At 67.3% G+C, this 115,343-nt stretch carries 99 protein-coding genes, 4 tRNA genes and 2 pseudogenes (2 of these 105 cut by a window edge); 88 read left to right on the top strand and 17 right to left on the bottom strand.

All coding sequences use genetic code 11. The annotated features are described in order from the left end of the window. The 17 genes from BM150_RS08920 to BM150_RS08840 all read left to right on the top strand — a co-directional run. Nucleotides 1-652: the 3' portion of a geranylgeranyl reductase family protein gene (locus BM150_RS08920; protein ID WP_092925974.1), read on the top strand. It extends 647 nt beyond the left edge of the window; only the last 652 of its 1,299 coding nucleotides appear in the window; the start codon falls outside the window, past its left edge; its stop codon occupies nucleotides 650-652. 159 nt (nucleotides 653-811) lie between these two features. Continuing rightward, entirely contained in the window at nucleotides 812-1,177 is a 366-nt protein-coding gene (locus BM150_RS08915; RefSeq protein ID WP_092626373.1) for an NADH-quinone oxidoreductase subunit A, read from the top strand. A gap of 93 nt (nucleotides 1,178-1,270) precedes the next feature. After that, the gene (locus BM150_RS24720) at nucleotides 1,271-1,972 is read left to right on the top strand and encodes a NuoB/complex I 20 kDa subunit family protein (RefSeq protein WP_092925972.1); all 702 of its coding nucleotides are present in this window, start codon (nucleotides 1,271-1,273) and stop codon (nucleotides 1,970-1,972) included. Between the two features lie 7 nt (nucleotides 1,973-1,979). Next, nucleotides 1,980-2,720: an NADH-quinone oxidoreductase subunit C gene (locus tag BM150_RS08905; protein WP_092925970.1), complete on the top strand. Its 741-nt coding sequence runs from the start codon at nucleotides 1,980-1,982 to the stop codon at nucleotides 2,718-2,720. 70 nt (nucleotides 2,721-2,790) lie between these two features. Further along, nucleotides 2,791-4,173: an NADH-quinone oxidoreductase subunit D gene (locus tag BM150_RS08900; RefSeq protein WP_245755374.1), complete on the top strand. Its 1,383-nt coding sequence runs from the start codon at nucleotides 2,791-2,793 to the stop codon at nucleotides 4,171-4,173. Beyond that, the gene (nuoE, locus tag BM150_RS08895; RefSeq protein WP_092925968.1) at nucleotides 4,174-4,974 is read left to right on the top strand and encodes an NADH-quinone oxidoreductase subunit NuoE; all 801 of its coding nucleotides are present in this window, start codon (nucleotides 4,174-4,176) and stop codon (nucleotides 4,972-4,974) included. Nucleotides 4,975-4,983: 9 nt separating this feature from the next. Further along, nucleotides 4,984-6,330, top strand: a complete 1,347-nt coding sequence (gene nuoF, locus BM150_RS08890; protein WP_092925966.1) for an NADH-quinone oxidoreductase subunit NuoF — start codon at nucleotides 4,984-4,986, stop codon at nucleotides 6,328-6,330. Beyond that, nucleotides 6,327-9,008 (top strand): NADH-quinone oxidoreductase subunit G, encoded by a 2,682-nt coding sequence (locus BM150_RS08885; RefSeq protein ID WP_092925964.1) that lies wholly within the window; start codon nucleotides 6,327-6,329, stop codon nucleotides 9,006-9,008. Before nuoF ends, BM150_RS08885 begins: the two co-directional genes overlap by 4 nt. Then, nucleotides 9,005-10,339: an NADH-quinone oxidoreductase subunit NuoH gene (nuoH, locus tag BM150_RS08880; protein WP_092925962.1), complete on the top strand. Its 1,335-nt coding sequence runs from the start codon at nucleotides 9,005-9,007 to the stop codon at nucleotides 10,337-10,339. The genes BM150_RS08885 and nuoH overlap by 4 nt, the downstream gene beginning before the upstream one ends. Next, nucleotides 10,326-10,892 (top strand): NADH-quinone oxidoreductase subunit NuoI, encoded by a 567-nt coding sequence (gene nuoI / locus BM150_RS08875; RefSeq protein ID WP_092626359.1) that lies wholly within the window; start codon nucleotides 10,326-10,328, stop codon nucleotides 10,890-10,892. The genes nuoH and nuoI overlap by 14 nt, the downstream gene beginning before the upstream one ends. A gap of 5 nt (nucleotides 10,893-10,897) precedes the next feature. Then, the gene (locus BM150_RS08870) at nucleotides 10,898-11,980 is read left to right on the top strand and encodes an NADH-quinone oxidoreductase subunit J (protein WP_342752559.1); all 1,083 of its coding nucleotides are present in this window, start codon (nucleotides 10,898-10,900) and stop codon (nucleotides 11,978-11,980) included. Then, complete coding sequence (gene nuoK / locus BM150_RS08865) at nucleotides 11,977-12,276, top strand: NADH-quinone oxidoreductase subunit NuoK (protein WP_092626357.1); 300 nt, start codon at nucleotides 11,977-11,979, stop codon at nucleotides 12,274-12,276. Before BM150_RS08870 ends, nuoK begins: the two co-directional genes overlap by 4 nt. A gap of 67 nt (nucleotides 12,277-12,343) precedes the next feature. Continuing rightward, nucleotides 12,344-14,314 (top strand): NADH-quinone oxidoreductase subunit L, encoded by a 1,971-nt coding sequence (nuoL, locus tag BM150_RS08860; protein WP_217641508.1) that lies wholly within the window; start codon nucleotides 12,344-12,346, stop codon nucleotides 14,312-14,314. Between the two features lie 52 nt (nucleotides 14,315-14,366). After that, entirely contained in the window at nucleotides 14,367-15,965 is a 1,599-nt protein-coding gene (locus tag BM150_RS08855; RefSeq protein ID WP_092925960.1) for an NADH-quinone oxidoreductase subunit M, read from the top strand. A 71-nt stretch (nucleotides 15,966-16,036) separates the two neighbouring features. Beyond that, nucleotides 16,037-17,599 carry an NADH-quinone oxidoreductase subunit NuoN gene (gene nuoN / locus BM150_RS08850; protein WP_092926275.1) on the top strand — a complete coding sequence of 521 codons (1,563 nt, stop codon included), beginning with the start codon at nucleotides 16,037-16,039 and terminating at the stop codon, nucleotides 17,597-17,599. Between the two features lie 47 nt (nucleotides 17,600-17,646). Next, entirely contained in the window at nucleotides 17,647-18,684 is a 1,038-nt protein-coding gene (locus BM150_RS08845) for a polyprenyl synthetase family protein (RefSeq protein ID WP_281243673.1), read from the top strand. A gap of 90 nt (nucleotides 18,685-18,774) precedes the next feature. Then, the gene (locus BM150_RS08840; protein ID WP_092925958.1) at nucleotides 18,775-20,247 is read left to right on the top strand and encodes a sunset domain-containing protein; all 1,473 of its coding nucleotides are present in this window, start codon (nucleotides 18,775-18,777) and stop codon (nucleotides 20,245-20,247) included. Between the two features lie 252 nt (nucleotides 20,248-20,499). On the opposite strand, the gene BM150_RS08835 is transcribed toward BM150_RS08840, so the two are convergent. Further along, nucleotides 20,500-20,940: an Lrp/AsnC family transcriptional regulator gene (locus BM150_RS08835; RefSeq protein ID WP_165400710.1), complete on the bottom strand. Its 441-nt coding sequence runs from the start codon at nucleotides 20,938-20,940 to the stop codon at nucleotides 20,500-20,502. 74 nt (nucleotides 20,941-21,014) lie between these two features. Here BM150_RS08835 and ddaH point away from each other — a divergent pair, with 74 nt between their 5' ends. Then, on the top strand, nucleotides 21,015-21,884 hold the full coding sequence (gene ddaH / locus BM150_RS08830; RefSeq protein WP_092925954.1) for a dimethylargininase: 870 nt from the start codon (nucleotides 21,015-21,017) through the stop codon (nucleotides 21,882-21,884). 114 nt (nucleotides 21,885-21,998) lie between these two features. Here the strand turns inward: ddaH and BM150_RS08825 are convergent, their stop codons facing one another. Beyond that, complete coding sequence (locus tag BM150_RS08825) at nucleotides 21,999-22,883, bottom strand: YceI family protein (RefSeq protein WP_092925952.1); 885 nt, start codon at nucleotides 22,881-22,883, stop codon at nucleotides 21,999-22,001. Between the two features lie 486 nt (nucleotides 22,884-23,369). Here BM150_RS08825 and htpX point away from each other — a divergent pair, with 486 nt between their 5' ends. Then, a complete protein-coding gene (htpX, locus tag BM150_RS08820; RefSeq protein WP_092925951.1) occupies nucleotides 23,370-24,245 on the top strand; it encodes a zinc metalloprotease HtpX in 876 nt (291 codons plus the stop codon). 470 nt (nucleotides 24,246-24,715) lie between these two features. Here the strand turns inward: htpX and rfbA are convergent, their stop codons facing one another. Next, nucleotides 24,716-25,615, bottom strand: coding sequence for a glucose-1-phosphate thymidylyltransferase RfbA (rfbA, locus tag BM150_RS08815; protein ID WP_092925949.1), 900 nt, complete (start codon nucleotides 25,613-25,615; stop codon nucleotides 24,716-24,718). A gap of 77 nt (nucleotides 25,616-25,692) precedes the next feature. Continuing rightward, nucleotides 25,693-26,184, bottom strand: coding sequence for a YajQ family cyclic di-GMP-binding protein (locus tag BM150_RS08810; protein WP_092925947.1), 492 nt, complete (start codon nucleotides 26,182-26,184; stop codon nucleotides 25,693-25,695). A gap of 119 nt (nucleotides 26,185-26,303) precedes the next feature. Here BM150_RS08810 and BM150_RS08805 point away from each other — a divergent pair. Next, a tRNA-Tyr gene (locus BM150_RS08805) sits at nucleotides 26,304-26,384 on the top strand. Between the two features lie 415 nt (nucleotides 26,385-26,799). After that, nucleotides 26,800-28,512: a P-loop NTPase fold protein gene (locus BM150_RS08800; RefSeq protein ID WP_175496741.1), complete on the top strand. Its 1,713-nt coding sequence runs from the start codon at nucleotides 26,800-26,802 to the stop codon at nucleotides 28,510-28,512. Nucleotides 28,513-28,558: 46 nt separating this feature from the next. Here BM150_RS08800 and BM150_RS08795 read toward each other — a convergent pair whose 3' ends face one another. Both BM150_RS08795 and BM150_RS08790 read right to left on the bottom strand, forming a co-directional pair. Then, nucleotides 28,559-29,344 carry a GNAT family N-acetyltransferase gene (locus BM150_RS08795; RefSeq protein WP_139219487.1) on the bottom strand — a complete coding sequence of 262 codons (786 nt, stop codon included), beginning with the start codon at nucleotides 29,342-29,344 and terminating at the stop codon, nucleotides 28,559-28,561. Nucleotides 29,345-29,397: 53 nt separating this feature from the next. Continuing rightward, entirely contained in the window at nucleotides 29,398-30,696 is a 1,299-nt protein-coding gene (locus tag BM150_RS08790) for a pentapeptide repeat-containing protein (RefSeq protein ID WP_092925941.1), read from the bottom strand. Nucleotides 30,697-30,912: 216 nt separating this feature from the next. Between BM150_RS08790 and BM150_RS08785 the strand changes: the two are divergent. After that, nucleotides 30,913-31,825, top strand: a pseudogene (locus tag BM150_RS08785) (haloalkane dehalogenase). Between the two features lie 177 nt (nucleotides 31,826-32,002). Here BM150_RS08785 and BM150_RS08780 read toward each other — a convergent pair. Both BM150_RS08780 and BM150_RS08775 read right to left on the bottom strand, forming a co-directional pair. Then, nucleotides 32,003-33,613: a solute symporter family protein gene (locus BM150_RS08780; RefSeq protein ID WP_092925939.1), complete on the bottom strand. Its 1,611-nt coding sequence runs from the start codon at nucleotides 33,611-33,613 to the stop codon at nucleotides 32,003-32,005. Further along, nucleotides 33,610-34,029 carry a DUF485 domain-containing protein gene (locus tag BM150_RS08775; protein ID WP_092925937.1) on the bottom strand — a complete coding sequence of 140 codons (420 nt, stop codon included), beginning with the start codon at nucleotides 34,027-34,029 and terminating at the stop codon, nucleotides 33,610-33,612. The genes BM150_RS08780 and BM150_RS08775 overlap by 4 nt, the downstream gene beginning before the upstream one ends. A gap of 796 nt (nucleotides 34,030-34,825) precedes the next feature. Between BM150_RS08775 and BM150_RS08770 the strand changes: the two genes are divergently transcribed. From BM150_RS08770 to BM150_RS08755, 4 genes are read left to right on the top strand one after another with little or no spacing between them, the layout of a single operon-like run. Beyond that, nucleotides 34,826-38,407 carry a sensor histidine kinase gene (locus BM150_RS08770; RefSeq protein ID WP_245755369.1) on the top strand — a complete coding sequence of 1,194 codons (3,582 nt, stop codon included), beginning with the start codon at nucleotides 34,826-34,828 and terminating at the stop codon, nucleotides 38,405-38,407. Nucleotides 38,408-38,466: 59 nt separating this feature from the next. Then, nucleotides 38,467-38,907, top strand: a complete 441-nt coding sequence (locus BM150_RS08765) for a roadblock/LC7 domain-containing protein (RefSeq protein ID WP_092925935.1) — start codon at nucleotides 38,467-38,469, stop codon at nucleotides 38,905-38,907. A gap of 7 nt (nucleotides 38,908-38,914) precedes the next feature. Further along, nucleotides 38,915-39,532, top strand: coding sequence for a DUF742 domain-containing protein (locus BM150_RS08760; protein WP_092925933.1), 618 nt, complete (start codon nucleotides 38,915-38,917; stop codon nucleotides 39,530-39,532). Continuing rightward, the gene (locus BM150_RS08755; RefSeq protein WP_092925931.1) at nucleotides 39,513-40,118 is read left to right on the top strand and encodes a GTP-binding protein; all 606 of its coding nucleotides are present in this window, start codon (nucleotides 39,513-39,515) and stop codon (nucleotides 40,116-40,118) included. Before BM150_RS08760 ends, BM150_RS08755 begins: the two co-directional genes overlap by 20 nt. A gap of 86 nt (nucleotides 40,119-40,204) precedes the next feature. On the opposite strand, the gene BM150_RS08750 is transcribed toward BM150_RS08755, so the two are convergent. Further along, a complete protein-coding gene (locus BM150_RS08750) occupies nucleotides 40,205-40,522 on the bottom strand; it encodes a hypothetical protein (protein ID WP_092925929.1) in 318 nt (105 codons plus the stop codon). A gap of 186 nt (nucleotides 40,523-40,708) precedes the next feature. Between BM150_RS08750 and BM150_RS08745 the strand changes: the two genes are divergently transcribed. Next, nucleotides 40,709-40,975: a hypothetical protein gene (locus BM150_RS08745; RefSeq protein WP_092925927.1), complete on the top strand. Its 267-nt coding sequence runs from the start codon at nucleotides 40,709-40,711 to the stop codon at nucleotides 40,973-40,975. Nucleotides 40,976-41,473: 498 nt separating this feature from the next. Here BM150_RS08745 and BM150_RS08740 read toward each other — a convergent pair whose 3' ends face one another. Continuing rightward, on the bottom strand, nucleotides 41,474-41,899 hold the full coding sequence (locus BM150_RS08740) for a TIGR03668 family PPOX class F420-dependent oxidoreductase (protein ID WP_092925925.1): 426 nt from the start codon (nucleotides 41,897-41,899) through the stop codon (nucleotides 41,474-41,476). Between the two features lie 28 nt (nucleotides 41,900-41,927). Here BM150_RS08740 and BM150_RS08735 point away from each other — a divergent pair, with 28 nt between their 5' ends. The 7 genes from BM150_RS08735 (at nucleotide 41,928) to BM150_RS08705 (ending at nucleotide 47,775) form a co-directional block, all read left to right on the top strand. After that, nucleotides 41,928-42,914 (top strand): alpha/beta fold hydrolase, encoded by a 987-nt coding sequence (locus BM150_RS08735; RefSeq protein WP_175496740.1) that lies wholly within the window; start codon nucleotides 41,928-41,930, stop codon nucleotides 42,912-42,914. A gap of 423 nt (nucleotides 42,915-43,337) precedes the next feature. After that, entirely contained in the window at nucleotides 43,338-45,995 is a 2,658-nt protein-coding gene (locus BM150_RS08730; RefSeq protein ID WP_092925923.1) for a putative bifunctional diguanylate cyclase/phosphodiesterase, read from the top strand. Between the two features lie 172 nt (nucleotides 45,996-46,167). Next, nucleotides 46,168-46,240, top strand: a tRNA-Thr gene (locus BM150_RS08725). Nucleotides 46,241-46,322: 82 nt separating this feature from the next. Further along, nucleotides 46,323-46,394: transfer RNA gene (locus tag BM150_RS08720), tRNA-Met, on the top strand. 100 nt (nucleotides 46,395-46,494) lie between these two features. Next, complete coding sequence (gene rpmG, locus BM150_RS08715) at nucleotides 46,495-46,665, top strand: 50S ribosomal protein L33 (RefSeq protein ID WP_092925921.1); 171 nt, start codon at nucleotides 46,495-46,497, stop codon at nucleotides 46,663-46,665. Between the two features lie 229 nt (nucleotides 46,666-46,894). Continuing rightward, entirely contained in the window at nucleotides 46,895-47,359 is a 465-nt protein-coding gene (locus tag BM150_RS08710; protein ID WP_092926267.1) for a MaoC family dehydratase N-terminal domain-containing protein, read from the top strand. Beyond that, complete coding sequence (locus BM150_RS08705; RefSeq protein ID WP_092925919.1) at nucleotides 47,356-47,775, top strand: MaoC family dehydratase; 420 nt, start codon at nucleotides 47,356-47,358, stop codon at nucleotides 47,773-47,775. The genes BM150_RS08710 and BM150_RS08705 overlap by 4 nt, the downstream gene beginning before the upstream one ends. Before the next feature lie 477 nt (nucleotides 47,776-48,252). Here the strand turns inward: BM150_RS08705 and BM150_RS08700 are convergent, their stop codons facing one another. Continuing rightward, the gene (locus BM150_RS08700; RefSeq protein WP_092925917.1) at nucleotides 48,253-49,488 is read right to left on the bottom strand and encodes a pyridoxal phosphate-dependent aminotransferase; all 1,236 of its coding nucleotides are present in this window, start codon (nucleotides 49,486-49,488) and stop codon (nucleotides 48,253-48,255) included. A gap of 210 nt (nucleotides 49,489-49,698) precedes the next feature. On the opposite strand from BM150_RS08700, the gene BM150_RS08695 reads away from it, so the two are divergent. The 5 genes from BM150_RS08695 (at nucleotide 49,699) to rplA (ending at nucleotide 52,637) form a co-directional block, all read left to right on the top strand. Further along, nucleotides 49,699-49,771: transfer RNA gene (locus BM150_RS08695), tRNA-Trp, on the top strand. A gap of 108 nt (nucleotides 49,772-49,879) precedes the next feature. Continuing rightward, nucleotides 49,880-50,266, top strand: a complete 387-nt coding sequence (secE, locus tag BM150_RS08690) for a preprotein translocase subunit SecE (protein ID WP_092925914.1) — start codon at nucleotides 49,880-49,882, stop codon at nucleotides 50,264-50,266. Nucleotides 50,267-50,362: 96 nt separating this feature from the next. Next, the gene (nusG, locus tag BM150_RS08685) at nucleotides 50,363-51,211 is read left to right on the top strand and encodes a transcription termination/antitermination protein NusG (protein ID WP_092925912.1); all 849 of its coding nucleotides are present in this window, start codon (nucleotides 50,363-50,365) and stop codon (nucleotides 51,209-51,211) included. A 159-nt stretch (nucleotides 51,212-51,370) separates the two neighbouring features. Continuing rightward, entirely contained in the window at nucleotides 51,371-51,805 is a 435-nt protein-coding gene (gene rplK / locus BM150_RS08680; RefSeq protein WP_092925910.1) for a 50S ribosomal protein L11, read from the top strand. A gap of 115 nt (nucleotides 51,806-51,920) precedes the next feature. Beyond that, nucleotides 51,921-52,637: a 50S ribosomal protein L1 gene (rplA, locus tag BM150_RS08675; RefSeq protein WP_092925908.1), complete on the top strand. Its 717-nt coding sequence runs from the start codon at nucleotides 51,921-51,923 to the stop codon at nucleotides 52,635-52,637. 206 nt (nucleotides 52,638-52,843) lie between these two features. Here the strand turns inward: rplA and BM150_RS08670 are convergent, their stop codons facing one another. Both BM150_RS08670 and BM150_RS08665 read right to left on the bottom strand, forming a co-directional pair. Next, nucleotides 52,844-55,078 (bottom strand): hypothetical protein, encoded by a 2,235-nt coding sequence (locus BM150_RS08670; protein WP_092925906.1) that lies wholly within the window; start codon nucleotides 55,076-55,078, stop codon nucleotides 52,844-52,846. 193 nt (nucleotides 55,079-55,271) lie between these two features. Further along, nucleotides 55,272-56,201, bottom strand: coding sequence for a hypothetical protein (locus tag BM150_RS08665; RefSeq protein WP_092925904.1), 930 nt, complete (start codon nucleotides 56,199-56,201; stop codon nucleotides 55,272-55,274). Nucleotides 56,202-56,532: 331 nt separating this feature from the next. On the opposite strand from BM150_RS08665, the gene rplJ reads away from it, so the two are divergent. The 5 genes from rplJ to BM150_RS08640 all read left to right on the top strand — a co-directional run bounded on the left by rplJ (nucleotide 56,533) and on the right by BM150_RS08640 (nucleotide 60,003). Next, on the top strand, nucleotides 56,533-57,048 hold the full coding sequence (rplJ, locus tag BM150_RS08660; RefSeq protein WP_092925902.1) for a 50S ribosomal protein L10: 516 nt from the start codon (nucleotides 56,533-56,535) through the stop codon (nucleotides 57,046-57,048). 95 nt (nucleotides 57,049-57,143) lie between these two features. Beyond that, nucleotides 57,144-57,530 carry a 50S ribosomal protein L7/L12 gene (gene rplL, locus BM150_RS08655; protein ID WP_092626290.1) on the top strand — a complete coding sequence of 129 codons (387 nt, stop codon included), beginning with the start codon at nucleotides 57,144-57,146 and terminating at the stop codon, nucleotides 57,528-57,530. Nucleotides 57,531-58,115: 585 nt separating this feature from the next. Next, on the top strand, nucleotides 58,116-58,613 hold the full coding sequence (locus tag BM150_RS08650) for an STAS domain-containing protein (RefSeq protein ID WP_092925900.1): 498 nt from the start codon (nucleotides 58,116-58,118) through the stop codon (nucleotides 58,611-58,613). 110 nt (nucleotides 58,614-58,723) lie between these two features. Then, nucleotides 58,724-59,503 (top strand): Mut7-C RNAse domain-containing protein, encoded by a 780-nt coding sequence (locus tag BM150_RS08645; protein ID WP_092925898.1) that lies wholly within the window; start codon nucleotides 58,724-58,726, stop codon nucleotides 59,501-59,503. 134 nt (nucleotides 59,504-59,637) lie between these two features. Beyond that, the gene (locus BM150_RS08640) at nucleotides 59,638-60,003 is read left to right on the top strand and encodes a hypothetical protein (RefSeq protein ID WP_092925896.1); all 366 of its coding nucleotides are present in this window, start codon (nucleotides 59,638-59,640) and stop codon (nucleotides 60,001-60,003) included. 85 nt (nucleotides 60,004-60,088) lie between these two features. On the opposite strand, the gene BM150_RS08635 is transcribed toward BM150_RS08640, so the two are convergent. Further along, entirely contained in the window at nucleotides 60,089-60,499 is a 411-nt protein-coding gene (locus BM150_RS08635) for a hypothetical protein (RefSeq protein ID WP_092925894.1), read from the bottom strand. A gap of 379 nt (nucleotides 60,500-60,878) precedes the next feature. Here BM150_RS08635 and BM150_RS08630 point away from each other — a divergent pair, with 379 nt between their 5' ends. The 14 genes and pseudogenes from BM150_RS08630 to BM150_RS08565 all read left to right on the top strand — a co-directional run bounded on the left by BM150_RS08630 (nucleotide 60,879) and on the right by BM150_RS08565 (nucleotide 79,556). Further along, nucleotides 60,879-64,025, top strand: coding sequence for an ALF repeat-containing protein (locus BM150_RS08630; protein ID WP_092925892.1), 3,147 nt, complete (start codon nucleotides 60,879-60,881; stop codon nucleotides 64,023-64,025). 687 nt (nucleotides 64,026-64,712) lie between these two features. Then, on the top strand, nucleotides 64,713-65,177 hold the full coding sequence (locus tag BM150_RS08625; protein WP_139219485.1) for a hypothetical protein: 465 nt from the start codon (nucleotides 64,713-64,715) through the stop codon (nucleotides 65,175-65,177). A gap of 125 nt (nucleotides 65,178-65,302) precedes the next feature. After that, entirely contained in the window at nucleotides 65,303-67,261 is a 1,959-nt protein-coding gene (locus BM150_RS08620; protein WP_175496739.1) for an FG-GAP-like repeat-containing protein, read from the top strand. Between the two features lie 269 nt (nucleotides 67,262-67,530). Beyond that, nucleotides 67,531-68,670 (top strand): annotated as a pseudogene (locus BM150_RS08615) (ABC transporter ATP-binding protein); the annotation flags it as partial. Nucleotides 68,671-68,918: 248 nt separating this feature from the next. After that, nucleotides 68,919-69,710, top strand: coding sequence for an MlaE family ABC transporter permease (locus BM150_RS08610; RefSeq protein ID WP_092925886.1), 792 nt, complete (start codon nucleotides 68,919-68,921; stop codon nucleotides 69,708-69,710). Nucleotides 69,711-69,714: 4 nt separating this feature from the next. Further along, entirely contained in the window at nucleotides 69,715-70,554 is an 840-nt protein-coding gene (locus tag BM150_RS08605; protein WP_092626270.1) for an MlaE family ABC transporter permease, read from the top strand. Then, on the top strand, nucleotides 70,551-72,005 hold the full coding sequence (locus BM150_RS08600; protein WP_092925884.1) for an MCE family protein: 1,455 nt from the start codon (nucleotides 70,551-70,553) through the stop codon (nucleotides 72,003-72,005). Before BM150_RS08605 ends, BM150_RS08600 begins: the two co-directional genes overlap by 4 nt. Continuing rightward, nucleotides 72,002-73,027 (top strand): MCE family protein, encoded by a 1,026-nt coding sequence (locus BM150_RS08595; protein WP_092925882.1) that lies wholly within the window; start codon nucleotides 72,002-72,004, stop codon nucleotides 73,025-73,027. The genes BM150_RS08600 and BM150_RS08595 overlap by 4 nt, the downstream gene beginning before the upstream one ends. Then, entirely contained in the window at nucleotides 73,024-74,004 is a 981-nt protein-coding gene (locus tag BM150_RS08590) for an MCE family protein (protein ID WP_092925880.1), read from the top strand. Before BM150_RS08595 ends, BM150_RS08590 begins: the two co-directional genes overlap by 4 nt. Next, entirely contained in the window at nucleotides 74,001-75,233 is a 1,233-nt protein-coding gene (locus BM150_RS08585; RefSeq protein ID WP_092925878.1) for an MCE family protein, read from the top strand. The genes BM150_RS08590 and BM150_RS08585 overlap by 4 nt, the downstream gene beginning before the upstream one ends. After that, nucleotides 75,233-76,570: an MCE family protein gene (locus BM150_RS08580; RefSeq protein WP_092925876.1), complete on the top strand. Its 1,338-nt coding sequence runs from the start codon at nucleotides 75,233-75,235 to the stop codon at nucleotides 76,568-76,570. The genes BM150_RS08585 and BM150_RS08580 overlap by 1 nt, the downstream gene beginning before the upstream one ends. Then, a complete protein-coding gene (locus BM150_RS08575) occupies nucleotides 76,570-77,670 on the top strand; it encodes an MlaD family protein (protein WP_092925874.1) in 1,101 nt (366 codons plus the stop codon). Before BM150_RS08580 ends, BM150_RS08575 begins: the two co-directional genes overlap by 1 nt. Before the next feature lie 135 nt (nucleotides 77,671-77,805). Next, nucleotides 77,806-78,336 carry a hypothetical protein gene (locus BM150_RS08570; RefSeq protein WP_092925872.1) on the top strand — a complete coding sequence of 177 codons (531 nt, stop codon included), beginning with the start codon at nucleotides 77,806-77,808 and terminating at the stop codon, nucleotides 78,334-78,336. An 89-nt stretch (nucleotides 78,337-78,425) separates the two neighbouring features. Continuing rightward, nucleotides 78,426-79,556: a hypothetical protein gene (locus BM150_RS08565; RefSeq protein WP_139219483.1), complete on the top strand. Its 1,131-nt coding sequence runs from the start codon at nucleotides 78,426-78,428 to the stop codon at nucleotides 79,554-79,556. Between the two features lie 204 nt (nucleotides 79,557-79,760). On the opposite strand, the gene BM150_RS08560 is transcribed toward BM150_RS08565, so the two are convergent. After that, complete coding sequence (locus tag BM150_RS08560) at nucleotides 79,761-83,069, bottom strand: CHAT domain-containing protein (RefSeq protein ID WP_092926263.1); 3,309 nt, start codon at nucleotides 83,067-83,069, stop codon at nucleotides 79,761-79,763. 772 nt (nucleotides 83,070-83,841) lie between these two features. Here BM150_RS08560 and rpoB point away from each other — a divergent pair. Both rpoB and BM150_RS08550 read left to right on the top strand, forming a co-directional pair. Further along, nucleotides 83,842-87,324: a DNA-directed RNA polymerase subunit beta gene (rpoB, locus tag BM150_RS08555; RefSeq protein ID WP_092925868.1), complete on the top strand. Its 3,483-nt coding sequence runs from the start codon at nucleotides 83,842-83,844 to the stop codon at nucleotides 87,322-87,324. A 92-nt stretch (nucleotides 87,325-87,416) separates the two neighbouring features. Then, complete coding sequence (locus BM150_RS08550) at nucleotides 87,417-91,328, top strand: DNA-directed RNA polymerase subunit beta' (RefSeq protein ID WP_092925866.1); 3,912 nt, start codon at nucleotides 87,417-87,419, stop codon at nucleotides 91,326-91,328. Nucleotides 91,329-91,668: 340 nt separating this feature from the next. Here BM150_RS08550 and BM150_RS08545 read toward each other — a convergent pair whose 3' ends face one another. Further along, nucleotides 91,669-92,121, bottom strand: coding sequence for a DUF6319 family protein (locus BM150_RS08545; RefSeq protein WP_092925864.1), 453 nt, complete (start codon nucleotides 92,119-92,121; stop codon nucleotides 91,669-91,671). 146 nt (nucleotides 92,122-92,267) lie between these two features. Beyond that, nucleotides 92,268-93,686, bottom strand: a complete 1,419-nt coding sequence (gene pdxR, locus BM150_RS08540; protein WP_092925862.1) for a MocR-like pyridoxine biosynthesis transcription factor PdxR — start codon at nucleotides 93,684-93,686, stop codon at nucleotides 92,268-92,270. Between the two features lie 45 nt (nucleotides 93,687-93,731). On the opposite strand from pdxR, the gene BM150_RS08535 reads away from it, so the two are divergent. The 28 genes from BM150_RS08535 to secY form a co-directional block, all read left to right on the top strand. Then, complete coding sequence (locus BM150_RS08535) at nucleotides 93,732-94,211, top strand: carboxymuconolactone decarboxylase family protein (RefSeq protein ID WP_092925860.1); 480 nt, start codon at nucleotides 93,732-93,734, stop codon at nucleotides 94,209-94,211. 300 nt (nucleotides 94,212-94,511) lie between these two features. After that, on the top strand, nucleotides 94,512-99,131 hold the full coding sequence (locus BM150_RS08530) for an ADP-ribosylglycohydrolase family protein (RefSeq protein ID WP_092926261.1): 4,620 nt from the start codon (nucleotides 94,512-94,514) through the stop codon (nucleotides 99,129-99,131). A gap of 528 nt (nucleotides 99,132-99,659) precedes the next feature. Continuing rightward, on the top strand, nucleotides 99,660-100,034 hold the full coding sequence (gene rpsL, locus BM150_RS08525; RefSeq protein WP_043570381.1) for a 30S ribosomal protein S12: 375 nt from the start codon (nucleotides 99,660-99,662) through the stop codon (nucleotides 100,032-100,034). Then, nucleotides 100,034-100,504 (top strand): 30S ribosomal protein S7, encoded by a 471-nt coding sequence (rpsG, locus tag BM150_RS08520; protein ID WP_092626238.1) that lies wholly within the window; start codon nucleotides 100,034-100,036, stop codon nucleotides 100,502-100,504. The genes rpsL and rpsG overlap by 1 nt, the downstream gene beginning before the upstream one ends. 79 nt (nucleotides 100,505-100,583) lie before the next feature. Further along, on the top strand, nucleotides 100,584-102,686 hold the full coding sequence (gene fusA, locus BM150_RS08515; protein ID WP_092925858.1) for an elongation factor G: 2,103 nt from the start codon (nucleotides 100,584-100,586) through the stop codon (nucleotides 102,684-102,686). Between the two features lie 161 nt (nucleotides 102,687-102,847). After that, nucleotides 102,848-104,041, top strand: a complete 1,194-nt coding sequence (gene tuf, locus BM150_RS08510) for an elongation factor Tu (protein ID WP_092925856.1) — start codon at nucleotides 102,848-102,850, stop codon at nucleotides 104,039-104,041. Between the two features lie 522 nt (nucleotides 104,042-104,563). Further along, nucleotides 104,564-104,869: a 30S ribosomal protein S10 gene (gene rpsJ, locus BM150_RS08505; protein ID WP_017976809.1), complete on the top strand. Its 306-nt coding sequence runs from the start codon at nucleotides 104,564-104,566 to the stop codon at nucleotides 104,867-104,869. 51 nt (nucleotides 104,870-104,920) lie between these two features. Beyond that, nucleotides 104,921-105,571 carry a 50S ribosomal protein L3 gene (rplC, locus tag BM150_RS08500; protein ID WP_092626232.1) on the top strand — a complete coding sequence of 217 codons (651 nt, stop codon included), beginning with the start codon at nucleotides 104,921-104,923 and terminating at the stop codon, nucleotides 105,569-105,571. Next, nucleotides 105,571-106,269 carry a 50S ribosomal protein L4 gene (gene rplD / locus BM150_RS08495; protein ID WP_092925854.1) on the top strand — a complete coding sequence of 233 codons (699 nt, stop codon included), beginning with the start codon at nucleotides 105,571-105,573 and terminating at the stop codon, nucleotides 106,267-106,269. The genes rplC and rplD overlap by 1 nt, the downstream gene beginning before the upstream one ends. Continuing rightward, nucleotides 106,266-106,565 carry a 50S ribosomal protein L23 gene (gene rplW / locus BM150_RS08490; RefSeq protein ID WP_043570394.1) on the top strand — a complete coding sequence of 100 codons (300 nt, stop codon included), beginning with the start codon at nucleotides 106,266-106,268 and terminating at the stop codon, nucleotides 106,563-106,565. Before rplD ends, rplW begins: the two co-directional genes overlap by 4 nt. 47 nt (nucleotides 106,566-106,612) lie before the next feature. After that, nucleotides 106,613-107,452: a 50S ribosomal protein L2 gene (gene rplB, locus BM150_RS08485; protein WP_092626226.1), complete on the top strand. Its 840-nt coding sequence runs from the start codon at nucleotides 106,613-106,615 to the stop codon at nucleotides 107,450-107,452. 18 nt (nucleotides 107,453-107,470) lie between these two features. Further along, complete coding sequence (gene rpsS / locus BM150_RS08480; RefSeq protein ID WP_092925852.1) at nucleotides 107,471-107,752, top strand: 30S ribosomal protein S19; 282 nt, start codon at nucleotides 107,471-107,473, stop codon at nucleotides 107,750-107,752. Between the two features lie 69 nt (nucleotides 107,753-107,821). Further along, nucleotides 107,822-108,247: a 50S ribosomal protein L22 gene (rplV, locus tag BM150_RS08475; protein ID WP_170837289.1), complete on the top strand. Its 426-nt coding sequence runs from the start codon at nucleotides 107,822-107,824 to the stop codon at nucleotides 108,245-108,247. After that, a complete protein-coding gene (gene rpsC / locus BM150_RS08470; protein ID WP_092925850.1) occupies nucleotides 108,247-109,170 on the top strand; it encodes a 30S ribosomal protein S3 in 924 nt (307 codons plus the stop codon). The genes rplV and rpsC overlap by 1 nt, the downstream gene beginning before the upstream one ends. Nucleotides 109,171-109,173: 3 nt before the next feature. Continuing rightward, nucleotides 109,174-109,593: a 50S ribosomal protein L16 gene (gene rplP, locus BM150_RS08465; protein WP_019852823.1), complete on the top strand. Its 420-nt coding sequence runs from the start codon at nucleotides 109,174-109,176 to the stop codon at nucleotides 109,591-109,593. Further along, on the top strand, nucleotides 109,593-109,835 hold the full coding sequence (gene rpmC / locus BM150_RS08460) for a 50S ribosomal protein L29 (RefSeq protein WP_017976800.1): 243 nt from the start codon (nucleotides 109,593-109,595) through the stop codon (nucleotides 109,833-109,835). The genes rplP and rpmC overlap by 1 nt, the downstream gene beginning before the upstream one ends. Then, nucleotides 109,832-110,110: a 30S ribosomal protein S17 gene (gene rpsQ / locus BM150_RS08455; protein WP_043570408.1), complete on the top strand. Its 279-nt coding sequence runs from the start codon at nucleotides 109,832-109,834 to the stop codon at nucleotides 110,108-110,110. The genes rpmC and rpsQ overlap by 4 nt, the downstream gene beginning before the upstream one ends. Before the next feature lie 126 nt (nucleotides 110,111-110,236). Beyond that, nucleotides 110,237-110,605, top strand: coding sequence for a 50S ribosomal protein L14 (rplN, locus tag BM150_RS08450; RefSeq protein WP_092626220.1), 369 nt, complete (start codon nucleotides 110,237-110,239; stop codon nucleotides 110,603-110,605). Then, the gene (rplX, locus tag BM150_RS08445) at nucleotides 110,605-110,919 is read left to right on the top strand and encodes a 50S ribosomal protein L24 (RefSeq protein ID WP_092626218.1); all 315 of its coding nucleotides are present in this window, start codon (nucleotides 110,605-110,607) and stop codon (nucleotides 110,917-110,919) included. The genes rplN and rplX overlap by 1 nt, the downstream gene beginning before the upstream one ends. 3 nt (nucleotides 110,920-110,922) lie before the next feature. After that, nucleotides 110,923-111,498, top strand: coding sequence for a 50S ribosomal protein L5 (gene rplE / locus BM150_RS08440; RefSeq protein ID WP_092925848.1), 576 nt, complete (start codon nucleotides 110,923-110,925; stop codon nucleotides 111,496-111,498). 43 nt (nucleotides 111,499-111,541) lie between these two features. Further along, nucleotides 111,542-111,727, top strand: a complete 186-nt coding sequence (locus BM150_RS08435; RefSeq protein WP_092626214.1) for a type Z 30S ribosomal protein S14 — start codon at nucleotides 111,542-111,544, stop codon at nucleotides 111,725-111,727. A 233-nt stretch (nucleotides 111,728-111,960) separates the two neighbouring features. Beyond that, complete coding sequence (gene rpsH, locus BM150_RS08430) at nucleotides 111,961-112,359, top strand: 30S ribosomal protein S8 (RefSeq protein ID WP_092925846.1); 399 nt, start codon at nucleotides 111,961-111,963, stop codon at nucleotides 112,357-112,359. Nucleotides 112,360-112,375: 16 nt separating this feature from the next. Further along, on the top strand, nucleotides 112,376-112,915 hold the full coding sequence (rplF, locus tag BM150_RS08425; RefSeq protein WP_092925844.1) for a 50S ribosomal protein L6: 540 nt from the start codon (nucleotides 112,376-112,378) through the stop codon (nucleotides 112,913-112,915). Between the two features lie 2 nt (nucleotides 112,916-112,917). Beyond that, a complete protein-coding gene (rplR, locus tag BM150_RS08420) occupies nucleotides 112,918-113,322 on the top strand; it encodes a 50S ribosomal protein L18 (RefSeq protein ID WP_165400704.1) in 405 nt (134 codons plus the stop codon). A gap of 65 nt (nucleotides 113,323-113,387) precedes the next feature. Then, the gene (gene rpsE / locus BM150_RS08415) at nucleotides 113,388-113,999 is read left to right on the top strand and encodes a 30S ribosomal protein S5 (protein WP_092925840.1); all 612 of its coding nucleotides are present in this window, start codon (nucleotides 113,388-113,390) and stop codon (nucleotides 113,997-113,999) included. A 4-nt stretch (nucleotides 114,000-114,003) separates the two neighbouring features. Then, entirely contained in the window at nucleotides 114,004-114,189 is a 186-nt protein-coding gene (rpmD, locus tag BM150_RS08410) for a 50S ribosomal protein L30 (RefSeq protein ID WP_092626204.1), read from the top strand. After that, nucleotides 114,189-114,638 (top strand): 50S ribosomal protein L15, encoded by a 450-nt coding sequence (gene rplO / locus BM150_RS08405; protein WP_092925838.1) that lies wholly within the window; start codon nucleotides 114,189-114,191, stop codon nucleotides 114,636-114,638. Before rpmD ends, rplO begins: the two co-directional genes overlap by 1 nt. A gap of 438 nt (nucleotides 114,639-115,076) precedes the next feature. After that, nucleotides 115,077-115,343, top strand: the beginning of a protein-coding gene (gene secY / locus BM150_RS08400) for a preprotein translocase subunit SecY (RefSeq protein ID WP_092925836.1). It continues 1,044 nt past the right edge of the window; 267 of the gene's 1,311 nt are visible here — the first part of the coding sequence; the start codon lies at nucleotides 115,077-115,079; the stop codon falls past the right edge of the window.

The raw sequence follows: 115,343 nt of genomic DNA, 5'->3' as shown, positions 1-115,343 counted from the left end.
GCTCTGGAACAACTCGAACCCGAAGGGTGCCGAGCTGCTGCCCGGCTACGGCTGGATCTTCGGCATGGGCGACGGCACCGTCAACGTGGGGCTGGGTGTGCTGTCCACCTCGAAGGCGTACGGCAAGACCGACTACCGTGCGCTGCTCCGCACCTGGCTGGACGGCACCCCGGAGGAATGGGGACTTCGGGAGGCCAACGCCACCGGCAGGATCGGCGGTGCCGCGCTGCCGATGGGGTTCAACCGGATGCCGCACTACAGCTCCGGCCTGTTGCTGGTCGGCGACTCCGGCGGAATGGTCAACCCGTTCAACGGCGAGGGGATCGCCTACGCGATGGAGGCGGCACGGTTGGCCGCCGAGTGCGTGATCCAGGCGAGGTCTCGTACGGACGCCGCGGCCAGGGAGCGCGCGCTGGCCCGCTACCCCGGCGCCGTCGCCGAGTCGCTGGGCGGCTACTTCCGAATGGGAAACCTGTTCAGCAAGATCATCGGTCATCCGACGGTGATGCGCACCGCCACCAAGTACGGACTCCCCCGCAAGTCGCTGATGCGCTTCGTGCTCAAGCTGCTGGCCAACCTCTACGACAGCAGGGGAGGTGACGCCGTGGACCGTGTGATAAGTACCACTACTCGGCTCACACCTAGCGCCTGAGGGCGCCCGTCTGATCAGATTTCGGCGGCTTTGTGCGGTAATTCATAAAGTTAGGTTCACCTCAATACGAGGTGCGTACAACCGGGCGCATAAAGTGCTGAGTGTGGTCGCCGAGTTCGCTCGGGGCGTAGCGGGAACTGGATTAAGGAGGCAGGCACAGTGCTGGATCCCTACATCCCGCTGGTGCTGATGTTCGCGTTGGCGTTCGGCTTCGCCGCGTTCTCCGTCGCGATCGCGCCGCTGGTCGGTCCGCGTCGGTACAACAAGGCCAAGCTCGACGCCTACGAGTGCGGGATCGAACCCTCGCCGCAGCCGGTCGGTGGCGGTGGCCGGATGCCGGTCGCCTACTACCTGACGGCCATGATGTTCATCCTCTTCGACATCGAGATGGTCTTTCTGTTCCCCTACGCCGTTTCCGCGGACGCTCTCGGGCTCTACGGCGTGGTCGCGGTGATTCTGTTCATCCTGACCTTCGGTTTCGCCGATCTCTACGTGTGGCGGCGTGGTGGTTTCGATTGGAACTGACCGGCGAAGTGAGTACGACAGCCGCCCGGTGCGGGCGCGTCGGGATCGGTGGTGCCCCGTTCACCGGGGCGACTCGTGGGAAGGAGTGCCGAGATGGGGCTTGAGGAAAGCCTGCCCAACGGCATCCTGCTGGCCAATGTGGAAAAACTCGTCAACTGGACCCGTAAGACCTCGATGTGGCCCGCCACGTTCGGGCTGGCCTGCTGCGCCATCGAGATGATGACCGTGGGCGGTTCCCGCTACGACATCGCCCGGTTCGGGATGGAGCGGTTCTCGGCCACACCCCGGCAGGCCGATCTGATGATCGTCGCCGGTCGGGTCACCAACAAGATGGCCCCGGTGCTGCGGCAGATCTACGACCAGATGCCCGAGCCCCGCTGGGTGCTCGCGATGGGGGTCTGCGCCTCCAGCGGCGGGATGTTCAACAACTACGCGGTCGTGCAGGGCGTGGACCACGTGGTTCCGGTGGACATGTACCTGCCCGGCTGTCCGCCGCGCCCGGAGATGCTGCTCGACGCGATCCTCAAGCTGCACGCCAAGGTCATGGACGAGCCCATCAACGGCAAGCGCGCGGCCGAGCAGGTGGAGCAGGGGCACCGCACGGAACTGCCCGCCTCCTCCGAGAAGTACGCACCCCGCAGCGGCTCCAAGCGGCGCATGGCCGAGCGGCAGCAGAACGCGCAGCGCCGCGAGATGGGCGCGGAGGGCGAGCTGGGCGCCGCCGGGATCGAGAGTTTGCCGCCCGGTGACTCCCGTGGCCGCGCGGAACCGAACGAGACGACGGTGGGCAGGTGATTCGGCGATGAGCGGTGACGAATCCAGCGGGGGGCTCCCGGAGACGGCGGCCGAGCACACCGGTCCTACCGAGGAGGCGGCCACCGAGCGGATGGTTGCGGGCCGCGCCCGGAAGGGCATGTTCGGTGTGACCGGCAGCGGGGACACCTCGGGCTACGGCGGTCTCCGGGTGCCCGCCTACGTGCCACCGGAGGCGGAACGGCCCTACGGGGGCTGGTTCGACGAGGTGGCGGACGAGCTGTTCGAGGGCATGAAACGGCGCGGTATCCCGGACTCGGCGGTACTGCGGATCACCGTGGACCGCGGCGAGATCACCTTCTACGTCGACCGGGAGCACCTGGTCGAGATCTGCCGGACGTTCCGCGACGAGCCCGCGCTGCGGTTCGAACTCTGCAGCAGTCTGTCCGGGGTGGACTACGGCCCCGACGTGCCGCAGCGGTTGCACTCGGTGTGCCACCTCACCTCGTTGACCTACCGGCGTCGGATCCGCGTCGAGGTCGCCGTGGACGTGGCCGATCCGCACGTTCCCTCGGTGGTCGACGTCTATCCGACGGCCGACTTCCAGGAGCGGGAGGCCTGGGACATGTACGGCATCGTCTACGACGACCACCCGGCCCTGACGCGGATCCTCATGCCGGACGACTGGGACGGCCACCCGCAGCGCAAGGACTATCCGCTCGGTGGCATCCCGGTGGAGTACAAGGGAGCCGAGGTTCCACCGCCCGACCAGCGCAGGTCCTACACGTGAGCGGGCCTGGATCCATCGGGTGCGGCCTCCGGACTCGGAGCCGGGCGGTCGCGCTGTTCGAGGAGGCAGCATGAGTATCGACGCCGAAACCCCCACCGGTTCCCGACCGGGTGGTGACGGGTCCGGCGGTGATCGGTCCGGTGGCGACCCGTTCGCCGCCTCCGCCCGGGAGACCACGGAGGGCAGGGTCTACACGGTCACCGGAGGTGACTGGGAGGACTTCCTGGACGACACGCAGCAGGAGGAGCGCGTCGTCATCAACCTCGGGCCGCAGCACCCCTCCACCCACGGCGTGCTGCGGCTGGTTCTGGAGCTCGAGGGCGAGACCGTCACCAAGGCCCGCTCGGTGATCGGCTACCTGCACACCGGTATCGAGAAGAACACCGAGTATCGCACCTGGACCCAGGGCGTCACGTTCGTCACGCGGATGGACTACCTGGCCCCGCTGCACAACGAGACCGCCTACTCCCTGGGCGTGGAGAAGCTGCTGCGGGTGTCCGCGCCGGAACGCGCGGAGACGATCCGGGTGCTGCTGATGGAGCTCAACCGGATCTCCTCGCACCTGGTCTTCCTGGCCACCGGCGCGATGGAACTCGGTTCCACCACCGGAATGACCTTCGGGTTCCGCGACCGCGAAGAGGTGCTGCACCTGCTGGAGTTCCTCACCGGGCTCCGGATGAACCACGCCTTCATCCGGCCGGGCGGGGTCGCCCAGGACATCCCGGAGAACTCCAGGGAGAAGGTCCTGGAGTTCTGCAAGGTCATGGAGAGCCGGCTGCCCGACTACGACAAGCTGTTCAGCGGCCAGCCGATCTGGAAACAACGCCTCAAGGGCGTCGGTTACCTGCCGCTGGACGCCTGCCTGGCGCTGGGCACCACCGGTCCGATCCTGCGTTCGGCCGGACTGGCCTGGGACCTGCGCAAAGTCGAGCCCTACTGCGGTTACGAGCAGTTCGACTTCGAGGTTCCCACCAGCACCGATGCCGACTGCTACTCGCGGTTCCTGCTGCGGGTGGAGGAGATCCGGCAGTCGCTGCGGATCGTCCGGCAGTGCATGGACAAGCTGGAGCCCGGGCCGGTCATGGTCGACGACCCCAAGATCGCCTGGCCCGCCCAGCTGAGCATCGGGCCGGACGGCATGGGCAACTCGCTGGACCACGTCCGCAAGATCATGGGTCAGTCGATGGAGTCGCTGATCCACCACTTCAAGCTGGTCACGGAGGGATTCGACGTCCCGCCGGGCCAGGCGTACACGCCGGTCGAGGCTCCCAGGGGCGAGCTGGGCTACCACCACGTGTCGGACGGCGGAACCCGCCCGATGCGGGTGCACGTCCGGGACCCCAGCTTCGTGAACCTGCAGGCGTTCCCGGCGATGGCCGAAGGCGGGCTCGTCGCCGACGTGATCGCCGTCGTGGCCTCGATCGATCCTGTGATGGGTGGGGTGGACCGCTAGATGACCGAGCAGTTCGACTACACGACCACCGAGCACGTGCTCACCCCCGGTGGGCAGTCCCCGGCCGAGTCGGCGGAGCAAGCCGCGGCGGGGGAGGCAGTGTTCGGCGAACGCGTCCGTGCCGAGGCGCGAAGCATCATCGAGCGCTATCCCGAGTCCCGCTCGGCGCTGCTTCCGATGCTGCACCTGGTGCAGTCGGTGGAGGGGCACGTCACCGCCGAGGGAATGCGGTTCTGCGCCGAGCGGCTCGCGCTGTCCACCGCCGAGGTCAACGCGGTCGCCACGTTCTACACGATGTACAAGCGGCAACCGTGCGGGCAGTTCCTGGTCAGCGTGTGCACCAACACGCTGTGCGCCGCGATGGGCGGCGACGGCATCTACCGTGCGCTGTCCGAGGAGCTGGGCGCCGGACACGAGGAGACCGCGGGCACCCCCGGTGCCGAGGGCTCGGTGACGCTGGAACACGCCGAGTGCCTGGCGGCCTGCGACTTCGCGCCGGTGCTGCAGGTCAACTACGAGTACTTCGACAACCAGACGGCCGAGAGCGCGCTGGAGACGGTCCGGGCGCTGCGGCGCGGTGAACGGCCACGGCCCAGCCGCGGCGCGCCGTTGACCGACTTCCGGGACACCGAGCGCCAGCTCGCCGGGTTCTTCGACGGACCCGGTGCGGAGGAGGCCGCCGAGTCTTCGGCCGCGGCCCCCGAGACGGTGCGCGGTGCCGAACTCGCCCGTGAACAGGGCTGGAACGCACCACCGATGCCCGACGAGGTCGAATTTCCGCCCATCCCGGAGAAGAAGTGAGGGCAGGCGATGACCGAAGCGAACGCATCAGACGGCAGCGCCCCGGAACGGGCCGCGGTGAGTCCGTTGACTCCCGTGCTCACCCGGCGCTGGCTGTCCCCGGAGTCCTGGTCGTTGCGCACCTACGAGCAGCTGGAGGGCTACACCGCGCTGCGCACCGCGCTCTCGGCCGATCCCGACCAGCTCATCGAACTGGTCAAGACGGCCGGGCTGCGCGGCAGGGGCGGCGCGGGCTTTCCCTCCGGGGTGAAGTGGGGCTTCATGCCCAAGGACCGTTCCCGGCCGCACTACCTGGTGATCAACGCCGACGAGGGTGAGCCGGGGACGTGCAAGGACGTCCCGCTGATGATGGCCGACCCGCACTCGCTGATCGAGGGCTGCGTCATCGCCGCCTACGCGATGCGGGCGAGCACCTGCATGATCTACGTGCGCGGCGAGGCGCTGCACTGCATCCGCAGGCTGCACCACGCGGTGCGCGAGGCCTACGACGCGGGCTACCTCGGCAAGAACATCCTGGACTCCGGGTTCGACCTGGACATGGTGGTGCACGCCGGAGCCGGTGCCTACATCTGCGGCGAGGAGACCGCGCTGCTCGACTCGTTGGAGGGCAAGCGCGGCCAACCCAGGTTGAAGCCACCCTTCCCCGCGCAGGCGGGGTTGTACTCGTCTCCCACCACCGTGAACAACGTCGAGACGATCGCCTCGGTGCCCTACATCGTCAACGGCGGTTCGGACTGGTTCCGCGCGATGGGGCGGGAGAAGTCCCCCGGGCCGAAGATCTTCTCGCTGTCCGGGCACGTGGAACGCCCCGGGCAGTACGAGGCTCCGCTGGGCACGACGCTGCGGGAACTGCTGGAACTGGCGGGCGGCATGAAGGACGGAATCCCGCTGAAGTTCTGGACTCCGGGCGGCTCCTCCACCCCGCTGTTCACCGCCGACCACCTCGACGTGCCGCTCGACTTCGAGGGGGCGACCGAGGCCGGATCCATGCTGGGCACCACCGCGTTGATGATCTTCAACGAGACGGTTTCCGTGCCCTGGGCGGTGATGAAGTGGACCCAGTTCTACGAGCACGAGTCGTGCGGCAAGTGCACCCCGTGTCGCGAGGGGTGTTTCTGGCTGGCGCAGGTGCTGGAGCGAATGGTGGACGGGCGCGGCACCGAGCAGGACATCGACACGCTGCTCGACGTCTGCGACAACGTGCTCGGACGTTCGTTCTGCGCGCTGGGTGACGGCGCTGTCAGCCCGATCACCAGCGGCATCAAGTACTTCCGCGAAGAGTTCCTCGCCCTGTGCGAGAGCAACCGCGGGCAGGACACGACAGAGGAACCCGCACTGGCAGGAGTGGCCCGATGACGGTGGCATCCGCGTCCGGAAACGACGCCGCGCAGTCCCGTCCGGTACCGGAAGGACACGTCCGGCTGACCATCGACGGTATCGAGGTCGACGCCCCGAAGGGCGAGCTGGTGATCCGTACCGCCGAGCGGCTGGGCATCGTGATTCCCCGGTTCTGCGACCACCCGCTGCTCGATCCGGCGGGTGCCTGCAGGCAGTGCCTGGTCGAGGTCGAGGTCAACGGCAAACCGATGCCCAAACCCGCGGCCTCCTGCACCACGGCGGTGGCCGACGGGATGGTGGTCAACACCCAGCAGACCTCGCAGGTGGCCGACAAGGCCCAGCAGGGCGTGATGGAGCTGCTGCTGATCAACCACCCGCTGGACTGCCCCATCTGCGACAAGGGCGGGGAGTGCCCGCTGCAGAACCAGGCGCTCAAGCACGGGCGCAGCGAGTCGCGGTTCGTGGACAAGAAGCGCACCTTCGCCAAGCCGGTCTCGATCTCCTCGCAGATCCTGCTGGACCGGGAGCGCTGTGTGCTCTGCCAGCGCTGCACCAGGTTCTCCAAGCAGATCGCGGGGGATCCGTTCATCGAGCTGCTCGAACGCGGCGCCACGCAGCAGATCGGCATCGGCGAGCAGCAGCCGTTCCAGTCCTATTTCTCCGGGAACACCATCCAGATCTGCCCAGTGGGAGCGCTCACCAGCGCGGCTTACCGGTTCCGCTCCCGCCCGTTCGATCTCGTGTCCACCCCGGGGGTCTGCGAGCACTGCGCCTCTGGCTGCTCGCAGCGCACCGACTGGCGTCGCGGCAAGGTGATGCGCAGGCTGGCGGGCGAGGACCCCGAGGTCAACGAGGAGTGGAACTGCGACAAGGGGCGCTTCGCGTTCCGGTACGCGACCGCCAGCGACCGACTCACCCGCCCGATGGTGCGGGACGCGGAGTCGGGCGAGCTGCGGGAGACCTCCTGGACCGAGGCGCTGCGCCGGGCGGCGGACGGGCTGCTCACCGCGCGCGACTCGCGCGGTGTCGGGGTGCTGCCCGGAGGCAGGCTCACCCGTGAGGACGCCTACGCCTACGGGAAGTTCGCGCGGATGGCGCTGGGCACCAACGACATCGATCACCGCGCCAGGCCGCACTCCACCGAGGAGCTCGACTTCCTGGGTGCCTCGGTGGTCGGAACCGGGCCGGAGGACGGCGTCAGCTACTCCTCGCTGGAAACCGCCCCCACGGTGCTGTGCGTGGCCTTCGAACCCGAGGAGGAGTCGCCCATCGTCTTCCTCCGGCTGCGCAAGGCCGCCCGCGACTCGGGAACCAGGGTGTTCCACCTCGGCCAGTGGGACTCGCCCGGTGTGGAGAAGACCACCGACATCGCCGACTCCGGCAGCCCCATCCACAGCGGGGGACTGCTGCCCTGCCTGCCGGGCGGGGAGGCCGCCGCGCTGTACGAACTTCCGTCCGAAGTGGAACAGGCGCTGTCCGAGCCGGGTGCCGTCCTGCTGCTGGGCGAGCGGTGCGCTCAGGTTTCCGGGGTCTACACCGCCGCGATGCGGCTGGCCGAACGCACCGGCGCCGGTATCGCCTGGATTCCGCGCCGTGCCGGGGAACGCGGTGCCGTGGAGGCGGGGACGCTTCCGACGCTGCTTCCCAACGGCCGCCCCGTCTCCGACTCGGTGGTGCGCTCGGGGATCGAGCGGGCATGGGGTGTCCCGGAGGGGAGCCTGCCCAGCATCCCCGGCCGGGAGCTCGACGGCATCCTCGCCGCGGCGGAGTCCGGTGAGCTGTCCGGCCTGCTGGTCGGCGGGGTCGATCCCGACGATCTGCCGGACCCCGAGCAGGCCCGCCGCGCGCTGCGGGCGGCCGGGTTCGTCGTCAGCCTCGAACTGCGCCCCTCCGGCGTGACCGAGCACGCCGACGTGGTGCTTCCCATCGCGCCCACGGTCGAGAAGTCCGGCACCTTCCTGAACTGGGAGGGACGTTCCCGCGAGTTCGAGATCACCATCGAGGGCACCGGTGCGCTGCCGGACTGCCGGGTGCTGGACACCCTCGCGGTGGAGATGGACGTGGACCTGTTCACCCAGACCCCGACCGCGGTGGCCGCCGAGATCCAACGGTTGGGTGCGAATCCCGGCGCCCGGCCGAAGCCCCCGGACATACCGGCCGAGCCGGTCGTCGAACCGGTCGGGGACAAAGCACTGCTGGCGAGCTGGCGTCACCTGCTGGACAACGGTTCGATGCAGCACGACGAACCGAACCTCGCGGGCACGGCCAGGCCACCCGTGGCGCGGATCTCCCGCGACACCGCGCGGCGGCTCGGCATCGAACCGCACCAGCCGGTCCGCGTCAGCACGGAGCGGGGAACCGTCGCGCTGGAGTCCGAGATCGTCGAGATGCCGGACGGCGTGGTCTGGTTGCCGGGCAACTCGGGACCGGCCAAGGTCCGGAGCGTGCTCGGGGCGGGGCACGGCACGGTGGTCGGCCTCGCGGCCGGTCCACTGCCCCCGCCCGGTGGTGGGCCGAAAAGCCCGGAACCGGATGAAACCGCGCCCGGGGAGACGGTCTCGGCGGCGGTGACCAACGGCCACGGCGCGAACGGTCACAACGACGGCGCCAACGGTCACAGCGCGGGCGGTCTCGGTGCCGCCGGGCACGGTCCGAACGGCAACGGCCACACCGGTACCGACGGGGGTGTCGCATGAACGAGACGGCACGGCTGATCTCCGACGACCCCATCTGGCTCATCCTGATCAAGGTAGTGGCCACGTTCGCCTTCCTGGTGGTCATGACGCTGCTGACCATCTGGGCCGAGCGCAGGGTCATCGGCAGGATGCAGCAGCGCCCCGGGCCGAACCGCGCGGGGCCCTTCGGGATGCTGCAGTCCCTGGCCGACGGGCTCAAGCTCGCGTTCAAAGAGGACATCCGCCCGGTGATGGCCGACAAGTGGATCTACATCCTCGCGCCGGTCATCTCGGCCACCCCGGCGCTGGTCGCCTTCTCGGTCATCCCGATCGGCGGCGAAGTCACCATCTTCGGAGAGCCCACCGCCCTACAGCTGGTGGAACTGCCGGTCAGCCTGCTCGTGGTGCTGGCCTGCGCCGCAGTCGGGGTTTACGGCATCGTGCTGGCCGGCTGGTCGTCCGGATCCCCCTACCCACTGCTCGGCGCGCTGCGCTCCGCCGCGCAGGTGATCTCCTACGAGATCGCGATGGGACTCTCGTTCATCGCGGTCATCCTCTACTCGGGCACGCTTTCCACCTCGGGAATCGTGGCCGCGCAGCAGAACGGCTGGTTCTTCGCGCTGCTGCCGTTCAGCTTCCTGGTCTACGCCGTCGCGATGGTCGGCGAGACCAACCGGGCGCCCTTCGACCTGCCGGAGGCCGAGTCCGAGCTGGTCGGCGGGTTCCACACCGAGTACTCCTCGCTGAAGTTCGCGCTGTTCTTCCTGGCCGAGTACATCAACATGGTCACCGTCTCGGCTCTGGCGACCACGCTGTTCCTCGGCGGCTGGCACGCTCCCTGGCCGCTGTACCTGGTCGGCGACGGGGTCCTCAACACCGGCTGGTGGCCGGTGCTGTGGTTCCTGGGCAAGACCTTGGTCTTCCTGTTCGTGTTCGTCTGGCTGCGCGCCACGCTGCCCAGGCTGCGCTACGACCAGTTCATGAACCTCGGTTGGAAGATACTGGTGCCGCTCAGCCTGGTCTGGATCTGCGCGGTCACCGCCATCCGGGGCATACGCAACGCCGACCTGCTCGGCTCGCAGCAGTTCCTGTTCATCGGTGGCGGCATCGTGGTGCTGCTGCTGATCGTGGCCTTCCTCGTGCCGGACCGGAAACCGCCGGAGGAGGAGCAGGAGGAACCGCGGGCACCGCTGTCCGGCGGCGGCCACCCCGTGCCGCCGCTCGACCTCAAGGTCCCCGAAACCCCCAGGGAGACCAGGGTTTCGGCCACCACGGGTACGCGATCCCGGCTGCCGGAAGCCGGGCAAGAGCCCACCAGCTCAACGAAGGAGGCACCCGATGGGAATGACTGATCCCCTGAAGGGCTTCGGCGTCACCCTGTCCAAGATGTTCAAAACGGTGCTGACCGAGGAGTACCCCGAGGTCAAGAAGATCCCGGCTCCCAGGTTCCACGGCAAGCACCAGTTGAACCGGCATCCGGACGGGTTGGAGAAATGCGTCGGGTGCGAGCTGTGCGCGTGGGCGTGTCCAGCCGACGCGATCTTCGTGGAAGGCGGGACCAACACCGACGACGAACGGTACTCGCCCGGTGAGCGTTACGGCTTCGACTACCAGATCAACTACCTGCGCTGCATCGGCTGCGGGCTGTGCATCGAGGCGTGCCCGACACGGGCGCTGACGATGACCAACGAGTACGAGACGGCCGACGACAACAGGCAGAACCTGATCTACACCAAGGAGGACCTGCTCGCGCCGCTGCTGCCCGGCATGGAACAGCCGCCGCACGACATGCGGCTGGGTGAGGACGAGCAGGACTACTACGTCAACGGACCGGAACTCGCCCGCGGGCAGGGAGTACCCGACGGCACCACGGTCGAGACCGGTGGCGAGGAGGCCGTTCGGTGATGACCATGACGGCTACCACCGAGGTGCTCGTGCGGACGCCGCTCGCGCAGACCGCGCAGCAGGGCGTCGTGGGCACCGGAGAGACGGTGGTGTTCTGGATTCTCGGGCCGCTGGCACTGCTGGGCGCGCTCGGGATGGTTTTCGCGCGCAGCGCGGTGCACTCGGCGCTGTGGCTGGTGCTCACCATGCTCAGCCTCGGGGTGCTGTACATGGCCCAGAGCGCGCAGTTCCTCGGATTCACCCAGATCATCGTCTACACCGGCGCGATCATGATGCTGTTCCTGTTCGTGCTCATGATGGTCGGCAGGGACGCGTCCGACTCCGTGGTCGAGGTGCTGCGCGGCCAGCGGCTGGCAGCGGGTGTGCTCGGGGTGGCGCTGGCCGTGCTGCTGGTGGCCGGTCTGGCGCGTTCGCTCGACGCGGTGGTGCCCGCCGCGCCGCTGAACCCGTGGTCACCCGGCGGCGGGGCCGCCGGCGGCCTGGGGCAGGTGATCTTCACCGACTACCTGTTCCCGTTCGAGCTCACCTCGGCGCTGCTGATAACCGCCTCGCTCGGCGCGATGGTGCTGGCCTACGGCGGCAAGGGGCGCAAGCCGCGCATGACGCAGCGGGAAACCGTGGAGGCCAGGTTCCAGGGGAGGTACGCCAGGCCTTCCCCACTTCCGGGCCCCGGTGTCTACGCCACGGCCAACTCGGTCGCCACCCCGGCACTGCTTCCGGACGGCTCCGTCGCGGAGGACTCGCTGTCCGAGATCCTGGACAACACTCCCGTGGAACGGCTGCGCCCCGACCGGGACGCGGTCTCCGGAAGTGCCCCGCCGCCCGACGCGCACGCGCTGACCGGAACCGGCCACCGGGAGCACGGGACCGGCCGGAGCACGTCGGAGTCCATTTCGGACCCGAACGGGGAGGAAACCCCCGACAGCGGTTCCGGTGACGGCACGCCGGGCGAGGGTGGCGGTAAGAACGGCTCCGGCGGTCACACCGGGAGCAACGGTTCCACGGGGTCCCGGAACGACCCGCGGTCCCCGGACGACACCGCGCACCCGGACGCCGGTTCGAGTTCCCCCGAGGAGGTCAGGCAGTGACCCCGACCTACTACCTGCTGCTTTCGGCGCTGCTGTTCACCATCGGCACGGTCGGCGTGCTCATACGCCGCAACGCGATCGTGCTGTTCATGTGCGTGGAGCTGATGCTCAACGCGGTCAACCTTTCGCTGGTGACGTTCGCGCGTATCGAGGGATCGATCGACGGGCAGGCCATGGCCTTCTTCGTGATGGTCGTCGCCGCGGCCGAGGTCGTGGTCGGGCTGGCCATCATCATGTCCATCTACCGCACCCGCCGATCGGCCTCCGTCGACGACGCCAACCTCCTGAAGTACTAGCCCGACGGAACGAGACGCACAGCGAATGGACCAACGGAACGGATTGGAAGACGGCGTGACAACCTCCATGCTGGCCGCTCCGGAGCCGGTACAGGCCGCTCAGGGAGCGATTCAGAACAATGCGTGGCTGATCATCGCGATTCCGTTGCTCGGTGCCGCGGTGCTGCTGTTGGCGGGCAGGCGCGCCAACGGGTGGGGACACCTGCTGGGCTGCGCCACGGTGATCGCCTCCTTCGGCTACGCCCTGGCACTGTTCACCTCCGTGGGAGGGGCGGAACAGGCCGCGCGTTCGCTGCACCTGTTCTCCTGGATCCCCGTCAACTCCCTGCAGGTCGACTTCGGGCTGCGCATCGACCCGCTGTCGCTGGTCTTCGTGCTGCTGATCACCGGGGTCGGCGCGCTGATCCACATCTACTCGATCGGCTACATGGCCCACGACCAGCAGGGACGCGTCGGACGGGGCAACACCGAGCGGCGCCGCTTCTTCGGGTACCTGAACCTGTTCGTGGCGGCGATGCTGATCCTGGTGCTCGGCAACAGCTTCGTGACCCTCTACCTCGGCTGGGAGGGCGTCGGGCTGGCCTCCTACCTGCTCATCGGTTTCTGGCAGCAGCGTCCCAGCGCCGCGGGGGCGGCCACCAAGGCCTTCGTGATGAACCGGGTCGGCGACGTCGGACTGGCGCTGGCGATCTTCCTGCTGTACGCCAGGCTCGGCACCACCCAGTACTCCGAGGTGTTCGCCCGCGCCGGGGAGCTCTCGACGGGAACGGTGCTGGCCATCTCGTTGTTGCTGCTGCTGGGAGCCTGCGGCAAGTCCGGCCAGGTGCCGCTGCAGGCGTGGCTGCCCGACGCCATGGAGGGTCCCACGCCGGTCTCGGCGCTGATCCACGCGGCCACCATGGTCACCGCGGGGGTCTACCTGATCGCGCGGGCCAACCCGCTCTACACCATGACCGAGACCGGTCAGCTGGTGGTCGCGATCGTCGGTGCGGTCACCCTGCTGGTCGGCTGCGTGATCGGCTGCGCCTACGACGACATCAAGAAGGTGCTGGCTTACTCCACGGTCAGCCAGATCGGCTACATGATGCTCGCCGTCGGGCTGGGGCCGGCCGGGTACGCGCTGGGAATCATGCACCTGCTCACGCACGGTTTCTTCAAGGCGGCACTGTTCCTCGGTGCGGGCTCGGTGATGCACGGCATGCGCGACGAGGTCGACATGCGCAAGTTCGGCGGGCTCTACCGCTACATGCCGATCACCTTCGCCACCTTCGCGGTCGGCTATCTGGCGCTGATCGGTTTCCCCTTCCTCTCGGGCTACTACTCCAAGGAAGCCATCATCGCGGCGGCCTTCGGCGAACCCGGTTGGCAGGGCTGGGCGCTCGGCGGTGCGGCGGTACTCGGTGCCGGACTCACCGCCTTCTACATGACCCGCCTGATGCTGCTGACCTTCTTCGGCGAACGGCGCTGGCAACACCGGACGGCCTCCGACGGCGGGGAGTTCCACCCCCACGAGTCGCCGCCGGTGATGACGGGGCCCATGATCGTGCTCGGCATCGGCTCGGTGGCAGCGGGTTTCCTGTTCACCAGCGGCGAGCGGTTGGTGCACTTCCTGAGCCCCGCCCTCGGCGAACTCCAGGAGGGACACACGGTGCTGCCGCACTCGGTGATCCCGGTGTTCACGCTCGGGTTCTCCGCGCTCGGCGTGCTGGTGGCCTGGCTGGTCGTGGGGCGCCGTCCCGTTCCCGAGACCGCACCGTCCCGGGTCTCGCCGCTGGTACGCGCGGCCCGTGCGGATCTCTACGGCAACGCGCTGAACCGCGCGGTGGCGGTGCGTCCGACCGTGGGACTGGCCGACGGGCTGGCGCGGTTCGACCGGGTCGGTGTCGACGGCGCGGTCAACGGGGTCGCCACGACCCTCGGCGCCGCCTCGCAGGTGCTGCGGCGTTGGCAGACCGGCTTCGTCCGGTCCTACGCGATGTCCATGTTGGTCGGCGGCGTCCTGCTGGTGGCCGCCCTGCTCTCGGTGGGAACCCCATGACGACGGCCCGCTGTGCGAATTCCCGCGAAATAGCCGGAGAAGAGGAGACGCGATGAACCTGCTCCTCGCGCTGATTCTGTTGCCGCTGCTCGGCGCGATCGTCGTGGCGCTGCTGCGCGGCAACGAACGCGCGGCCAAACCGGTAGCCCTGGGCTTCTCGCTGGTGGAACTGGTGCTCGCGGCGGTGGCCTGGCTGAGCTACCAGCCCGGCGGGGCCAGGCTGCAACTGAGCGGCTCCGTCGAGTGGATCCCCCAGTACGGCATAAGCCTCTCGTTCGGGCTGGACGGCATCGCGCTCGTCATGGTCGCGGTGATCGCGCTGCTGATGCCGCTGGTGCTGGGATTCAGCTGGCGGGAACGGCTCCCAGCCGAGCGCAGCCGGGGTGGCTTCTTCGCGCTGCTGCTCGTCGAGCAGGCGCTGACCGTGGCGGTGTTCGCCACCACCGACCTGTTCGTGTTCTACGTGCTGTTCGAGATCATGCTGATCCCGATGTACTTCCTGATCGGCGGATACGGCGGCAGCAGGCGGCAGTACGCGGCAGTGAAGTTCTTCCTGTACTCCTTCCTCGGTGGACTGATCATGCTGGCCTCGGCCATCGGGGCCTACTCCTACGCGGCGAGCGTCACCGGGCGGGGAACCTTCGACTGGGCCACGCTGCGCGGAGTGCTCGCCGACGCGCCGACCTCGGTGCAGGTGTGGATCTTCCTCGGTTTCTTCGCGGCGTTCGCCATCAAGGCACCGCTGGTTCCGCTGCACACCTGGCTGCCCGACGCCACCGAACAGGCCCCCATCGGCGTGGCGGTGATCGTGGTGGGAGTGCTGGACAAGGTGGGGACCTTCGGATTCCTGCGCTACAGCCTGCCGCTGGCTCCCGAGGCGTCCCAACTGCTGGCACCGCTGGTGCTCACGCTGGGCGTGATCGGCGTGCTCTACGGCTCGCTGCAGGCGTTCGGGCAGACCGACCTCAAACGGTTCATCGCCTACGTATCGATCGCCCACTTCGGATTCATCGCGCTGGGAATCTTCGCGTTCACCTCGCAGGCGCAGGTGGGCGCGGCCTCCTACATGGTCAACCACAGCATCGCCACCGGGATGCTGGTGCTGGTGATCGGAATGATCATCGCGCGCGGCGGTTCCAGCAGGATCGCCGACTACGGCGGCATGGCGCGTGTGACCCCGGTGCTGGCCGGGATGCTGCTGATAGCGGGACTGAGCACGTTGTCGCTGCCGGGAACCAACTCGTTCATCAGCGAGTTCCTCGTGCTGATCGGCTCCTTCGCCACCCGACCGGTGTTCGCGATACTCGCCACCATCGGGATGGTGCTGGCGGCGGTCTACGTGCTCCGCCTCTACCAGCGGGTGATGCAGGGACCGCTCTCGGGGACCGCGCTGCTCGACTCGGTCGGCGGCCCGGGAGCCGCGACCGATCCGGAGGTCGCGGTGGACAGCGGTTCCGGATCCGGGGCCAGTCGGCTCGCCCTCCGCGATCTCGACGGCAGGGAGATCGGCGTCCTGGCTCCGCTCGTGGTGCTGATCGTCCTGCTGGGGCTGTACCCCGCCCCGGTGCTGGACGTGATCACCCCCTCGGTGGAAGCAACGATGAGCGAGGTCGGCGTCACCGATCCCGTGACCTCTCAGGGAGGTAACTGAAAGTGGGAGTGGTAGCGCGAACCGGTGCCCCGGACCGGCATCCCGAACTGCTGGCCCAGCAGCCCACCGACATGCCGCCGATCGACTACGCCGCCATCGCGCCGGTGTTGATCGTGCTGGTCGCGGCTTGTCTCGGTGTGCTGATCGAGGCTTTCGTGTACCGGCGGCAGCGTTGGGCCGCGCAGGTGGTGCTGAGCCTGCTGGCGGTGATCCTCGCGGGGGCGCAGGTGATCCGGCACGCGAGGCGGATCAACACCGGCGGAACCACCCTGTCGGACACGGTCGCCGTGGGACCGGCGACCCTTTTCCTGTGGGGAACGCTGCTGGCGTTGGCATTGGGGGCGATCCTGCTGATCGCCGATCGTTCGATCGAACCCGGCGGTGCGTTCGTCGCCGAGACCAACACCGCCGAGACGCCGCGACAGCCCGCCGACGCGCCCGGCGCCGCCTCCGCGTCGGTGATGGACCGCGCCACCGCCTCGGTGGCCGGGATGCGCACCGAGGTCTTCCCGCTCACGCTGTTCTCCCTCGGCGGGATGATGGTGTTCTGCGCGGCCAACGATCTGCTGACGATGTTCGTCGCGCTCGAGGTGCTGAGCCTGCCGCTCTACCTGCTGTGCGGGCTGGCCAAGCGGCGCAGGCTGCTCTCGCAGGAAGCCGCGGTCAAGTACTTCCTGCTGGGCGCCTTCGCCTCCGCGTTCTTCCTGTACGGGCTGGCCCTGCTGTACGGCTACGCGGGCTCGGTGAAGTTCTCCGACATCGCCGACGCCACGGCGGGAAGCCTGCGTTCGGACACACTGCTGTTCGCCGGCCTCGGGCTGGTGATCATGGGGCTGTTGTTCAAGGGCTCGGTGGGGCCGTTCCACCTCTGGACCCCGGACGTCTACCACGGTGCGCCCACCGCGGTGACCGGCTTCATGGCGGCCTGCACCAAGGTCGCCGCCTTCGGCGGGATGCTGCGCCTGCTGCACGTGGCCTTCGGCGCCTCCAGCTGGGAGTGGCACTGGGTGCTGTGGACCGTCGCGGTGCTGTCGATGGTCATCGGAGTGGTGTCCGGTCTGACGCAGCGGGACGTCAAACGCATGATCGCCTACTCCTCGATCGCGCATGCGGGATTTCTCATGGTCGGGGCGATCACGCTGACCGAGCGCGGCCTGTCCGCCACGTTGTTCTACCTGCTCGCCTACGGGTTCACCACGCTGGCCGTGTTCGGCATCATCGGCCTGGTCCGCACCTCGGAGGGTGAGGCAACTCACCTCTCGGACTGGGCGGGGTTGGCCAAGCGCTCGCCGCTGCTGGCCACCGTGTTCACCTTCCTGCTGCTCGCGTTGGCGGGTATTCCCGCGACCAGCGGTTTCATGGGCAAGTTCGTGGTGTTCTCCGCCGCGTTCTCCGCGGGCATGGGGCCACTGGTGGTCATAGCGCTGTTGGCCAGCGCGCTGGCCGCCTTCCTGTACCTGCGCCTGATCGTGCTGATGTTCTTCAACGATCCGGCACCCGACGGACCCACCGTCAGCGTGCCCGGGGCTTTCACCACCGCGGCCATCACGCTCGGGGTGGTTGTCACGTTGCTGTTCGGGCTGGCACCGCAGCTGGCGCTGGACTGGGCGAGTGTCGGTGGCTTCGTGTCGTAAGGTGTCCCTCGCAGGGCATTTCCGGGGGAGACGAAGGCGACGGTGACGTGACCAGCCCAGTTGGTGAGCCGACCGGCGGTGTGCCGTGGGAGACGGGCACCGCGGTCGGCGGTTTCGACATTGCCGATCCGAAGCTCGCCGAATCGGTGCGGGCCGGGATGACGCGGGTGGAACGACTGCTGCACGAATCGGTGCACAGCGATCTCGACTTCGCCACCCGCGCGTCCCTCCATCTCGTCGATGCGGGGGGCAAGAGGTTCCGGCCGCTGTTCACGCTGTTGGCCGCCGAGTTCGGGGAGCCGGAGCGGGAAGAGGTGACCAAGGCGGCCGTGATCCTCGAAATGGTCCACCTGGCCACGCTCTACCACGACGACGTGATGGACGAGGCCACCATGCGGCGGGGCGCGAGCAGCGCCAATGCCCGGTGGGACAACTCGGTCGCCATTCTCACCGGCGACTTCCTGTTCGCGCAGGCGTCCCAGCTGGCCGCCGATCTGGGCAGCGATGCGGTCCGCATGCTGGCTCGTACCTTCGAGTCCCTGGTGACCGGTCAGATGCGCGAGACCGTCGGCGTCGAGGGCGGTGAGGATCTCGTGGCGCACTACCTCGAGGTGATCGACGAGAAGACCGGATCGCTGATCGCCACCTGCGGCCGGTTCGGTGCCTTGTTCTCGGGCGCGCCGCAGGAGCAGATCGGTGTGCTGGAACGGGTGGGAAAGATCGTCGGCACCGCTTTCCAGATCTCGGACGACGTCATCGACATCGCCTCTCCGCCGGACGAGTCCGGCAAGACGCCCGGTACCGATCTCCGCGAGGGAGTTCGTACACTGCCGATGCTCTACGAGTTGACCGCTTCCGATTCCGACGCACGGTTACGCGAGCTGCTCTCGGGATCACTGACGACTGATGCCGAGGTCCAGGAGGCGTTGCGACGGTTGCGCGACTCGTCCGGGTTGGTTCGTGCCCGTCGAACCCTCGATACTTACGCTGAACAGGCGAGGGTCGAGCTCGCCCGACTGCCGGACTGCCCGGCGCGGCAGGGGCTGTTCGCGTTGGTCGACTACGTCGTGGCCCGCACCCGATGAGATGCCCCGGCGTGTCGTTCGCCACCGTGCCGGTGTCGGTCGTGCTCGCACTCGTCGCCGGTTGACTTCGCGAGAGAAAGGACCGCAGCGGTGACGTGGCTGTTTACCCAGGTGTGGCTGTGGAGCCTGGCCGCGTTCGCGGCAGGTGTGGCGGCCACCTGGCTGCTGTTCGTGCGGCCCGCCCACCAGCGGCTGCGTGAGTTGCGGGACCGCTCGTCCGCCGAGGGCGACATCGCGCTGTGGGAGTCCGAACCGGTTCCGGACAGTGAGTTCCACCGTTATTCCGAGCTCGACCGGGACACCGGAACGACCCGCGACACCGCGGTCCAGCCGGTTCCGGAGAACGGGACACCGCGCGACCGCGCCCCGGAATCCGGCACCGAAGCCGCCGCGCACCGCCCCGAGAGCTCGGACGCGGCCACCCCATACGGATCGGGCGCCGCCGAATGGCCGACCGAGCACGTGCCCCGACCACTGGGCAGTCAGCGCGCGCGCTGGATGGAGGCCGCCTCCGAGGACTTCGGCGGATCCGTCTTCGCGGCCGCACCCGGGACGGAAGGCGCGAGTAGCTCCGCGACGGGCGAGTGGGAGCCCGTTCAGGAGACGCCGCGCGGTTCCGACACCGCTTCCTTCGACGAGTCAGAGCTGCGGCTGGAGCGGGAACGCGAGCTGCGTGAGGAACATCCGCGCAGACAACCCCCCGAGTCGGCCCCAGCGCCGGGCGGCGCCGAGTGGTCCGCGACGCCCACCACACCAGCCGAGGTGAGCTCCGGCGCGGAACTCTCCGGCCCTGCCGGGGACCGCGCGTGGTTCTCGGCCGCGGAGTTCGACATGTACGACACCGACAACGTCGCCTCGGAGACCACGCGACAGTTCGGCGGTTCCGAGCGTCCCGGTTCGGGGTCGGAACCGGGCGAGCCGCGTCGGGGGACGGCAGCCGGTGAGCAGGCGGGGGAGCGCTCCGGTGAGTCCTCCGAGGGGGAACTCACCGGCAGGCTGCGTTCACTGTTCGAGCCGATGGTGACGCCCGGAATCGACCCCGACCGCAGCGGTGCCGAACTGCCGGACAGCTCGGCCTCGCCGGTGACCGAGGGTGCGGATTCCGCCCCGGGACCGGAGGGAACAACGGGTGGGACCACCCCCGCAGGGCCCACCGACTCCGCGTCGGGTGGTGCCGCGGGTGTCGACGAGACCCCCGAAGGGCTTCCCAGAAGAGTTCCGGGGGCCAACACCCGGCGCGGTGGCTCCGCCACCAACGCCCACTCCGTGCTGAGCGGAAACGTCCTCGACAACCCGGGCCGGGGGAGGTCCTCGGACGCGACGGCAGGCGAGTCCGGCACCGACGCCGGGAACGAACCGCAGGAGTGGTACCCCGACGAGAAGTATCCGGAACAACCGAGGCCGGACGAGAGCTACACGGTCAAGGGGCAGTTCGGCTCGCGGCAGTACCACACCACCGACTCGCCCTATTTCGATCGGGTGGTCGCGGAGGTGTGGTTCCGTGGTCCGGCGGACGCCGAGCAGGCCGGTTTCGTCGCCTGGGACGGCCGCTCGCGCTCCTGAGCGGCCCGGGCGGTGTCGATTTCCCGCGAAATCGCCGCGCCGCTTCGACACAGCGCCGAACTCCCACCACTCACGCAGGCCGCACTCCGACCACCCTCGCGGTCGGCACCGCCGCGGGTTCTCCCGTGCGGCGCTCGCGAGGACGCCGGAGACGTTGTGTAGGTCGCTACCCGAAGTCGCCGGACCCGCAGCGAGAGCCGTGCGAGAGGTTCCGCCACAGCAGTAGCTACGCCCCACACGCCGAGCACAGTTCTACGCCTGGGGTGGTCTGTCGAGTAACCGCGACAGCACCACCGTGGAAACGGTCCGGTTGATGAACTCGACCGCACGCAGCCGCTCCAGCGCGGTTTCGAGGTGATGGATGTCGGCCGCACGCAGGTGCACGATCGCGTCCGCCTCCCCCGAGACGGTGTAGGCGCGAACCACCTCCGGCAGCGGTTCCAGCCCCGCGAGCAGTCGGTCGGTGGGCACGTTGCCGTGGCAGTGCACTTCCACGAAGGCCTCGGTCCCCCAGCCGAGCGCTTCCGGGTCCACCACGGCGGTGAAGCCCTGCAGCACGCCGTTGTCCAGCAGTTTGTCCACGCGTCGTTTCACAGCGGGCGCGGAGAGTCCCACCGCCTCGCCGATCTCCGCGTAACTGGCCCTGGCGTCGGTGACCAGTTGCGAAACGATTCGTTGATCCAGGGGGTCCATGTGCAACATTCTGCCGTATTCGCCGCAATGAAGGCGCATTGAATGCTGCAAAAGCAGGGATTAGATTACGTAATATGTCGGTCTCCACTGTCGCAGCGCCCGATCCCGTTCAACGGCATGACACGGCCGGGAACGTGCCGACGAGGCGTCACTACGTGATGTGTCCCCCGGAACACTTCACGGTGGAGTACTCCATCAATCCGTGGATGGACCCGGACGAGCCCGTCGACACCGAACTGGCGATGTCGCAGTGGCGTGAGCTCGCGGGCATCTACCGTCGGCTCGGTCACACCGTCGAGACCGTGCCGCCGCAGCCGGGACTGCCCGACATGGTCTTCTCCGCGAACTCCGCCACGGTGATCGGTGGCCGAGTGCTCGGTGCCCGGTTCAGGTCACCCGAACGCGCTCCCGAGGCCGAGCACTTCCGGAGGTGGTTCTCCACGAGCGGCTACCGCGATCTGGTGATGCCCTCCCGGATCAACGAGGCCGAGGGTGACTTCGCCTGGACCGGACAGCTGCTGCTGGCGGGCAGCGGTTTCCGGACCGATCCGCAGGCCCACGCCGAGGCCCAGGAGGTGCTCGGCGTCCCGGTGGTATCGCTGCGGCTCACCGATCCCCGCTACTATCACCTGGACACCGCGCTGTTCGTCCTCCGCAAGGGCGATCGGCCGCAGGTCGCCTACTATCCCGAGGCGTTCTCCGAGGGCTCCCGACAGGTACTGCGCAGGCTCTTCCCCGACGCGGTGATCGCCGACTCCGCCGACGCGGAGTGCCTCGGGCTCAACGGGGTTTCCGACGGCAAGCACGTGGTGCTGCCCAGCGAGGCCACCGGCCTCGCCGAACGACTGCGCGCGCACGGCTACGAACCGCTGCTCACCGACATCTCGGAGCTGCGCAAGTCCGGCGGTGGCCCCAAGTGCTGCACCATGGAACTGCACGAGTAACGGGGGTGGGGCGGAGCCTCCGGCACCGGGTCCCTGTGGCGCGGGAGGCGCGTGCCCGACTCGGTGCGGGACGACGACCGAGCGGGAACGCGAGCTCCGGTGCGAGCTCTCGGGTCACTCCTCCAGCACCGCTTGCACGTCCAGCTCGATCCGTACCGTCGGACCGACAACGCCGATCCCCTTGCTCAACAGCTGCTGCCAGTTGACCGCGTAGTCCTCCCTGCGCAGTTCCGTGGTCGAGTGACACGCCGTTCGGGTGCCGTTCCAGGAGCGCGTTCCCAGGTAGGTGGTGTCCAGCTGCACGGGGCTGCTCCTGCCGCGCAGCGTCAGCTGACCACCGACCACCCAGCGGTCACCGCGCAGCTGGGTCAACCTGTCGCTGCGGAAGTACAGCCTCGGGTGGTTCGCCACGTCCAGAAAGTCGGCGGAGCGCAGATGGTCGTCACGCATGCGCACTCCGGTGTCGATGCTGGATGCGTCGATGGCGACCTCGACCACGGACTTCTCGAACGGTTCCCGGACCGTGACGCGCCCCTCCAGCTCGCGGAAGGCGCCGTGGATCTTCGACATGCCGATGTGCTGTGCGATGAACCGGATCTCGGTGTGGTCCGGATCGAACGTCCAGACGCCGGGCTCGGGGAGCGTGCTCTCCGGGTCCCGCTCCAGGCGCACGGATCCGATCGCGGTGTGCCGGTTCGTGCGGACCTCGGCCCTGGTGCCCGTTCGCTGGTAGCCGCCCCCGGTGATCGAGACCTTGTGGGTGCCCGGCTGCACCGTGGCGAGGAAGAAGCCGTACCCGTCGGTGGTTCCGCTGGCCACCTGCTGATTCAGCCGGTTCACCACCGTCACGGTGGCCTCGGGGAGCGGGCGATCGGCTTCGTCGTGTACCTGACAGCTCAGCGTCCCGCCGTCCAGCGGGGTGGGAGGCAGCGCGTTGCTGGCGCCTTCCCGGGCGGGTTTGCGCGCGGCACCACGGCCGAGCAGTTTCGACAAGACCAATCCGAATCCTCTCCGCCGCCTCCCGGATGCCGGTGGCGGCAGTACGCCCCGAACCCGTCCTCCGGCCACGGGCCAGGACGAGCGGCCTCACCGCGCCCGATGTCTCGTCCGGCGGGGGAGCGCGGCCGGGAGCTCCGCCGCGTAGCCACCACAGCAGCCGGTTCGACAACGTTTCGCCGCCGGGCGCGGCCTCGCGTGTCGGCACGGGCCGAGCGCGTGAGTCGTTTACAAGTGTCCCTCAGTTTAGTTTCTTCGCGAGAGAAAGTTGATCGGTGGGGCTATGAGCTCGGTCTCCACCGATTCTGTGACGTGTTCGGCGTGGCGTGTTAAGGAACTGCCGGTCCTCGCGCGACGTTGTCCAGGTGAGTTCTTCACGGGGCGCCCGGCCGGCGTGAATCGCCGCTCACCGTGCGTGGTTCCCGGTCATCGTCGAAGGTGACCGGTCCCCGGAAACTGGTCCGGAAACCGGGCGGAGGCGGGAGTACCTTGCACAGGCATTGGAACGGAGTAAAAACAGCGCTCTTGCTCGGTGCCATGAGCGCACTCATCGTGTTGCTCGGGTCGCTGTTCGGGCGGTCCGGCATGGTCGTGGCGCTGCTGATCGCGCTCGGAATGAACGGCTACGCGTACTTCAACTCGGCCAACCTCGCGTTGCGGTCGATGCGTGCCCGGCCGGTTTCCGAGGCGGAGCAGCCCGCGATGTACCGCATCGTGCGAGAACTCGCCACATCCGCGAAGCAGCCGATGCCCGCGCTCTACATCAGTCCCACCGTGGCGCCCAACGCGTTCGCGACGGGGCGCAACCCCCGCAACGCGGCCGTCTGTGCTACCGCCGGGATCCTGGAGCTGCTCGACGAGCGGGAACTGCGCGCCGTGCTGGGGCACGAGCTCTCGCACGTCTACAACCGCGACATCCTGATCTCCAGCGTCGCGGGCGCGCTGGCCAGCGCGGTCACCTTCATCGCCAACTTCGGGCTGATCTTCGCCAGCTTCGGCGGGGACGACGAGGAACGCCCCAATCTGATCGCGCTGCTGCTGGTGTCGCTGCTCGGGCCGGTGGCGGCAGCCGTGGTCCAGATGGCCGTGAGCCGCTCCCGCGAGTACCAGGCGGACTCATCGGGGGCCGAGCTGACGGGAGATCCGCTGGCCCTGGCATCGGCACTGCGCAAACTCGAACGGGGGACCAAGCAGGCCCCGCTCGCGGCCGACCCGAAGCTGGTCAGCGAGTCCCACCTGATGATCGCCAACCCGTTCCGCCCCGGGGAACGGATGACGCGGTTGTTCTCGACCCATCCGCCCATCGCCGACCGGGTTCGACGGCTGGAAGGACTGGCAGGGCGCCAGCTACCCACCCATTATTAAGAGGGAGCATCAACACTCACGTGCGTGGTTGGGTAGCCGGCACGTGAGTCGGCGCCTTGCTGTGTTGGGCCGGCTCTTGAGTAGCGATCTACGCGGCGAGCGGCCCGGCCTCGCAATGCATCCGACTCACGCACCGGGGACTCTTGCGCTGCGTGGCTCCGAATGATGGATTCCGTGGCCTGGGACGTAGCTGCTCGCTTGGCGGAACCTCCGGCACGGCTCTCGCTGCGGGTGCCCCGACATCGGGTAGCGACCTACACGACGTCGGGGCCGTCCTCGCGAGAGCCGCACCGGAGAACCCGCGGGTGGTCGGGCTGCGTGGGTGGTCGGAGTTCGGCCCTGCGTCGTAACGGCGCGGCGATTTCGCGAGAAATCGACGGCCACCGGGCCACAACGCCGTACTGGCGCGGCGATTTCGCGAGAAATCGACGCCGCCCGGAAATCGATGTCGCAGGGACGTCGGAGCCGACTCACTCGGCCTCGGCGTCCAGCTGCCGTCCGGCAATGGCCTCGGCGATCTCCATGACGTACTGGCCGTAACCGGACTTGGACAGCCGCCCCCCCAGCTCGTAACACTCCTCGGGTGTGATGTACCCCATGCGCAGCGCTATCTCCTCCAGGCATGCGATGCGCACTCCCTGGCGGTGTTCCAGCACCTGCACGAACTGCCCAGCTTCCAGCAGCGACTCGTGCGTGCCCGTGTCCAGCCAGGCGTAACCGCGATTCAGCTCGATCAGGTGTGCGCGACCCCGCTCGAGGTACGTCGTGTTGATGTCGGTGATCTCCAGCTCGCCACGGTTGGAGGGGCGCAGCGTACGGGCTATGTCGACCACCTCGTTGTCGTAGAGGTAGAGCCCGGTGATCGCCTTGTTGGAGCGGGGGGCGGCCGGTTTCTCCTCCAGTGAGACCAGCTTGCCCGCGCCGTCGGTCTCGCCGACGCCGTATCGTTGCGGATCGCGCACCGAGTAGCCGAACAGCGTGCAGCCCTCCAGCTCGGCGGTGCTGTGCTGCAGCAGTTTCGAGAACCCCTGTCCGTAGAAGATGTTGTCGCCGAGCACGAGCGCGACCGAGTCGTCGCCGATGAAGTCCGCGCCGATCAGGAACGCCTCGGCCAGTCCGTTGGGCTCGGTCTGGGTCTCGTACTCGATGCGCAGCCCGAGGCTGCTGCCGTCGCCGAACAGGCGACGGAACAGCGGAAGGTCCTCGGGCGTGGAGATCAGCAGGATGTCGCGGATCCCCGCCAGCATCAGCACCGAGAGCGGGTAGTACACCATCGGCTTGTCGTAGACCGGGAGAAGCTGCTTGGACACCACCTGGGTGACCGGGTGCAGCCGCGTGCCGTTGCCCCCGGCCAACACGATTCCCTTCACCGAGTTCTCCCGTCGACGGTTGCGAGTGCTGTGCGTGCGGCGTGCCTACTCCGCGAGCGGGCTGGTCCCGCCTCCGCTCAACGGTAGTTCTCGAACTGCAGTGCCACGTCGAAGTCGCTGCTTTTCAACAGCGAGATCACTGCCTGCAGATCGTCCTTCTTCTTGGCCGAGACCCGCAACTGGTCGCCCTGGATCTGTGCCTGCACCCCCTTGGGGGCCTCGTCGCGGATCTTCTTGGAGATCTTCTTGGCCGTTTCCTGCGCGATGCCCTGCTTGAGGCTGCCGGAGACCCGATGCACCTGGCCCGAGCCGACCGGTTCGCCCAGCTCGACGGCCTTCAGTGAGATGCCCCGCTTGACCAGCTTCTCCTTGAAGACCTCGACCGCGGCCCTGCAGCGCTCCTCGGTCTCGGACTCCAGGGTCACGGCCTCCTCGCCGGCCCAACTGATCTTCGTCCCGGTTCCCCTGAAGTCGAACCGGTTCGCGAGCTCCTTGGCAGCCTGGTTGAGTGCGTTGTCCACCTCCTGCCGGTCGACCTTGCTCACTACGTCGAACGACGGGTCCGCCATGTCGGAAACTCCTCACGTGGGCTGTTGTGGTGAGCGAATACGCTACCCGGCCCCCCTTACACGAGCGCGGGTGCCGGTATGTATGATTTTGGTACAAGCCAACAGCGGATGGCTGCTACGCCGGGTTGCCCGAGCGGCCAAAGGGAGCTGACTGTAAATCAGCCGCGCAAGCTTCAGAGGTTCGAATCCTCTACCCGGCACAACCGATAACACCGCCCTCTGACCCGCGAAGACGGGGCAGGGGGCGGTTTCTTGTCTCCGGACCTGTTGAACCGTGTGCCAGGGCGCGGCTCGATCCGTGCACGGAAATCGCTGTTCTCGACACGAGCGGTAGTACTGACTGCGAGGATGTCTCCGATGCGGATGTGGGATCGGCTCGGGGCGGGTCAGGCTGCTTCAGCGGCCAGTGCGGCAGGACGGAGTGCGTCGATACCTCGTCGGGGCGAACCGGGAAACCGGTGCGGCACGGCTCGCCGTCGCTGACGGGCGCTCGGCGGCGACACGACGCGGAGAACTCTCATCACTCCGAGGTGAACCGGTGGAAATCGCTGTTGGGAGAGGACAGAGGTGCAACCGTCGGCGGACGATCGTTTCGTCGTTCTCAACGACGAGCCCGTGAGCGAGAACGGGGAGGACCTGCTCGGTACGAGTGATACCGCCGACAGGCTCTCCGACCTGATCGTCTCCTCGCGGGACTCCACTCCGTTCACGCTCGCGATCGACGCCGGCTGGGGCATGGGCAAAAGCAGCCTCATGCGACAGCTGCGGCTTCGGCTGGACGGGACGGAAGGAGTGCGGACGACTTGGTTCAACGCCTGGACCTCGGGTTCCGACGCCTTGGAAGTCCTGATCAAATCCGTGCTGCTGCGTTTCGACCGGAACATCCTGCGCAGGGCTTACCACAGGGTCGCCGGAGCGCCGCGGTTGTCGAGGTGGCTTCGCATCGGGTTCCGCCTCGCGATGACCGCATTCGGCCTTCGACGGCTGGTCGACGAGCTCTGGGCGCAGCTTTCGGTGGATCCGAAGTCGCGCGACGAGATTCGGGGCGCGGTGAGGGACATGGCCCAGGAGTGGGTGAACTCGGCGAACTCGGCGGGCAAGCAGATCGTCGTCTTCGTCGACGATCTGGATCGCTGTCGGCACGATGTGGTGGTGACCGTCTGCGAGGCGATCAAACTCTACCTGGACGTCCCGGGGCTGGTGTTCGTCATCGGCTGTGATCAGTCCGCGCTCAATCGCAGTATCCAGCAGGCGGACATCGCGGGCGCTCATCCGGCCGGGTACCTGGAGAAGATCGTCCAGGTGAACTACCACTCGCCCCAGCCGGGGCAGCGCCAGGTGCGTGACCTGGTCAACGGCTACGCATCGAGGTCGGGTACCTCGCAGTTCTTCGACGAACACGTGCTGAACTTCGTCGCCGAGCGCACCGGGCGTAATCCGCGACGCATCAAGAGGCTGATCAACAGTTTCGTGCTCGAGTACCACCTCGACAAGGAGTGGCAGGACTTCGGCGCGAAAATCCTGGTCAGAGTCCTGCTGCTGCAGCACTTCTATCCGGCGTTCTACAGACTGCTCACCAGCTCCGCCACCGAGGATCCCGTGCAGGAGTTCCTCGAGTACCACGATGTTCGTGAAAACATCAACATGGGCGGTACGAACCCTGAATCGTGGCGGGATGTCTTCACGAAGTACAAGATCGAATCGCCTGGCGAGAACGTTGACCGTGATGTGCTCCGCGACTATCTCGGGCAGCTGGAGCAGCAACTTCCGGAGTCCTTCCCCAGGCTTGTCACCGATGAAGTGTTCACCACCACGCTGCGTCAGTTGAAGGAGTCTCCGCACTTCGATCACCTGCGACAGCACCTGCAACGTCGGCGGTTCCGGTTCGATCCGGGCGGGATCGCCGACGCCGAGGAGCGGTTGCCGGGCGAGCGCACCGACATGCGGGGTGGGTACGCGCTCGTCGTGGACGACGTCTTCGCGGAGAAGAACGGTGAGTTCTCCGACACCGGAGGGATCGTCACCACCCTGCGGGAGTGGGGGGCGAAGGTGGACACCGCCAGCGACTTCGAGTCGATGAAGCGGGCCATACGTGGCAGAGTTCCGGACATAATCGTCTCCGACATCAACCGGCACGGTGTCGACGATTCCGGGTTGCAGGACGTTCAGGCGCTGCGTGACCAGAACATCTACAAGGGACCCGTGGTTTTCTACGTGGCACGTGTCACTCCCGCGCGGCGCGAGTGGGCCGGTGAACTGGACGCCGTCGGGGTGACCAACAGCTTCAGCGAGGCGATGGAGTGGGCCAGAATGTCGATATTCGGGTGAGCCCGGTTTTCCGGGCTCCACCGTTCCCGCCGATGCGCCGATCGGTTCACGCCGTCCTCGTTCGGGCGGGGACCGTTTCGGCGACGGGCTTCGTGAGCTCCCGGTAGTGGTAGCTGGACTTAGTAACGAATCCCAACCGCTCGTAGAGGTCGCGTGCGGCGACGTTGTCGGCCGTCACCTGCAGCCAGGCGTGCTCGCTTCCGAGTTCGACGGCACGTTCCAACAGGCCGCGAAGGACCGCGCTCGCGTGGCCGCCACGTCGCGCGTCGGGCCGGACCGCCATGCAGTACACCCCTGCCCAGGAACCGACCAGGGCGAGCCGTCCCACCGCGGCGGTGCCGTGCCGGTCCTCGCCCGTCGCGTACAACGCTTCACCACCGGTGAGCACGTCGTGGGCGATCGCCCGCGACTCGCGTCCGCCGCGCCCGTCCACCGCCCACCACAGATCCAGCCAGGCCGAGTCCGGCCGGTTCAGCACCCGTACTTCGCGGTGGGGCGGTGGAGTCCGGCGCAGTACGTCCTCGATCGGCGCGACCTGAACGATCGTCGGCGTTCGGACTTCGTATCCCCGCCGAGCCAGTGCGGAGTCCAGACCGGAGGGCCGCGCGGCTGGGCCGATCTGGAACACGGGCGGCAGTCCGCGGCCGCGGTACAGCTCCTCGACGCGGCCGATGGCGTCGGCGAGGTCGTTCGGGCAGTGGACCGGCAGGACCGAGTTGGCCCGCCGCGTCACTCCGTCGGAGAGCCGCGCGATCCAACCGTCGATCGTCGTCTCCCGAATCGCGGGCCATCCCCGTCGCATGAGCGTCTGCAGCTCGGCAAGTGAGATCACGGTTTGAGCATAGTGATGCAGCAAGATGCATTTCTACGCGTTTTTGGCCGTGTTCAGCCCTGCATCCGCCGGATCGTGTCGCGACTGTCCGAAGCGGATGGGTACTCGTCGGGCTCCGCCACTGAACCGGGTTCGCCGGGGGGCGCCGCCAGATCCTCGGCCTTTCCCGCTCCGGTGTTCGGCGGTTCCCCGGTCTGCACTCCGGGTCTTTCGTACTCCCCCGGGACGCTGCCGGGCAGTGGCGGACTTTCCCCGAACGAAGGTTCCGATGGAGTTTCCCGATCCGAGTCAGCCGTCCGGACGTCCCGGAACGAGGAAGACCCGTGGAACACCGCCCCCGCCAGGCTCAGCCACTCCCCGAACACCGCCCGGTCGAAATCGGCCTCGGCGTGGAACTCCGCGCGGTCCAGCCGTACGAACCGCCGGAACGTGGTGTCGGCGAACCACGCCTCGCGCTGGAAGACCGTCTCCCTGGCGCGAACCTGTCCGGTGAACTCGGCCCGGTCGAACACGGCGGGGCCGAGAAACCGCGCGCGGTCCAGCCGCACGTGATGCGCCCGGCAGTCCACCAGGTTCCAGTCCTGCAGGGTCGCTGTCGTCAGGTCCAGACTGATGTCGTGCCAGAACTTCGGATTGTTCGGCTCCCCGGCCGCGTCCGGATCCGGCCGGAGGTGTGACCAGATCAGCCGCTGCGCGGTACGCCTGACCTGCTCCTCCTGCTGCTGTCGCTCCTGCTCGTCGCCGACCTCGAAGCCGTTGATCGGTACGAGCAGCGAGGGTTGTGCGCCGTTCATCCGGCGGGTGGGCGGTCGCAGCCCCAGCCGCTGCGCCCGGTTGGTGCTTCGCGTGTCACTCGCTCCGGGCTGTTCCGGGTCGACGGGCGTGAACGGCATCCGCAGGTAGGCGCAGAACAGGTCGACGACCGTCTGACGATGTGCCGGGTTGTTCTGCCCGAGCCGTTCCAGCGCGTAGAGCGCCGCCAGTCGTACCGGCGCCTTGTCCGAGCCGAGCTGCTCCGCCGCCGCCGCGTACAGCTCGGTGACCCGCCGTTCGGTGGCGTCGTGTCTGGCGTCGGCGGCCGCTCGCTCCTTCTGGTCGAGTGAGAGCTCGGTGGCCCGCTGCCTGCGCGCCGCCAGCAGCAGTGCGACCCCTCCGCCGGTTCCCAGCACGATGCTGCCCGCGACCTTGACGGCCTCCAAACGGGCCTTGTCCCGGTCGCTGCCGCTGCCGAACGACCCCAGCAGCAGCCACATCGACAGGCTCGCCACCAGCAGCAGCACGCCAGCGCCCACCCAGATGGCCCAGGCGGGCATGACCGGAGTGCGTCTGGCCGTCGTGGTGCCGTTGGACATCGTGAGCTGGGACTCCTGGAGGCGTTGTCCGGAGCCGGGACGCCCCGGGCTCCCCGGAAGTTCCGGCGAGAGCTCGGAATCGAGCCGTACCCGAGATTAGCACCGTCCCGACACCTCGTGTGGCGGTTCGGGCGCACCGGGTGTTCCAGGTTCCGGTGCTTGCGGAACGGCACGGTTCCGTGGACGCAGTGCGGAGCGCGGTTGTAACGTCCCCGCATGCGCGTACTGACCACGCCCGAAGAGCGCTTCGAGGCGATCCCCGGATTCCGGTACTCCCCCCCACCACGTCGAGCTGTCCGATCAGGACGGCGGAACGCTGCGCATGGCCTACGTCGCGGCCGGTCCGGCGGACGGCCCGACGGTACTGCTGCTGCACGGGGAGCCGAGCTGGTCCTTCCTCTACCGTGACGTCGTGTCGGTGCTGGCGGAGGCGGGCATCAGGGCCATCGCTCCCGACCTCGTCGGTTTCGGTCGTTCGGACAAGCCGTCCGAGATCGGCGACCACAGCTACGCGCGGCACGTCGAGTGGCTGCGCCAGTTCGCCTTCGACGTGCTCGACCTGCGTGAGATCACCCTGGTGGGACAGGACTGGGGCGGGCTGCTGGGACTGCGGCTGCTCGCGGAGCACCCGGACAGGTTCTCGGGTGCTGTCGCGGCCAACACCGGCATGCCCACCGGCGATCACGACATGCCCGAGGTGTGGTGGCGATTCCGCAGGGCCGTGGAGCAGGCGGAAACCCTCGACGTCGGTCGACTGGTCGCGAGCGGATGTGCCCGGCCGATGTCTCCGGAAGTGCGCGCCGCCTACGACGTGCCGTTCCCCGACGAGTCCTACAAGGCCGGGCCGCGCGCCATGCCGGGCCTGGTGCCGACCAGCCCGGACGATCCGGCCACCGAGGCGAACCGCGCCGCGTGGCGAGCGCTGGCCGCGGACGACACACCCGTGCTGACCGCGTTCAGCGACAGTGATCCGATCACCGCGTCCATGGGGCCGGTGCTGCGCAAACTGCTGCCGGGTGCGGCCGGACAGCGGCACGCGACCATCGCCGAAGCCGGTCACTTCCTCCAGGAGGACGCGGGTGCCGAACTGGGTCGCGTGGTGGCCGAGTTCGCGCGCCGTTCGAACTGAACACCGGCAGAGCCGAACGCGGCCAGCGCGGAACGGCGCCGGAACCGGACGGCGCCGGAACCGGACAGGGGCTGTGCGGTTCCGGCGCGAGAGACGGTGGAACGAGACTCCGCGGGGGCGCACCGAACGACCCCCGCGGAACCGAGCCGACGAGATGCCGCGGACGGTGAGGACTCGTCAGTACACCACGTCCCGTGAACCGATACCGGTCAGCGAGCGCACCTTCATCGCGTCGAAGTCCTCCGGATCGGCGGAACGCGGCCGTACGAGGGTGCCGATGACACCGCACAGGAACGACATCGGGATCGACACGAGACCCGGGTTGCTCAGCGGGAAGAAACTGAAGTCCACCGAGGGGAAGACGGAGTCGGCGGACCCGGAGAACACCGGGGAGAACAGCATGAGCAGCAGGCAGGATCCGAGCCCGCCGTACATCCCCCACAGGGTTCCGCTGGTGTTGAACCGCTTCCAGAACAGCGTGAACACCAGAGTGGACAGGTTCGCGGAGGCGGCGATCGCGAAGGCCAGTCCCACGAGGAAGGCGATGTTCTGCCCGTTGACGAGGATTCCACCCAGGATGGCCGCGACACCTATGACCATCGCGGTGATGCGCGCCACCCTGACCTCGGAGGCCGGGTCGGCCTTACCGCCGCGTATCACGTTGGCGTAGAAGTCGTGCGCGAACGAGGCGGACGCCGTCAGGGTCAGGCCCGCGACCACGGCGAGGATGGTCGCGAAGGCCACCGCGGAGATCACACCGAGCAGTACCGTTCCGCCGATCTCGTAGGCGAGCAGCGGAGCGGCGGAGTTCTCGCCACCCGGCGCGTTGTTGATGGTCTCGGTGCCCACCAGTGCCGCCGCGCCGAATCCGATGACCAGCGTGCAGAGGTAGAACAGCGACATCAACCAGGTGGCCCACACGACCGATCGGCGCGCTTCCCGTGAGTTCGGCACCGTGTAGAACCGCATCAGCACGTGGGGCAGTCCGGCCACGCCGAGTACCAGTGCCATCGACAGCGATACGAAGTCCAGCTTCGTCAGCGCGCTTTCGCCGTACTGGGCGCCCGGGGCGAACAGGCGTTCACCGAGCGGGTTGTTCTCGGCGGCGCGCTGCATCAGGCTGCTGAAGTTGAAACCGAACTTGCCCAGCAGGAAGAGTGTTATCAGCGCCACCGACAGCAGCAGCATGACCGCTTTCAGTATCTGCACCCACGTGGTGCCCTTCATGCCGCCGATGAGCACGTAGAAGACCATGACCACGCCGACCACGGCGATCACCAGGGCTTGTCCCGTGCCGCTGCGAATGTCCAGCAGCAGGGCCACCAGATCGCCCGCTCCCGCCATCTGCGCGACCATGTAGGCGATCGTGATGAACAGTGTGGACACGGCGGCCGCGGCACGCACCGGACGTCGGCGCATCCGGAAGCTGAGCACGTCGCCCATGGTGAACCGGCCGGTGTTGCGCAGTCGCTCCGCGACCAGCAGCAGGTTCACCAGCCAGGCCACGAGAAAGCCGATCGAGTAGAGGAACCCGTCGTAGCCGTGTACCGCGATGGCACCGGCGATGCCGAGGAACGAGGCAGCGGACAGGAAGTCACCGGAAAGCGCGACTCCGTTCTGCGCACCGGAGAAGGTTCCCCCCGCCGCGAAGTAGTCGCTGGTGTTCCCGCTGCTGCTGGCCCGGTAGGCGATCAGCAGTGTGAGCAGAATCAGCCCGGCGAACACACTGATGTTGACGACGGGACTGGTGTCGCCGAGCGGGGACTGCTGTTGCGCCAGTGTGTTCACGGCTGACCACCACCGGCGGTCTCCCGCAGCTTGTCCACCTCGGGGTCCACCCGCCGCTCGGCGAACTTGACGTAGAGCGTGGTGATCAGGAGCGTGGAAACGAACTGTCCGACCCCGAACAACAAGCCGACATTGATGTTGCCGAAGACCGGCTCGGCCATGAAGTCCGGCGCGTAGGCGGCCAGTAGTACGTAACCGAGATACAAGGCGAGAAACAACACGGTCATCGGCAGCACGAAGCGCTTCAGCCGTGAACGCAGTTCACCGAATTCCGCGGATCCCGCAATTCCGGCGAAATCGGGGCCGGTTTTTCCGCCGCGTGCCGCGCTTTTCTCGATACCGCCGAAGGAAGCGTGCGTTTTCTCGCTTCGCTCCCCGTGCCGCGCGCGCAGTGGTGGTGGCGTCGTGTTGCTCATGCGCCCTTCTTCCGAAGTCGGTTAACTGTGTCGGTGGGGTTGTGCCGATTCGGTGTGTTCGGCGCGACCACGTCGACAGCCGACGCGAATCGCGGCGCCTCCCGGCCGTGGTGTCGGCCCGCCGGAGCCTGTCCGGTCAGCGCAACATACTACGTCCTTGTTCCCGCTATCGGGGGAATCCTGTTGCTTCCTCCGCCGTAGTCGGACGGATGTGCGGTCCGGACTTCGGGGCATGGCCGAGAGGATCTCGCTCTGTCGTGTCGCAGCTCATGGGCCATTACCGATGAGTACCACAGCGGCTCGACGGCGTCGCACCTGTCCCGGTTTTCACAGTCGGTCGAACACGCTAGGGTATTGCGGTTCGGCACCTTGTGCGAACTTTCTCCGTCCTTCGTGTGTCACGCTACCGGGCAAGCCTAAAACATGATCTTCTATGCGCCCGGATGTCCTGTTCAGGCGGTCGGGGTGGAAAAGTCGCCCCGCGATCGGTACCTTGTCCGCTATCTTTACAATCCGAGATGGCCACAAGCCGCGCGTCACCCGTTCGAAAAGGCTGGTGAAGTGACCCTCGCGGTACGCGACTATTGGTGACGGAGCGTATTGTGGGGATCACGTCCGCCCAGAATACCGCGTACCGAAGTGATCCGGGATGCGCTCGGAGCGACTCGGGGAACACCGGGATATGCCTTCACTCGGCCGGGTGGCACAGGCGCCGTTCTCCTACGATTTGTTCGTTCGGAAGGGACCGCACCGTGACAGAGCAGGACGAACGACAGCTTGACTTTCGGGAGCTTTCGTGAGTGCGGCGGCACGACGGGCGAACCGGGAACAGGTCCGAGACACCCGAGCCGCGCGGAACAGGCCCGGTGGCGCGCGGCGCGCCTCACTGCGCGACTGGCGGAACTGGCGGATCCCGGTAAAGCTCGGCGCCGTCGTGCTCGTTCCGGTCGTGTTCGTGCTCGCGCTCGGTGTTTTCCAGATCAACGACGAGGTTTCCCAGGCGAATCGTTACAAGGAGATCAGCAGGCTTACCGAGGCGCGGGACAGTATCCAGCCGCTGCTGACCGGACTGCAGTCCGAGCGCACCAGGGCCGCCGAGCTGCTCGGTGATGCCCCCGGTGCTCGACAGGAGTACCAGCAGCAGTACGAGAAGGTCACCGAATTCGTGGAGCAGGCGCCGCGGGTGCTGGACAACGTGCAGAAGTTCAGCCCGGTGACCTCGGCGCAGTTCGACCAGCTCCGCGGGCAGCTCGGGAAACTGCGCGAACTGCGCAAGGGAGTGATGACCGGTTCGCTGCGGCCCGTCGACGCGATCGGCACCTACAACGAGATCATCAGCTCGCTGCTGTCGATGGAGCGCGCGGTCATCAACACCATCGACGACTCGAGGCTCTACAGCACGATCAGCGCGCTGCACGAACTCTCCAGGGCCGAGGACGAGATCCGGATCCAACGTGCCCTGGTGGACGCCGCGCTCCCCCGGAGCGATTTCACTCCCGACCTGACCGACGCGCTCAACGACTCCAGGGCCCGGCTGGACTCGCGGATAACCAGTTTCGAGTCCGTGGCCAACTCCGAGCCGAGACAGGCCAGGCAGGTCGTCAACAGCGACGTCATGCAGCGGTGGTTGGAGACCGAGGATCAGCTCATGCGGGCGATCCGGGTCGACGAAGTGCGCTCCTCCCTGACGCTGGACCAGTGGAACCAGCTTTCCGACAAGCTCATCAACAGCACCACCCAGGTGCGCTACGAGCTGTCGAAGCAGTTCAACCAGCGCGCTTACTCGTTGTACGACGAAGCCAGCGACCGGGCCGGACTGACCACTGTGATCATGGTCGCGGGGCTGATCGTGGCAGCTGCCATCATCGTCGTGATGGGGCGCAATCTGCTCAGGTCGCTGGATCAGCTGCGCCGCGGCGCGCTGCACGCCGCTGACGAACAGCTGCCCCGTGCCGTCGACCGCATCCGGCACGGGTCCTCCGAATCCGATGTGGAGGTCGACGCGGTGCCGGTGCGGACCACCGAGGAGGTCGGTCAGGTGGCCCGCGCCTTCGACGAGGTCAACCGCCAGGCCCTTTACCTCGCCTCGGAGCAGGCGAACCTGCGGCGCGGTTACAGTGACTCCTTCGTCAACGTCTCCCGGCGCAGTCAGAGCCTGCTGGAGCGTCAGCTGCGACTGTTCGAGCAACTCGAGCACGACGAGGACGACCCGGACCAGCTGGCGACACTGTTCCGGCTCGACCACCTCGCCACCAGGATGCGGCGCAACAACGAGAACCTCATGGTGCTGTCCGGCAGCGACATGGCGCGCCGGTTCACCCAGCCGGTGCAGCTGTCCGACGTGCTCCGTGCCGCGATCTCCGAGATCGAGCACTATCCCCGTGTGGTGGTGCAGTCGCCCCCGGCGGCCCGGCTGGTCGGCTACGCGGGCAGCGACCTGGTGCGGTTGATGGCCGAGTTGCTCGACAACGCCGCGAACTTCTCCTCCCCCGAGACATCGGTCACGGTCTCCAGCCATCAGTCCGAGGACTCCTCGTTGACCATCGACGTGCTCGACCACGGGATCGGCATGGGGGAGCAGGAACTCGCCGAGGCCAACGACCGGCTGGCCTCCTTCGACGAGTACGACCTGTCAACCTCCCGGCGAATGGGGCTGCTGGTCATCGCGCGGCTGGCGGGCAGGCACGGCATCACGGTGCGGTTGCACGGCGGGGACGACGTCGACGGAGTTCGCGCCACGGTCCGGATTCCGCCCGACCTGGTCATTCCCGACGGTTCCGCGCAGTCCACCGTGCGGTCCACGCCCGAGCCGAGCCCTTCCACCATCGAACAGCGGTTGTCCTCCCCAGGTCAGGACGGTTCCGGTAGCACCGCCGCCGAACAGCCGGGACAGCAGGAGGAGGAGCGGCCCCGCAACGGCAACGAACAGACCTCCGCTCCCCGTGCGAACGGGGCCAATGCCAACGGGGCCAACCGTCATCAGATCCTGGAAGGTGGTCTGCCCCGTTTCGATCTGGGAGAGCCCCCCTCGCTGCCGACCCAGCAACGTGGCGGTTCCTCGGCGACCCCCACCCAGCCTCCTTCCCAGGCCGGTGACCGTTCCCGGCCTCCGGAGCAGGGGAACTCGCGGCCGCAGGCTCCGACACCGCCCCCCACGCCGGTTTCCCAACCGGAACCCCCGGCCGCTGCCGAGCCGGTCCGCTCCGCGAGCCAGCAGCGGGATCCCCAGCAGCGGGATCCGGAGCCGTCGGACAGGTTCCGCGGTCTCTTCGAACCTCCGGAGGGTCAGGAGTACGTGGAAAGCACCGAGGAGGAGTCGTTCGGGACATCGCTGCACTTCGACGACTTCGCGTCGGAAGAGGGGCCGGAACAGCGTTACTCGGACAGTGCGCCGACCGTTGTTCACGCGATAGCACCCCGAACCGGTTCGCCAGCGATGTTCACCGACTCCGCACCACAGTGGTTCCACCCGGCACCCGAGGACGCCTATCACCAGACCTCCTCGGGGCAGTCCGGTACCGGTGAGTGGTCCTGGCCCACCGGGGAGGACGACAACGACCGCCGAGTCCCGCACGAGAGGGAGGCCCTCGGTGAAAGGCCCTCCGGCGACAGGCCCAGCGACTGGCCCAGCGACTGGCCCAGCGACTGGCCCAGCGACAGGGGAACCCCCGCGGGAACGCCGGTTCCGCCGGGCAGCACGGAGGAGACCACACAACATCCCCGGGTGGAGGAACCCACCTCCGAGTCCCGTGCGGACCCGAGCGGTTTCACCCCCTCCGGTCTGCCGCGCCGCACACCGCGCGGTCAGTCGAACGATTCCGGTGGTCGGTCCGGAGCCGCTCCTGGCGGTCCGCGAGCCGGTGGGAACGCCGGTACCGCCACCGGTGGCAGAGGACTCAGCTGGATGGAAGAAGCCGAGCTCGAGAAGTCCTCGGACAGTGCCGCCTCCGGATTCCCCGGCGGCGGTCTCCCCGACCAGGGGCCGCGGCACGACCAGTCGCCCTCGACGGCACAGCATGCCGACGCCCCCGGAGCCGAAGCCAACCATCAGCTCGACGGACGAGCTCGACAGCAGCGGAATTCGTCGAGTTGGATCACTCGATCGGAGTCTCCGGTGAACGAGTCCTCCGCGTGGAACTTCGAAACCGACCAGGCACAGCAGGAAGCGGACGCGGCCGCGGATCCACAGCCCTCGGACTACACCTCGGCGGGCTTACCCAGGCGAGTGCCCAAACAGCATCTCGCCCCCGGAAGCGCCCCACCACCGAGCGGTCAGAGTTCCGGGACCCAGAACACACCGGCGCCGGACGAGACCCGTGGCCGGTTGTCGAGTTTCCAGCAGGGTGTGCGTCGGGGCAGGCACAGCGCTGGGGAATAGATAGGTGGGGCCGAGTTCCGCCCGCTCAGCCACCGCCGAACCAAGCAAAAGGAGGCGACATGTCATCTCAGCAGGCGAAGATCGACCAGTTCAATTGGTTGGTCACCGATTTCACGGAGCGCGTCAGCGGAGTAGCTCACGCGATCGTGGTTTCGGCGGACGGGCTGCTGTTGACGTCTTCGGACAAGTTGCCGCGGGACCGGGCCGAACAGCTCGCCGCGGTGGCTTCGGGCTTGTTAAGCCTCACCCAGGGCGCCGCTCGATGCTTCGAAGCGGGGCAGGTCAAGGAGACCATAGTCGAGATGGATCGCGGCATGATGCTGCAGATGTCCATCAGCGACGGTTCCTGCCTGACCGTACTGGCGGCACCGCAATGCGACATGGGCCTGATCGCCTACGAGATGGCGATGCTGGTCGAGCGAGTCGGTCGAATTCTCACGCCCGAGCTGCGTTCGCAGTTGCAGGGCGCTGACAACTCCGTTTCAGAGCAATTGGTGTGAGGCCACCATGAGCAGGGATTCCGGCTACAACGAGCGTCGTTCCGACGATGTCGGGCGGTGGTACGGGCGGGATGAGGAGCAGGACGTGGACGAGGCGACCTTCGCCGACGTCTACAACGGGCTCAATTTCGGCAGTGGGCGCGGCCGGAGCAAACGGAGGTCGGAGGAGCAGGAGGACGCACCGCGTCCGCGGCGATCCGAGCGCACGCGTTCCGACAGCGCCCGGTCCGAGGAGTCGGCCGGTTGGGAGAACGAACCGACGAACCGGGCCGAAGAGGGGGAGGACACTCCAGCGGCCAGCATCCGTTCCTACGCGTGGACGGGGGGACGTACCAAATCCAATGTGGAACTGGAGCTGGAGACACTTATTTCCACCAGCGCGCAGTACCGTCCGGGCACACCCTTGCGGCAGGAGTACCAGTCAGTGGTACAGCTGTGCGGTCAGCCCCGGTCGGTTGCCGAGATCGGGGCGCTGCTTGGTGTGCCGTTCGGTGTGGCCAAGGTCCTGCTGGCGGATATGGCCGAACAGGGTCTGGTCGATATCCACCAGACCGTGACCGACAGCGGCAGTGAACCGCACATGATGTTGATGGAAAGGGTGTTGAGTGGACTCCGCCGGCTTTAAGGCGCCCCAGCAGACCGGAAAATCCTCCACCAGCTCGGCCAAGATCGTGGTGGCCGGTGGTTTCGGCGTGGGTAAGACGACCTTCGTCGGTTCGGTCTCCGAAATCGTTCCGCTCACCACGGAAGCGGTCATGACGGAGGCCAGCCAAGGGATCGACGACCTGGCCGCCACGCCGGGCAAGAACTCCACGACCGTGGCGATGGACTTCGGCCGGTTGTCGCTGGATGCCGATCTGATTCTCTATCTGTTCGGCACGCCGGGACAGCAACGGTTCTGGTTCATGTGGGACGACCTGGTGCGCGGTGCTATCGGTGCCGTCGTGCTGGTGGACACCCGCAGGCTGGCCGACTGCTTCTCGGCGATCGACTTCTTCGAGGACCGAGGTACTCCCTACGTCATCGGAGTGAACTGTTTCGACGGCAAGCTGCAGCACAGCATCGAAGAAGTGCGTGAGGCACTGGCAGTCAGCTCGGACGTTCCGTTGCTGAGCTGCGACGCGCGCGATCAGTCCTCCACCAAGGAGGCCCTGATCGCGCTGGTCCAGTACGCCATGAGCAAGTGGGTGGCCTCGGGCCGCAGCGCTTGAGCACCTTCGGGCACCGTGTCCGGTCCCGGAGGACCAGCCGCCGTGTCGCGGGCCGCCGACTCGTTCGGTGGCCCGCGACGGTTCGCTCAGTCCTGCCCGGTGCTGTCGCCGTACACCAGGTCGTCGGCCTGACGCAGCCCCGCGTCCAATAGCTGTCGCTGCTCCGGGGAAAGTCGCTCCCGGAAGTCCGAGCCCGCTGCCCGCGCCAGCACCATGAGCTTCTTGCCCATCCCCCTCGCCTGGGTCAGCCGCACATCCGTGGCCGCCAGCATCTCTCGTGAGTCGTGGATCAGCTTGCGGTAGCGGTGATTGATCTCGGCGTACCGATCCACGACCTCGAACGCCTCGGCCAGCGGGGACAACCGCGCTGTCCGCACGCGGAGTTGATACGGATCCTGCTGCACACCGAAACCCTATTGAAGTTCTTCGAGCGGGTCGCGGGGTGGCTCCGCACTCGGAGTCGTTCGGTGTCGCTCGTCACAGTCGCTGTTCTCGGTGGTACGACGGAGTCGTCGGTGGCACGGCGGAGTTGGTGTGGCACGTCTCTCACCGTTCCGGGCAAGCGTGACGCGCTCCGTTAGCGTGGCGGTGTGAGCATAGACCGGCTGCGTCGCGCCAGGCGGCGCCAGGCGCGACGCGACTCGTACGCGCGACGCTTCGACGGCTCGGGACAGACCGTCACCGGCGTGGACGGGCTGTTCGAGGCGGGCAGCAAGTACCGACTGGAACGGGCCGAATGGGTGGCCGTCGCCAAGGAGGACGACAGGGAGAGCGCTGCGGGACCGCTGGATCTTCACTCCGGGCGTGTCCGGATGCGTCGCGGCTCCGAAGCCACCGGTTCGGAATCGGAAAAGTGAGTGACCCGGCCCATCGGTGACTCGACAGGAGCTGCGGCCGATCAGTAGTGTCGATTACGCGTCCCGCGCTCCCGGTGACCCCCAGGCCGGTTGAGCGCGGGACGCCTTTGCGTAGTTAGTCCGCGCGATTTTCGTGGGTGGTGCTGTTGCGGAACCTCTCGCACGGCTCTCGCTGCGGGTCCGGCGACATCGGGTAGCGACCTACACAACGTCTCCGGCGTCCTCGCGAGAGCCGCACGGGAGAACCCCGGGCGGTGCCGTTTGCGGGGGTGGTGGGGGTTCGGCCTGCGAGGGTGGTGGGAGCTCGGCCCCGCGTCGTAGCGGCGCGGCGATTTCGTGGGAAATCGACGGAGTTCGGGGGCCGCACCGCCCACTGCGGCGGCGATTTCGTGGGAAATTGACGCCTTCCGCGCGGGGAACCGCCCCATGCGCACTGTAGGACTCGCCCAGCGGCGCGGCGATTTCGCGAGAGATCGACGCCGGTCGGGGCATCCGCCGTCAGTCGGCCGCGGCGGCCCAGCCGGTGATCCGTCGTACCTCGATCAGTATCAGGCTCGCGGTTGGTGGCCGCCGTCGGTACTGCTCGTACTTGTCACCCAGCGCCCGCACGGCTTCCGGAACGGTTTCGGCCGAGTGGATCGAAGCCGTGCCGTCCACGCGTACCCACCAGAGCTCGTCCCAGTTCTCCGAGTAGTGATCGGCCAGCACCGAGACCAACGGGTTCCGTTCGATGTTGCGCAGTCTGCGCAGCGAAGTGGTGGTCTTGGGTTTGTGGTCCACGGCCGTGGCGATCCGTCCGCCGCCGTCGGTCAGCGCGAATGTCACGGGAACCAGATGTGGCTGCTCGTCACGGCCCACGGTACCCAGCCGAGCGACGCGCGCCCGGTCGAACAGTCGGATTGCCTGCTCCCGGTCGATGCGCATGTGGTGATTCGCTCCGTATGTTCGTAATGTGTTCTCGGGTTCGCGAGCCAGGCCTCCCATCGGTTCCGCCGAAGCCGTCCCCGGGTATCTGGAGCACACACACTGGCTGCGCTACCAGGAATTCTTCCCCGGGGCGCTGCGCAGCACCACCACGGACTCGCCCACCGAACACTGGTGGTCCTGGCGCGGCGTCCCGCTGCACCTGGACGTCGTCCGGCGGGACGACGCCGCGGCCAAACTCCTGATGCTGCACGGTATCGGTGGTTACGGCAGGATGCTGGCGCCCTACGCCAAGTTGCCCTCGCTGGCCGAACTGGAGTACGTGGCACCGGATCTTCCGGGGCACGGGTTGACTCCCGAGGTCGGTTCCCACCTCACCTATCGGCACTGGGTGGACTGCGTGATCGACCTGATCGCGGCCGAGCGCGTCGCGGACCGTCGACCGGTGGTGCTGTTCGGGATGGGACTGGGCGGCTGGTTGGCCTATCAGGTCGCCGCCAGGGTGCCGGGCCGAGTGGCCGCGTTGGTCGTCACCAGCCTGGCCGATCCGCGCGGCCCGGAAGTGCGTGACGGGCTGGTCGCCAATCCCGGCGCGGGGTGGTTGTCCGAGGCGCTGGCGCGGGCGCCGATGCCGCCCCCACCGCACCGGGTTCCGCTGCGCTGGCTGCTCGACATCACCGCGGTTTCCGGCAACGCGCGGCTGGCCGCCACTTACTCCGCCGACGAACTCGGCGGTGCCGCCACGATTCCGTTGCGGCTGTTCCGGAGTTACCTACGTCTGCCACCCGCCGTTTCGCCCGCGAACTTCACCGCGCCACCGTTGCTGCTCGCCTCTCCCGAGGCCGACCGCTGGACTCCGGGCGTGCATTCCGAACGCCTCCTGGGGCGGTTGAACGCGCCGAAACGCTCGGCACCCCTGCCGGAATCCGGTCACCTGCCCGGAGCGGAACCCGCACTGGCCGAACTGGACCGAGCGGTGCGTTACTTCTTCGAGGAGTTCCGGATACCGCACTGACGGGGCCAAGCCCGGAGTCAGCCGCGCGGAGACGGGTCGGTGCGTTCCGTTCTTCGCCGAAGACCGGCCAGTGGGTAGCACCAACGTCGAGCGCCGGGAACAGCGATTATTACCGAAAGTGTCAGATCAACACGTACCGTGCCCCTTCGAATGGGTTGCTGCGGCAAGGTTCACAGCGGTTTTCGGTTGCTGTGCGTGATCTCTTCCTGGTTCTGTTTCCCGGTGCGCTGTGTGTCCCTCGCTGATCTTTCCGTGTGCTTCGGAGGATGAATCGGCCACATTTAGTGGTGGGGTTTAGTAATCTGCTCGATGGTCCATCCACGATGGCACCAATCGAAGACTGGTCAAGCAGGGTTGTCGTGCGTCACGATCGACGCTGAGTAACGCGACCACGAAACGGGTCGCTTGGCGGGAGGAGCGTGGATGATCGAGCATCACCGCTCTTCGGAGTCGGGGTTGACCGCCGATGTTCCCCGCCCTCCGGTTCGCTCCGAAGTGTCGCCGCGAAGGCGGCGCATCTTCCTGGGATTCTCGCTTTCCGTGCTGCTGAGCGGGATGCTCGTCTCGCTGTTGGTGGCGCTGTGGCTGCCGTTCCCCCGGGACCCCGATCTGCTGTTCATCGGTCCGCTGCTCGCGGTCGGGTTCCTGCTGGCCGAGCAACTCACGATCGACGTGGACGCCAAGCGAGTCGGCTGGACCATCTCCTTCACCGAGATCCCGCTCATTCTCGGGCTGCTGACCGCCCCGTTCGAAGTGGTGCTGGCGGCCAACCTCGTCGCGGGACTGGCGATGCAGGTACGCAAACGCGCGGCCAGTCATGTCGCGTACAACGCCGGGGTGCTGTGCTGGGAGATCGCCGTCCCGTTCCTGATCGCGGGCACGTGTCGCGGTGCGCTCGGTGAGGTGGTGCCGCTCTGGCTCTGCGCCGGGATCGGCGCCGCCAGCTCCTCGCTGATCAGTTGTGGTTGCGCCGTGGCCGCGCTGTACGCGCTGGGCAACGGAATGCGCGTGTCCGCGGGGCTGTTGCTCGGCGGCCGTACCCTCGTCGTCGGGCTGCTGAACACCTCCATCGGACTCGTCGGTTACGAACTCGCGGTCAACACCCGTTGGGGCTGGGCGCTGGTGACGGTGCTCATGGCCGGCGTGCTGGCGCTCTACCGCGCCTACTCCGGGTTGCTGCGCGAACAGCGCGACCTGGAGGCACTCAGCGACGTGAGTCTGCGGGTCGCGCGTTCCGGGCAGCACGCGGCACGAGTACCGTCCGATTCGGACGCACCGGCCGTGAGTGCCATCGGTGAGCAGGTCTCGATCGACGAGTGGGAACCGGTGGCCGAACGGATCAGGGAACAGCTCAATGCCACTCGTGTGGTGCTGCGCCTCTCGTTGGACCCCAGGGGAGAGGTCAGCACCCTGGTGGCGGGCACTCCGCAGCCGGAGGAGATGAACACCGACGGGGCAACGCTGCTGCGCGAGTGCTCGATGCTGCAACTGCCGGGGACGCACGTTCGTTCCTTCCGCAGCGTCGACGCCCCGGAGGACATCCGCGGGGCGCTGAACCGCAGGGCGGCGCACGAGGCTCTGGTCGTGCCGCTGCGCGGTACGAACCAGCTGCTGGGCGCCATCGAGGTGCACGACAGGGTGAGTCGGTGGCGCGGATTCGGGCGTGCCGACATCAGGCTGCTGCACACCCTGGCGAGTCATCTGGCCACCGCGATGGACAACCGCAGGTTGTTGGCCCGGTTGCGCCACGACGCCTATCACGATCCGCTCACCGGGCTGCTCAACCGCACCGGTTTCCGCGAGATGTCCGCGGAGGCGCTGCAGGAGAACACCGCCGTGGTGCTGCGTGTCGATCTCGAACTGCTCACCACGGTCAGTGAGGCGCTCGGCTATGCCTGGGGCGACCGGATGATCGTCGCGGCGGGCAGGCGGATGCGCGAGTACCTCGGGGCGCACGTGCCGGTCGCACGACTGGAGGCGAACTCCTTCGCGGTGCTGCTGCGGGGGCACACCGAGGCGCAGGCCGCGGAGATCGCGGGTGCGCTGCGCGAGCTGATAGCCGAGCCCTACCCGCTCGACAAGCTCGTGGTGGAGGCCACGGCCGTGGCCGGGTACGTCTCCTCCGTGCCTGCGGAGGAGGACACCGAGGGCGACGTGGACGTGCTGCTGCAACGTGCCGACGTGGCGGTGCGCGCCGCGCGCACCGGCGAGGACGGCGTGCGGGGTTACGTCCCGAGCATGGGGCAGATCTTCCTGCGGCGCTTCCAGCTGGTTACCCAGTTCCGGCAGGCGCTGGAGAGCGGTCAGATCGAGGTGCACTACCAGCCCAAGGTCGCGCTGCCCGGTAAGCGCATCGTCGGCGCCGAGGCGCTGGTGCGTTGGTCGCACCCGGAGTACGGGCGTCTCTCACCGGACGAGTTCGTGCCGGTCGTGGAGGCCACCGGGCTGGTGGACGCGCTCACCGAGTTCGTGCTGGAACGCGCGCTGATCCGCATCCGGGACTGGCTGGACCGGGGGTTGCGGCTTTCGGTGGCGGTCAACCTCTCGGTGCGCAACCTCGCCGACGAGACGTTTCCCGAGCGGGTGCGGGAGGCGTTCGACCGGCACGATGTGCCGCCCGGGTTGTTGACCTTCGAGCTGACCGAGTCCAGCGTGATGGCCGATCCGGACCGCTCGTTGCCGGTGCTGCGCAGACTGCGGGCGCTGGGCGTGGTGCTGGCGGTCGACGACTTCGGAACCGGCTACTCCTCGCTGGCGTACCTCAGGCAACTTCCGGTCGACGAGGTCAAGATCGACAAGAGTTTCGTGCTCGGCATGGGAACCGATCTCAGCGATATGGCGGTGGTGCGTTCCATCGTCGAGCTGGGGCACTCGCTGGAGCTGAGCGTGGTCGCGGAAGGGGTCGAGGACGACGCCGCCAGGGACCAGCTCGTGCGGATGGGGTGTGACACCGCGCAGGGATACCTCATATCCCGTCCGCTCTCCGAGGAGCGGTTCGAGTCGTGGCTGTGGGCGCGGACCACGCGGGAATACCCGAAGGGGGCTCCGGAGTTGGGCGAGACGGTGCTCCGGGTCAACTGATCGGGTTCCTCCGGATGAGCTGTCCGAACGTTCGGTCGGTGTTTCCCAGCCGTGCGGTGAGTTCACCCCGAGGCGTCGAGAGCGTTGTTGACCTGCGGATATACCAAAAACCACCCCCGGTGCGGCGGCGGTGCGGATGTTGTGTAGAGTAGTAATCGCTCCGCGAGGGCACGCCCCAATAGCTCAGTCGGCAGAGCGTCGCCATGGTAAGGCGAAGGTCTACGGTTCGAGTCCGTATTGGGGCTCTGTGGGATGGCCGCGGCACTCGGTTAAACTGGGTGCTGCGGCTGTCTTGTGAAGGTACTGTGTACCAGCGGATGTCCGCGAGGCGGTGTAGCTCAGGGGCAGAGCAAACGGCTCATAATCGTTGTGTCGCCGGTTCGAATCCGGCCACCGCTACTCCTGCGGCTGAGATGCCGCCCGGCCCGGGGCGGTATACACGTGGAGTGAACCGGACGGCAGCCTCGTCCGGTTCCAGACACGAGAGAGAGGTCTCCCCGTGGCTAAGACGCCCACCGATATTCGCCCCAAGATCACTCTTGCGTGTGAAGAGTGCAAGGAGCGCAACTACATCACCAAGAAGAACCGTCGCAACGACCCGGATCGCATGTCGCTGAAGAAGCACTGCCCGCGTTGCAATACTCACCGCGAGCACAAGGAGACCCGCTGAGTTCTCGCCGAACCCTTCGGGGTTCGGGCCGGGATCGCTCGCGGAACGGTGTCCCCGGAACCACTCGGCCGGACTCGGCTGCGAAGTGCCCGGGTCGACGACCTTCTCGGAAATCCTCCTGACCGCTTCGGTGATCGGGCGTCTCGACCAGGGGTCGAGAGGACTCGGGAAACCCGCTCCGGCTCCCGCCGGGGCGGGTTTCTTTTCGTGCTGCGGTAACCTGCGGGTTGTGCCGCTCGACGAAGGATTCATCGGACGTGAGTACCCGCCCAGCGACCCCTACGAGGTCGGGCGGGAGAAGATTCGCGAATTCGCGGAGGCGATCAAGGACGATTCGCCGCTGTACCGCGACACCGAGGCCGCCAAGGCCGCCGGTTACCCGGACGTGATCGCTCCGCCCACGTTCGCGATGCGGCTGTCCGTGCTGGCGCAGGAAGCCGTGGTCGAGGACGAGCAGCTGGGGCTGGACTACAGCCGCGTCGTGCACGGGCACCAGGCGTTCCGGCACCACCGGCCGATCCGTGCCGGGGACGTGCTGGTGGCCGTGGCCCATGTGGACGACATCAAGGCACGTGCGGGCAACGACTTTCTCACCGTGCGTGCCGAGATCGGCACGGCCGAGGGGGAGCCGGTGTGTACCGCCACGTCCACGCTGGTGGCTCGTGGCACGGCCGAGGAGGGAGATCAGGCGTGACGACGACGCTGTCGCCGGTCGCGAAGGGCGACCGGCTGCCCGAGTCCAGCGTTTCGATCACCAGGACGGATCTGGTGCGGTACGCGGGGGCGTCGGGGGACTTCAACCCGATTCACCACAGCGACTCGTTCGCCCGTGAAGTAGGTCTTCCGGAGGTGATCGCGCACGGCATGCTCACCATGGCGCTGGCCACCAAGTTGGTCACCGACTGGTTGGGCGATCCCGGGCGGATCATCGAGCACGGTGTTCGGTTCACTCGCCCGGTCGAGGTTCCCGACGACGGGCAGGGGGCCACGGTTGAGCTCTCCGGCAAGGTCGCCGACGTGGGCGAGGACGGCACCGCGAAGATCAACATAACCGCCAAGTGCGCCGACCAAGGTGTGCTCGGCGGCGCCTACGCCTTGGTGAGGCTGTGACCCGCTCTGGCGCGGTGGTCGGTTAGCCGGTACGTGAGTCGGCGCCTTGCTTCGTTAGGCCGGCTCTTGAGTAGCGACCTACGCGGCGAGCGGCCCGGCCTTGCAATGCATCCGACTCACGCACCGGGGACACCCGCGCGGCGTCGCTCGTGTTCGCTTCCCGATGGGGGTCTTCGGGGGCGATTTCGCGAGAAATTGACACCCCCGAGCAGCGGGCGGGCCCGGGCTCCGTCAATTTCCCACGAAATCGCCGGGCCAACAGAGCCGACGATCAGCCACCCTCCCACCACTCCCGCGGGCCGAGCTCCCACCACTTACGCAATCGGCGCCGCCGCGGGTTCTCCGGTGGGGCTCTCGCGAGGAAGGCCCGACGTTGTGTAGGTCGCTACCCGATGTCGGGCCTCCCCGCAGCGAGAGCCGTGCCAGAGGTTCCGCCGCTGAACCAGCTACGGAAACCGAGCGGCTTACCCCGGTACCTCACTTGGCTTCGGAGAGGAGGGTGGCCATCCGGCGGACACCCTCGGCGAGATCCTCGTCGCCGAGTGCGTAGGACATCCGGAAGTAGCCGGGTGTCCCGAACGCCTCGCCCGGCACCACGGCCACCTCGGCCTGCTCCAGGACGAGTTCGGCGAGTTCGGTGCTGGTTCGCGGCCGGACCCCGCGTATCTCCTTGCCGAGCAGTTCCTTGACGGACGGGTAGACGTAGAACGCGCCCTTCGGCTCCGGGCAGCTCACACCGGGAATCGAGCCGAGCATCTCCACGATGGTGCGCCTGCGCCGATCGAATGCCTCGCGCATCTCGGCCACCGCGTCCAGCGGTCCGCTCACGGCCTGCAGCGCGGCCCGCTGCGAGACGTTGGACACATTGGACGTCAGGTGGGACTGCAGGTTGGTCGCGGCCTTGATCACGTCGGTCGGGCCGATCATCCAGCCGACGCGCCAGCCGGTCATCGCGTAGGTCTTGGCGACCCCGTTGAGCACCACGCACCTGTCGGCCAGCTCCGGCACCTCCACCGGCATGGAGACGTGCCTGGCGTCGCCGTAGACCAGGTGTTCGTAGATCTCGTCGGTGACGACCCAGAGATCGTGCTCCACCGCCCACCGGCCGATCTCGGCGACCCGCTCGGGCGGGTAGATCGCCCCGGTCGGGTTGGAGGGCGAGTTGAACAGCAGCATCCTGGTGCGCGGGGTGCGAGCGGCTTCGAGCTGTTCCAGCGTCGCGAGGTAACCGGTGGACTCGTCCGTGGGGACCTCGACGGGGACCCCGCCCGCCAGCCTGATGGCCTCCGGGTAGGTGGTCCAGTACGGCGCGGGGAGCAGCACCTCGTCGCCGGGGTCGAGCAGGGTGGCGAACGTCTGGTAGACGGCCTGCTTGCCGCCGTTGGTCACCAGCACCTGGTTCGGCTGGATCACGTGGTTCGAGTCGCGTGCGGTCTTGGTGACGATCGCCTCACGCAGTTCGGGTAGTCCCGACGCCGGGCTGTAGCGGTGGTTGCGCGGATCGGAGCACGCCTCCGTCGCCGCGCGCACGATCGGCTCCGGGGTGGGGAAGTCCGGTTCACCGGCGCCGAATCCGATGACCGGGCGTCCCTCGGCCTTGAGTGCTTTGGCCTTCGCGTCCACTGCGAGGGTGGCCGATTCGGCGATCGCGCCGACTCGGGCCGAGACGCGGGATTCGGTGGTCGAGCTTGCCTGTGTTCCGGGTGCGGCCATGTCCGCATCGTCGCAGACGCGTGTCGCGTCGTACGAACCGTGCCCACCGAGGATGTCGGATTCGGGGACGGGGTTGGAAATCCACTTCGGTGATGTCGTACACTCTCGTACTCGGGAAGCCCGCACGGTTCGATCGTGCCGGACCCGCTCACGGTGCGGTGTCGGTCGGGACGTAGGGTGTACCGATGTGGTCGGGACGACCGATCGCGGAGGGGTGTAGCTCAAGTGGCAGAGCAGCGGTCTCCAAAACCGCAGGTTGCGGGTTCAAGTCCTGTCACCCCTGCGTCGATGTTGACGGTGAGCGGAGGAAGTGGAAGGTGTCGGCCGTGCGAGTCTCGGTGACCACCACTGACGAGTTCACGCGTCCGACGAGCGCCATCTAGGAGGAGGCGTGAGCGAGGACCGCGAGCAGGACCAGGATGGTAACCGGGACGAGGAGTCCCGCCCTTCCAGTGCCGCCGCACGCCGTAGCCGCCGGGCCTCCGGGCGTTCCAGCGCCCGGAAGGGCACGGGTGGTGATTCGAAGGACGCGACCGCTCCCAAGGGCAGGCCGACTCCCGCCAGGGACGGCCGCGGAGAACGGGTTTCGCTGTTCCGCAGGATCGGCCGCTTCTTCCGAGAGGTGGTCGCGGAGCTCCGCAAGGTCATCTGGCCGACGCGCAGGCAGCTATTGACTTATACTGCGGTGGTGCTGGTGTTCGTCAGCATCATGGTCGCGTTCATAGCCGGTCTGGATCTGCTCTTCGCGCAGGGTGTGCTCCAGTTGTTCGGCAACTGAATGCCGACCGTGGGCAGCTAGACGCCCGCACGGACTTCGTGCGGTGGCGAATGCCATCCACCGGGCACGCAACGCACGAGAGGAAGCGAGACCACTGTGACCTCCTACGACGGCCAGGAGTTGACCGGCCTGTCCGATGAGCAGGACGCCGTGACCGCGGAGGACTCCGCCACGGGGTCGTCGGACCCGGCCGAGGAGCGTCCCGAGGTGGACTCCGGCGGAGATGCCGAGGCGGGCGCTTCCGCGGACACCGCCGACTCCGAGGACAGTGCCGAATCCGGGGACAGTGCATCGGCTTCCGAGACCAGTGATGACGAGGAAGCCGAAGCGGATCCGGTCGAGGAGCTGCGCGCCATGCTCAAGCGCGCGCCGGGCGACTGGTACGTGGTGCACTCCTACGCCGGTTACGAGAACAAGGTCAAGAACAATCTCGAACACCGCGCGCAGACGCTGGATGTCGAGGACTACATCTTCCAGGTCGAGGTGCCCACCGAAGAGGTCACCGAGATCAAGAACAACCAGCGCAAGTTCGTGCAGCGCAAGGTGCTTCCCAGCTACGTCCTCGTCCGGATGGAGCTCAACGACGCCTCGTGGTCGGCCGTGCGCAACACTCCGGGCGTCACCGGCTTCGTCGGGGCGACCTCGCAGCCTTCGCCGTTGAGCACCGAGGAAGTCCTCAAGTTCCTCGCTCCGCAGGCCGAGCGCGAGGCCAAGGAGACCGCCGCCAAGAAGGCCGCCGCCAAGCCGGAGCAGGGCAAGAGCGCCGCGGTCGAGGTGGACTTCGAGGAGGGCGAGTCGGTGACGGTGATGGACGGGCCGTTCGCGACGCTGCCCGCCACCATCAGCGAGGTCAACGGCGAGTCCCAGAAGCTGAAGGTACTGGTGTCGATCTTCGGCCGCGAGACGCCGGTCGAGTTGTCCTTCGACCAGGTATCCAAGATCTGACCCACTCCCGGTTTTTCGGGAGTGTGGTTGCCGCGGTGGCCGGCAGGGGCGCGCCGCGGCTCTTCGGCGGGCGGTTCGGTGTTGCCGACCGCCCGTGCGCGTGCCGGTGTGCGTCGCGCGCCCGGCACGGACCACAGTAACGAGGACAGGAAGAACGAAATGCCGCCCAAGAAGAAGCGACTCGCAGCGATCGTCAAGCTGCAGATCTCGGCCGGTCAGGCCAACCCCGCGCCGCCGGTCGGTCCGGCGCTGGGTCAGCACGGCGTCAACATCATGGAGTTCTGCAAGGCCTACAACGCCGCGACCGAGAACCAGCGCGGTGACGTGGTGCCGGTCGAGATCTCCGTGTACGAGGACCGGTCGTTCGACTTCAAGCTCAAGACCCCGCCCGCCGCGAAGCTGCTGATGAAGGCAGCCAACGTGCAGAAGGGCAGTGGCGAGCCGCACAAGACCAAGGTGGGTTCGGTCTCCCGCGATCAGGTTCGCGAGATCGCCCAGACCAAGTGGGTCGACCTCAACTCCAACTCGATGGACGAGGCCGAGAAGATCATCGCCGGTACCGCCCGTTCCATGGGTCTTCGCATCCAGGACTGACGGCGCTCCGTGCGGCCCGGCCCCGTGCCGGGGTCGTACCCCTTGATCCACCGAAAGTGTGGGAGGGCTCGCAGCGCGGCCCCGACCACAACTGATCCGTTGAACAGGAACAGACATGGCAAAGCGCAGCAAGGCATACCAGCAGGCAGCCGAACTGGTTGACCGCAACCGGATCTACTCCCCGAAGGAAGCTGTCGAGCTGGCGAAGAAGACCGCCAAGACCAAGATGGACCCCACCGTCGAGGTGGCCCTGCGGCTCGGCGTCGATCCGCGCAAGGCGGACCAGATGGTCCGCGGGACCGTGAACCTGCCGCACGGTACCGGCAAGACGGCCCGCGTCGTCGTCTTCACCTCCGGCGACAAGGCCGCTGAGGCCGAGTCCGCCGGTGCCGACGCTGTCGGCTCCGACGACTTGATCGAGCGTATCCAGGGCGGCTGGCTCGATTTCGACGCGGCCGTGGCCACCCCGGACCAGATGGCCAAGGTCGGCAAGATCGCCCGCGTGCTGGGCCCGCGTGGCCTGATGCCCAACCCGAAGACCGGCACGGTGACGCCGAACATCGCCAAGGCCGTGCAGGACATCAAGGGCGGCAAGATCAGCTTCCGGGTGGACAAGCAGGCCAACCTGCACTTCGTCATCGGCAAGGCCTCGTTCTCCACGGAGGCACTGCTGGAGAACTACGCCACCGCGCTGGACGAGGTGCTGCGTTCCAAGCCCGCCACCTCCAAGGGCCGCTACCTCAAGAAGGTCAGCTTCACCACCACGATGGGCCCGGGTATCGCGGTGGACGCGAACCGGACCCGCAACATGCTCGAGACAGCGGCGGCATGACCGCCCGTTCCCGCGGCCGTTCGGGCCGCGGGGACTTCAGCGTGTGATCCGCGACCGGGCCACCCCTCGCCGAGGGGTGGCCCGGTTCGTTTTCGCGGCGGCCCGATTCGTTTCCCGGGTGGTCCGGTTCTACCCGTGCGCCGTTCGGACCGGCCCTGAGCAGGCCGGATCCGATTCCAGCGGCCGAATCCACCGGGCTCGACGTGTCACTGGCTGAACCAGTAGCCGTAGGACATGTAGTCCGGGTAGGGGCCCAGGTAACCGGCGCGGGGCCGGAACTCGACTCGCAGCGTCGAGTCGGTGACCAGCTCACCGGGAACAGTGAACGTGGCCTCGTGCCAACCGTCGCCACCCGGTAGCAGGGTTCGGTCCCGCAACTTCCGGCCGTTGGCGAAGACCGACATTTTCGTCGGATCGGGTGACTCTTCGTTGCGGGCGTAGCGTGCGGTGACCGTGACCGGTTCACCGGGGGTCAGGTTCCGGGCGGTGAGGGCCTCACCACCGATCACGTGCCTGCCGCTGTCGACCACCTCGCCGTCCGGCGAGTTCACCGTGCGCAGGTCGGTGTAGGGCTGGAACTCCCGGTGCGCGGGCAGCACGTCGTAGTCGTGCCGCTGTTCGCTCCGCAGATCGGCCACGTTGACGTGGTCGCGGATCCGCCCCGGCGCGTCGCTCTCCACCGGCCGCTCCCCGGAACCCAGCGAACTCCAGTCGGCCTCGTGGATCACCACCTCGTCACAGAGCTTCGACGCCTGGCACGCCCCGGCCGACCCGACCGTTCGGTACGAGAAGGTCGGTGACTTGGAGTGGAACGTGGCCAGCGGTTCCGCCGCGAACACGCCACCGTGGTCGAGGTCGTGCACCTTCCACTCCGTGAACACCGCGAAGTAGTCGGGGCGCCGCTCGGCGGGCATGTCGCGCAGCACCTCGTAGATGCTTCCCGCGCCGTGGTTGTTGGCGCTGGTGAACCGGTTGGTGGTCAGTCCGACGAGGTCGACGATCCGGTGACTGCCGAGGTAGGCGGGTGCTCCCACGTCGTTGACCGCGAGCACGGCGTTCGGGGGCAGTTCCCGCTCCAGGAACGCGGTGAACGAGACCTGCTGGCCCCGGATGCCCGCCGACTGCTGTCCCAACCGGATCGCCCAGGACGGCATTTCCGCCACGGTGAACAGCAGCGCGGTGACCAGGCCCGCGTGCAGCACGATCCGCCGGTTGCGCCGGTCGCGCAGCAGCCGGCTCACCCCGTGGAGCCCGATCACGGCCAGCAACAGCAGTATCGGCAGGAAGGGCTGGTGGTAACGCAGGTGGTGAATGGTGGCGGCGTGCAGCGTCGAGATCGCCAGCAGCACGAGCAGGTATCCGATCGCCAGCGCCCACGCCAACGGGGTCCACCGCGTTTTCCGCACCAGCAGCGCGATCGTGCCCGCCACGGCCAGCAGCAGCGTTCCGGGGAACACGAAGTCGAAGCTGTTGAGCCCGTTGAACACGCGCAGCAGCAGGTGGAACTGCTTCAGCACCTCGTCCAGGAAGCCTGTCGGGTAGAAGATCGGCTCGTACAGCAGCGATTTCGCCCGCATCCCGTTCGCCGAGGTGTGCCCGGTGGTGATCACGTAGAGCAGCACCTGGCCGAGGTAGGCCACCAGCGGTAACAGCAGCGGGGCGAGGCGGGCGAGCGACCCCGCCCGCGATGAGCCGGAAGCACGCGCCCCGCGCAGCGTCGTCCACGCCATCGCCACGCTGAGCACCAGCACGAACAGGAACGCCTCCGGGCGGCTCAGCGCCGCCAGCGAGGCGATGATCGGTGTCCACACGAACCGGCCTCGCGGGGCCTCGACGGTGTAGGAGAGCACCGTTCCCGAGACCAGCAGCGCCACGAGCCCGATCTCCATCCCGCTGACCGAGCCCCACAGCAGCACCCCGTTCGTGGCCACGAGCAGACCAGCCCAGACGCCGACCCGTCGGTCGACCAGCGCGTGGCCGATCCGGTACACGCACACCGCCGTCAGCGCCATGCACAGCGCGCCGAGCCCCATCGCGGCCGGGAGCAGCGCCGCGCCCTGGAATCCGAGCGTGTACAGCCCGCCGAGAACCAGCATGTAAAGCAGGCTGCTCGCCCCCGTGCTGACCGGGTCCCCGGTGTTGTACCGCAGGAAGTGGCCCTCGGCGAACTGCTTCGCGTACTGCAGGTGGATGTAGGAGTCGTCCAGCGGCGGGATGAAGTGCCACTCGTTGTAGGACAGGTTGACGATCACGAACAAGGCCGACAGCAGCAGTGACAGCGCCCCGATCATCCAGGCGGGATCACGTCGCGCGAACCAGCCGCGTAAGCGTCCGGCTCGCGTGGGCGTTTCGTGGCCGGGGCCGTTCCCACCAGGTTCCGTGGATCCTCCGGAATCGGGGATCGCGGGGTCGGGATCGTCGCCTTGCTCGGTTCGGTTCATCGGGCGGGGACTCCTGCGGCGGCTGCGCTGTTGACGGGGGAGGACTGCGCTGCTGATGGGAACACCGGGCTGTTGATGGAAGGATCACTTCGCGTCGCCCGGAAAGTCGCGACGTGTCGTTATCCTAAAGAGATCCCGGTGTCGCCCACGAGCAGGCCGACCGCGCCCTTTCCACGACTCCTTCCGCGCGGCCTCACTTCCCGCAGTTCGCGACGTCGTAACCGTCGATCCGCCAGCCGCCGGAGGACTCCTGCCGCAGCCGGAACACGCCGAGTCGTGGGCCACCGGTCACGCCCAGGTCGCAGGAGGAGATCCGGGCCCAGCTTCCGCCCGTTTCCGACTCGAACTCCCGCACCGCGTTCCGGTCGATGTCCGGGTTCTTGTATTCGAGCCGCTCGGTCACCCGTTCGTTGAGCCGCCGCGCCGCGGCTTGGCAGTTCGCGGCGTCGTGCGCGGTCGCGAACGCGCGTCTCGCGTCACCGTCGAACAGCAGGCAGACGGTGTCCGGTCGGTTGGCGAGTTCGTCGTAGACCGCTCGGACCGCGGCGGTCGGGGAGCGCTGCAGCATCGCCGACCTGCTCTCCTCGCCCCCCGGGGAGGAGCCGTTCGACGCCTGTCCACCACCACCGCCGAACATGCTGTTGTACAGGTACATCAGCACCAGCAGCAGCACCAGCAGGTATAGCAGTCGTCGCACGAACTTGAACCGCAGCAGCCGCAGTGCACGGCGGTACCAGGGGCGCTTGCCACCGGCGGCGGTGGGCTCGGACACCGGCGGTGTGTCACCGTACCGCCGCCGCATCTCCCGGAACCGTTGGAACTCCAGGAACTGCTGGTACTCGCGGTGGGCGTCCTCCTCGCCGGAGCGGGTGGTTCCGGCGTTGCCCGATTCCCCGCCCGTTCCGGCCGCGTCGTCCGACCCGTTCGTCCCGAAAGTCTCGGTCGTCCCGAAAGTCTCGGTCGTGCCGGGAGTCGCATCAGCTCGCGCCGGAGCGCGCTCGGACGGGTGCTCGTCCACCACCTCGGCGTCGATCGGCTCCGCGGCGTTCGCCCCGTCGGTTCGTTCCGGCGGGTGTCGCGGGGGGCGCTCGGAGGGCTCACGGTGATCGACCACGGTAATCATGATGCCCGGTGGCGCAAGTCTTCCTCGGGAGGCGGGGCGGGGGTGGCTGCCGTTCCGAGGAATCCGTGGCGTACGCTGGAACAGGTTCCACCAGAGACCGCTGGTCTTTTCCCTCGGTGAGGTTTCCGGCACCGTCCGGTTCCCCCGGTGGAGAACGAAGGTCCCGTAGAGACGGGCGACCCGCGCAGGAGGACGAGGCCCAGCAGCGCGAGATCACTGTCGCGCGGTGGATGATCTTCCACGCCCCGTGCCGAATGCGCCGGGGCGTTTTTGTCGTCTCAGGGCACTTGGCGACCGGCACACAGTCGCGAGGCACTAGAGAGGAGGCGACATGGCGAGGCCCGAAAAGGTTGACGCGGTCAATGAGCTCTCGGAGAACTTCAGCAACGCGACCGCGACCGTCGTGACCGAGTACCGCGGACTGACCACGGCCCAGCTCAAGCAGCTGCGCCGCAACCTCGGTGAGGACGCGACCTACCGCGTCGCGAAGAACACGCTGGTCCGGCGCGCCACCCAAGAGGCGGGCGTCGAGGGCATCGACGATCTCATCCAGGGTCCGACCGCGCTCACCTTCATCAGGGGTGAGCCGGTGGACGCGGCGAAGACGCTGCGCGACTTCGCCAAGGACCACAAGGCCCTGGAGATCAAGGGCGGCTACATGGACGGCCGCCCGATCTCGGCCGGTGAGGTCGAGCGCATCGCCGATCTGGATTCGCGCGAGGTCACGCTGGGCAAGCTGGCCGGTGCGATGAAGGCGAAGCTCAACGAGACGGCGGCCCTGTTCGCCGCGCCCGCTTCGCAGGTCGCGCGCATGACAGAGGCTCTGAAGGGCAAGAAGGAGGAGTGAGCCGTCACCGCCGTTCTCGGCGGTCGGCCCGGTTCTCCCGCGAACACCACCCGTGCGCCGCGCGCAGGCGCTGCTGATCCGAAAGGAACATCATCATGGCCAAGATGAGCAACGAAGAGCTGCTGGACGTCTTCAAGGAAATGACCCTGCTGGAGCTCTCCGAGTTCGTCAAGCAGTTCGAGGACACCTTCGACGTCACGGCCGCCGCTCCGGCCGCCGTCGCCGCCCCGGCCGCGGGTGCCGCCCCGGCCGAGGAGGAAGAGGAGCAGGACGAGTTCGACGTCATGCTCGACGACGCCGGTGACGAGAAGATCAAGGTCATCAAGGCGGTCCGCGAGATCGTCTCCGGCCTGGGCCTCAAGGAGGCCAAGGAGATGGTCGAGAACGCTCCGAAGCCGGTCGTCGAGAAGGTCGACAAGGAGCGTGCCAACGAGGTCAAGGGCAAGCTCGAGGAGGTCGGCGCCAAGATCACCCTCAAGTGATCCAGCCGGTACCTCACGGGGCGGTCGCCTTCGGGCGGCCGCCCCGTTCTCGTCCTGAGCACCCTTGTCCGGTTGACCCCGCTCGTGCGGTCGTCGCTGCTCGTCCTGCCGTCGTGGGGCTCGGCCGGATACGAACCCTTGTCGGGAATTTCTCGGTGCGAGCATGTGCAGCGTGTTGCCGATAGGGTCTTTATCCCCTGAAAGGGTAACTTCGCCTTTAACGGAAAGTGATAGGAATTCGAGAATTTTGCTGAGCTCCGGCTGAGGAATTCCTGAGAGAAGGTGCCGTCCGATTACGATCGGTGTTCGGCTCGTGGGGTTGGCCCTGAGTTGGGGGCTGCACGGTGATCAACGCCCTGACCAGGTATGACGCTGTGTACACACGTCGGTTTTTTCTTGTTTCGTTGTGAGCTGTTTCTCTTGGCGTCCCCTGTCGGGGCTGGCTACAGTCGGCGGTGACGTCGGGTCATGCGAAAGGGACTCTGACGATCGTATTCGCCGAATGCGATGCGTCGTGGCGCAATTTTCGGATCAAGAGCGAGACGTCGGCTCTGCGCCACCTTGGGAAACCAAAAGGTGGATCATATGACTGAATCATCGGTTCGGGGCACCGACTCCGTCGCGGAATACGTGCGTGCTGTCGAGGAGAGCAACGAGAACGTCGCCTTCCGGATGAGCACGGAGCGACCGCGACGCGGTGTGATGGTCGTCAACGTGTCCGGCGAGCTGGACATGGTGACGGTCCCCCGCTTCGCGGAACTGGTCCAGCATCGGTTGGAGTCCTCGGCACCGGTGGTGGTGCTGGATCTGACCGGTGTGACCTTCCTCGGGGTCGAGGCGATCAAGGTGCTGGCGCAGCTGGACCTGCGAGCGCATATCACCGGAAAACGCCTGTCCCTGGTCACCGGTGTCCGGGCGGTGGACCGGCCGTTGGAGGTGCTCGGCCTGGCGAGCCGCTTCACCTACGGCAGCAGGCCGGTGTTCGAGTCCGGCGCGGAGCGTGAACCGTTCGCCGCCCAGCGGCGTGCCCCGAGGCCCCCGGAACCGAGAACGGGCAGCCACGAGGCCGCGATGAGTCGTTGAGCGCGGCGTTGGACCCACTGCGCGAACGGCGGTGCGGTCGCGGGGGCGGGCTCCGCCGCGGCGTGAGCCCGCCTCCGACCCGTGTTCGGAATCGATCGAAGCGGTGAGCCATGACCGGCACATCGGCGGCGAATCCCTCGCGCGGTCGAACGGAGCGACACGCGGCGCTCGTCCGCCCCGCGCGGGAACTGCTGCGCTTCGTCGGACCGCGTAACCGAGGCGCACCGGTCCGGGTTCCGCACGACGGCACCGCCACACTGGGGCATCTGGTCCAGTCCGCGGGGGTGCCACTCACCGAGGTCGGTGAGCTGCTGCTGGACGGGGTGCCCGCTGAAGCGGGGGACCGGCCGTCCGACGGTGGTGTCGTGGATGTCGCACCCGTGCGCTACCCGGAGCGAATCAGAAATCGCTTCGTGCTGGATGTGCATCTCGGCAAGCTGGCGCGCCGGATGCGGTTGCTGGGGATCGACACCGCCTATCGCAACGACGCCACCGACGAGGAGCTGCTGGAGCGGGCCGCGCGGCAGCGGAGGGTGTTGTTGACCAGGGACCGTGGTCTGCTGCGCCGCCGTGCGCTGCCGGAGGGCGCCTACGTCTACGCTTCCGATCCGGCCCGGCAGCAGACCGAGGTGCTCGCGCGGTTCGAACCGACGCCGCGGCCCTGGACCAGATGCGTCTCCTGCAACGGGCAGCTGGTGGAAGTGCCGAAAGCCGAGGTAGCGGCCAGGCTGGAGCCCGGTACCCGCAGGTGCTACGACGAGTTCGCCAGGTGTGTGGCCTGCGGCGGGATCTACTGGCCCGGCGCGCACAGCCCTCGGCTGCGCGCCGTCGTCGAGTCGGCGCTGCGTCGAGCGGCGCGAGACGATCACCTTGTGGAAGGGCCGTACTGAAGGCTGTGCTGAGCGCGGCTCGTCTCCGGGGCGCGGCGGCTCGATGGTCAATGCCGAGGGTGGCCGCCGGAATCGGTCACGTAGGGCATGTCGCTCGTCGACACTGGGTAATGAGCCCGGTTAATATGCCGGGTATGCCGATCTCGTCGAAGTGCCGGGAGCGTATTCAGCGGTTTCTGGAGACCGGTGAGCGGATCCGTTACGTCTTTCCCGCCGAGATCCTGGGCAGCATCTCGCCCGGCGTCGTCGTGGTGGTCAGTCAGCAGTCGATCACGGTGCTGTCGACCGGCATCTTCAACCGGAGCAAGCCGAAGGGCGTGCTCGCCAAGAGCCCGCGCGGTGTCCGGCTGGGGCCGGTGGACACCAACGCGGCGGCCTGGTTCACGTTCAACGGGGTGCACTACGAAGTGGACGACGAGTACGTGCCGGTGGTCAACGCCGCCGACGCCGAACTCGGCTCGCCCGACCAGGTCCCGCAGGACCCGCTGCCCGAGTTGTGAGGCGCGGTCACGAGTCGTGAGCCCCTCCGGGGTAATGAGCCGCGCAGAACTTTTCGCGGGCACGCTGTAGCTCGACTCGGGGTAGTCAGTCCACAGTGCTGATACTGATGCCGTATCGACGGTAGACATCCTTCACGAACTCGCGGGTGCCGTACCTCGGCACGTAGCACTCCCACCACGGGTGTTTCGCCGGATCCCTCACCGACTGGTCGTGCGGAATCGCTCGGAGTCCGGCATCGATCTCGTACACCCGCGCGCGGAGAGCTTCGATCTCCTCGTGCTCGTTGAGCACCGGATCGTTCAGCGCGAGTTCGAGCGAGTCCCTGGGCTGCAGGTCGAAGTCGTACTCGTCGGTGTTCCAGTCGTAGCCCTCCTCGCACTGTGCGACCAGATCCTCCCAGTTGCCCAGCTCCTCGTCGGTGCTTCCGGTTCTCCAGTACCCCGCTTCGAGCTGCGCCGCGCGAAACCGTGTCTCGAAGGTGTTCTCTTTTCGCATCGTTTCTCGTGTCTCCTAGCTCAGTGCATCCGGTGTTAGTTGCTATCCGTCGAACGGGTTTCTTCGCAAGCAGATTAGCCACGGGTAATGCTGCTTGTGGCGTAATCATTTAGATCTTTCGGGGCATTGGTGCCCGGATTTGGCGGAAAATCGGTCGGTGTCAAATTTTTATGCGAAACGCCACATCGGATTGCGCGTGTCTGTCAGTGGTTTTATTCGATCGTGATAAAATTATTTTTCGTTCCGAAGTATTGCTCGTGTGATCTTGACGTGCGAATGTCTGCTGTCGCGTGTTTCGCGATAATCAGGGAGAACCCACGTGCTAGGACACGACAGGAACAGACGTGCCGCCAAGCGCGGCACCCGATACCGAGCGGGGTTGGCCGCCGGTATCGCGGTTACGACGGTCACCGCCATAATGGGCAGCGCACCGGTCGCGTCGGCGGAAGCGAGCACCATCTCGCCGAGCGAGCGCGCGCAAGTGGTGCAGCTGTGGCAGGACGGCGGTCTGGCTACGCGTGATGCCGCTGCCGAGGCACTGGCGGGCGGCGACGACGCGATGCTGGATTTCCTCAACGGTGGAAAGGCGCCCGCCGCGCACCAGGATCTGCGTATTCGTGCTTTACGGATGATGGACAAGGGCGGTCCTGCCACGAAGCAGGCCGCCACCCAGGCACTCGAAGCCGACACCGACGCGGCGTTGCGGGAATTCCTGGACACCGGTTGGAAGCAGCCCTACCACACTGATCTCCGGTTGTGGGTGGTGCGGACCAAGGCAGCCGGTGGTCCCAGCGTGTCCAGCGCAGCCGAAACGGCGCTGGACACCGATACCAATACCGCTCTGGAGGAGTTCCTGGAGGCGGGTTGGAAGGAGCCTTACCACATCGATCTGCGGCTGCGGGTGGTACAGGCCAAAGACGCGGGCGGACCGCATGTGAAGGAAGCCGCCGAGCGTGCGTTGGATGCCGACACGAACGCCGCGCTGCAGCGGTTCCTCAACTACGAGTGGGAAGTCGCGCAAGCGCGTGACGAGGAAGCGGCCACGGTCACCGAGCTGGTCGAGCGTGCGGAGCAGGCGGGCGAGGAAGCTCGCAAACGGACCGCTGCCGCCGAACAAGCCAGCGAACGGGCAGTAAAAGCGGCTGAGAAGGCCAAACTGGCCGCGCAACGGGCCAAGGTGGAAACCGAGGCTGCCAAGGGAGACACCGTACGGGCGAGCAATGCTGCCAGGGAAGCGGCCGGTCTCGCCAACGAGGCAGCGGATGCGGCTCGTACCGCGATATCGGCCGCCGCGGCGGCCGATCGTGCCGCTCGGGTGGCCGCGAACGCCGCTTCGCGGGCAGCATCGGCGGCGAGTCTTGCCGGTCAGGCGGCTTCGCGTGCTTACTCGGCGGCCTCCGCTGCCGCGCGGGACGCCAGCCAGGCACAGGCGGCTCGTGAGGCCGCAGCGTCGGCGCGGGATGCCGCGGCAGGAGCGGGGCGTGCCGCCGATGCCGCTCGTAGTGCCGGGAACGCAGCTGATCAGGCCGCTGGTGCGGCGCAGGCAGCGGCAAGCGCTTCCGACAACGCGGCAGCGGCAGGCGCCGCCGCGAGCGAAGCGGCCCAGCAGGTAGGCGTAGCCGAACAGGCCGCCGCGGCGGCTGAGCAAGCGGGTGCGGAGGCACAGGCGCAGGCGCAGCGTGCGAGGCAGGCGGCCAATGCGGCCACCTCGCTGGCCAATCGTTCGGGAGACGCCGCCGCGGAGGCCGCGGCCGCCGCGGACTCGGCAGCGCAGCACGCCAACAACGCCGCCAACGCGGCGGATGACGCGGCCGAACACGCTGGGGAAGCCGATGACGCGGCCGCCGAGGCCACCCGGCATGCCAACGCCGCGATCGAGGCGGCGAACGCTTCCACAGCCGCCGCTGAACAGGCCCGCGAGGTCGTGAAACTGGCGCGGGAGGCCGATGCCGAGCGGCTCGCACAGCAGAGACAGCGCATGATCGATGCGGCCGAGCAGGCCAACCAGGCAGCCAAGGAATCCAGTGCCGAGGCGGCTTGGGACGTCCGCGAACAGTCCCTAATCACCTCGGAGACCCAACAGCTGCTCGACGCGGCCAGTGCTTCGGACGCCTCACCCGAGACGGTGCTGAGCAAGGGCAGGCAGGCAGCGGTCAACATCATGCGGACCGGAGGCCCCTGGAGCAAGCAGGCGGCGCAACACGCGTTGTCCGGCACCGAGGCCGATGTGCGGCAGTGGGTCGAGTCGGGACGCGAGGCTGCGATGAACTCGGACAACCGCTCCAGGGTGGCTCGCATCGCGGAGGTGGGCGAGTCCCTCGACCTGCGGCAGGCAGCCGAGCAGGCATTGCAGGGGACGGCCGCCGACGTCAACGAATTCCTGGTCAACCAGGACTATCCGGGGCGTGCCACCGACGAACGGGTTCGCGTGACCCGGATTCTGGACGGTGCCACCGGGCCCGCGGTCAAGGAAGCCGCCGAAGCGGCGTTGAACGGCACCGAGGCGGATGTCCACCGGTTCCTCGTCGAGGGACAGTACAGCGCTCGTGCCACCGATCATCGCGTCAACACGACCCGCATCAAGGACGGCGGTGGTCCGCACGTACGTGCCGCAGCCGAAGCGGCTTTGCAAGGGACGCCTGCCTGGACCCGTTCGTTCGTGAAGTATGGGCAGTACATCGCCAAGCAGCGTGATCACAGGGCGGCTGTCCACAACGCGGAGATGAACAGGCTCGTCGAACGAGGACTGCAGGCAGCCGCTGACGCGCAGCGGCAGGCGTACAAAGCGGCCCAGGCGGCGGCCGAGGCGCGCGGCGCGGCAGCGGAAGCGAACGACTATGCGAATCAGGCGGCCGATTCCGCGAATCAGGCTGCCGACTACGCCAGCCAGGCGCAGGCATCCGCTGACGATGCCCAGGAGGCGGCGCAGCGGGCGGCTGATTCGGCTAGTGCCGCCAAGAACGCTGCTGATTCGGCGGAGCAATCCGCACATGAAACTGCGGTTTACGCTGCTAGGGCGAGAAGGTCCGTTTCCGATGCGCGTAGCTACGCACAGGAAGCTTACGTCGCTGCTGGTGAGGCACGCGATGCTGCTTTGCAAGCTGGCGAAGATGCCATGGCAGCCGCGGAAGCGGCCGTGCAAGCTCGGCAAAACTCGATCGATAAAAATCGGGAAAAATACATCCAAAAAAGGAAAAACCGACCAGAGCTTACCGAGGAAAAAATTCGCTTGGTGGGTCAAAAAATTGAAAAATGTACCGTTGTACAACCAAACGGTAAAGAAAAAGAAGCTTTTTGTCTGGCCAAGGATGAAGGGTACGGATGGGACGATTTTACGACTGATTTGGGCACAGTTGGCAGTGCGGCCGGAGCCGGTACAGGAGCTGGTGCGTTAATCGGATGCGGAGTCGGTTCTATTGCCAGTCTTCCTGGGTGTGTTACCGTAGGAGCGAGTGGTACTGTCATCGGTGCGGCCGCTGGATTCGGGGCAGGGTTGGGAATGGTTTTCGCTCGACGTTTTTTCTAGCGAAATTCGAAGGGTTGTGAATTTTATGCCGTATGCCCGAAAGTCGATGTACCTAATTTTGCCCGTGGCTTTGTTGGTGTCTTTTGTGGTGGGGTTCTCTGCTGTAAAAATTTGGCCTGACAATATTGTTTTGCAGCGCGCGGTAACTTTCTCGGGTGTTGTGGTAGTCACGTTAGTTGCTGTGCTGGCCTACTTCTACCACAAGAAGGGTTAGCCTTATTTTCGCTTCGGGTGTTTGAGATGCGCTCAAGCGTGTCTCAAACACCCGAAGCTTGTATTGTGGATCGAATGAAGATTGTGCATCCAACTGGCGAGTGGTGTTCGTGCTCGTCGGCGATGATGATGACCCCACTTCTTGGGGGTATTTTTCTGTCGATTTCAGGTGTTCTGCTTTATGGCTTGTTGGTTCGATCGTGCGATTGACATATTCGTTGTGTTGGTATATTCGGTGCGCCGAATCGTGCTTCTAAAAGGGTCTTGACCAGTCCTGTCAATGGCATATGCCATGTTATGGTATTGATCATAAACGGTGTAAATCTGTTGATTTATCCGGGTGTGCGTGTATCTATTGTCAGTGTTTCGCGTCGTACCGGGAGCGTGTTCCCGGCGCTTGGGCGAAATGCGGTGAATTTTTGAAGCGGAAGACGGGTGTTTATGCGTAGGTCGTTTCGAGGTGCGGTGCTCGGGTTGACCGGGTTGTTAGCGGCTTCGACGGGTGTGGCCGTGGCTTTCTCGGCCACGGGTGACGGCGCCGCCGGTGTCGCGGCTGAGGGCGCGCCGCCGCCGATCGTGGAGGATTACAGCTATCCGGGTGCCGCCGCGATCGAGGCCGAGACCGGGATCAAGCTGATCGAGGGCGATGGGGACATCGTCAAGACGAGTTGTGACACCACGGAATCGGTAATCACTGTGGACAGTGTCGAGCTGGGTTCGTCCTGCTACGAGGTGATCGGCTCGCAGGGTTGGCTCAAGATGGAGATTCCGCGGGTGTACGCGATCCAGGGTGATGATCACACCGTGAACGCGTCACTGACGGTCAACGGTAGTACCGAGCAGGTGGAACTGAGCCCGGGTGAGTACAACCCGGTGGGTGAGGGCCAGCAGCCTCCGGACAACGATCCGGCGACCCTGGTCGAGTTGCGGGTCTCCTGAGCGGGATATCGCGCTGTTCGCTTGATGCGCGGTTCGAACGCTGTGCGTCCGATCCCGGACGCGCGGTGCGGAGTTCACTGATCGAAGAAGGAATGGTTTTGTCGAGTTCTAGATCGAGACGTGGTTTGGCCGTCGGTGTGGCCACGGTGGCCGCGACGGTGTTGGCCGGGTTGCCTGCTCACGCGCTCAGCGGTGGTCAGCAGGTGCCGCAGGGCAGTTACGAGTTCCTGGCCAAGGTGGATGTGGGCAGCGATCGCTCCTGCTCCGGTGTGCTGGTGGCGCCGCGGTGGGTGGCCACGGCGGCATCCTGCTTCGCGCAGGACCCGTCGCAGCCGGGGACGGTTCCTGCCGGCCCGCCGAACACGGCGACCACGGCCACGGTGGGTCGTGCGGATCTGTCCACCGACGGTGGTCAGGTCGCCGATGTGACGGAGTTGGTGCCGCGCACCGACCGGAATCTGGTGTTGGCCAAGCTGGGCAGCGCGATTTCGGGGATCACTCCGGCGCCGTTGACGACCGAGGGCGCCAGTAGTGGGGAGACGTTGCGGTCGGCCGGTTATGGTCGTACCGCGACCGATTGGACGCCGAACACCGCGCACACCGGCACGTTCGACGTGCAGTCGGTGTCGAGTGGGTCGGCCAGCGTGCTGGGCACTACCGAGCAGTCCAGCATCTGCAAGGGTGACGCCGGTGGTCCGGTGCTGCGGTTGGTCAACGAGACAGTGCAGCTGGTGGGGCTGAACAGTGCTTCGTGGCAGCACGGTTGCTTCGGTGAGGACACCACCGAGCGCGGGGCGACCATCGCCCGCACCGACAACATCACCGGATGGCTCAACTCCCGGATGATGGGAGTTTCGGCGCAGCCGGGCAGCAAGCACGTGAACGAGGTCAGCTGGGTGGACGCGGGTGCCACTGAGTACCGGGTTTACGGTGCCACCGCCGCAGAGGTGCCGCTGCGGCAGGACAACCTGCTGGGCACCGTCACCGGAACCTCTTTCCGGCACGAAGCGCTCCGGGCCGGACAGACCTGGCACTACCGCGTGGTGCCGGTGTACCCCACCGGTGACGGAGCGGCCTCCAACACCGTTGAGGCCACCGTGACCACCGAAGCCGGCACCGACTTCAACGGCGACGGCTACGAGGACATCGCCGCGTACAGCACTCACACTTCGGGCGACGTCGACATAGCCACTTCCAACGGCTCCTCCTTCGGCTCCGTCAGGACGAAACAGGCCGACATCATCGGCAAGAACACGGAACAGCTCCGTGGGGACTTCAACGGTGACGGCAGGACCGACCTCTTCATCGCTTCCTCCGAGGAGGCGGGAGGCCACCACGCTTACGTGGCGTTGTCGAAAGGTTCCGAATTCGGATCGTTCCAGAAGTGGCGTAGCGACATCGGTGCCGTGTACAACGCGGCCGTCGGTGATTTCAACGGTGACGGCAGGGACGACATCGTCAACTTCCCCAATACCGACACCGAAGCGGGTGCCGATGTGATGCTGTCCGACGGCGACGGTTTCCTCGCGATGGAGAAATGGCACGGTTACTTCGCTCCCGCCGGTGAAACGGCGAGCGTGGGGGATTTCAACGGTGACGGCAAGGACGACATCGTGACCTTCCTGCAGGACGATCCGAAGCGTCCCGACGACGTTTACGTCTCGCTGTCCACCGGAAACAGCTTCCGCGAGAACGACGACCTGTGGCATGAGCGCTTCGCTCTCGAAGGGGAACGTCCCGGCGTGGGGGATTTCAACGGTGACGGCAAGGACGACATCGTGACCTTCACCAGCGGTGACAACGGCCTCGTTTACGTCTCGCTGTCCACCGGTGAGAAGTTCGCGGGAGGAGGCGTATGGCACGATTACTTCGCCCCCTCCGGTGAGAAGCCGGGTGTTGGTGATTTCAACGGTGACGGCAGGGACGACATCGTCACGTTCCGCCGCGGCGACGACGGAAGGGTATTCGTCTCGCTGTCCACCGGTGAGAAGTTCATCGATAATGACGCGATCTGGAACGAACAGTTCTGCGAAGGAGATCGCAATCCGGTTCCGCGTATCACCCAAATGATTTCTTCGCTGTGACCTGAGGAGTTACGGATTGTCGTGCGTGGCCGGTGCTCCACCGTGGGGCACCGGCCACGCTGCGTCCCCACCCCCGAGGAGCACATTCGCCGCTTCCCATCTGCCGAAATCCGTTCGCAACTCCGGAGTAACCCAGCCGCACCGGGCTCGTTGACCGGTGTGACGCGTTCAACGCTCGTTAAGCGTGTCACAGCTGTCAGGTTCCCCACCTGACCCGCTACCCGGGCCGAGTGCAGGCGTGGGTGCCGATGAGCGACGTGGAGGTGCGGATGGGTGTCGAAGTGGCCGTCGAGGGACTTTCCAAGTCCTTCGGGTCGCAGAACATCTGGTCCGACGTCACGCTGACGCTGCCCACCGGCGAGATCAGCGTGCTGCTGGGTCCCTCCGGGACCGGCAAGTCGGTGTTTCTGAAGGCCCTGGTCGGTCTGCTCAACCCGGAGCACGGCAAGGTCGTCATCAACGGGGTGGACGTCTGCGACTGCTCGGAGAGCCAGCTCTACGAGGTGCGCAAGCTCTTCGGCGTGCTGTTCCAGGACGGCGCGCTGTTCGGCTCGATGAACCTCTACGACAACATCGCCTTCCCGCTGCGGGAGCACACGAAGAAGGGCGAGACCGAGGTCCGCCGCATCGTGGGCGAGAAGATGGAGATGGTCGGTCTCGTCGGCTCCGAGGAGAAGCTGCCGGGCGAGATCTCCGGCGGCATGAAGAAACGCGCCGGACTGGCCCGCGCCCTGGTGCTCGAACCGGAGATCATCCTGTTCGACGAGCCGGACTCCGGGCTCGACCCGGTGCGCACGGCCTACCTCAACCAGCTGATCGTCGATCTCAACGCGCAGACCGACGCGACGTTCCTGATCGTCACCCACGACATCAACACCGCCCGCACCGTCCCGGACAACATCGGGATGCTCTACCGGCGTCACCTCGCCATGTTCGGGCCGAGGGAGCTGCTGCTGACCTCCACCGAACCCGCCGTGGAGCAGTTCCTCAACGGCCGCAGGGCCGGTCCCATCGGGATGAGCGAGGAGAAGGACTCCGGGCAGACCGCCGCGGAACTCGCCGAACTCGGCGAGGACCAGGGGGTCCCCGAGATCATTCCGCAGCTGGGCATCTCGCCGGGAGTTCCCGAGCGGGTCGCGGTGCGGCGCAGGCAGGACCGGGTCATGGCGGATCTCGACTCGCTCGAACCGGGGGCCCGGCAGGCCGTGGTCAACAGCCTCTCCGATTCCGAACGCGCCCGCTACGGCCTGGCCGGGGACGTCCCCACCGGCCCGGTCTACCTCGGTGGCGAGCAGTGGAGCACCGACAACGGTGACACGGTGCGGCTCTCCGGCGAGGCCGGATTCGCGGGAGAACTGTCCACCGAGCAGGTGGCGCGACTTCCCAGGGAGGAGGCGGGTGCTCCGAGCGGGGACCACTCCGGACCGGAGGCCCCGCGGCAGGAGGTCCCACCCGCCTCCGAGCAGACCCCGTCGAGCTCCGGTTCGCCGCAGCCCCGGCCCACGCCGCATCCGCGCCGTGCACCGGAACAGCGCGCCCCCGAACAGCGGGCTCCGGAACAACACCCCCCGGAGCAGCCGCAGCCGGTCGGCTCGGCCGAACCCGCCGCCTCCGGCGGACGCAAACGCCGCCGCTTCTGGCGCAAGCGGGGTGAGCGGTGAGCGCTCCGACCCGAACCAACATTCCGGGCACCGGGGCACTGCGCGAGACCGGCAGGTTGTTCGCGCTCGGCCTCGATGTGATCCGCCTGATGCCCAGGCGCCCGTTCCAGCTGCGCGAGTTCATCCAGCAGTGCTGGTTCATCGCCGGTGTCACGATCATGCCCACCGCGCTGGTGGCGATCCCGTTCGGCGCCGTGATCGCGCTGCAGCTCGGCTCGCTGACCCAGCAGCTCGGCGCGCAGGCCTTCACCGGCGCCGCGAGCGTGCTGGCCATCATCCAGCAGGCCAGCCCCATCGTCACCGCGCTGCTCATCTCGGGTGCGGGCGGTTCGGCGATCTGCGCCGACCTCGGTTCCCGCAAGATCCGCGACGAGATCGACGCGATGGAGGTGCTCGGCGTCTCGCCGGTGCAGCGGCTGGTCGTGCCCAGGGTGCTCTCGGCGATGCTGGTGGCGGTGCTGCTCAACGGCATGGTCAGCGTGGTCGGCGTGCTCGGCGGCTACTTCTTCAACGTGATCATGCAGGGCGGCACGCCCGGCGCCTACATGGCGAGTTTCGGCTCGCTGGCGCGGCTGTCCGACATCTGGGTGGGCGAGTTCAAGGCACTGATCTTCGGTTTCATCGCGGGCGTGGTGGCCGCCCACCGCGGTCTCAACCCGCCACCGGGACCGAAGGGGGTCGGCGAGGCCGTCAACCAGTCGGTGGTCGTGACGTTCCTGCTGCTGTTCGCCGTGAACTTCATCGTCACGCTGCTCTACCTGCAGATCTTCCCGGCACAGAGGTTGTGAGGGAATGACCACTATCTCCCGGCGCGCGCTCGAAGTGGCGCGGCGTCCACTCCGGACCCTGGACGGTCTGGGCGACCAGATGTCGTTCTACCTGCGGGTGCTGGTGTGGTTGCCCAAGGCGATCGTTCGCTATTCCAGGGAAGTCCTGCGGCTGCTGGCCGAGGTCAGCTTCGGCAGCGGCGCGCTCGCGGTGATCGGCGGCACGGTCGGCGTGATGATCGGCCTGACCATGTTCACCGGTGTCGTGGTCGGGCTGCAGGGCTACGCCGCGCTGAACCAGCTCGGCACCGCGGCGTTCTCCGGTTTCGTCTCGGCCTACTTCAACACCCGTGAGATCGCGCCGCTGGTCGCCGGGCTGGCGCTGTCGGCCACCGTCGGCTCCGGTTTCACCGCCCAACTCGGCGCCATGCGCATCTCCGACGAGATCGACGCGCTGGAGGTGATGGGCATCCCCAGCCTGCCCTACCTGGTCAGCACGCGGGTGACCGCCGGTTTCGTGGCGGTGATCCCGCTGTACGTGCTGGGGCTGCTGACCTCCTACCTCGCCTCCCGCGCGGTCACGATCTTCGTCTACGGCCAGCCACCCGGTACCTACGACAAGTACTTCAACCTGTTCCTGCCGCCGCAGGACGTGCTGTGGTCCTTCGGCAAAGTGCTCGTATTCAGCGTGGTGGTGATCATGACGCACTGCTACTTCGGTTACCGCGCCAGCGGCGGTCCCGCCGGGGTGGGAATCGCCGTCGGCCGCGCCGTGCGCACGGCGATCGTGTCCACGGCGGTGCTCGACCTGCTGCTCAGCCTCGCCATCTGGGGCTCGACGACCACGGTTCGGATCGCCGGATGAGCAGGCGCGGACCCGGACCGGTCAAGCGGCGCCTGATGGGCCTGGCGCTGCTGATGAGCATGGTGCTGTTCGTCAGCCTGACCGTGGCGATCTACCAGAAGGCCTTCAAACCCGTGGTCGAGGTGCAGCTGCGCGCCGCGTCCGCCGGAAACCAGCTGCGCCCCCGCTCCGACGTGAAGGTGCGCGGGATGCTGGTCGGCAAGGTGCGCGAGGTGAGTGCGTCGGGTGACGGAGCGACGCTGCGGCTCGCCCTGGAGCCGGACAAGGTCGACAGCATCCCGTCCAACGTCACCGCCCGGCTGCTGCCGAAGTCGCTGTTCGGTTCCCGCTACGTCTCGTTGCGGATCCCCGACCGGCCGGCCGGCACGCATCTGTCCGAAGGGGACGTGATCACCCAGGACCGCACCGAGACCTCGGTGGAACTGCAGAACGTGCTCTCCGACACGCTGGAGGTGCTGCGCGCGGTGCAGCCCTCCGAGCTCTCGGCCACCCTCAACGCGCTGAGCACCGCGCTGGACGGGCGCGGCGAGGACATCGGCCGCACCCTCACGCGGCTGAACACCTACCTGGAGGGGATCAATCCGTCGATCCCCGACCTCAAGCGCAATCTCCACGAGGTCGTCGGTTTCGCCCGCACCTACGAGCAGGCGGCACCGGACGTGCTCAACGCGCTGGACAACCTGACCACCACGTCCAGGACGCTGGTGGAACAACGCGAGCAGCTGCGCGTGCTGACGCGGCAGACCACCAGGACCTCCGACGACCTGCGGGGGTTCCTGGCCGAGAACCGCGACAACCTGATCCGGCTCAACTCCTCGGCACGGCCCACGATGGACGTACTGGCCAAGTACGCGCCGGAGTACCGGTGCTTCCTCGACGACATGGCCGAGTTCATCCCCCGCATCGACCGGGCCTTCGGCAAGGGCACCGACGAACCTGGGCTGCACATCACGTTGGAGATCACCTCCGACCGGGGCAAGTACGTCCCCGGCAGGGACGAGCCGGCCTTTCGGGACAAGCGCGGTCCCCGCTGCTACAACTTCGAGAACGCGCCCACCCCCTTCCCGCAGTACCCGCCGGACGGCCCCGTCAAGGACGGCTCCTACAAGCCACCGCCGGCCAGGACCTCCAACGGCGGGCTCAACCCGCCCTCGGGCATCGAGGACTACCTGCCCACCAGCGGTGAGGGTGCCGATTCCCCGGCCAGTGATTCCCCGGCCAGTGATTCCTCGGCGGGCGGCTCCTCGGGCGGCGGGGGCGACGACTCGGCGGCGAGCACCTCGCCGCAGTCGGCCACCACCGGCAGCGAGCTGGTGAACTCCCCGGCCGAGCGCGAGTTCGTCTCCACCGTGCTCGCCCCCACGATGAACGTTTCCCCCGAGCGGGTTCCCGGATGGAGTTCGCTGCTCGTGGGGCCGCTGCTGCGCGGAAGCGAGGTGAGCTACGAATGAGCGGACGTTCCATCACCGGCCCGCTGGTCAAGTTCACGATCTTCGTGCTGGTCACCGTGCTCGCCACCGGAGCGCTGATCCTGACCATCGCCAACCAGGGGCTGCGCGAGTCGAAGTCCTACACCGCGTTGTTCACCGACGTCACCGGGCTGAAAGCCGGCGACGACGTGCGCGTCTCCGGTGTGAAGGTCGGCCAGGTGGAAAGCATCGGGCTGGTCGACCACGGTACGGCCGCTGTGGACTTCACAGTCTCCGAACAGCGACTGCCGAAGTCGACCCGTGCCGCGGTGAAGTGGCGCAACCTGATCGGGGAGCGCTACGTGTCACTGCGGCAGGGCGCGGGCGAGGTGGACGACTACCTGTCGGCGGGCTCGACCATCCCGCTGGAACGCACCCAGCCACCACTGGACCTCAACGCGCTGCTCGGCGGGTTCCAGCCGCTGTTCCAGGCGTTGTCACCGAAGCAGGTCAACAAGCTCTCCTTCGAGATCATCCAGGTGCTGCAGGGGGAGGCGGGCACCGTGAAGAGCCTGCTAACCCACACCGCCTCGCTGACCAAGACCATCGCCGAGAAGGACAAGGTCATCGGCCAGGTCATCGACAACCTCAACAAGGTGCTGACCACGGTCAACGACCGTCGTGACCAGCTTTCCGGGCTGGTGTCCCAGCTGCAGGAGTTCGTCTCCGGCCTGTCCTCCGACCGCGGTTCCGTGGGCAGCGCCATCACCGCGATGGACGAGCTGACCAACACCACCGCCGGGTTGGTCGAGCAGGCGAGACCACCGCTGCAGCAGGACATCGCCGGACTCCGCGAGGTCTCGGCCAACCTCAACGAGAACAAGACGGACGTGCGCGACTTCCTGCGCAACATGCCCGAAAAGCTCAACACCATCAGCAGGACCGCGAGCTACGGCTCCTGGTTCAACTTCTACGTCTGCGAGGTCTCCGGCACGGTCGGTGTGGGGGAGACCGACATCCCGCTGCCGCTGATGCCGGTTACCCAGCCGAGGTGTCGCCCATGAAGTCCTTCCGGAAACGCGACCCGATCAAGATCGGCATCGCCGGGCTGCTGGTGCTGGTAGTGGGATTCCTGCTGGCGATGAACTACAAGAGCCTGCCGTTCGTCTCCGGCACCACCTACACCGCCAACTTCAGCGAGGCGGGCGGCCTCGCCGAGGGCGACACCGTGCGCGTGGCCGGGGTGAAGGTCGGATCGGTCACCGGGGTCGAGTTGGACAACGCCCACGTCAAGGTCACCTTCGACGTTCGGGACGCCTGGGTGGGCGACGGCACCGTGGCCGCGATCAAGGTCGGCACCCTGCTCGGCAAGAAGTACCTCGCCCTCGACACCAAGGGTGAGAGCCGCCAGTCCACTTCCGAGCCGATCCCATTACGCCGCACCATGTCGCCCTACGACGTCATCGAGACCTTCAGCCAGCTGTCCGAAACCGTCGACAAGGTCGACACCGCGCAGCTGGCCAAGAGCTTCCGCACCCTGTCGAACACCCTCTCCGGCACCTCGGAGGAGATGCGCGGCACGTTGCGGGGGCTGTCCCGACTGTCCAACACCATCTCCGAACGGGACCGCCAGCTCAAGGAACTGCTGGACAAGACGAACAAGGTGACCACCACCGTCGCCGAGCGCAACACCGAGATCGAGAAACTGCTGCGGGACGGCAACCGGCTGCTCGCTGAACTGCGGCAGCGCAGGGACGCGATCAAGTCACTGCTGGACGGGGTCACGAAACTGTCCCGCCAGATCACCGGCCTGGTCGAGGAGAACTCGGCGCAGCTGGGGCCCGCGCTGCGGCAGCTGGACGAGGTGACCGAGCTGCTGCAGCGCAACCAGGAGAACCTCGGCAAGAGCATCGAGCGCATGGCGCCGTTCACCCGGCTGTTCTCCAACGTGCTCGGCAACGGCCGCTGGTTCGACGTCTACCTCTGCGGGCTGTTGCCACCCGCGGTCGGCCCGATCAACCAGGAGGGCTGCCTGCCATGAACCGACTCGGCAAACCTCCCCTGACCAGGACGCTGGCGCTGGGAAGCGTGCTCGCGCTGCTGGTCACCGCGACCGTGTGGTGGGTGTTCCACGGGGTGGACCAGCGCCGCATCGTCGCCTACTTCGACAACGCCGTCGGCCTCTACGAGGGCGGTGAGGTGCGTGTGCTCGGTGTCCAGGTGGGAAGCATCGACACCGTGACACCGCAACCGAACCGGGTCCGGGTGGAGCTGAGCGTGCGCCGCTCGCTGGAGGTTCCCGCCGACGCGGGAGCGGCGGTGATCTCGCCCAGCGTGGTCAGCGGCAGGTTCGTGCAGCTGACCCCGGTCTACGACGGCGGTCCGAAGCTGGCCGCCGGGGCGACCATCCCCAACGAGCGCACCGTGACGCCGGTGGAGATCGACGAGGTCTACCGGAGTCTCAACGAACTCTCCACCGCGCTCGGCCCGGAGGGCGCCAACTCCAACGGCGAACTGAGCAGGCTGCTGCGCACCAGCGCGAAAACCCTGGAGGGCAACGGGGAGCTGATCTCCCGCACGCTGCGCGACCTCGGCGAGGCGGGCAGCACGCTGTCCGGCAGCAGCGAGGACCTTTTCTCCACAGTGGACCAGTTGCAGCGCATCACCTCCAACCTCGCCGAGAACGACGAGCAGGTCCGCGACTTCAACAGTCAGATGCGCGACATCAATCAGCTGCTCGCCTCGCAGCGAGACGACCTCGACACGGCGCTGTCCGAACTCGCCCTGGCGCTGGACAAGATCGAGAAGTTCGTGCGGAACAACCGCGAGAAGCTGCGCAGCAACGTCGAGCAGCTCAACTCGGTCGCCAAGGTGCTGGCCGAGCAGAACAAGGCGCTGCGCGAGACGCTGACCGACGCGCCCCTGGCGCTGGGCAACCTGCAGAACTCCTACAACGCCGCTTCCGGGACGCTGGACACCAGGGCCAATCTCAACGAGCTGCGGCAGCCCCCGCTGGTGCTGCTGTGCAAGCTGTTCAAGCAGATCAGGCCGGAAAGCCAGCAGGGCTCGCTGGCGAACGTGCCGTCGGGATTGCGCGACGGCTGCGAGTCGGTGAGCTCGTTCCTGGGCAACGGCGGTGAACTGCTCGACCCGACGGAGACCATCGCCAAGCTGCAGCAGGGCGGCAAGCCAGACCTGCCGCTGCCGCTGCGCCGCAGCAGCGACGAGCTCTTCCAGGGCTCGCAAGGGTCCGGATCGAAAGGACAGTGATGTCCACGCCGCACACATCGTCCGACCCCGCTGACGCTCGGACCACCATCACTCGAACCACCACCGTGCGGTTCCGGCCGCTGCGTCGGGTCTCGCTGGCGCTGCTGACCACCCTGCTGGTCACCAGCGGCTGCGGACTCGGCGACTTCAACGGGGTGCACAGCCTGCCACTGCCCGGCGGGGCCGACGTGGGGGACGACCCCTACACCGTCAAGGCGCGGTTCGACGACGTCACCGACCTGGTGCCCAACGCCGGTGTCCGGGTCAACGACGTGCCGGTCGGCCGGGTCTCGGACGTCGAACTCCTCGCGGACTCCTGGCGGGCCGAGGTGACCATGACCGTCCACGACAAGGTGGACCTGCCGGGCAACGCGCTCGCCAAGATCGAACAGTCCAGCCTGCTGGGCGAGAAGTACGTGGAGCTTTACCCGCCGCCGGACTCCGAGGAACCGAAGGGCGAACTCGGCGAGGGGGACGTGATCCCCAACGGGCGGACCGGGCGCGGCCCCGAGGTCGAGGAAGTGCTCGGCGCGCTGTCCATGCTGCTCAACGGCGGTGGTATCGCCCAGATCCAGAACATCGCCGAGGAGCTCAACAAGGCCCTGGACGGTCGTGAGGCCCAGGTCCGCGACCTGCTGTCCAACATGGACCAGTTGGTCGGCGAGCTGGACGAGAGCAAGGACGACATCACCGCCGCGCTGGACAGCGTCAACCGGCTCAGCGCCACGCTCCGCGAACAGCGCGGCAACATCGAGTCCGCCCTGCGGGACCTCGAACCCGGCCTGAAGGTGCTGAACCGGCAGCGGCAGCAACTGGTGACCATGCTGGAGTCGCTGGACAAGCTCTCCGGCGTCGCCACCGACGTGATCGACAAGACCAGGCAGGACATCCTGCACAACCTGCGCGAGCTGCAACCGGTGCTGCGCAACCTCGCCGCCGCCGGTTCGGACCTGCCGAAGTCGTTGCAGATCCTGTTCACCTACCCCTTCACCGACGCCGCCGTGAAGGGGATCAAGGGCGACTACACCAATCTGTACATGGATGTCGACCTCAACATCTCGCGCATCACCGAGAACCTCGGACGCAGCAGACAACCGTTGCTCGATCTGCCCGGCGAATCGAGCGGCTCCCAGCTTCCCGACATGCCGCTGCCGCTGGCCTCGGGGTCCTCCGGATCCTCGGGCCGGTCCTCGGGGGCCGCCGAGCAGGGCAGCGGGCAGGGTGGACAGCCGAGCACGGCCGATTCGCCCGAACCCACGGAACCCTCCACCGAGGGGGGCGAGTCCTCGGGAGAGGACGACGGCGGTTTCCTCGACTTCCTGTTCGGAGGTGACTGATGCTCACCCGCAAGGTACGTGTGCAGATCGCGGCCTTCCTCGTCGTGGCGCTGGTCGGGGTCAGCTACGCCGGAGCCAGGTACGCGGGACTGGATCGGCTGTTCGGGCCGCGCGGTTACGTGGTGACCGTCCAGCTGGCCGACTCCGGCGGCATCTTCCCCAACGCCGAGGTCACCTACCGGGGGGTGCAGGTCGGGCGGGTCGGCGAACTCGAACTCACCCCGGACGGCGTGCGGGTTCCGCTGGACATCGAGCCCGCCGCGCCGCGGATACCCACCGACGTGCGGGCGGTCGTGGCGAACCGTTCGGTGGTCGGTGAGCAGTACGTGGACCTGCGGCCGAAGAACTCCGACGGCCCCTACCTGCACGACGGCTCGGTGATCCGCGAGCGGAACACCGAGACCCCGCTGCCCGTCGAGGACCTGCTCACCGATCTGGACTCCTTCGTCGAGTCGGTGCCCGAGGACTCGTTGCGCACCGTCGTCGACGAGCTGGGAACCGCTTTCGAGGGAAACGGCGGGAACCTGCAACGCATCCTGGACACCACGGGCGAGTTCACCGCCGAGGCGCAGCGCCACCTGCCGCAGACCAAGCGGCTGCTCTCCGACGCGGCCACGGTGCTGGAGACGCAGAACGACCAGTCCTCGGCCATCAGGTCGTTCAGCGAGGACCTGCGGCTGGTGTCGCGACAGCTCGAGAAGTCCGACGGCGACATCCGCGCGGTGCTGGACCGCGCACCGGAAGCCGCTCAGCAGGTCAGCGGGGTGCTGCGCACCACCGGTCCCGCGCTCTCCTCGTTGTTGGCCAACGGCATCCCCACCGCCAGGGCGCTCTCGGACAACAGTGCCGGGCTGGAGCAGCTGTTCGTGACCTATCCCGCGGTCAGCGCCGGTGGCTTCACCGTCGCTCCCGGGGACGGTTCCGCGCACTTCGGGCTGGCGCTCAACATCTTCGACCCGGTGCCCTGCGTGTACGAGAGCACCGAGCGCCGCGCGGGCAACGAGCTGGGCGCGGTACCGCTGAACACCGACGCGCGTTGCGAGGTTCCGGAGGGAAGCCCCACCGCTGTACGCGGATCTCACAACGCGCCTGGTAACTGACGACGGCACCGGAGCGACAGCGCGAAACAGCGACAGCGCCAAACAGCGACAGCGCGAAACAGCGGATGGGCGCGGTGTCCCGGTCCGCGATCGGGACACCGCGCCGGTTCGTCACTCGTTCGGGAAGGAACTCTTATGAGATCGGCGGTCTCGGCACTGCTGCGGCCCCGCCGCTGGCGGATGGTGCCGGTGGCGGTGGTGCTGCTCGTCGCGAGCGTGCTCTCGGCGGGCGGATTCGGGGTCTCCTGGGCGCTCGCGGCCAACGACTCCGACGTGGAGCTGGCGGTCACCCGGGATCGCGTGTTGCGCGCCGGAAGACAGGCGGTGATCAATTTCAACTCGATAGACCACCGCAGGGTGAAGCAGGACATGCGGCGCGCGATCGACGGGACCACCGGGCCGCTGCGCGAGGTGCTCAAGGGCAGCCGGGAGCAGCGTGTCGAGCAGGTGACCAAGGCCAAGTCGGTCACCGAGGCCGAGATCCTGGCCTCGGCCCTGACCGAGTTGAACACGCGGCAGGGCAAGGCCCGGATGATCGCCAGTTACAAGATCACCAAGACCGAGGACGGCGGCAAGCCGACCACCAGCCGTTGGCGGGTCCGGGCCGAACTCACCAGGACCGACGGGCAGTGGAAGCTGAACCGGATGACCCCGAGCGCGGGGTGAGCGGTGTCGCTCGGCACCACTCGACATCGCTCCGTCACGACCACCACGAGACCGGTCGGTAACGCAGTTTTCGTGCAAGGAGAACACCCGTGAGCAACTCTCGCCGTCCCGCAGGCCGCGGCCGAGGCGGTTCCGCCGTGCGCAAGCCGCGCGTGGCCGGTGCGCGCAACCGTGCCGCGGCCGGTGACGACGCCCGAACCCCCGAGGTCACCGGTGATGTCGCCGCCGACTCGTCCGTCGATTCGTCCGCCGAGTCGCCAGTCGACTCCTCCGGCGACGTTTCGGTCGACGAACCCACCGGTGCGGGCGACGCGGCTCCGGCCGGGACCGAGCCATCGATCACCTCCGCCGGTGGCAGCGCGCCGGAGAGGAGCACGGAGTTGCCCGAGGAGGGCGAGGGCTTACCCGAGGCGGAGGGAACGAACACCGCGCCGGAGACCGAATCGGCGGCTGCCTCGGCCGCGACCGACGACACGGCCGAACAGCGACACGAGCCGCTCCCCGGCCACGAGGGGGAGGACCTCTCGGACGGCCCGGATTCGGGTAGTTCTGATTCGGACGGCCCGGTCGTCGAGAGCCCGGTCGTCGAGAGCCCGGCCGCCGAGAGCCCGGCCGCCGAGAGCCCGGACTCCGACAGCTCGGACTCGGGCGACACCGGCCCGGACGGTCCGGACCGTGGTTCCGGGGCGACCGCAGGCAGCGGTTCGGCGCGGAGCAACCGGAAAGTGCTCACGGCCGTGCTGCTGGCGCTGACCGTGGGATTCGCCGGGCTGGCCTGCTGGTTCCAGTACTCCGCTCACACGCTGCGGCACGGTGGCGCGGCGGCCAACCGGGCCCTGGTGGACGAGTCGGCGACAAGCGAGGTGAAGGGCCAGGTCGGCAAGGCCGTGGAGAAGATCTTCTCCTTCGACTACTCCAATATGGACAAAACCGAGCAGGCGGCGGGCAACGTTCTGGTCGGCGATTCGGTCGAGCAGTACGACAAGATGTTCCGAACGGTGCGCGAGCAGGCCCCCAAACAGAAGATGGTGCTGACCACCACCGTCGCCGAGTCCGGGGTGACGATGTTGCGGGACGGGCGCGCCGAGGTGCTGCTGTTCGTCAACCAGAACGCCACCCGCACCGAGAGCGGCGAAGGCGGTGTCTACCCGGCACAGCTCAGCGTCGTCGCGGTGAAACGCGGTGACCAGTGGAAGATCAGCAGCATGACCCAGCTCTGAATGACCCAGCTCTGAATGACCCAGCTCTGACAACCCGTTACGGGGTCGACCGGGGCCGCTCGACCGGGATACCTCACCACCGCCGGGCGGCAGTGGGGCGCACTCCCGGTACTCACGTGCGCGGCAGTCACGTGCGCGGCCCCACGTGCGCGTCGGTTTCGCGCGAAATCGACGCCACCGCCGCGCGCTCCGCCGAACCGACGTTCAGACCCCCACGTGGGTGTAACCGGCCCACAGCGTCGGTGCCTCCGGATAGCGCCGCCGCAGTCGGCGCGTGGTCGCGTGCAGCACTCCCGCGGAGAACTCGGCGCGGAACTCGCCGTCGCGCGCCAGCTCCGCGTACAGCGCCGCCAGCACGTCCTCCGCCGGACCCCGGTGCATCGCCCACAGCGTGCTGATCACGTGCGCGAATCCGATGAAGGCGAACGCCCCCGCCATCGTCAGCGCGGCCGCCGACGGGGTGTCCTTCGTTCTGCACCTGGCCAGGCAGAGGAACTTCGCGTCCCCGAAGTCACGCTGCCCGATGTCGAGCAGGTTCAGCGACCTGGCGCGGTCCTCCCGGTCCAGCACCAGTCCGGCCGCGGGTTGGGCGGCGTGCTGCGTGCTCGGCTCGCAGACGTGGATCAGCTGGTGGTGCCCGAACGCGGCGAACACGTCATCGGCGGTGTGGTCGCGCTCCGACATCGCGGTCGCCGAGGACCAGTGCCGTGCCGGGATCCTGCCCGGCTGCTCGGGAGTCCGCTCGTCGGAGGGACCCGCGATCAGCGCCGTGTCGGCCCCCGTCCGTTCCCGCCGCCGCTTCGTCGTCAGCAGCACGCGCAGTCCCGGCGTGTGCGAGGACACCACGCGGTCCAACGCGCTGTCCCCGGCGGTCGAGGTCGCCGCGTGCAGCGGGAGGAAGGCCGCGGCACCCTGCGTGCTCCACCACAGCCTGGGCCACCGCGCCCCCTGGGGCGGCGTACGGGTGTACCCCATCCGTTCCAGCACCGGGCGTGTGACGTGCTGCCACAGCCAGTCCAGCGTTATACCGAGGGTGCGTTCGGTGTCGGCCGTGCGCTGTGCCTGCTGCGCCGCGTTCAGCGCGGAGGCGGCGTGCTCCTCGGCCAGCTCCGGTGTCACGCCGGGCAGCCGGACCACCAGAGCACGACCGCCGAAGACGATCACCGCGTCCGAACGGAACTCGCTCAGGTTGACCAGCACGACCGCGCCCTCGTCGGCGGCCGATGCCAGGGTGTCGAAGGACCACGGCCGCATCCGATCACCGCCGGACTCGTTCCGGATCTCGCCGAGCAACTCGTCCCAGGTGTCCGCCAACCAGCGCCTGCGCCGCACGTCGTCGATGACGTCCACCCCGCCTAGGATCGGCTCCTCGGGGTGGCGGTCCAGCAGCCTGCGCAGCCGCACCGCGTCGGTGGCCAGGTCCGGATGGGTCAGGTTGAGTTGCCCGAGCTCGCTGCCGGCGGGCATCAGCTCGGAAAGCAGCGCCGCACGTCCGTGCTCCAGCAGCTCCACGGCCCGTTCCGGTTTGCCCACCTCGATCGCGCAGGCCGCCGCGTCGGCGGTCACGTGGGCCCAGCGGCGCTGCACCGTCGGGGTCGCGACCGCGCGCTTGCCCTGTGTGACCAGCGGAAGCAGCTCGACGGCCAGCGTGAACGATTCGAGTGCCTCGGACCAGCGGTGCGCCTGCGCCGCGAGCCTGCCGCACAGGTTGGCGGCCTTGAGCCGTTGATCGGCCGGGCCGGTAGGCAGTGTGGCCGCCTCGGTCAGCGTTCTGCGAGCCCACCGGTACAGCTTCCGCCTGCCGGTGCGGCGGTGCAGGGTCTGCAGCGCGCGGCCGAGATGGGTGGCGACCGTGACGCGTTCCGGTGCCGAGTCCGGCATGGCGATCAGTGCTCTGTCGAACATCTCGATCGCCGTTTCCAACTCGTCGTTGCGCGAGTTCAGCCGGTGCTGGTGCGTGGACACCACACCCAGCTGCGCGTAGGCGGTGTACTGCGGCGCGGTGCGCTGTTCGGAGTCCTGCAGCGCCTCACTGGCGGCGGCGTGGGCGCGATCCAGGTCGGACTGCTGGCCCGCCCGTTCGAACCGCGTGATCAGTGTGGAGGCCAGCGAGTTGAGGACCGCGCAGCGCTTGGGCGCCGTGGTCTCGGCATCCAGCGCCGCCTCACCCGCGGCCACGGCGGTGTCCAGTGCCGCCGTGTTGCCCGCGTGCAGGTAGTGCCTGCGGGCCAGCGCTCCGTAGCTAGCCAGCGCCACGGCCCGGTTCGGATCGTCGGTGGCCAGGTTGCGCATCACCGGGCTGATCGTTTTCAACGCGCGGTAGAGGTTGCCGGACTCGCCACTGCTGTCCAGGTGCTCCACCGTCGCCGAAGTGAGGTTCCAGATCAGCTTGCCCAGCACCGGGTTGCCCGACTCCAGGTCGTCGAGCACCCCGAACAGCTCGTTGATCGCCGATTGCAGGTCGGTCAGGTCGCCCCGCTGGCGGTAGCGCAACCGCAGCGCCTCCGCGAACCGCAGCAGCATCCAACGGCGGTGCTGTCCGTCCGGGAGCATCCCCACGCCGGTGCGCAGGTACTTGATCCCCTCGTCGAGGTCGTTCGGATCGGTGGTTCGCTCGTGTCTGCGCAGCAGTGCCGAGCCGAGGCTGATCATCAGGTCCGGGCCCTCGGGACGTTGCGCACCGTCCTGGCCGCTCGATTCCCGCAGCGCGGCCTGGAAGACCTCGATCGACTCGTCGTCCGAGTCGTTGTCGGCCGCGAGCCTGGCGTGCAGCTTCAGCGCGTTTCCCAGCCGGATCAGCGCGGTGTCCCGATGGCGCGGCAGGTCCGCCGAGTCGGAGTCCGTGCCCCCCGCCCCGGCCGTGCCGGTGCGCTCGACCCCGAGTCGGGCGACGTCGACCGCCTCGACTGCCTGTTCGGCCGAGCCCTTGCGGCCGGCGCAGTCGGTCAGTGCCAGTGCCAGATTGCTCAGGTAGAGGACCACGTCCGGATCGTCGCTGCTCGCCGCCTCCGCGGCGGAGCGGTAGTAGGACACCGCGTCCTCCAGGTGCGCGAGATCACCGGAGGCGAGGTGCGCGAGCTGGGCGGCGCTTCCCAGGTTGTTGAGCACCCCGGGACGAGAGGGGTCCTGCTCCGGCAGCGCTCCGGCCGTGGCGCGCAGCACCTCGGTGACCCAGGACAGTTCCTTGAAGTCGAAGGTGCTCATCATCCGGTTGAGCGCGGCGAGCGCGTCCGCGTATCGCTGTTCGGCGTCCTGCTCCGCCGAGCGAGGGGCGGCGGCACGAGCGGCCGCCGAATGGGTGACGGCCGTGCCCCGCTGTTGCTGTTGTGGTTGTTGCTGCCGCGACTCTCGCTGTCCCGGCTCCCGCTGCCCCGGCTGCTCGGGTGAGGGGGACTCGTCCACCTCGTTGGTGAACCAGCTGTTTCCGGTGCCGCTCGCCCCCTGTTCCGGCGTCGGACGTTCGGTCCGGTCGTCCCGGGGAGTTCGGTCCTGCTGGTTCACCTTGTTGTCCATCCTGTTCTCCCGTGTCACCGCCGGTGCGAAACCGGGGCCGGCTCCTGGAGGCCGGCAGCGTCCATAGAGTAGGATCATGATTCCGCACGGTCACCTCTCGATCGTGCCATGCCCGCTGCTCGCTGCAGACGATACGAGCGTCCCGTGCGGCTCCGCCGGGGTATCGGTCAAAAATTCGCGTCGGTTGTCCGCACTGTGGGAATACACAACGTTTTTCCGGCGTTCGAGCGCTGTCGGGTGACGAGTAACGGGGCGGTGTTCGTGGCGGCGGGGAAGGCGCTCGCGCCTCCTGGGGGGCCTCGCGGTCGCCGATCGCCGAAGGAGTGGAGCGCGGACGATGTGACGCCGATCGCGGCGTACAGTGACAGCAGCAGCGCACGGAGTGGTTCCTAACCACATCGAGTGATCCTGTTTTCCGTCGGGAGAGTGATGCGGTGTGGAGCTCTTGACTCACGGCCTCCGGGAGGTCACGCTTGTTCCCGGCAGACGCCGGAGCGGACGACGCAGGAGATGAACCAGCGGGTGAAGCGGTGATCATCGGGGCGGGCAGTACTGGCCCCCTCTCGACAGCGGGCGACACGCGCGCTAGACTGCTACGTTGCGCTGCCCGCATTCTCCGTTCCCTGGCCTGAGGACTCAGTAATGGACCCCTGCGCTGGGGTTTTCCGGATTGCGGGCGCCATTGCACCCTTGACAGCCGTGCTATCCGGACACTTACACCCAACGCTCCGGAAGCGGTTGCAGCCAGTTCAGAGTCCCGGAAGGACGCATCTTGGCAGTCTCCCGCGCGACCAAGGTCTCTGCAGCTTCCAACTTCACGAGGGGGATCCCTGGGGCCCCCAGGCGGGTCTCATTCGAGAAGATCCGTGAGCCGCTGGAAGTACCAGACCTGCTCGATCTGCAGGTCCAATCCTTCGAATGGCTCGTCGGTGACGAGGCCTGGTTCCAGCGCCGGGTCGATGCCGGCGAGGAAATGCCCGTTGGTGGTCTGGGAGAGGTCCTCAACGAGATCTCCCCGATCGAGGACTTCTCGGGCTCCATGTCGCTGTCCTTTTCCGACCCGCGGTTCGATGAGGTCAAGGCCTCCATCGAGGAGTGCAAGGACAAGGACATGACCTACGCGGCTCCGCTGTTCGTCACGGCGGAGTTCATAAACCAGACGACGGGCGAGATCAAGAGCCAGACCGTCTTCATGGGGGACTTCCCCGTGATGAGCGACAAGGGCACCTTCATCATCAACGGCACCGAGCGTGTCGTGGTCTCGCAGCTGGTCCGGTCGCCCGGCGTTTACTTCGACCAGACCGTCGACAAGTCGACCGACAAGGACGTCTACAGCGCGAAGATCATCCCGAGCAGGGGTGCCTGGCTGGAGTTCGACGTCGACAAGCGCGACACCGTCGGTGTGCGGATCGACCGCAAGCGCAGGCAGCCGGTCACCGTCCTGCTCAAGGCACTGGGATGGACCGCCGAGGGCATCCGTGAGCGGTTCGGCTTCTCCGAGACGATGCTGTCGACCCTGGAGAAGGACCACACCTCGGGCCAGGACGAGGCCCTGCTGGACATCTACCGCAAACTGCGCCCCGGCGAGCCACCGACGAAGGAGAGCGCGCAGACGCTGCTGGAGAACCTCTTCTTCAAGGAGAAGCGTTACGACCTCGCCCGCGTCGGCCGCTACAAGGTCAACAAGAAGCTCGGCATCGACCTGCCGTTCACCTCGGGCGTGCTCACGCACGACGACATCGCCACCACCATCGAGTACCTGGTCCGGCTGCACGCCGGCGAGAACTCGATGGGATCCGAGGACAACGACGTCCCGGTCGAGCTCGACGACATCGATCACTTCGGTAACCGCAGGCTGCGCACCGTGGGTGAGCTGATCCAGAACCAGGTGCGTGTCGGCCTCTCCCGGATGGAGCGCGTCGTCCGCGAGCGCATGACGACCCAGGACGTCGAGGCGATCACACCGCAGACACTGATCAACATTCGCCCGGTCGTCGCCGCGATCAAGGAGTTCTTCGGCACCTCGCAGCTCTCCCAGTTCATGGACCAGACCAACCCCCTGGCCGGCCTGACGCACAAGCGCAGGCTCTCGGCACTGGGGCCGGGCGGTCTCTCCAGGGAGCGTGCGGGCGTCGAGGTTCGTGACGTCCACCCCTCGCACTACGGCCGGATGTGCCCGATCGAGACACCGGAAGGGCCGAACATCGGTCTGATCGGTTCGCTGGCCACCTTCGGCCGGGTCAATCCGTTCGGGTTCATCGAGACTCCCTACCGCAAGGTGGTCGACGGTGTGGTCACCGACCAGGTGGACTACCTCACCGCCGACGAGGAGGACCGCTACACCAAGGCGCAGGCCAACACGCCGATCGACGACGACGGCAACTTCCTCGAGGACCGCGTGCTCGGCAGGCGCAAGGGCGGCGAGGTCGAGCTGCTCGCCCCCACCGAGATCGAGTACATGGACGTCTCGCCGCGTCAGATGGTCTCGGCGGCCACGGCGATGCTGCCGTTCCTGGAGCACGACGACGCCAACCGCGCCCTGATGGGTGCCAACATGCAGCGGCAGGCGGTTCCGCTGCTGCGCAGCGAGTCCCCGCTCGTCGGTACCGGCATGGAGCTCCGTGCCGCCGTCGACGCGGGCAACGTCATCACCGCGGAGAAGGCGGGTGTCGTCGAGGACCTGTGCGCCGACTACCTCACGGTCATGGACGACGACGGCAACCGGCGTACCTACCGGCTGCAGAAGTTCGCCCGGTCCAACCACGGGACCTGCATCAACCAGAAGCCCATCGTCAACGAGGGCGACCGGGTCGAGGCAGGGCAGGTCATCGCCGACGGTCCCTCGACCGAGGACGGCGAGATGGCGCTGGGCAAGAACCTGCTCGTCGGCATCATGCCGTGGGAGGGGCACAACTACGAGGACGCGATCATCCTCTCCCAGCGGCTGGTGCAGGACGACGTGCTCACCTCGATCCACATCGAGGAGCACGAGGTCGACGCCCGCGACACCAAGCTGGGCTCCGAGGAGATCACCAGGGACATCCCGAACGTCTCCGAGGACGTGCTCTCCGACCTCGACGAGCGCGGCATCGTCCGCATCGGTGCCGAGGTCCAGGGCGGCGACATCCTCGTCGGCAAGGTCACTCCCAAGGGCGAGACCGAGCTGACCCCGGAGGAGCGGCTGCTCCGCGCGATCTTCGGGGAGAAGGCCAGGGAGGTCAGGGACACCTCGCTGAAGGTGCCGCACGGTGAGACCGGCAAGGTCATCGGCGTCCGCGTGTTCAACCGCGAGGAGGACGACGAACTCCCGCCCGGGGTCAACGAGCTCGTCCGGGTCTACGTGGCCCAGAAGAGCAAGATCCAGGACGGTGACAAGCTCGCCGGTAGGCACGGCAACAAGGGTGTTATCGGCAAGATCCTGCCGATCGAGGACATGCCGTTCACCAAGGACGGCACCCCGATGGACATCATCCTCAACACTCACGGTGTGCCGCGGCGTATGAACATCGGGCAGGTCCTGGAGACCCATCTCGGCTGGATCGCCTCGCAGGGGTGGTCGATCGACGGGGATCCGGACTGGGCGAAGAAGATCCCCGAGGAGCTCTACGACGTCGAGCCGGGTACCAAGACGGCCAGCCCGGTCTTCGACGGTGCTCGCGAGGAGGAGATCACCGGTCTGCTGTCGTCGACGAGGCCGAACCGCGACGGGGAGCGCGTCGTGGACGGCGACGGCAAGGCGATGCTGATCGACGGGCGCAGCGGGGAGCCGTACCCGCACCGCGTGGCGGTCGGCTACATGTACATCCTCAAGCTGCTGCACCTGGTGGATGACAAGATCCACGCACGGTCGACCGGGCCGTACTCGATGATCACCCAGCAGCCGCTGGGCGGTAAGGCCCAGTTCGGTGGCCAGCGCTTCGGTGAGATGGAGTGCTGGGCGATGCAGGCCTACGGTGCCGCCTACACGCTGCAGGAACTGCTGACGATCAAGTCCGACGACGTGCTCGGTCGCGTCAAGGTCTACGAAGCGGTCGTCAAGGGTGAGAACATCCCAGAGCCGGGTATTCCGGAGTCGTTCAAGGTGCTGCTCAAGGAGTTGCAGTCGCTGTGCCTGAACGTCGAGGTGCTCTCCAGCGACGGTGCCGCCATCGAGATGCGGGACGGTGACGACGAGGACCTCGAACGCGCGGCGGCCAACCTCGGCATCAACCTGTCCAAGAACGAGGCCCCCTCGGTCGACGACGTCGTCAACTGACCTCGTCGCCGGTTCGCGGCAGCCCGCAGTGGCCGCCGCGAACCGGCCCCACGTCCACCCGGCACACACCCAACAAAGGGAGAAGATCCGACGTGCTTGACGTCAACTTCTTCGACGAACTCCGTATCGGACTGGCGACCGCCGACGAGATCCGCCAATGGTCGTACGGCGAGGTCAAAAAACCCGAGACCATCAACTACCGCACCCTCAAGCCGGAAAAGGACGGCCTTTTCTGCGAGAAGATCTTCGGGCCCACCCGGGACTGGGAGTGCTACTGCGGCAAGTACAAGCGAGTCCGGTTCAAGGGCATCATCTGCGAGCGCTGCGGTGTCGAGGTCACTCGCGCCAAGGTGCGGCGTGAGCGGATGGGCCACATCGAGCTCGCCGCCGCGGTCACGCACATCTGGTACTTCAAGGGTGTGCCGAGCAGGCTCGGTTACCTGCTCGACCTGGCGCCCAAGGATCTCGAGAAGATCATCTACTTCGCGTCGTACGTGATCACCTCGGTCAACACCGAGATGCGGCACAACGACATGCCGACGCTGGAGAGCGAGATCGGCGTCGAGCGCAAGAACATCGCCGACCAGCGTGACTCCGACCTGGAGGCGCGGGCGCAGAAGCTCGAGTCGGATCTCGCCGAGCTCGAGACCGAGGGCGCCAAGAGCGATGTCCGCCGCAGGGTCAAGGAGAGCGGCGAGCGCGAGATGCGCCAGATCCGCGAGCGGGCGCAGAAGGAGATCGACAAGCTCGACGAGATCTGGGAGACCTTCACCAAGCTGGAGCCTCGCCAGCTGATCTCGGACGAGTCGCTGTACCGCGAGCTCTACGACCGCTACGGCGAGTACTTCACCGGCGGCATGGGCGCCGAGTCGATCGAGGCCCTGCTCGCCAACTTCGACATCGACGCCGAGGCGGAAGGACTGCGCGAGGTCATCCGCAACGGCAAGGGGCAGAAGAAGCTGCGTGCCCTCAAGCGGCTGAAGGTCGTCGCCGCGTTCCAGACGACCAAGAACAGCCCGCAGGGCATGGTGCTGGGCGCGATCCCGGTGATTCCGCCGGACCTGCGCCCCATGGTGCAGCTCGACGGTGGCCGCTTCGCGACCTCCGACCTCAACGACCTCTACCGCAGGGTCATCAACCGCAACAACCGCCTCAAGCGTCTGATCGACCTCGGCGCCCCCGAGATCATCATCAACAACGAGAAGCGGATGCTGCAGGAGTCGGTCGACGCGCTGTTCGACAACGGCAGGCGCGGCCGTCCGGTCAGCGGTCCGGGCAACCGGCCGCTGAAGTCGTTGTCCGACCTGCTCAAGGGTAAGCAGGGCCGTTTCCGGCAGAACCTGCTCGGTAAGCGCGTGGACTACTCCGGCCGTTCGGTGATCATCGTCGGTCCGCAGCTGAAGCTGCACCAGTGCGGTCTTCCGAAGGAAATGGCGGTCGAGCTGTTCAAGCCGTTCGTCATGAAGCGGCTGGTCGACCTCAACCACGCGCAGAACATCAAGTCCGCCAAGCGGATGGTCGAGCGGCAGCGCCCGCAGGTCTGGGATGTGCTCGAGGAGGTCATCTCCGAGCACCCGGTGCTGCTCAACCGTGCGCCCACGCTGCACCGGCTGGGTATCCAGGCGTTCGAACCGCAGCTCGTGGAGGGCAAGGCGGTGCAGCTGCACCCCCTGGTCTGCGAGGCGTTCAACGCCGACTTCGACGGTGACCAGATGGCGGTTCACCTGCCACTGTCCGCCGAGGCCCAGGCCGAGGCCAGGGTGCTGATGCTGTCCAGCAACAACATCCTCTCGCCCGCTTCGGGACGTCCGCTGGCCATGCCGCGACTGGACATGGTCACCGGGCTGTACTACCTGACCCGCCAGGTCGACGGTGCCACCGGTGAGGGACACGCCTTCTCCTCGTACGACGAGGCGTTGATGGCCCACGATCGGGGATCGCTCGACCTGCAGGCGATGGTCAGGATCCGGATGAAGGACGTCGTCCCGACCAAGGACGACACGCCCGAGGACTGGGAACCCGGCAGCTCGCTGACGCTGCGAACCACCCTCGGCCGCGTGATGTTCAACGAGCTGCTGCCGGCTGACTACCCGTTCGTGAACCGGCTGCTGCCGAAGAAGGCCCAGGGTGCGATCGTCAACGATCTCGCCGAGCGCTACCCGATGGTCTCGGTCGCCCAGACGCTGGACAAGCTCAAGGACGCGGGTTTCTACTGGGCCACCAGGTCCGGTGTCACCACCGCGATCTCCGATGTGATCGTGCCGCCGAACAAGAAGGAGATCCTCGACTCCTACGAGGAGAAGGCGGACCAGGTGGAGAAGCGCTACCGGCGCGGTGCGCTCTCCCACGTCGAGCGCAACGCCGAGCTCGTCAAGGTCTGGAACGCGGCCAAGGACGACGTCTCCGAGGCGATGGAGAACAACTTCCCGGATGACAACTCGATCAGCATGATCGTGAAGTCCGGTGCCGCCGGGAACATGTCCCAGGTGGTGCAGCTCGCCGGTATGCGTGGACTGGTCTCCAACCCCAAGGGTGAGTACATCCCGCGCCCGATCAAGACCAACTTCCGAGAGGGTCTGTCGGTGCTGGAGTACTTCATCTCCAACCACGGTGCCCGCAAGGGTCTGGCCGACACCGCGCTGCGTACCGCCGACTCGGGATACCTGACCCGTCGTCTGGTCGACGTCTCGCAGGACGTGATCGTGCGCGAGAACGACTGCGGCACCGACCGCGGTATCCGGATGCCGATCGGCGAGACCACGCCGGACGGCAAACTGGTCCGCGAGCAGCACGTCGAGACCAGCGTCTACGCCCGGATGACCGCCGAGGACGTCACCGACTCCGACGGCAACATCCTGCTCACCAGGGGCTCGGACCTGGGTGACCCCGCCATCGAGACACTGATCTCGGCCGGTGTGAGCACCGTGCGGGTCCGCAGCGTGCTGACCTGCGAGTCCGGTTCGGGAGTCTGCTCCTACTGCTACGGCCGGTCCATGGCCACCGGCAAGCTCGTCGACGTCGGCGAGGCGGTCGGCATCGTGGCCGCCCAGTCCATCGGTGAGCCGGGTACGCAGCTGACCATGCGTACCTTCCACCAGGGCGGTGTCGGCGGTGACGACATCACGGCCGGTCTGCCGCGTGTGCAGGAGCTGTTCGAGGCCAGGTTGCCGAAGGGCAAGGCGCCGATCGCCGACGCCTCCGGACGGGTCAAGCTGGAGGACAACGACCGCTACTGGAAGATGACGCTCACCCCGGACGACGGCGGTGAGGACATCACCTACGACAAGCTGTCCAAGCGGCAGCGGCTCGCGGTTCTCAACGTGGGTGGCACGGAGCGCCAGCTCGAGGACGGTGACCACGTCGAGGTCGGGCAGCGGCTCATGGAGGGTGCGGTCGATCCGCACGAGATCCTGCGCGTGCTCGGCCCGCGGGAGGCACAGTTGCACCTGGTCCGCGAGGTGCAGGAGGTCTACCGCTCGCAGGGTGTGGGCATCCACGACAAGCACGTGGAGGTCATCGTCCGGCAGATGCTGCGTCGTGTGATCATCATCGACTCCGGCGCCACCGAGTTCCTGCCCGGTTCGCCGGTCGAGCGGGCGCAGTTCGAGTCGGAGAACCGCCGCGTGGTCTCCGAGGGCGGCGACCCCGCCTCCGGCCGTCCGGTGCTGATGGGTATCACCAAGGCGTCGCTGGCGACCGAGTCGTGGCTGTCGGCGGCCTCCTTCCAGGAGACCACCAGGATCCTGACCAACGCCGCGATCGAGGGCGCCAGCGACAAGCTGATCGGTCTGAAGGAGAACGTCATCATCGGTAAGTTGATCCCGGCCGGTACCGGTATCAACAAGTACCGCAACATCCAGGTGCAGCCGACCGAGGAGGCACGGGCCGCGGCCTACGCGATCCCGTCCTACGACGACGGCTACTACGCGCCGGACGTGTTCGGCCCGGGTACCGGTGCCGCGGTTCCGCTGGACGACTTCGACTTCGGTCGCGACTACCGCTGACGCGAAACGGTGCGCCGAACCGGGAAGTGTTCGGCGCACCGTCGTGGTCGCCAGGCTCCCTGCTCGTCTCCTCCGAGCAGGGAGCTTTTTTCGAAGGGTGGCGGCTCGCGTTGCTCGGTTGAGCCGGTGGCGCGGCGATTTCGCGAGAAATTGACGCGGTCCGAAACACCGCGGCTACGCGGCTCGCACCGCCGCGGTTTCCCCGGTGCGGCTCTCGCGAGGAAGGCCCGACGTTGTGTAGGTCGCTACCCGATGTCGGGCCTCCCGGAGCGAGAGCCGTGCGAGAGGTTCCGCCGAGCGATCCCCTCCGCAACCGAGCCGGAAATGCTCGAACCGGAGGTCAGCTCTCCAGATCCTCCAGCGTCTTGCGCACCCGCTGCAGTTCCGCCTCCAACTCGGCCAGCCTGGCCTCGTGCTGCTGGCGGGCCTCGGAAAGCACCGACTCGATCGCTTCCGAGATGTCGTCGTGCAGTTCACCGGCCGCCTTGGAAACGGCGGAGGCGGCGATCGGGAGTCCCTGCACGATCTTCTTGCCCGCGTGCGTCAGGTCGGCCTGCCACTCGCCCTCGGCGGTTCCACTGACCGTCAGCGTCAGTTCCACCTGACGTGTCTTGCGCGCACCGGTCTGCTTGCGCCCCTTGGTCTTTTTCTGGGTGCCCTGCTCCGCGCTGCCGTTGCTCGCCTCGGCGTTCTCGGTTCCCCGCTCCGCATCCCCCTGCTCAGTGGCGCCCTGGGGGGTGACGTTCTGTTCGGCGGTGGGCTGCTCGGTGGTCACGTCTTGTTGTTCGTTCACGTTTCCTCTCTCGGTCACACCAGCGAAAAAGGTCAGGATAGAACGCCTGTTCGATACTGCTTCGTGCGGTACTGCCGTGGTCACGGCGGGAATAGGCCCTGATAGCCAACGCCCCGACTCCGTCGTCGTGCCCTCGAGTCTCCGGTTCAGCTCTCCGACAGGACACTCAACAACGTTCGCAGCGCCGGCCCGAACGCGTGTCCCGGCGGAGCGGCGTAACCGATCACCAGACCCTCCTGTCGCCGCCGGTCGTCCATCCAGTGTTCGGCGAGACCTTCCACCGCCACGGAATGCCGACGCAGTCGTCGCAGCACCCGTTGTTCGGAAAGCCCTTCCGGATCCAGTCGCAGCGTCAGGTGCAGGCCTGCCGCGATCCCCGCGGGATACAGCTCGTGGCGCACCTCGGATTCGGTGAGCGCGGCCACGATCCGCCGTCGCCGTCGCTCGTAACCGGCCCGGCAGCGCCGCACATGTTGATCGTAGCTTCCGGAGCGCAGCATCTCGGCGAGGGTGAGTTGTTCCGTCACCGGGGGTGTCCGGTCGCCGTCCGCCTTGCGTTCGCGCACCGGCTCCACCAGTCGCTCCGGCAGCGCCAGCCAGGCGAGCCGAAGTCCGGGCGCCAGGGTTTTGCTCGCCGTTCCGGCGTAGATCACCTGTTCGGGTGCCCACCGCTGCAGCGCCCCGACCGGTTCGCGGTCGAACCGGAACTCACCGTCGTAGTCGTCCTCGAGGACCAGCCTGTCCTCGGTTCGCGCGAGCCTGCTCAGTTCGGCGCGTCGTGCCGCGGACATGGTCACCCCCAGCGGGTACTGGTGTGCCGGTGTCACCACGAGGACGGGGCTGTGCGAACCACGCGGATCGAAGCCGGACTCGTCCAGCGGGACCCCGTTCACCCGCAGCCCCGCCTCGGCCGCGATCTCGCGCAACTTCGGCAGCGACGGGTCCTCGAAGTCCACCGAAGGCGTCCCGCGCCGCAGCAGCACCTCCGCGAGGACCCGCAGCGCCTGGCCGTAACCGCCGAACACGGCGATCCGCTCCGGTGAGGTGCGAACTCCCCGAACCCTCCCCAGGTACTCGGCCAACGCCTCCCGCAGCAGCGGATGTCCGGCCGGGTGGCCGTAGTCGAGCTCAGCCGCGGGCACGTGGCGGAGCACGCGTTGCTGGGCGGCCAGCCAGTCGGAACGGGGGAACATGCTCAGGTCCGGTTTCCCGGGGCGCAGGTCCCATTGGAGGTCGGTGGGTCGCCGGACCGGTGACTCCCTGGCGTGTCGGCGGATCGGGGGCTCGGTGTCGGCGACGACGGTCGAGGCCCCCTGCCGGGTGAGGAGCAACCCCTCGGCCACGAGCAGCTCGTAGGCGCGGGTGACGGTGCCCCGGGACACTCCGAGGTCGCCGGCCAGGTCCCGGGTGGAGGGAACTCTGCTTCCCGGCGGGAGCCTGTCCTCGCGGATCGCGGTTCGCAGTGAGGCTGCAAGCTCGCCGCTGCCCACTCTCGCCCGGGGCTCCAGGTGGAGGTCGATACCACCCGGCCCGGAGCGATCCGAACTGGACCTGTCGTCACGCATCGAACTGGACCATATCCGCGTCCCGCGAGTGCATAGATTCGCACCATGACCGAACAACGCATGAACCTCGCCGAAGCCACCCCGGAGGTCTACCGGGCGATGCGGAACCTGGAGCAGTCGATCCAGGAGGAGCTGAAACGAGCCGGTGTGGAGAAGGAGATCTACGAACTGGTCAAGATCCGGGCCTCGCAGCTCAACGGCTGCGCGTTCTGCCTGGACATGCACTTGTCGGACTCGCGCGAGCTCGGCATCTCCCAACAACGGCTCGACGTGCTGCCCGCCTGGCGGGAGGTGGAGCTCTACTCCGAGCGGGAACGCGCGGCGTTGGAACTGGCCGAGGCGGTCACACTCGTGAGTGAGAGCCACGTCGACGACGAGGTCTGGCAGCGGGTGCTCGGCACTTTCTCCGAGGCGGAGGCGGCCGTGCTGACCTGGGCCGCCACGGGCATCAACAGCTGGAACCGGCTGGCGATCACCTCGCGCGCGCAGCCGCCGCGGCGGGGTCGGGCCGAGGGATCGGACTGATCGGTTCATCGTGGGATCGGGTTCCCGCCCGGTTGGTACTCTTTCGGTCGTGGCGGTGATCCGGATTCCCCGGTACTTCGGATCACTCCGGCCGCGAGCCGATCGGTCCGGGTCGTTCGTCATCGGGTCGTTCGCGGTGGAACGCGAGAACGGGTGAACTTCCTGGAGCCGCTCGACGTGATCGTGCGACTGTCGGAACCGGACACCCGGCGGGTGTCCGGACGCCGTCGTTATCGGCCACGTCGAGCGTTTTCGGATTCGCGGCCCGGCAAGACCGAACCGAGCAGGAGTAGCCCCCCGATGACCGACAGGCAGTCCAGGCCCGCCCAGGCCGGCGGCCAACCCGGTGCGGTCCGGCAGTTGAGCTGGTCGGACCGACTGCGCGGCGCGTTGCTCGGCGGAGCGGTCGGTGACGCGTTGGGTGCGGGGGTTCGTGGTTGGAGTTCGTCAGCCATCCGGCAGTGGCTCGGCCCGCGCGGTGTCGTGGACAACCTGCCCGTGTTCGGTAACCGCGGTGGTGTCACGGATCTGACCCAACTGACGGTGTTCACCATGGACGCCCTGCTGCGTGCCCGTGCCACGGGGGAGCAGGATCCGCTTCCGGTGATCCGTGCCAACCACCTGGCCTGGTTGTACACCCAGGGAGTGCCCTGGCCGTACGCCATGTCCGGCTACTGGCGCAGTCATCCCGAGCCCACGGGTTGGTTGCTCGGCAGATCGGAGCTTTTCTCCACCCGGAATGCCGGTGGTCCCGCGCTTCGCACGCTGTCGGCGTTGACCGACCGGGTACCGGCCGAACAGCTCACCCCCGGGCAGCCCTCGGCCGTTCCACCCGAGGAACAGCCCTTCGCGGACTGTCTGGTGTGGACTGCCCCGGTGATGGTCTGGAGCGGCGAGGCCCGGACAGTCAACGCGGTGGCCTCGCGGGTTCCGGGGCTGCTGACCTCGCACTACGAGACCCGTGCCGCCTGCGCGTTGCACTCGGACGTGCTCGGCGCGCTCATCAACGGCATCCCGCTGTGGGACGCGGTGCGCTCCTGGGAGCTCCACCGTTCGCAGCTGGAGCAGGGCGTGCCGCCCGCTGGGGTGCTGCGGACGTTGCACGCGGCCGTGTTCACCGCTCGGCAGGGCGGACCGGTCGATCCGCGTGTGCTGGACATCGAGTTCTGCCCGTCCAACGGGCTGGGGGAGCTGGGGATCGCCTTCGCCTCGGTGGCCTCGGCGGCCACGTTCGCGGACGCGGTCACCGCCGCGGTCAACCACTCCGCGGACAGCAGCATCGCCGGGGCGCTGGCCGGCCAGTTGGCCGGGGCGATACACGGTGCGGCGGCCATTCCCGAACGGTGGGCGGCCGAGCTGGAGATCCGCGAGATCGTCAACACCCTGTCCACCGACGCGGCGGAGGCGTTCGCCCCGCCACCACCCACCCCGAAGTGGGCGCAGCGTTACGTCGACGACAGCGCCGAGCGGGCACGCGGCCTGGATTCCCCCGCCTGGACGGTGGACGCGGCCGCCCCTCCCACCCAGGTGCTGCCCGCGATCGGGAAGGAGCACCAGCCGCCCCCCGAACCGGCCGTCGGTTCCGAACCGGCCGCCCGGGCGGAGAACGACGCCGGCGACCCCGCCGCGGAGAGCGCCACGGCTCGGCCACCCGTGCGGGGAACCGATCCGGGAACCGACCGGATCGTGTTGCGCGGGAACCCCGAACATTCCCCGGCCCCCGAACATCCCCCGGATTCCGAACACCTCCCGGGCTCCGAGGCGACCGCGAGTTCCGAGCACGTTCCCGAGTCCCCGTGGCAGGAGCCAAGCGGGGCGAGCGCGGGCAGCGGTGGCTCCGGGCCGGTGGGAGACATCGCCGACATCGACCGTCCGGAGAGCACGCCCGTTCCCAGCGTGGACGAGGGAGTCGCCGACTCGACCGACCCGCTGGCGCGGGGGTATCTCGCTCCTTCGCGAGAAGAGCACCCCGCCGCGTCGGACACCTCGCACGGCGAGACCGCCTCCCCCGAGGAATCCGGTGACGGGAGTGGCGAGCGTGCGGATCCGTTCGCGTCGCAGGACGCCGAAACATCGGCCGCGCCGCGGATCCGGTTGCCCGGTGTCGACCAGCTGCCGCCGTTACCGGGCAGCAGGACCACCGGAGCCCCGCCCGCCGAGACGGCTTCACCGGAGCTGTCCTCGGTGCTCGACTCGTCCCCGGACGTGCCGTGGCCACCGGAAACCGATCGATCGGTTCGGCCGTCCACGGCGGAATCGGTGGACGAGGCGGGGGCGACGGACCGGGAAGGCGCCCCGGAGGTCTCCGAGCCCAGCGATGGGCCGTTCGTGACACCGCCCACTCCCGCTCGGGACGGTTCCGGCGTGGACGAGAGCGTTCGGCAGCCTTCCGCCGGGCGAGAGAACCCTGGGGACTCCGACCCCGTCGTCGACGCGGAGACCGATCACCCGTGGCCCGAACCGGCCACGTGGGGCGCGGACGCGACGACAGCCGCTCCTGGCCAGGGGGTCGATCTCGGACAGGGAACCGGGGACGGTCCCGGTGAACAACCCGTCGAATACGTTCCCGACATCCCCGTCGAGTACCCCGCTGAGCCTGTCGAGTACCCCGCTGAGCCTGCCGAGCCCCTGGCCGAGCCCCCGGTGGAGGGGGACGACTCGTCGATCGAGTCCACCCACCGTGCGTCGGGTGATGCCTCCGCCACCGAGGCGCAGTCGAGTGGCACGCATGTCGGGGGAGGGCACGCGATCGCCGAGGACGCCGATGCGGCCCCTCGCTCACTGACCGAACGAATCCTGGGGTGTCTGCTGGGTGGAGCGTTGGGAGATGCCCTGGGGGCGGGTCTCACCCCGCTGAGTGCCGAGGAAATCGCCGATCGCCACGGTGCGGCGGGTCCCGCCGATCTTCCGGAGTACGCCGGGGCGCCCGGATCGGTGACAGCGGCTACGCAGACCGTGCTGTTCAGCACCGAGGGGTTGATTCGTGCCTGCACCGGGCACTCGGACTCACCGGACGCCGTGGACCCGCTGCCGGAGTCGCGGCTCGCGGCCCAGCGCTGGCTGTACAGCCAGGGCGTTTCCTGGCGGTGGGCGCTCGGTGGCCTGGCCGACGATCACCCGGAGCCGGACGGTTGGCTGGTCGAGGTCCCCGAGCTGTTCGCCGTGCGTTCGCCCGGTTCAGCCGTGTACAGCGAGCTGGAGGCGTTCGGTGAGCGTTCCGCGCACGGTGAGCAGACGGCTCCCGTGGACAACTCCACCGGTTGTGGCGCGCTCGTACGGGCCACCCCGGCCGCCTTCTGGTCCGCCGAACCCGTGGAGGTCTTCGAGGTAGGGGTGCGGCTGGCCTCGCTGACCCACGGCCATCCGAGCGGTTATCTGCCCGCGGGGGCGTTCGCGGTGATCGTGCAGCAGGCCGTACTGGGCAAGGGGCTCGACGAGGGGGTCTGGCTGGCGCTGCAGGTGCTGGAGACCTGGCAGGGACACGAGGACACCAGTGCGGCGCTCGCCACCGCGGTGGATGTCGCCGCCGAGGGCACGCCGGATCCCGAACGGCTCGCGCGGCGGTTGGGCGGTGGCCGGAGCGCGGCGGAGGTGCTCGCCATAGCCGTGTGCGCGACGTTGGCGTCGGAGGACGTGCGTGGTGCGCTGCGCGTCGCGGTTCGCCACTCGGGTAACAGCAGTGCGAGCGGAGCGGTCTGCGGTTCCATCGTCGGCGCGTTGTTGGGTGTGGGGGCGTTGCCGATGGATTGGCTGGCCGAGCTCGAACTCCGCGAGGTCGTGCAGCGGATGGCGATGGACTGCGTCGCGGCCTTCGACGCTCGACTGCGCCCGGAGGAGAACTCCGATGCGAGCTCTCCCGCCTCGGACGGTGAATGGCGTCGCAGGTATCCCTCCCGGATCGTCGGGGAGGGCGAGGTGGGCTCGGCCCGTCCCGGGCAACGGTCTTCGAGCGAGGAGTCGTCCGGGGCGTTCGCGGAGCCGGACGTGCCCGGGGAACCTCCCGCCCCGGCCCCGGAAGCGGGGCGGCGCGACGGGAGTTCGCCGCTTCCCGGTACGGAGCGCGCGTTCGACGGGCCCGCGACGTCAGCCGCGCGGGAGCCGGACTCCGACGCCGTGGCCTCCCCGGAAGCTCGCGCGGTCCACACCGGCGCACTCGGCGCCCCCGAGGAGCACGATCCAGCGGACGTCGACAACGCGGAGCGCCGGGTTCCCGAGGAGCCCGAGCTCGTCGCGGAGCTTTCCGAGGCGCCCGCCGCGACGGGAAGTGATGAACGCGTCGCCTTCGACACCCCGGTTCCGGTCGAGCCCTCGGACTCGTGGTTCGAAACCGGGCGGGCGTCGAGTCCCGGAACCGGTTCCGGAGGGAGCACCGGATGGACCGAACCCGGCGAGCCGGAAGCGGGTTTCGATGCCGGCGCGTTCGGTTCGAACGCGCCGGAAGGTGGGGAAACCGTCGATCACTTCCCCGGATCGGATGATGTTCGACGAACCCACGTGATACCGGCCGTGTCCGACGGTGCCGGTCACCCTGATGTCTCCGCTCGCCCCGCGGCGGCCGGGCACATCGACGGCCCCGGGGACTCCGAGGCCACCGGCTATCCCGACGTCCCCGGCCACCCCGGCGCGGTCGTTCGCGACGGCACGGTCCCGGACGACGGTGACTCCGAATCCGCCGTGGCGGCTCCCCGGAGAACCGGCGCGGCTCCGGGGGGTGGCCCCGACCGGGGCGTCGACCTCGGTCCCGAGACTCGGCCGGAGCCCGAAGGGCGGGCGGCCGGTTCCCACGAGGCGGAACCGCGTCCGCGAGCGGGGCGCGGTGATCAGGGAGTGGGTGGCGAGCAGTCGCATCACCCCAAACCGGCTCCTCGACGGATCAACAGCGTCAGCTCCGGGCAGCTCGATGTGCTGGACGATTCCTGACCGGGTTTTCCGCGCGGGAGTGCGAAGCGGGAGAACCGCGGGTGGGGCGGCTCGGGGGAAGTGCTCGGGCATCCACAGTGCGGGAGCCGGGTGGCCAGGTGCTCGCGCTCTCTTGCCTTCCGCAGTAAAGTCGGGTGCGGACGTTGGCGAGTCGGGCGCGCACCCCCGTTTTGACCCTCCGCAAACGGGGCAGGTATCTTTATGACTTGGACCCGAAACCCCTCGGGTCACTCCGCATGTCCGTGCGCGAGAACCGCCCGCGTGGTCGGCGGGGGAGCGCCCGTGGATGGTGCGGAACTCTCCTGACGGCCCACCGGGGCACTGCCCGCTGGGACGCCGCCCCGCCGAACGGCTGAGGAACGGGCGACACGCCCGACCTCGTGTCGCGGGTGAGGGCGCGGGAGAGGCCCAAGTACACAGAGACCTACGTACGCGGTGCTCGGCGCCAGGGGTGCGAACGGTGCTCGAACGAGCGCTGCTGTTAACGAGTACCACCAAGACGCGAACGCTCGAGAAGAAAGCCGGTCCATGCCCACCATCCAGCAGCTGGTCCGAAAGGGCCGCCACGACAAGGCCGCGAAGGTGACGACCGCGGCGCTCAAGGGAAGCCCGCAGCGCCGTGGTGTGTGCACCCGCGTGTACACCACGACTCCGAAGAAGCCGAACTCGTCACTGCGCAAGGTCGCTCGTGTCAAGCTCACCAGCGGCGTCGAGATCACGGCCTACATCCCCGGCGAGGGGCACAACCTGCAGGAGCACTCGATCGTGCTCGTCCGCGGTGGCCGTGTGAAGGACCTCCCAGGTGTCCGCTACAAGATCATTCGCGGTTCGCTCGACACGCAGGGCGTGAAGAATCGTAAGCAGGCTCGCAGCCGGTACGGAGCGAAGAAGGAGAAGAGCTGATGCCCCGGAAGGGTCCTGCACCGAAGCGGCAGCTGAACGCCGATCCCGTGTACAGCTCGCCGCTGGTCACTCAGCTGGTGAACAAGGTCCTGGTGGACGGCAAGCGCTCGCTCGCCGAGCGCATCGTCTACTCCGCGCTCGAGGGGTGCCGCGAGAAGACCGGCACCGACCCGATCGTGACGCTCAAGCGCGCGCTGGACAACATCAAGCCCTCGCTGGAGGTACGCAGCCGCCGCGTCGGTGGCGCGACCTATCAGGTCCCGGTCGAGGTGCGCGCGGGCCGCTCCACCACGCTGGCCCTGCGCTGGGTGGTTCGTTTCTCCCGGCAGCGTCGTGAGAAGACGATGACCGAGCGCCTGACCAACGAGCTGCTCGATGCCAGCAACGGTCTCGGTGCGAGTGTCAAGAAGCGCGAGGACACGCACAAGATGGCGGAATCCAACAAGGCTTTCGCGCATTACCGGTGGTGAGGCCGGGCACGGCTGTATTGCCCGCCTCGGCTCACCGATTCGACGGCTTCAGGCTTGCTGTAGGAACGGGGACTAACTCGTGGCACGCGACGTGCTGACCGACCTGACCAAGGTCCGCAACATCGGCATCATGGCCCACATCGACGCGGGCAAGACCACCACGACCGAACGGGTTCTGTACTACACCGGGATCAACTACAAGCTCGGTGAGGTACACGACGGCGCCGCGACGATGGATTGGATGTCGGAGGAGCAGAAGCGGGGTATCACGATCACCTCGGCTGCTACCACGACGTTCTGGCAGGAACATCAGATCAACCTCATCGACACCCCCGGGCACGTCGACTTCACCGCCGAGGTGGAGCGTTCGCTGCGCGTGCTCGACGGCGCCGTCGCCGTGTTCGACGGCAAGGAAGGGGTCGAGCCCCAGTCCGAGCAGGTGTGGCGCCAGGCGGACAAGTACGGCGTCCCGCGCATCTGTTTCGTCAACAAGATGGACAAGATGGGCGCCGACTTCTACTTCACCCTCGGCACCATCCGGGAACGACTCAACGCCAAGCCGCTGGTGCTGCAACTGCCCATCGGCAGCGAGTCCGACTTCGAGGGTGTTGTCGACCTGGTCAGCATGAAGGCGCTGACCTGGCGTGGTGACGTGGCCAAGGGCGCGCAGTACGAACTCGAGGACATCCCGGCCGATCTGGTCGAGACCGCCAACGAGTACCGCAACGAGCTGCTCGAGTCGGTCGCCGAGTCCAGTGAAGAGCTCATGGAGGCCTACTTCGGCGGTGAGGAACTGACCGTCGAGCAGATCAAGCAGGGCATCCGTGCGCTCACGCTGAGCCAGGAGGCCTTCCCCGTGCTGTGCGGGACCGCCTTCAAGAACAAGGGCGTGCAGCCGATGCTGGACGCGGTCGTGGAGTACCTCCCCTCGCCGCTGGACATCCCCGCGGTGCAGGGCGTGCTGCCGGGCTCAGGCGACGCCGCCGAGCGGCAGGCCAGCACCGAGGAGCCCTTCTCGGCCCTGGCGTTCAAGGTGGCCGTGCACCCGTTCTACGGCAAGCTCACCTACGTCCGGGTCTACTCGGGCAAGATCGAGCAGGGCGCCCAGGTGATGAACTCCATCCGGGACCGCAAGGAGCGCATCGGCAAGCTGTTCCAGATGCACTCCAACAAGGAGAACCCGGTCGAGGAGGGACAGGCCGGGCACATCTACGCGGTCGTCGGACTGAAGGACACCAGCACCGGTGACACCCTGTGCGACCCGCAGAACCAGATCGTTCTGGAGTCGATGAGCTTCCCCGACCCCGTCATCGAGGTCGCGATCGAGCCCAAGACCAAGGCCGATCAGGAGAAGCTGTCCACCTCGATCCAGAAACTCGCCGAAGAGGACCCGACCTTCCAGGTCAAGTTCGACGAGGAGACCGGGCAGACCATCGTCAAGGGCATGGGTGAGCTCCACCTCGAGGTCCTGGTCAACCGGATGAAGACCGACTTCAAGGTCGAGGCCAACATCGGCAAGCCGCAGGTCGCCTATCGCGAGACGATCCGCAAGTCGGTCCAGAAGCACGAGTTCACGCACAAGAAGCAGACCGGTGGTTCCGGTCAGTTCGCGCGTGTGGTCGTCAACCTGGATCCGATCGAGCAGAGCTCGGAGAGCGCGACCTACGAGTTCGACAACCAGATCACCGGTGGGCGTATCCCCCGCGAGTACATTCCGTCGGTGGACGAGGGCGCGCAGGACGCCATGCAGGTCGGTGTGCTGGCGGGCTATCCGATGGTCGGTGTCAAGATGACCTTGGTGGACGGCCAGTACCACGAGGTGGACTCGTCGGAAATGGCGTTCAAGGTCGCCGGTTCGATGGCGATGAAGGAGGCCTGCTCCAAGGCCAGTCCCGCGCTGCTCGAACCGTTGATGGCGGTCGAGACGACGACACCCGAGGAATACATGGGTGAAGTCATCGGCGACCTCAACTCCCGCCGTGGTCACGTTCAGGCCATGGAGGAGCGTGGCGGTTCCCGCGTTGTCAAGGCGCTGGTGCCGCTGTCCGAAATGTTCGGGTACGTGGGCGATCTGCGTTCCAAGACGCAGGGTCGCGCGAACTACTCGATGGTGTTCGACTCCTACGGCGAGGTTCCGGCGAACGTGGCCAAGGAGATCATCGCGAAGGCCACGGGGGAGTAACTCCGCTGTGGCCCGACATCGGCCCGTTTCCGCGCTCGGGACAACGGGCCGATGGCACAACCCGACAGGATTCCGCCCGGAGCTGGCTCCCACGCGAGAGGGCGCGTGACCCGAGCCCGTGGCGGGGCGGAAATTGATGACGAGTCCAGGAGGACATTCCAGTGGCGAAGGCGAAGTTCGAGAGGGACAAGCCGCACGTCAACATCGGGACCATCGGTCACGTTGACCACGGCAAGACCACACTGACCGCGGCTATCACCAAGGTCCTGCACGACAACCACCCGGACCTGAACCCCTACACGCCTTTCGAGGACATCGACAAGGCGCCGGAGGAGAAGGACCGCGGGATCACGATTCAGATCGCGCACGTCGAGTACCAGACCGAGGCGCGGCACTACGCCCACGTGGACGCTCCGGGCCACGCGGACTACGTGAAGAACATGATCACGGGTGCCGCCCAGATGGACGGTGCGATCCTGGTCGTGGCCGCCACCGACGGCCCGATGCCGCAGACCCGCGAGCACGTGCTGCTGGCGAAGCAGGTCGGCGTCCCCTACATCCTCGTCGCGCTGAACAAGGCCGACATGGTCGACGACGAGGAGATCATGGACCTGGTCGAGATGGAGGTCCGTGAGCTCCTCAGCGAGCAGGACTTCCCGGGCGACGACGTACCGATCGTCCGTGTCTCGGCGCTGAAGGCCCTGGAGGGCGACGCCGAGTGGGGCCAGAAGATCATGGAGCTGCTCAACGCGGTGGACTCCAGCGTTCCGGACCCGCAGCGTGCCACCGACCAGCCGTTCCTGATGCCGGTGGAGGACGTCTTCTCCATCACCGGTCGCGGGACCGTGGTCACCGGCCGTGTCGAGCGCGGTGTCATCAAGGTGAACGAGAACGTCGAGATGGTCGGCATCAAGGAGAAGCCGATCAGCACGACCGTCACCGGTGTCGAGATGTTCCGCAAGCTGCTCGACAGCGGTGAGGCCGGCGACAACGTCGGTCTGCTGCTGCGTGGTGTCAAGCGTGAGGACGTCGAGCGGGGCATGGTTGTCATCAAGCCCGGCACCACCACCCCGCACACCGAGTTCGAGGCGCAGGTCTACATCCTGTCCAAGGACGAGGGCGGCAGGCACACGCCGTTCTTCAACAACTACCGTCCGCAGTTCTACTTCCGTACCACCGACGTGACCGGTGTGGTGACCCTTCCCGAGGGCACCGAGATGGTCATGCCCGGTGACAACACGGAGATGTCGGTGCAGCTCATCCAGCCCATCGCCATGGAGGAAGGGCTGCGCTTCGCGATCCGTGAGGGCGGCCGTACCGTCGGCGCGGGTCGCGTCATCAAGGTCACCAAGTGAGGGCAGGGTTCCGGACCCGGTGGTGACCGGACCCGGAACCCACCCCGATTCAGGGGCGACGCACTCGGTGTGTCACCCTGAACGGGTTGCCTGTTGAGGCGGCCGAACTTCCTGACCCGTGTGAATCACGGTTCGTGATCGGTTCGGCCGCTTCGACGTGGGCACGCCGTTGCCGTGGATTTCCTTCGCGGGGCGGCGTTCCGGTTGCGCGGGTGCCGCCGGACAGACGTTCCGGCCGGGGCCGATTAGGTGGCAACCCGAGGTGTACGGATCCGAGGATCCATCTCATCGGCGTGGATCGATGGGACCGGTTGCGTCGCGCGGGCGACACGCCCGACCGCGTGTACCGGGCACCCAGACACCTGAACAGGGGCGGGCTGCGAAACCGTGGTGTCGCGTTCGCGAGATCGGGCAGGTACGTGCGCTTCAGCACGTGGCCGCCGGGTCGCCGCGACGTCGGCGCCGGGTCTGCGCACCGCGCTAGGTACTAGCGGCACGAGACTAGAGGAACGGCAAGCCACTATGGCGGGACAGAAGATCCGCATCCGGCTCAAGGCCTACGACCACGAGGCGATCGACGCGTCCGCGCGCAAGATCGTCGAGACCGTGACGCGCACCGGCGCTTCGGTCGTCGGGCCGGTGCCGCTGCCTACCGAGAAGAACGTCTACTGCGTCATCCGCTCCCCGCACAAGTACAAGGACTCGCGGGAGCACTTCGAGATGCGGACGCACAAGCGACTCATCGACATCGTCGAGCCGACACCCAAGACGGTGGATGCGCTCATGCGCATCGACCTGCCGGCCAGTGTCGATGTGAATATTCAGTGAGCGGTCGACGCGCATTCGTTTCAGTGACAGGCGGCGGAGAGAACGAGACCCATGTCTGAAAGGCAGATGAAGGGGATTCTGGGCACCAAGCTCGGGATGACCCAGGTCTTCGACGACAACAACCGGGTTGTCCCGGTGACGGTCGTGCAGGCCGGGCCCAACCTGGTGACCCAGATCCGTACCAACGAGAACGACGGCTACCAGGCCGTGCAGCTGGCGTTCGGCGCCATCGATCCGCGCAAGGTGAGCAAGCCACGTGGTGGCCAGTTCGCCCGTGCCGGAGTGACGCCGCGTCGTCACCTGGTCGAGCTGCGCACCTCGGACGCCAACGACTACGAACTCGGCCAGGAGCTGAAGGCCGACGTGTTCGAGTCGGGTGCCCAGGTCGACGTGGTCGGCACCAGCAAGGGCAAGGGCTTCGCGGGCACGATCAAGCGGTACAACTTCGGCAGGCAGCCGATGAGTCACGGTACCCAGGCCGTGCACCGCAAGCCGGGCTCGATCGGTGGTTGCGCTTACCCCGCCAGGGTGTTCAAGGGCAAGAAGATGCCCGGCCGTATGGGCGGCAACCGCGTGACCACCCAGAACCTCAAGGTTCACCGGGTCGACGACGAGTCCGGACTGCTGCTGATCAAGGGTGCCATTCCCGGCCCGAACGGTGGCCTCGTGCTGGTCAAGAGCTCTACGAAGGGTGGTGCGTGATGGCCGCGAAGCTCGACGTCCGTACCCCGGAAGGCAAGACCGACGGGCAGGTCGATCTGCCCGCGGAGCTGTTCGACGCGCAGGCGAACGTGCCGCTGATGCACCAGGTCGTGACCGCACAGCTCGCGGCGGCCCGGCAGGGCACGCACTCGGTCAAGACCCGCGGCGAGGTCTCCGGCGGCAGCAAGAAGCCGTACCGCCAGAAGGGGACCGGTAACGCCCGGCAGGGTTCGATCCGCGCCCCGCAGTTCGTCGGCGGTGGCACGGTGCACGGCCCGACCCCGCGTGACTACTCGCAGCGCACGCCCAAGAAGATGAAGGCCGCCGCCCTGCGCGGTGCCCTCTCCGACCGGGCGCGTTCCGAGCAGCTGCACGTCATCAATCAGGTGACGACCGGTGACAAGCCCTCCACCAAGGAGGCCAAGGCCGCGCTGCGCAACGTCACCGACGCCCGGCGCGTGCTGGTGGTGCTCAACCGCACCGAGGAGAACGCGTGGCTGAGCCTGCGCAACCTTCCCCACGTGCACATCATCGACCCCGGTCAGCTGAACACCTACGACGTTCTGGTCAACGACGACGTCGTGTTCAGCAAGGAAGCCTTCGAGCGTTTCGTCGCGGAACGGTCTCCGGGTCGTTCGGCCAAGACCGCGGTCACTTCCGACGCGACTTCGAGTCAGGCTGAGGAGGCAGACCAGTGATCCCCGATCCGCGAGACATCATCATCGCGCCGGTGATCTCCGAGAAGAGCTACGGCCTGATCTCGGAGAACCAGTACACGTTCCTGGTGCGCCCGACCTCCAACAAGACCGAGATCAAGATCGCGGTCGAGAAGATCTTCGGCGTGCAGGTCAAGAGTGTCAACACGATCAACCGCCAGGGCAAGCGCAAGCGGACCCGCACCGGTTTCGGCAAACGCAAGGACACCAAGCGGGCGATCGTGACGCTGTCCCCCGATAGCAAGCCGATTGAGATCTTCGGCGGTTCGGCCGCCTGAAGCGGGCGTTCGCAACCGACCGAAGGAGACTGAGGACTGCGATAGAGATGGGCATTCGCAAGTACAAGCCGACGACGGCGGGCCGTCGCGGTTCGAGCGTGGCCGATTTCTCCGAGATCACCCGATCCCACCCGGAGAAGTCGCTGGTCCGTCCGCTGCACGGCAAGGGCGGCCGGAACGGGCACGGCAGGATCACCACTCGGCACCAGGGTGGCGGTCACAAGCGTGCTTACCGCGTGATCGACTTCCGCCGCAACGACAAGGACGGTGTGCCGGCCAAGGTCGCGCACATCGAGTACGACCCCAACCGGAGCGCGCGCATCGCGCTGCTGCACTACCGGGACGGCGAGAAGCGTTACATCATCGCGCCGAACAAGGTCCAGCAGGGCCACATGGTGGAGAGCGGGCCGCGGGCCGACATCAAGCCGGGCAACAACCTGCCGATGCGCAACATCCCCACCGGTACGGTGATCCACGCCATCGAGCTGCGCCCCGGTGGTGGGGCGAAGATCGCTCGTTCGGCGGGCACCAGGGTTCAGCTGGTGGCCAAGGAAGGGCCTTACGCCCAGTTGCGGATGCCTTCGGGCGAGATCCGCAACGTCGATGTCCGCTGCCGGGCCACTGTTGGCGAGGTCGGTAACTCCGAGCACTCCAACATCAACTGGGGCAAGGCGGGTCGTAACCGCTGGAAGGGCAAGCGCCCGACCGTCCGCGGTGTCGTCATGAACCCGATCGACCACCCGCACGGCGGTGGTGAGGGACGCACCTCCGGTGGTCGTCACCCGGTCAACCCGAAGGGTAAGCCCGAGGGTCGTAGCCGCCGCAGCAAACCCAGTGACAAGCTCATCGTTCGGCGCCGTCGCACCGGCAAGAAGAAGCGGCGCTGAGCAGGGAGGTAACGACCGATGCCACGTAGCCTGAAGAAGGGCCCGTTCGTGGACGACCACCTGCTCAAGAAGGTGGACACCCTGAACGAGTCCAACAAGAAGACGGTGATCAAGACCTGGTCGCGCCGGTCCACGGTCATCCCGGACATGGTGGGGCACACGATTGCGGTGCACGACGGCCGCAAGCACGTGCCGGTGTTCATCAGCGAGAACATGGTCGGGCACAAGCTCGGCGAGTTCGCCCCGACCCGCACTTTCAAGGGTCACGTCAAGGATGACCGCAAGTCTCGCCGCCGCTGAGCGGGTTTGTGACACGAACGAGCCGGGTCGTCGCACGGATTCGACGACCCGGGGCAAAGGGGTAGCAGGATGAATGCCCGTACCGACGACAGTGCCGCGGTTGAGAATCCGCGTGCAGTGGCGCGGGCCCGCTTCGTCCGCGTGTCGCCCATGAAGGCGCGGCGCGTGGTCGATCTCATCAGGGGTCGAAGCGCCAGCGAAGCCCTGGACGTGCTCAAGTTCGCGCCGCAGACCGCCAGCGGTCAGGTGTCGAAGGTGCTCGCCAGTGCGATGGCCAACGCGGAGAACAACAACGCGCTCGATCCGAGCACGCTGTGGGTACACCGCGCGTATGTGGACGAGGGACCGACGCTGAAGCGGTTCCGCCCGCGTGCTCAGGGCCGGGCCTTCCGGATCCGCAAGCGGACCAGCCACATCACGGTCGAGGTCGAGTCGCGCCAGCCGAAGGGCCAGGGCAAGTCTCGTAAGCGCAGCCAGAAGGGGAGTGCCCGGTAGTGGGTCAGAAAATCAACCCGCACGGCTTCCGGCTCGGCATCACCACGGACTGGAAGTCGCGCTGGTACGCCGACAAGCAATACGCGGAGTACGTCGCGGAGGACGTCAAGATCCGCCGTCATCTCTCCCGCGGGATGGAGCGCGCCGGGATCTCCAAGGTGGAGATCGAGCGCACTCGCGAGCGGGTGAGGGTGGACATTCACACCGCACGGCCGGGGATCGTCATCGGTCGGCGGGGTGCCGAGGCGGACCGCATCCGCGGTTCGCTGGAGAAGCTGACCGGCAAGCAGGTTCAGCTCAACATCCTCGAGGTCAAGAACTCCGAGGCCGACGCTCAGCTGGTCGCCCAGGGGATCGCCGAGCAGCTGTCGAACCGGGTGTCCTTCCGCAGGGCCATGCGCAAGGGCATCCAGTCGGCCATGCGCTCCTCCCAGGTCAAGGGAATCCGGGTGCAGTGCAGTGGCAGGCTCGGCGGCGCCGAGATGTCCCGCTCGGAGTTCTACCGTGAGGGCCAGGTGCCGCTGCACACGCTGCGTGCGGACATGGACTACGGGTTCTTCGAGGCTCGTACGACCTTCGGCCGTATCGGTGTGAAGGTCTGGATCTACAAGGGCGAGCTCATCGGCGGCCTGAAGCAGAAGCAGCAGGAGTCCGAGGTGCGCCCGCCGCGCGGCGAGGGCGGCGGCGGTGGTGGCGGTCGCGAGGGCGGCCGTGGCGGCCGTTCCGAGCGTGGCGGCCGTCGTCGTTCGGGTGCCTCCGGCACCACGAACGTGGGCACCGAGGGTGGCCGTGCCGCAGCCAAGGGCGGTAAGTCCGGTGGCTCCGCGGAGAGCCCGCAGCAGGAGCAGACGGCGACGGACGCCGCCGCCGCGAACGCTCCGGCTGTCAGCGAGCCGCACGCTGATGAGAAGACGGAGGACTGACAAGTGCTCGTCCCACGCAAGGTCAGGTGGCGCAAGAGCCACGCGCCGAAGCGTAAGGGCTTCGCCAAGGGCGGCACCCGGATCAACTTCGGCGAGTACGGCATCCAGGCGCTGGAACACGCCTACGTGACCAACCGGCAGATCGAGTCGGCCCGTATCGCGATCACCCGGCACGTCAAGCGTGGCGGCAAGGTGTGGATCAACATCTTCCCGGACCGCCCGCTGACCAAGAAGCCCGCCGAGACCCGCATGGGGTCCGGTAAGGGTTCGCCGGAGTACTGGATCGCCAACGTCAAGCCGGGCCGGGTGGTTTTCGAGCTGAACTACCCGAACGAAAAGATCGCTTACGAGGCACTGAGGCGCGCGGTCCACAAGCTTCCGATGAAGTGCAAGATCGTGTCCCGCGAGGGTGGTGACTTCTGATGGCGGCTGGTGTCACCGCTACCGAGCTCCGGGAACTCAACGACGAGGAGCTCGTCTCCCGGCTGCGTGAATCGAAGGAGGAGTTGTTCAACCTTCGGTTCCAGATGGCTACCGGGCAATTGCAGAACAACCGAAGGTTGCGCGTCGTTCGTCGGGACATCGCTCGGATCTACACGATCATGCGTGAACGTGAGCTGGGCCTCTCCGTGTCTCCCGAGGGCGCCGAGGAGGGCGCGGCATGAGCGAAACAGTCACGCAAGAGCAGCAGCGCAACCAGCGCAAGACCCGTGAGGGCTACGTCGTCTCGGACAAGATGGACAAGACGGTGGTCGTGGCCCTCGAGGACCGTAAGAAGCACCCGCTCTACGGCAAGATCATGCGTAAGACCACCAAGGTCAAGGCGCATGACGAGAACAACGAGGCGGGCATCGGCGACCGGGTGTTGCTGATGGAGACTCGTCCGCTGTCGGCCACGAAGCGCTGGCGGTTGGTCGAGATCCAGGAAAAGGCCAAGTAACGCCATCCGCGGGGGGCAGCGGCAAGCCCCCCGCGGGTTGTTGTGACCGCGCATGCCGGGTCGGAAATCGGGCATGCCAAAGTGTCTTCGCACAGCGTGTGCGGAAACTTAGGGTCAGGAGTAAAGGTGATCCAGCAGGAGTCGCGACTGCGAGTCGCCGACAACACCGGGGCCAAGGAGATCCTCACGATCAGGGTGCTCGGTGGTTCCGGTCGGCGCTACGCGGGTATCGGCGACGTGGTGGTGGCTACCGTCAAGGAAGCCATTCCCGCCGCCGGTGTCAAGCGTGGTGATGTGGTCAAGGCGGTAATCGTCCGCCAGAAGAAGGAGAAGCGTCGTCCGGACGGTTCCTACATCCGGTTCGACGAGAACGCCGCCGTCCTGGTCAGGCCGGGTGGTGACCCCCGAGGTACCCGTATCTTCGGCCCCGTCGGGCGTGAGCTGCGTGAGAAGAAGTTCATGAAGATCATCTCACTCGCGCCGGAGGTGCTGTGATGAAGGTGAAGAAGGGCGACACGGTCGTCGTCATCGCCGGTAAGGACAAGGGTGCCCGGGGCAAGGTCATCCAGGCCTTCCCGAGTCGGGAGCGTGTGCTGGTCGAGGGCGTCAACCAGATCAAGAAGCACACGCGCGTCTCGCGTACCGAGCGTGGTGCGCAGTCCGGCGGCATCGTGACGCAGGAAGCCGCGATCCACGTCAGCAATGTCATGGTCGTGGACTCGGACGGTAAGCCCACCCGCGTCGGCTACCGCACCGGTGAAGACGGCAAGAAGGTTCGGATCTCTCGCCGCAACGGTAAGGACATCTAACTCGTGACTACCACTGAGAAGAACACCGAGAGGATTGTCCCGCGGCTGAAGGCCCGCTACCGCGACGAGATCGTACCGGCGCTCAAGGAGGAGTTCGAGTACTCCAACCCGATGCTGGTGCCGGGCATGGTCAAGGTCGTCGTCAACATGGGTGTGGGCGATGCCGCGCGGGACAGCAAACTGATCGAGGGCGCGGTTCGCGACCTCGCGACTATCACCGGCCAGCGTGCCGAGGTGCGCAAGGCACGCAAGTCCATCGCGCAGTTCAAGGTCCGCGAGGGTATGCCGATCGGCGCCAGGGCGACGCTGCGCGGCGCACGGATGTGGGAGTTCGTGGACCGGTTGGTCTCCATCTCCCTGCCGCGGATCCGGGACTTCCGGGGTCTGTCGCCGAAGCAGTTCGACGGTAACGGCAACTACACGTTCGGTCTCAACGACCAGTCGATGTTCCACGAGATCGACCAGGACTCGATCGACCGTTCGCGCGGTATGGACATCACGGTAGTGACAACGGCCACCACCGACGAAGAAGGCAGGTCGCTGCTGCGGCAGCTGGGATTCCCGTTCCGGGAACAGTGACTCGTGGCCGTCGCTGCGGATCGAGACTAGGAGAACTGGGCCGATGGCCAAGAAAGCACTGATCAACAAGGCGGCACGCAAGCCGAAGTTCCGGGTGCGTACCTACACTCGTTGCCAGCGTTGCGGAAGGTCCCGGGCGGTCCTGCGGAAGTTCGGACTCTGCCGGATCTGCTTCCGCGAGATGGCCCACGCGGGCGAGCTGCCCGGGGTTAGCAAGTCCTCCTGGTGAGGTAGTGCGGCGGGACGGCTCCACCGACGGCGGAGCGTCTCGTCACCGGTACCGAAACCAGTGGCTGCAGCCCGGCAACGGCTCGCGACGACAACGGACTGACCGCTGCGAAGTTACTTCGGGAGCGGGCAGCCAGTACCCCGACTTCGTTCAGGCCAGGGCCCAGACCTGCGAACCGCGGTTCGCGGCATCCGGGCCCGGGGAACCGAACGAGAAAGGTTGACAGGGTCACCATGACGATGACCGATCCGATCGCAGACATGCTGACACGTCTGCGCAACGGGAGTCGCGCATACCACGACGAGATCGTGATGCCGCACTCCAAGATCAAGGCGAACATCGCCGACATTCTTCAGCGCGAGGGTTACGTGGCCGGCTCTCGTGAACAGCAGGGCGCCAAGACCAAGGAACTGGTCGTGGAGCTCAAGTTCGGCCCGAACCGCGAGAAGTCCATCACCGGGCTGCGCCGGGTTTCCAAGCCCGGTCTGCGGGTGTATGCCAAGTCCACGAACCTTCCCAAGGTTCTGGGGGGACTGGGCATCGCCATCATCTCGACGTCGAGCGGTCTGCAGACGGATCGCCAAGCGATGCGGAACGGTGTGGGCGGGGAAGTCCTCGCCTACGTCTGGTGAAGGAGGAGTTTACGGTATGTCGCGCATCGGGAAGTTGCCGATCACCGTTCCCTCCGGCGTCGATGTGAGCATCGACGGCCAGACGGTTACGGTGAACGGCCCCAAGGGCAAGCTGCAACAGAACATTTCCGAACCGATCAGGGTCGAGCAGGACTCGGACGGCTCGCTGCTGGTGAAACGTCCGGACGACGAGCGTGCGAACCGCTCGCTGCACGGTCTGTCCCGCAGCCTGATCAACAACATGGTTGTCGGCGTCAGCCAGGGTTTCCAGAAGGATCTCGAAATCCAGGGCGTGGGCTACCGCGTGGTGCAGAAGGGGCAGAACCTCGAGTTCTCCCTCGGCTACAGCCACCCGGTCGTCATGGAACCCCCGGAAGGCATCGAGTTCGCCACGGACGGCCCGGCCAAACTTTCGGTCAAGGGCGTCGACAAGCAGCTCGTCGGCGAGGTAGCCGCCAGGATCCGCAAGCTGCGTCTGCCCGAGCCGTACAACGGCAAGGGCGTGCGCTACGCGGGCGAGAAGATCCGCCGCAAGGTCGGGAAGACGGGTAAGTGACCATGAGCGAGAGCACCACAGCCACCAGGAAGAAGCCGGTGGGCAAGAGCGTCGCGGGCGTGCGTCGCCGTGCCCGGAACCAGCGGCACGTTCGAATCCGCAAGAAGATCAGCGGCACTCCGCAGCGGCCGCGTCTGGTTGTCAGCCGATCCACCAAGCACATCGTCGCGCAGGTCATCGACGACACGATCGGTCACACCCTGGCTGCCGCCTCCACGCACGAGCCCGACATGCGCTCGTTCGAGGGAGACAAGACGGCCCAGTCCACCCGCGTGGGTGAGTTGGTCGCGCAGCGGGCCAGCGAGGCAGGAGTCGAGAAGGTCGTGTTCGACCGTGGCGGCAACGCCTACCACGGTCGGGTCGCGGCTCTCGCGGATGCCGCGCGTGGCGGCGGTCTGGAGTTCTGAGAAGTGCGCAATAACCACATCGTCGTCGTACGAAGGATGACAGCACGTAACGGAAGGGACGCCTGATGCCTGGACGCACTCGGCGTGAAGGCGGTTCGGAATCCGGCGGCAAGGACCGCAAGGACCGCCGCGACGGCGGCCGTGGCGGGGCGGCCCAGGAAAAATCCCCGCAGTTCGAACGTGTAGTGACCATCAACCGGGTCGCGAAGGTCGTCAAGGGTGGCCGGCGGTTCAGTTTCACCGCGCTGGTCGTCTGCGGTGACGGCGACGGCCTCGTCGGCGTTGGTTACGGCAAGGCCAAGGAAGTGCCTGCCGCCATCGCCAAGGGGGTCGAGGAAGCCAAGAAGAACTACTTCCGCGTACCGCGGGTCGCGGGCACCATCACTCACCCGGTGCAGGGTGAGGACGCCGCGGGCAAGGTGCTGCTGCGTCCGGCCAGCCCGGGTACCGGTGTCATCGCGGGTGGCCCGGTCCGTGCGGTGCTGGAGTGTGCCGGTGTGCATGATGTGCTGAGCAAGTCGCTGGGCAGCGGCAACGCGCTCAACATCGTGCAGGCCACCGTCACGGCGCTGAAGGAGCTGCAGCGTCCCGAGGAGGTCGCGGCCCGCCGTGGTCTCCCGATGGAGGACGTGGCTCCCGCCCGGATGCTGCGCCAGCGCGCGGGTCAGGAGGTCTGAGTCGATGAACAAACTCAAGATCACCCAGACGCGTGGTCTGGTCGGCACCAAGCCCAACCAGCGTGACGCCATGCGCACCCTCGGGCTGCGTAAGATCGGCCAGACGGTCGTTCGGCCGAACAGTCCCACGGTTCGTGGTCAGGTCGACACCGTCGGCCACCTTGTTTCGGTCGAGGAGGTCGTCGAGTAATGGCCATCAAGATTCACGATCTGCGGCCCGCTCCCGGTTCCAAGCGGAGCAAGATCCGGGTCGGCCGCGGTGAAGCCTCCAAGGGCAAGACCGCGGGTCGCGGCACCAAGGGAACCAAGGCACGTAAGACAGTGGCGCCCGGGTTCGAGGGCGGCCAGATGCCGCTGCAGATCCGGCTGCCCAAGCTGCGTGGTTTCAAGAACCCGAACCGCGTCGAGTACCAGGGCATCAACATCGGCAAGCTGGCCGAGCGCTTCCCGCAGGGTGGCAAGGTCGGCATCGACGAGTTGATCGCCTCCGGACTGCTCAAGAAGGGCGAACTCGTCAAGATCCTCGGCGGCGGGGATCTCGATGGGGTGAAGCTGGACGTGACCGCGCACGCGTTCACGGGCAGTGCCAAGGACAAGATCACGGCCGCGGGCGGCAGCGCCACCAAGCAGGAGCGCTGAGTCCGGACGAACCGCCCCGTCACGGGGCGAAGTTCCGGTGCGGCCGGATCCGCGCCGCGTCGCGCGGTTCACGGTTTCGGGCCGGTCGACTTCGTTGTCGACCGGCCCGTTCTTTTTTCTCCAGCGGTGCTCCCGCTTTCGGTGAGCGGTGGTTTCGCCTTCGAACACGTGGTACCGACGGCCACGTGCCGGGTTCGCCGATCGCGAACAGTGTCCGAAGTGGCCGCTCACTGATCACCGCGAGTGTTTTTCGGGTGCCGCTTCGTTGCCATTGTCCGCAGGTGGCTACTGCGGGCGGGGTGAATGCTGTTAGAGTCCGTGCGGCGGTTCCGTGCCGCGCCGTGGTACGGAATCGTTGACGGAATCCAGCCGTGGGCGACTCGTGAGTCGGCCACCGACATCGGCCGGTGACTACCGGCTCGCGCACAGGAGGTCTGCGTGCTCGGCGCCTTCCGCTCGGCTCTGACGACGCCGGACCTGCGCCGTAAGATCCTGTTCACACTGGGAATGGTCGTGCTGTACCGACTGGGTGCCACGATTCCGTCCCCCGGGGTGTCGTATCCGAACATCCAGCAGTGTGTGCAGGCTCTACAAGGCGAGAGTCAGAGCGTCTATTCGTTGCTGAACCTCTTCAGCGGCGGAGCCCTGCTTCAACTGTCGGTGCTTTCCCTCGGGATCATGCCCTACATCACCGCCAGCATCATC

It is taken from the genome of Actinopolyspora alba, from assembly GCF_900112765.1.
In the GTDB taxonomy this organism is placed as follows: Bacteria; Actinomycetota; Actinomycetes; order Mycobacteriales; family Pseudonocardiaceae; genus Actinopolyspora; species Actinopolyspora alba.
This window is presented reverse-complemented; position numbering and strand designations above follow the sequence as displayed.

Coding starts and splice junctions, on each gene's coding strand:
- BM150_RS24720 (WP_092925972.1), top strand. CDS start 1,271: ATGGGGCTTGAGGAAAGCCTGCCCAACGGCATCCTGCTGGCCAATGTG.
- BM150_RS08905 (WP_092925970.1), top strand. CDS start 1,980: ATGAGCGGTGACGAATCCAGCGGGGGGCTCCCGGAGACGGCGGCCGAG.
- BM150_RS08900 (WP_245755374.1), top strand. CDS start 2,791: ATGAGTATCGACGCCGAAACCCCCACCGGTTCCCGACCGGGTGGTGAC.
- nuoE (WP_092925968.1), top strand. CDS start 4,174: ATGACCGAGCAGTTCGACTACACGACCACCGAGCACGTGCTCACCCCC.
- nuoF (WP_092925966.1), top strand. CDS start 4,984: ATGACCGAAGCGAACGCATCAGACGGCAGCGCCCCGGAACGGGCCGCG.
- BM150_RS08885 (WP_092925964.1), top strand. CDS start 6,327: ATGACGGTGGCATCCGCGTCCGGAAACGACGCCGCGCAGTCCCGTCCG.
- nuoH (WP_092925962.1), top strand. CDS start 9,005: ATGAACGAGACGGCACGGCTGATCTCCGACGACCCCATCTGGCTCATC.
- nuoI (WP_092626359.1), top strand. CDS start 10,326: ATGGGAATGACTGATCCCCTGAAGGGCTTCGGCGTCACCCTGTCCAAG.
- BM150_RS08870 (WP_342752559.1), top strand. CDS start 10,898: ATGACGGCTACCACCGAGGTGCTCGTGCGGACGCCGCTCGCGCAGACC.
- nuoL (WP_217641508.1), top strand. CDS start 12,344: ATGCTGGCCGCTCCGGAGCCGGTACAGGCCGCTCAGGGAGCGATTCAG.
- BM150_RS08855 (WP_092925960.1), top strand. CDS start 14,367: ATGAACCTGCTCCTCGCGCTGATTCTGTTGCCGCTGCTCGGCGCGATC.
- nuoN (WP_092926275.1), top strand. CDS start 16,037: ATGCCGCCGATCGACTACGCCGCCATCGCGCCGGTGTTGATCGTGCTG.
- BM150_RS08835 (WP_165400710.1), bottom strand. CDS start 20,940: ATGGACCCCCTGGATCAACGAATCGTTTCGCAACTGGTCACCGACGCC.
- ddaH (WP_092925954.1), top strand. CDS start 21,015: ATGTCGGTCTCCACTGTCGCAGCGCCCGATCCCGTTCAACGGCATGAC.
- BM150_RS08810 (WP_092925947.1), bottom strand. CDS start 26,184: ATGGCGGACCCGTCGTTCGACGTAGTGAGCAAGGTCGACCGGCAGGAG.
- BM150_RS08790 (WP_092925941.1), bottom strand. CDS start 30,696: ATGTCCAACGGCACCACGACGGCCAGACGCACTCCGGTCATGCCCGCC.
- BM150_RS08775 (WP_092925937.1), bottom strand. CDS start 34,029: ATGAGCAACACGACGCCACCACCACTGCGCGCGCGGCACGGGGAGCGA.
- BM150_RS08765 (WP_092925935.1), top strand. CDS start 38,467: ATGTCATCTCAGCAGGCGAAGATCGACCAGTTCAATTGGTTGGTCACC.
- BM150_RS08760 (WP_092925933.1), top strand. CDS start 38,915: ATGAGCAGGGATTCCGGCTACAACGAGCGTCGTTCCGACGATGTCGGG.
- BM150_RS08740 (WP_092925925.1), bottom strand. CDS start 41,899: ATGCGCATCGACCGGGAGCAGGCAATCCGACTGTTCGACCGGGCGCGC.
- BM150_RS08730 (WP_092925923.1), top strand. CDS start 43,338: ATGATCGAGCATCACCGCTCTTCGGAGTCGGGGTTGACCGCCGATGTT.
- BM150_RS08700 (WP_092925917.1), bottom strand. CDS start 49,488: ATGGCCGCACCCGGAACACAGGCAAGCTCGACCACCGAATCCCGCGTC.
- rplK (WP_092925910.1), top strand. CDS start 51,371: ATGCCGCCCAAGAAGAAGCGACTCGCAGCGATCGTCAAGCTGCAGATC.
- rplA (WP_092925908.1), top strand. CDS start 51,921: ATGGCAAAGCGCAGCAAGGCATACCAGCAGGCAGCCGAACTGGTTGAC.
- BM150_RS08670 (WP_092925906.1), bottom strand. CDS start 55,078: ATGAACCGAACCGAGCAAGGCGACGATCCCGACCCCGCGATCCCCGAT.
- BM150_RS08665 (WP_092925904.1), bottom strand. CDS start 56,201: ATGATTACCGTGGTCGATCACCGTGAGCCCTCCGAGCGCCCCCCGCGA.
- rplJ (WP_092925902.1), top strand. CDS start 56,533: ATGGCGAGGCCCGAAAAGGTTGACGCGGTCAATGAGCTCTCGGAGAAC.
- rplL (WP_092626290.1), top strand. CDS start 57,144: ATGGCCAAGATGAGCAACGAAGAGCTGCTGGACGTCTTCAAGGAAATG.
- BM150_RS08650 (WP_092925900.1), top strand. CDS start 58,116: ATGACTGAATCATCGGTTCGGGGCACCGACTCCGTCGCGGAATACGTG.
- BM150_RS08645 (WP_092925898.1), top strand. CDS start 58,724: ATGACCGGCACATCGGCGGCGAATCCCTCGCGCGGTCGAACGGAGCGA.
- BM150_RS08640 (WP_092925896.1), top strand. CDS start 59,638: ATGCCGATCTCGTCGAAGTGCCGGGAGCGTATTCAGCGGTTTCTGGAG.
- BM150_RS08635 (WP_092925894.1), bottom strand. CDS start 60,499: ATGCGAAAAGAGAACACCTTCGAGACACGGTTTCGCGCGGCGCAGCTC.
- BM150_RS08605 (WP_092626270.1), top strand. CDS start 69,715: ATGACCACTATCTCCCGGCGCGCGCTCGAAGTGGCGCGGCGTCCACTC.
- BM150_RS08600 (WP_092925884.1), top strand. CDS start 70,551: ATGAGCAGGCGCGGACCCGGACCGGTCAAGCGGCGCCTGATGGGCCTG.
- BM150_RS08595 (WP_092925882.1), top strand. CDS start 72,002: ATGAGCGGACGTTCCATCACCGGCCCGCTGGTCAAGTTCACGATCTTC.
- BM150_RS08590 (WP_092925880.1), top strand. CDS start 73,024: ATGAAGTCCTTCCGGAAACGCGACCCGATCAAGATCGGCATCGCCGGG.
- BM150_RS08585 (WP_092925878.1), top strand. CDS start 74,001: ATGAACCGACTCGGCAAACCTCCCCTGACCAGGACGCTGGCGCTGGGA.
- BM150_RS08580 (WP_092925876.1), top strand. CDS start 75,233: ATGTCCACGCCGCACACATCGTCCGACCCCGCTGACGCTCGGACCACC.
- BM150_RS08575 (WP_092925874.1), top strand. CDS start 76,570: ATGCTCACCCGCAAGGTACGTGTGCAGATCGCGGCCTTCCTCGTCGTG.
- BM150_RS08570 (WP_092925872.1), top strand. CDS start 77,806: ATGAGATCGGCGGTCTCGGCACTGCTGCGGCCCCGCCGCTGGCGGATG.
- BM150_RS08560 (WP_092926263.1), bottom strand. CDS start 83,069: ATGGACAACAAGGTGAACCAGCAGGACCGAACTCCCCGGGACGACCGG.
- pdxR (WP_092925862.1), bottom strand. CDS start 93,686: ATGCGTGACGACAGGTCCAGTTCGGATCGCTCCGGGCCGGGTGGTATC.
- BM150_RS08535 (WP_092925860.1), top strand. CDS start 93,732: ATGACCGAACAACGCATGAACCTCGCCGAAGCCACCCCGGAGGTCTAC.
- BM150_RS08530 (WP_092926261.1), top strand. CDS start 94,512: ATGACCGACAGGCAGTCCAGGCCCGCCCAGGCCGGCGGCCAACCCGGT.
- rpsL (WP_043570381.1), top strand. CDS start 99,660: ATGCCCACCATCCAGCAGCTGGTCCGAAAGGGCCGCCACGACAAGGCC.
- rpsG (WP_092626238.1), top strand. CDS start 100,034: ATGCCCCGGAAGGGTCCTGCACCGAAGCGGCAGCTGAACGCCGATCCC.
- rpsJ (WP_017976809.1), top strand. CDS start 104,564: ATGGCGGGACAGAAGATCCGCATCCGGCTCAAGGCCTACGACCACGAG.
- rplC (WP_092626232.1), top strand. CDS start 104,921: ATGTCTGAAAGGCAGATGAAGGGGATTCTGGGCACCAAGCTCGGGATG.
- rplD (WP_092925854.1), top strand. CDS start 105,571: ATGGCCGCGAAGCTCGACGTCCGTACCCCGGAAGGCAAGACCGACGGG.
- rplB (WP_092626226.1), top strand. CDS start 106,613: ATGGGCATTCGCAAGTACAAGCCGACGACGGCGGGCCGTCGCGGTTCG.
- rpsS (WP_092925852.1), top strand. CDS start 107,471: ATGCCACGTAGCCTGAAGAAGGGCCCGTTCGTGGACGACCACCTGCTC.
- rplV (WP_170837289.1), top strand. CDS start 107,822: ATGAATGCCCGTACCGACGACAGTGCCGCGGTTGAGAATCCGCGTGCA.
- rpmC (WP_017976800.1), top strand. CDS start 109,593: ATGGCGGCTGGTGTCACCGCTACCGAGCTCCGGGAACTCAACGACGAG.
- rpsQ (WP_043570408.1), top strand. CDS start 109,832: ATGAGCGAAACAGTCACGCAAGAGCAGCAGCGCAACCAGCGCAAGACC.
- rplX (WP_092626218.1), top strand. CDS start 110,605: ATGAAGGTGAAGAAGGGCGACACGGTCGTCGTCATCGCCGGTAAGGAC.
- BM150_RS08435 (WP_092626214.1), top strand. CDS start 111,542: ATGGCCAAGAAAGCACTGATCAACAAGGCGGCACGCAAGCCGAAGTTC.
- rpsH (WP_092925846.1), top strand. CDS start 111,961: ATGACGATGACCGATCCGATCGCAGACATGCTGACACGTCTGCGCAAC.
- rplF (WP_092925844.1), top strand. CDS start 112,376: ATGTCGCGCATCGGGAAGTTGCCGATCACCGTTCCCTCCGGCGTCGAT.
- rplR (WP_165400704.1), top strand. CDS start 112,918: ATGAGCGAGAGCACCACAGCCACCAGGAAGAAGCCGGTGGGCAAGAGC.
- rpsE (WP_092925840.1), top strand. CDS start 113,388: ATGCCTGGACGCACTCGGCGTGAAGGCGGTTCGGAATCCGGCGGCAAG.
- rpmD (WP_092626204.1), top strand. CDS start 114,004: ATGAACAAACTCAAGATCACCCAGACGCGTGGTCTGGTCGGCACCAAG.
- rplO (WP_092925838.1), top strand. CDS start 114,189: ATGGCCATCAAGATTCACGATCTGCGGCCCGCTCCCGGTTCCAAGCGG.